Source organism: Pseudomonas sp. CC11G (assembly GCF_056174845.1).
This window is the reverse complement of the sequence record NZ_JBWBZC010000013.1, coordinates 1-115,343: the sequence shown is the minus strand read 5'-3', so window position 1 is coordinate 115,343 and position 115,343 is coordinate 1. Positions and strand designations below refer to the sequence as shown.

The 115,343-nt window shown below is 60.9% G+C and carries 92 protein-coding genes, 3 tRNA genes and 9 pseudogenes (1 of these 104 running past the window's edge); 47 read left to right on the top strand and 57 right to left on the bottom strand.

Annotated features, from left to right (window positions below):
* Positions 1-1,964, bottom strand: partial view of an indolepyruvate ferredoxin oxidoreductase family protein gene (locus AC0V2S_RS16900; RefSeq protein ID WP_475510744.1) — the 5' portion only. Its footprint begins 1,522 nt before the window's first position; the window shows 1,964 of its 3,486 coding nt (coding positions 1-1,964); the start codon lies at positions 1,962-1,964; its stop codon lies beyond the left edge, outside the window.
* A gap of 200 nt (positions 1,965-2,164) precedes the next feature.
* Between AC0V2S_RS16900 and AC0V2S_RS16895 the strand changes: the two genes are divergently transcribed.
* On the top strand, positions 2,165-2,638 hold the full coding sequence (locus AC0V2S_RS16895; protein WP_475510743.1) for an Lrp/AsnC family transcriptional regulator: 474 nt from the start codon (positions 2,165-2,167) through the stop codon (positions 2,636-2,638).
* Here the strand turns inward: AC0V2S_RS16895 and phnN are convergent.
* Positions 2,635-3,189, bottom strand: a complete 555-nt coding sequence (phnN, locus tag AC0V2S_RS16890; RefSeq protein WP_475510742.1) for a phosphonate metabolism protein/1,5-bisphosphokinase (PRPP-forming) PhnN — start codon at positions 3,187-3,189, stop codon at positions 2,635-2,637. The genes AC0V2S_RS16895 and phnN overlap by 4 nt on opposite strands.
* Positions 3,190-3,592: 403 nt before the next feature.
* Here phnN and AC0V2S_RS16885 point away from each other — a divergent pair, with 403 nt between their 5' ends.
* Complete coding sequence (locus tag AC0V2S_RS16885) at positions 3,593-3,919, top strand: Arc family DNA-binding protein (protein WP_110617953.1); 327 nt, start codon at positions 3,593-3,595, stop codon at positions 3,917-3,919.
* A 77-nt stretch (positions 3,920-3,996) separates the two neighbouring features.
* On the opposite strand, the gene mgtE is transcribed toward AC0V2S_RS16885, so the two are convergent.
* Positions 3,997-5,439: a magnesium transporter gene (gene mgtE / locus AC0V2S_RS16880; RefSeq protein WP_475510741.1), complete on the bottom strand. Its 1,443-nt coding sequence runs from the start codon at positions 5,437-5,439 to the stop codon at positions 3,997-3,999.
* A gap of 384 nt (positions 5,440-5,823) precedes the next feature.
* Here mgtE and bamE point away from each other — a divergent pair, with 384 nt between their 5' ends.
* A complete protein-coding gene (bamE, locus tag AC0V2S_RS16875; RefSeq protein WP_475510740.1) occupies positions 5,824-6,246 on the top strand; it encodes an outer membrane protein assembly factor BamE domain-containing protein in 423 nt (140 codons plus the stop codon).
* A 41-nt stretch (positions 6,247-6,287) separates the two neighbouring features.
* On the opposite strand, the gene AC0V2S_RS16870 is transcribed toward bamE, so the two are convergent.
* The 21 genes and pseudogenes from AC0V2S_RS16870 to AC0V2S_RS16770 form a co-directional block, all read right to left on the bottom strand.
* Positions 6,288-6,364, bottom strand: a tRNA-Arg gene (locus AC0V2S_RS16870).
* Between the two features lie 94 nt (positions 6,365-6,458).
* Positions 6,459-6,535: transfer RNA gene (locus AC0V2S_RS16865), tRNA-Arg, on the bottom strand.
* 107 nt (positions 6,536-6,642) lie between these two features.
* Positions 6,643-6,733 (bottom strand) — tRNA-Ser (locus AC0V2S_RS16860).
* Positions 6,734-6,794: 61 nt separating this feature from the next.
* Positions 6,795-6,980 (bottom strand): carbon storage regulator CsrA, encoded by a 186-nt coding sequence (csrA, locus tag AC0V2S_RS16855; protein ID WP_003283978.1) that lies wholly within the window; start codon positions 6,978-6,980, stop codon positions 6,795-6,797.
* Between the two features lie 196 nt (positions 6,981-7,176).
* Positions 7,177-8,412 carry an aspartate kinase gene (locus tag AC0V2S_RS16850; protein ID WP_475510739.1) on the bottom strand — a complete coding sequence of 412 codons (1,236 nt, stop codon included), beginning with the start codon at positions 8,410-8,412 and terminating at the stop codon, positions 7,177-7,179.
* Between the two features lie 87 nt (positions 8,413-8,499).
* Positions 8,500-11,118 (bottom strand): annotated as a pseudogene (gene alaS / locus AC0V2S_RS16845) (alanine--tRNA ligase).
* Positions 11,119-11,261: 143 nt separating this feature from the next.
* A complete protein-coding gene (gene ltaE / locus AC0V2S_RS16840; RefSeq protein ID WP_475510738.1) occupies positions 11,262-12,263 on the bottom strand; it encodes a low-specificity L-threonine aldolase in 1,002 nt (333 codons plus the stop codon).
* An 80-nt stretch (positions 12,264-12,343) separates the two neighbouring features.
* A complete protein-coding gene (astE, locus tag AC0V2S_RS16835; protein ID WP_475510737.1) occupies positions 12,344-13,363 on the bottom strand; it encodes a succinylglutamate desuccinylase in 1,020 nt (339 codons plus the stop codon).
* Positions 13,364-13,394: 31 nt separating this feature from the next.
* The gene (locus AC0V2S_RS16830) at positions 13,395-13,682 is read right to left on the bottom strand and encodes a topoisomerase II (protein ID WP_475510736.1); all 288 of its coding nucleotides are present in this window, start codon (positions 13,680-13,682) and stop codon (positions 13,395-13,397) included.
* A 13-nt stretch (positions 13,683-13,695) separates the two neighbouring features.
* Positions 13,696-15,051 (bottom strand): N-succinylarginine dihydrolase, encoded by a 1,356-nt coding sequence (gene astB, locus AC0V2S_RS16825; protein WP_475510735.1) that lies wholly within the window; start codon positions 15,049-15,051, stop codon positions 13,696-13,698.
* A complete protein-coding gene (astD, locus tag AC0V2S_RS16820) occupies positions 15,048-16,511 on the bottom strand; it encodes a succinylglutamate-semialdehyde dehydrogenase (protein ID WP_475510734.1) in 1,464 nt (487 codons plus the stop codon). The genes astB and astD overlap by 4 nt, the downstream gene beginning before the upstream one ends.
* Positions 16,508-17,539, bottom strand: a complete 1,032-nt coding sequence (astA, locus tag AC0V2S_RS16815; protein WP_475510733.1) for an arginine N-succinyltransferase — start codon at positions 17,537-17,539, stop codon at positions 16,508-16,510. Before astA ends, astD begins: the two co-directional genes overlap by 4 nt.
* An 11-nt stretch (positions 17,540-17,550) precedes the next feature.
* Positions 17,551-18,564 carry an arginine/ornithine succinyltransferase subunit alpha gene (aruF, locus tag AC0V2S_RS16810; RefSeq protein ID WP_475510732.1) on the bottom strand — a complete coding sequence of 338 codons (1,014 nt, stop codon included), beginning with the start codon at positions 18,562-18,564 and terminating at the stop codon, positions 17,551-17,553.
* A 103-nt stretch (positions 18,565-18,667) separates the two neighbouring features.
* The gene (locus AC0V2S_RS16805; protein ID WP_475510731.1) at positions 18,668-19,888 is read right to left on the bottom strand and encodes an aspartate aminotransferase family protein; all 1,221 of its coding nucleotides are present in this window, start codon (positions 19,886-19,888) and stop codon (positions 18,668-18,670) included.
* A gap of 317 nt (positions 19,889-20,205) precedes the next feature.
* Positions 20,206-21,186, bottom strand: coding sequence for a transcriptional regulator ArgR (gene argR / locus AC0V2S_RS16800; RefSeq protein ID WP_475510730.1), 981 nt, complete (start codon positions 21,184-21,186; stop codon positions 20,206-20,208).
* Between the two features lie 81 nt (positions 21,187-21,267).
* On the bottom strand, positions 21,268-22,032 hold the full coding sequence (locus AC0V2S_RS16795; protein WP_271195601.1) for an ABC transporter ATP-binding protein: 765 nt from the start codon (positions 22,030-22,032) through the stop codon (positions 21,268-21,270).
* A 61-nt stretch (positions 22,033-22,093) separates the two neighbouring features.
* Positions 22,094-22,792 carry an ABC transporter permease gene (locus AC0V2S_RS16790; protein WP_475510729.1) on the bottom strand — a complete coding sequence of 233 codons (699 nt, stop codon included), beginning with the start codon at positions 22,790-22,792 and terminating at the stop codon, positions 22,094-22,096.
* On the bottom strand, positions 22,789-23,478 hold the full coding sequence (locus AC0V2S_RS16785; protein ID WP_475510728.1) for an ABC transporter permease: 690 nt from the start codon (positions 23,476-23,478) through the stop codon (positions 22,789-22,791). Before AC0V2S_RS16785 ends, AC0V2S_RS16790 begins: the two co-directional genes overlap by 4 nt.
* Before the next feature lie 149 nt (positions 23,479-23,627).
* Positions 23,628-24,407, bottom strand: coding sequence for an ABC transporter substrate-binding protein (locus AC0V2S_RS16780; protein ID WP_475510727.1), 780 nt, complete (start codon positions 24,405-24,407; stop codon positions 23,628-23,630).
* Between the two features lie 657 nt (positions 24,408-25,064).
* Positions 25,065-27,026, bottom strand: coding sequence for an acetate--CoA ligase (gene acs / locus AC0V2S_RS16775; protein WP_475510726.1), 1,962 nt, complete (start codon positions 27,024-27,026; stop codon positions 25,065-25,067).
* A 476-nt stretch (positions 27,027-27,502) separates the two neighbouring features.
* Positions 27,503-29,056, bottom strand: a complete 1,554-nt coding sequence (locus AC0V2S_RS16770; protein WP_475510725.1) for a sigma-54-dependent transcriptional regulator — start codon at positions 29,054-29,056, stop codon at positions 27,503-27,505.
* A 254-nt stretch (positions 29,057-29,310) separates the two neighbouring features.
* Between AC0V2S_RS16770 and phhA the strand changes: the two genes are divergently transcribed.
* The gene (gene phhA, locus AC0V2S_RS16765; RefSeq protein ID WP_475510724.1) at positions 29,311-30,123 is read left to right on the top strand and encodes a phenylalanine 4-monooxygenase; all 813 of its coding nucleotides are present in this window, start codon (positions 29,311-29,313) and stop codon (positions 30,121-30,123) included.
* Positions 30,120-30,455, top strand: coding sequence for a 4a-hydroxytetrahydrobiopterin dehydratase (locus AC0V2S_RS16760; protein ID WP_475510723.1), 336 nt, complete (start codon positions 30,120-30,122; stop codon positions 30,453-30,455). The genes phhA and AC0V2S_RS16760 overlap by 4 nt, the downstream gene beginning before the upstream one ends.
* A 35-nt stretch (positions 30,456-30,490) precedes the next feature.
* Here AC0V2S_RS16760 and arfB read toward each other — a convergent pair whose 3' ends face one another.
* From arfB to AC0V2S_RS16720, 8 genes are all read right to left on the bottom strand, one after another.
* A complete protein-coding gene (gene arfB / locus AC0V2S_RS16755) occupies positions 30,491-30,904 on the bottom strand; it encodes an alternative ribosome rescue aminoacyl-tRNA hydrolase ArfB (protein WP_475510722.1) in 414 nt (137 codons plus the stop codon).
* A gap of 25 nt (positions 30,905-30,929) precedes the next feature.
* A complete protein-coding gene (locus tag AC0V2S_RS16750; protein ID WP_475510721.1) occupies positions 30,930-32,312 on the bottom strand; it encodes an amino acid permease in 1,383 nt (460 codons plus the stop codon).
* 113 nt (positions 32,313-32,425) lie between these two features.
* Complete coding sequence (maiA, locus tag AC0V2S_RS16745; protein ID WP_475510720.1) at positions 32,426-33,076, bottom strand: maleylacetoacetate isomerase; 651 nt, start codon at positions 33,074-33,076, stop codon at positions 32,426-32,428.
* Positions 33,077-33,079: 3 nt separating this feature from the next.
* On the bottom strand, positions 33,080-34,057 hold the full coding sequence (locus tag AC0V2S_RS16740; RefSeq protein ID WP_475510719.1) for a fumarylacetoacetate hydrolase family protein: 978 nt from the start codon (positions 34,055-34,057) through the stop codon (positions 33,080-33,082).
* Positions 34,058-34,222: 165 nt separating this feature from the next.
* Positions 34,223-35,359 carry a homogentisate 1,2-dioxygenase gene (locus AC0V2S_RS16735; RefSeq protein ID WP_475510718.1) on the bottom strand — a complete coding sequence of 379 codons (1,137 nt, stop codon included), beginning with the start codon at positions 35,357-35,359 and terminating at the stop codon, positions 34,223-34,225.
* Positions 35,360-35,372: 13 nt separating this feature from the next.
* On the bottom strand, positions 35,373-36,470 hold the full coding sequence (hppD, locus tag AC0V2S_RS16730; protein ID WP_475510717.1) for a 4-hydroxyphenylpyruvate dioxygenase: 1,098 nt from the start codon (positions 36,468-36,470) through the stop codon (positions 35,373-35,375).
* A 324-nt stretch (positions 36,471-36,794) separates the two neighbouring features.
* Entirely contained in the window at positions 36,795-39,218 is a 2,424-nt protein-coding gene (locus AC0V2S_RS16725; RefSeq protein WP_475510716.1) for an EAL domain-containing protein, read from the bottom strand.
* Between the two features lie 131 nt (positions 39,219-39,349).
* The gene (locus tag AC0V2S_RS16720) at positions 39,350-39,577 is read right to left on the bottom strand and encodes a DUF3820 family protein (protein WP_271195590.1); all 228 of its coding nucleotides are present in this window, start codon (positions 39,575-39,577) and stop codon (positions 39,350-39,352) included.
* A 366-nt stretch (positions 39,578-39,943) separates the two neighbouring features.
* On the opposite strand from AC0V2S_RS16720, the gene AC0V2S_RS16715 reads away from it, so the two are divergent.
* Positions 39,944-40,651 (top strand): 4'-phosphopantetheinyl transferase family protein, encoded by a 708-nt coding sequence (locus AC0V2S_RS16715; RefSeq protein ID WP_475510715.1) that lies wholly within the window; start codon positions 39,944-39,946, stop codon positions 40,649-40,651.
* Positions 40,652-40,723: 72 nt separating this feature from the next.
* Here AC0V2S_RS16715 and AC0V2S_RS16710 read toward each other — a convergent pair whose 3' ends face one another.
* The 3 genes and pseudogenes from AC0V2S_RS16710 to AC0V2S_RS16700 all read right to left on the bottom strand — a co-directional run bounded on the left by AC0V2S_RS16710 (position 40,724) and on the right by AC0V2S_RS16700 (position 44,206).
* Positions 40,724-41,599, bottom strand: a complete 876-nt coding sequence (locus AC0V2S_RS16710; protein WP_475510714.1) for a type II secretion system F family protein — start codon at positions 41,597-41,599, stop codon at positions 40,724-40,726.
* A gap of 233 nt (positions 41,600-41,832) precedes the next feature.
* A pseudogene (locus AC0V2S_RS16705) lies at positions 41,833-43,438 on the bottom strand (ATP-binding protein).
* A 39-nt stretch (positions 43,439-43,477) separates the two neighbouring features.
* Positions 43,478-44,206, bottom strand: coding sequence for a response regulator (locus AC0V2S_RS16700; RefSeq protein WP_475510713.1), 729 nt, complete (start codon positions 44,204-44,206; stop codon positions 43,478-43,480).
* Positions 44,207-45,052: 846 nt separating this feature from the next.
* On the opposite strand from AC0V2S_RS16700, the gene AC0V2S_RS16695 reads away from it, so the two are divergent.
* From AC0V2S_RS16695 to AC0V2S_RS16675, 5 genes are all read left to right on the top strand, one after another.
* Positions 45,053-47,962 carry a ribonucleoside-diphosphate reductase subunit alpha gene (locus tag AC0V2S_RS16695; RefSeq protein ID WP_475510712.1) on the top strand — a complete coding sequence of 970 codons (2,910 nt, stop codon included), beginning with the start codon at positions 45,053-45,055 and terminating at the stop codon, positions 47,960-47,962.
* 442 nt (positions 47,963-48,404) lie between these two features.
* A complete protein-coding gene (locus tag AC0V2S_RS16690; protein WP_475510711.1) occupies positions 48,405-49,652 on the top strand; it encodes a ribonucleotide-diphosphate reductase subunit beta in 1,248 nt (415 codons plus the stop codon).
* A gap of 320 nt (positions 49,653-49,972) precedes the next feature.
* Complete coding sequence (locus AC0V2S_RS16685) at positions 49,973-50,455, top strand: hypothetical protein (protein WP_475510710.1); 483 nt, start codon at positions 49,973-49,975, stop codon at positions 50,453-50,455.
* Positions 50,456-50,458: 3 nt separating this feature from the next.
* On the top strand, positions 50,459-51,874 hold the full coding sequence (locus tag AC0V2S_RS16680) for a PAAR domain-containing protein (protein ID WP_475510709.1): 1,416 nt from the start codon (positions 50,459-50,461) through the stop codon (positions 51,872-51,874).
* 605 nt (positions 51,875-52,479) lie between these two features.
* Complete coding sequence (locus AC0V2S_RS16675) at positions 52,480-52,869, top strand: hypothetical protein (protein WP_475510708.1); 390 nt, start codon at positions 52,480-52,482, stop codon at positions 52,867-52,869.
* 65 nt (positions 52,870-52,934) lie between these two features.
* Here the strand turns inward: AC0V2S_RS16675 and AC0V2S_RS16670 are convergent, their stop codons facing one another.
* The gene (locus tag AC0V2S_RS16670) at positions 52,935-53,678 is read right to left on the bottom strand and encodes a class I SAM-dependent DNA methyltransferase (protein ID WP_475510707.1); all 744 of its coding nucleotides are present in this window, start codon (positions 53,676-53,678) and stop codon (positions 52,935-52,937) included.
* Positions 53,679-53,848: 170 nt separating this feature from the next.
* Here AC0V2S_RS16670 and AC0V2S_RS16665 point away from each other — a divergent pair, with 170 nt between their 5' ends.
* The 8 genes and pseudogenes from AC0V2S_RS16665 (at position 53,849) to AC0V2S_RS16630 (ending at position 69,272) form a co-directional block, all read left to right on the top strand.
* Positions 53,849-54,352, top strand: a complete 504-nt coding sequence (locus tag AC0V2S_RS16665) for a hypothetical protein (protein ID WP_475510706.1) — start codon at positions 53,849-53,851, stop codon at positions 54,350-54,352.
* A gap of 452 nt (positions 54,353-54,804) precedes the next feature.
* The gene (locus AC0V2S_RS16660) at positions 54,805-55,131 is read left to right on the top strand and encodes a DUF3077 domain-containing protein (RefSeq protein WP_475510705.1); all 327 of its coding nucleotides are present in this window, start codon (positions 54,805-54,807) and stop codon (positions 55,129-55,131) included.
* Positions 55,132-55,579: 448 nt separating this feature from the next.
* Complete coding sequence (locus AC0V2S_RS16655; RefSeq protein WP_475510704.1) at positions 55,580-56,158, top strand: MFS transporter permease; 579 nt, start codon at positions 55,580-55,582, stop codon at positions 56,156-56,158.
* Positions 56,159-56,301: 143 nt separating this feature from the next.
* Positions 56,302-57,120 (top strand): hypothetical protein, encoded by an 819-nt coding sequence (locus tag AC0V2S_RS16650; RefSeq protein WP_475510703.1) that lies wholly within the window; start codon positions 56,302-56,304, stop codon positions 57,118-57,120.
* A 328-nt stretch (positions 57,121-57,448) separates the two neighbouring features.
* Positions 57,449-58,045 (top strand): MFS transporter permease, encoded by a 597-nt coding sequence (locus AC0V2S_RS16645; protein WP_475510702.1) that lies wholly within the window; start codon positions 57,449-57,451, stop codon positions 58,043-58,045.
* A gap of 227 nt (positions 58,046-58,272) precedes the next feature.
* Complete coding sequence (locus AC0V2S_RS16640) at positions 58,273-59,016, top strand: Crp/Fnr family transcriptional regulator (protein WP_475510701.1); 744 nt, start codon at positions 58,273-58,275, stop codon at positions 59,014-59,016.
* A 619-nt stretch (positions 59,017-59,635) separates the two neighbouring features.
* A pseudogene (locus AC0V2S_RS16635) lies at positions 59,636-68,240 on the top strand (glycoside hydrolase family 94 protein).
* 144 nt (positions 68,241-68,384) lie between these two features.
* Positions 68,385-69,272, top strand: coding sequence for a diguanylate cyclase domain-containing protein (locus AC0V2S_RS16630; RefSeq protein WP_475510700.1), 888 nt, complete (start codon positions 68,385-68,387; stop codon positions 69,270-69,272).
* On the opposite strand, the gene AC0V2S_RS16625 is transcribed toward AC0V2S_RS16630, so the two are convergent.
* Positions 69,269-69,445: a hypothetical protein gene (locus AC0V2S_RS16625; protein ID WP_475510699.1), complete on the bottom strand. Its 177-nt coding sequence runs from the start codon at positions 69,443-69,445 to the stop codon at positions 69,269-69,271. The genes AC0V2S_RS16630 and AC0V2S_RS16625 overlap by 4 nt on opposite strands.
* Positions 69,442-69,585: a hypothetical protein gene (locus AC0V2S_RS16620; protein WP_475510698.1), complete on the bottom strand. Its 144-nt coding sequence runs from the start codon at positions 69,583-69,585 to the stop codon at positions 69,442-69,444. The genes AC0V2S_RS16625 and AC0V2S_RS16620 overlap by 4 nt, the downstream gene beginning before the upstream one ends.
* A 265-nt stretch (positions 69,586-69,850) precedes the next feature.
* Between AC0V2S_RS16620 and AC0V2S_RS16615 the strand changes: the two genes are divergently transcribed.
* Positions 69,851-70,882, top strand: a complete 1,032-nt coding sequence (locus tag AC0V2S_RS16615; protein WP_475510697.1) for a GGDEF domain-containing protein — start codon at positions 69,851-69,853, stop codon at positions 70,880-70,882.
* A 190-nt stretch (positions 70,883-71,072) separates the two neighbouring features.
* Here the strand turns inward: AC0V2S_RS16615 and uraH are convergent, their stop codons facing one another.
* A complete protein-coding gene (gene uraH / locus AC0V2S_RS16610; protein ID WP_475510696.1) occupies positions 71,073-71,483 on the bottom strand; it encodes a hydroxyisourate hydrolase in 411 nt (136 codons plus the stop codon).
* 17 nt (positions 71,484-71,500) lie between these two features.
* Positions 71,501-72,001, bottom strand: a complete 501-nt coding sequence (locus tag AC0V2S_RS16605) for a GlcG/HbpS family heme-binding protein (protein WP_475510695.1) — start codon at positions 71,999-72,001, stop codon at positions 71,501-71,503.
* A gap of 138 nt (positions 72,002-72,139) precedes the next feature.
* Between AC0V2S_RS16605 and AC0V2S_RS16600 the strand changes: the two genes are divergently transcribed.
* Both AC0V2S_RS16600 and AC0V2S_RS16595 read left to right on the top strand, forming a co-directional pair.
* A complete protein-coding gene (locus AC0V2S_RS16600) occupies positions 72,140-72,811 on the top strand; it encodes a heavy metal response regulator transcription factor (protein WP_475510694.1) in 672 nt (223 codons plus the stop codon).
* Entirely contained in the window at positions 72,808-74,172 is a 1,365-nt protein-coding gene (locus AC0V2S_RS16595) for a heavy metal sensor histidine kinase (protein WP_475510693.1), read from the top strand. The genes AC0V2S_RS16600 and AC0V2S_RS16595 overlap by 4 nt, the downstream gene beginning before the upstream one ends.
* A 205-nt stretch (positions 74,173-74,377) precedes the next feature.
* Here AC0V2S_RS16595 and AC0V2S_RS16590 read toward each other — a convergent pair whose 3' ends face one another.
* On the bottom strand, positions 74,378-75,154 hold the full coding sequence (locus tag AC0V2S_RS16590) for an alpha/beta fold hydrolase (protein WP_475510692.1): 777 nt from the start codon (positions 75,152-75,154) through the stop codon (positions 74,378-74,380).
* A gap of 95 nt (positions 75,155-75,249) precedes the next feature.
* Positions 75,250-75,882, bottom strand: a complete 633-nt coding sequence (gene ycaC, locus AC0V2S_RS16585) for an isochorismate family cysteine hydrolase YcaC (protein WP_475510691.1) — start codon at positions 75,880-75,882, stop codon at positions 75,250-75,252.
* Positions 75,883-76,037: 155 nt separating this feature from the next.
* Here ycaC and AC0V2S_RS16580 point away from each other — a divergent pair, with 155 nt between their 5' ends.
* Complete coding sequence (locus AC0V2S_RS16580) at positions 76,038-76,943, top strand: LysR family transcriptional regulator (RefSeq protein WP_475510690.1); 906 nt, start codon at positions 76,038-76,040, stop codon at positions 76,941-76,943.
* A gap of 98 nt (positions 76,944-77,041) precedes the next feature.
* On the opposite strand, the gene AC0V2S_RS16575 is transcribed toward AC0V2S_RS16580, so the two are convergent.
* Entirely contained in the window at positions 77,042-78,727 is a 1,686-nt protein-coding gene (locus AC0V2S_RS16575; RefSeq protein WP_475510689.1) for an amidase, read from the bottom strand.
* Positions 78,728-78,855: 128 nt separating this feature from the next.
* Here AC0V2S_RS16575 and AC0V2S_RS16570 point away from each other — a divergent pair, with 128 nt between their 5' ends.
* Positions 78,856-79,773 (top strand): bestrophin family protein, encoded by a 918-nt coding sequence (locus AC0V2S_RS16570; RefSeq protein ID WP_475510688.1) that lies wholly within the window; start codon positions 78,856-78,858, stop codon positions 79,771-79,773.
* Between the two features lie 96 nt (positions 79,774-79,869).
* Here the strand turns inward: AC0V2S_RS16570 and AC0V2S_RS16565 are convergent.
* A pseudogene (locus AC0V2S_RS16565) lies at positions 79,870-80,528 on the bottom strand (M24 family metallopeptidase).
* A 587-nt stretch (positions 80,529-81,115) separates the two neighbouring features.
* Here AC0V2S_RS16565 and AC0V2S_RS16560 point away from each other — a divergent pair.
* From AC0V2S_RS16560 to AC0V2S_RS16550, 3 genes and pseudogenes are all read left to right on the top strand, one after another.
* On the top strand, positions 81,116-83,827 hold the full coding sequence (locus AC0V2S_RS16560; RefSeq protein ID WP_475510687.1) for an autotransporter outer membrane beta-barrel domain-containing protein: 2,712 nt from the start codon (positions 81,116-81,118) through the stop codon (positions 83,825-83,827).
* Complete coding sequence (locus AC0V2S_RS16555; protein WP_475510686.1) at positions 83,709-84,836, top strand: autotransporter family protein; 1,128 nt, start codon at positions 83,709-83,711, stop codon at positions 84,834-84,836. The genes AC0V2S_RS16560 and AC0V2S_RS16555 overlap by 119 nt, the downstream gene beginning before the upstream one ends.
* Positions 84,745-85,944: pseudogene (locus AC0V2S_RS16550) on the top strand (OmpP1/FadL family transporter). Before AC0V2S_RS16555 ends, AC0V2S_RS16550 begins: the two are co-directional and overlap by 92 nt.
* On the opposite strand, the pseudogene AC0V2S_RS16545 reads toward AC0V2S_RS16550, so the two are convergent.
* Positions 85,941-86,152 (bottom strand): annotated as a pseudogene (locus AC0V2S_RS16545) (DUF6434 domain-containing protein). The pseudogenes AC0V2S_RS16550 and AC0V2S_RS16545 overlap by 4 nt on opposite strands.
* A gap of 155 nt (positions 86,153-86,307) precedes the next feature.
* Complete coding sequence (locus AC0V2S_RS16540) at positions 86,308-87,126, bottom strand: alpha/beta fold hydrolase (RefSeq protein WP_475510685.1); 819 nt, start codon at positions 87,124-87,126, stop codon at positions 86,308-86,310.
* 225 nt (positions 87,127-87,351) lie between these two features.
* On the opposite strand from AC0V2S_RS16540, the gene AC0V2S_RS16535 reads away from it, so the two are divergent.
* The 4 genes and pseudogenes from AC0V2S_RS16535 to AC0V2S_RS16520 form a co-directional block, all read left to right on the top strand.
* Positions 87,352-87,612 carry a hypothetical protein gene (locus tag AC0V2S_RS16535; RefSeq protein WP_475510684.1) on the top strand — a complete coding sequence of 87 codons (261 nt, stop codon included), beginning with the start codon at positions 87,352-87,354 and terminating at the stop codon, positions 87,610-87,612.
* Positions 87,560-88,000: an ABC transporter substrate-binding protein gene (locus AC0V2S_RS16530; RefSeq protein WP_475510683.1), complete on the top strand. Its 441-nt coding sequence runs from the start codon at positions 87,560-87,562 to the stop codon at positions 87,998-88,000. Before AC0V2S_RS16535 ends, AC0V2S_RS16530 begins: the two co-directional genes overlap by 53 nt.
* Positions 88,001-88,271: 271 nt before the next feature.
* Positions 88,272-88,406, top strand: a complete 135-nt coding sequence (locus tag AC0V2S_RS16525; protein ID WP_475510682.1) for a hypothetical protein — start codon at positions 88,272-88,274, stop codon at positions 88,404-88,406.
* 216 nt (positions 88,407-88,622) lie between these two features.
* Positions 88,623-89,789: pseudogene (locus AC0V2S_RS16520) on the top strand (IS3 family transposase); the annotation flags it as partial.
* Positions 89,790-89,847: 58 nt separating this feature from the next.
* Here the strand turns inward: AC0V2S_RS16520 and AC0V2S_RS16515 are convergent.
* The 3 genes from AC0V2S_RS16515 to AC0V2S_RS16505 form a co-directional block, all read right to left on the bottom strand.
* Positions 89,848-90,096, bottom strand: coding sequence for a DUF1145 domain-containing protein (locus AC0V2S_RS16515; protein ID WP_475510681.1), 249 nt, complete (start codon positions 90,094-90,096; stop codon positions 89,848-89,850).
* Between the two features lie 74 nt (positions 90,097-90,170).
* On the bottom strand, positions 90,171-91,547 hold the full coding sequence (locus AC0V2S_RS16510) for a DUF1254 domain-containing protein (protein ID WP_475510680.1): 1,377 nt from the start codon (positions 91,545-91,547) through the stop codon (positions 90,171-90,173).
* Position 91,548: 1 nt separating this feature from the next.
* Positions 91,549-93,336 (bottom strand): alkyl/aryl-sulfatase, encoded by a 1,788-nt coding sequence (locus tag AC0V2S_RS16505; RefSeq protein ID WP_475510679.1) that lies wholly within the window; start codon positions 93,334-93,336, stop codon positions 91,549-91,551.
* 97 nt (positions 93,337-93,433) lie between these two features.
* Between AC0V2S_RS16505 and AC0V2S_RS16500 the strand changes: the two genes are divergently transcribed.
* A complete protein-coding gene (locus tag AC0V2S_RS16500; protein WP_475510678.1) occupies positions 93,434-94,324 on the top strand; it encodes a LysR family transcriptional regulator in 891 nt (296 codons plus the stop codon).
* A gap of 116 nt (positions 94,325-94,440) precedes the next feature.
* On the opposite strand, the gene AC0V2S_RS16495 is transcribed toward AC0V2S_RS16500, so the two are convergent.
* Positions 94,441-95,289 (bottom strand): cache domain-containing protein, encoded by an 849-nt coding sequence (locus tag AC0V2S_RS16495; protein ID WP_475510677.1) that lies wholly within the window; start codon positions 95,287-95,289, stop codon positions 94,441-94,443.
* Between the two features lie 133 nt (positions 95,290-95,422).
* Here AC0V2S_RS16495 and AC0V2S_RS16490 point away from each other — a divergent pair, with 133 nt between their 5' ends.
* Positions 95,423-95,851, top strand: coding sequence for a hypothetical protein (locus tag AC0V2S_RS16490; protein ID WP_475510676.1), 429 nt, complete (start codon positions 95,423-95,425; stop codon positions 95,849-95,851).
* A gap of 21 nt (positions 95,852-95,872) precedes the next feature.
* Here AC0V2S_RS16490 and AC0V2S_RS16485 read toward each other — a convergent pair whose 3' ends face one another.
* The 4 genes and pseudogenes from AC0V2S_RS16485 to AC0V2S_RS16470 all read right to left on the bottom strand — a co-directional run bounded on the left by AC0V2S_RS16485 (position 95,873) and on the right by AC0V2S_RS16470 (position 98,204).
* Positions 95,873-96,541, bottom strand: a complete 669-nt coding sequence (locus tag AC0V2S_RS16485) for a phosphodiesterase (protein ID WP_475510675.1) — start codon at positions 96,539-96,541, stop codon at positions 95,873-95,875.
* A complete protein-coding gene (locus tag AC0V2S_RS16480) occupies positions 96,535-96,669 on the bottom strand; it encodes a hypothetical protein (RefSeq protein WP_475510674.1) in 135 nt (44 codons plus the stop codon). Before AC0V2S_RS16480 ends, AC0V2S_RS16485 begins: the two co-directional genes overlap by 7 nt.
* Positions 96,670-96,814: 145 nt before the next feature.
* Positions 96,815-97,342, bottom strand: a complete 528-nt coding sequence (locus AC0V2S_RS16475) for a cytochrome b (protein WP_475510673.1) — start codon at positions 97,340-97,342, stop codon at positions 96,815-96,817.
* Positions 97,342-98,204, bottom strand: a pseudogene (locus tag AC0V2S_RS16470) (catalase family peroxidase). The gene AC0V2S_RS16475 and the pseudogene AC0V2S_RS16470 overlap by 1 nt, the downstream one beginning before the upstream one ends.
* Before the next feature lie 373 nt (positions 98,205-98,577).
* Between AC0V2S_RS16470 and AC0V2S_RS16465 the strand changes: the two are divergent.
* The 6 genes and pseudogenes from AC0V2S_RS16465 (at position 98,578) to AC0V2S_RS16440 (ending at position 104,057) form a co-directional block, all read left to right on the top strand.
* A pseudogene (locus AC0V2S_RS16465) lies at positions 98,578-99,080 on the top strand (sigma-70 family RNA polymerase sigma factor).
* Complete coding sequence (locus AC0V2S_RS16460; RefSeq protein ID WP_475510672.1) at positions 99,077-99,835, top strand: anti-sigma factor family protein; 759 nt, start codon at positions 99,077-99,079, stop codon at positions 99,833-99,835. The pseudogene AC0V2S_RS16465 and the gene AC0V2S_RS16460 overlap by 4 nt, the downstream one beginning before the upstream one ends.
* 99 nt (positions 99,836-99,934) lie before the next feature.
* The gene (locus tag AC0V2S_RS16455) at positions 99,935-101,197 is read left to right on the top strand and encodes an NAD(P)/FAD-dependent oxidoreductase (RefSeq protein ID WP_475510671.1); all 1,263 of its coding nucleotides are present in this window, start codon (positions 99,935-99,937) and stop codon (positions 101,195-101,197) included.
* A 531-nt stretch (positions 101,198-101,728) separates the two neighbouring features.
* The gene (locus tag AC0V2S_RS16450) at positions 101,729-101,953 is read left to right on the top strand and encodes a hypothetical protein (protein WP_475510670.1); all 225 of its coding nucleotides are present in this window, start codon (positions 101,729-101,731) and stop codon (positions 101,951-101,953) included.
* A gap of 139 nt (positions 101,954-102,092) precedes the next feature.
* Entirely contained in the window at positions 102,093-102,644 is a 552-nt protein-coding gene (locus tag AC0V2S_RS16445; RefSeq protein WP_475510669.1) for a hypothetical protein, read from the top strand.
* A 132-nt stretch (positions 102,645-102,776) separates the two neighbouring features.
* Positions 102,777-104,057 (top strand): FAD-dependent oxidoreductase, encoded by a 1,281-nt coding sequence (locus tag AC0V2S_RS16440; protein ID WP_475510668.1) that lies wholly within the window; start codon positions 102,777-102,779, stop codon positions 104,055-104,057.
* Between the two features lie 90 nt (positions 104,058-104,147).
* Here AC0V2S_RS16440 and AC0V2S_RS16435 read toward each other — a convergent pair whose 3' ends face one another.
* The 3 genes from AC0V2S_RS16435 to AC0V2S_RS16425 are packed head-to-tail and all read right to left on the bottom strand — an operon-like array spanning position 104,148 to position 108,008.
* Complete coding sequence (locus tag AC0V2S_RS16435; RefSeq protein WP_475510667.1) at positions 104,148-105,470, bottom strand: NAD(P)/FAD-dependent oxidoreductase; 1,323 nt, start codon at positions 105,468-105,470, stop codon at positions 104,148-104,150.
* Between the two features lie 58 nt (positions 105,471-105,528).
* Positions 105,529-106,620, bottom strand: a complete 1,092-nt coding sequence (locus AC0V2S_RS16430; RefSeq protein ID WP_475510666.1) for a polyamine ABC transporter substrate-binding protein — start codon at positions 106,618-106,620, stop codon at positions 105,529-105,531.
* A 29-nt stretch (positions 106,621-106,649) separates the two neighbouring features.
* Positions 106,650-108,008 carry a glutamine synthetase family protein gene (locus tag AC0V2S_RS16425; protein ID WP_475510665.1) on the bottom strand — a complete coding sequence of 453 codons (1,359 nt, stop codon included), beginning with the start codon at positions 108,006-108,008 and terminating at the stop codon, positions 106,650-106,652.
* Between the two features lie 228 nt (positions 108,009-108,236).
* Between AC0V2S_RS16425 and AC0V2S_RS16420 the strand changes: the two genes are divergently transcribed.
* From AC0V2S_RS16420 to AC0V2S_RS16385, 8 genes are all read left to right on the top strand, one after another.
* Positions 108,237-109,121 carry a helix-turn-helix domain-containing protein gene (locus AC0V2S_RS16420; RefSeq protein WP_475510664.1) on the top strand — a complete coding sequence of 295 codons (885 nt, stop codon included), beginning with the start codon at positions 108,237-108,239 and terminating at the stop codon, positions 109,119-109,121.
* 1,756 nt (positions 109,122-110,877) lie between these two features.
* Entirely contained in the window at positions 110,878-111,381 is a 504-nt protein-coding gene (gene rfaH, locus AC0V2S_RS16415) for a transcription/translation regulatory transformer protein RfaH (RefSeq protein WP_475510663.1), read from the top strand.
* Positions 111,382-111,884: 503 nt separating this feature from the next.
* Entirely contained in the window at positions 111,885-112,670 is a 786-nt protein-coding gene (locus AC0V2S_RS16410) for an outer membrane beta-barrel protein (RefSeq protein ID WP_475510662.1), read from the top strand.
* Between the two features lie 8 nt (positions 112,671-112,678).
* Positions 112,679-112,831 carry a hypothetical protein gene (locus AC0V2S_RS16405; RefSeq protein ID WP_475510661.1) on the top strand — a complete coding sequence of 51 codons (153 nt, stop codon included), beginning with the start codon at positions 112,679-112,681 and terminating at the stop codon, positions 112,829-112,831.
* Positions 112,828-113,019: an outer membrane beta-barrel protein gene (locus tag AC0V2S_RS16400; protein WP_475510660.1), complete on the top strand. Its 192-nt coding sequence runs from the start codon at positions 112,828-112,830 to the stop codon at positions 113,017-113,019. The genes AC0V2S_RS16405 and AC0V2S_RS16400 overlap by 4 nt, the downstream gene beginning before the upstream one ends.
* Positions 113,020-113,090: 71 nt before the next feature.
* Positions 113,091-113,606: a polysaccharide biosynthesis/export family protein gene (locus AC0V2S_RS16395; RefSeq protein ID WP_475510761.1), complete on the top strand. Its 516-nt coding sequence runs from the start codon at positions 113,091-113,093 to the stop codon at positions 113,604-113,606.
* Positions 113,606-114,892 carry a GumC family protein gene (locus tag AC0V2S_RS16390; protein WP_475510659.1) on the top strand — a complete coding sequence of 429 codons (1,287 nt, stop codon included), beginning with the start codon at positions 113,606-113,608 and terminating at the stop codon, positions 114,890-114,892. The genes AC0V2S_RS16395 and AC0V2S_RS16390 overlap by 1 nt, the downstream gene beginning before the upstream one ends.
* On the top strand, positions 114,847-115,341 hold the full coding sequence (locus AC0V2S_RS16385; RefSeq protein ID WP_475510658.1) for a GNVR domain-containing protein: 495 nt from the start codon (positions 114,847-114,849) through the stop codon (positions 115,339-115,341). The genes AC0V2S_RS16390 and AC0V2S_RS16385 overlap by 46 nt, the downstream gene beginning before the upstream one ends.
* Positions 115,342-115,343 lie beyond the last annotated feature (2 nt).

The window sequence follows — 115,343 nt, the reverse complement described above, 5'->3', positions numbered from 1 at the left end:
GCCGTTTCCAGCGGCAGCACCGAGAGGCAGTTGGACTTCACGCTGCAATCGCCACAGCCCTCGCACACCGCAGGGTTGATAAAGGCGCGCTTGGCCGGGTCGACCAACTTGCCGCGTTTGCGCCGCCGACGCTTTTCCGTGGCGCAGGTCTGGTCGTAGATGATTACCGACGTGCCTTTGAACTCACGCAGCTCACGCTGCACGGCATCTAGTTCGCGGCGGTGGTGGAAGGTGACGATCGGAGCAAAGCCGGCGCGGCTCGGGTATTTGTCCGGCTCATCCGAAACCAGCGCAATGCGTTTTACCCCTTCGGCAAACACTTGCTGGCTCAGTTGATCGACGCGCAGTTCGCCGTCGATGGGCTGGCCGCCAGTCATGGCCACGGCGTCGTTGTAGAGAATTTTGTAGGTGATGTTCACCCCGGCAGCCACCGCCGCGCGCAGCGCCAACTGGCCGGAGTGGAAGTAGGTGCCGTCGCCGAGGTTCTGGAAGATATGCGGCGTGTCGGTAAACGGCGCCTGGCCGATCCAGGTCGCGCCCTCGCCGCCCATTTGCGTAAAGGTGTCGGTGTTGCGGTCCATCCATTGCGTCATGTAGTGACAGCCAATCCCGCCTTGGGCACGGCTGCCTTCCGGCACTTTGGTGGACGTGTTGTGCGGGCAGCCAGAACAGAAATGCGGGGTACGCACGGTGTTGTGTTTGGGCGCGGCCAGGGCTTTTTCCTTGGCGGCGAGAAAGGCCAGGCGCGACTCGATTTGCTCGCTGGAATAGATCGGTGCCAGACGCTTGGCGATGGCCCGGGCGATCATGGCCGGGGTCAGCTCGCTGAGGTTGGGCAGCAGCGACACGCCCTCTTCGTCGAACTCGCCGACCACCCGCGGGCGTTTATCCACGGGCCAGTTATAAAGCTGACCGGTTAGCTGGTCTTCGATGATGCTGCGTTTTTCCTCAACCACCAGAATCTCGTCCAGGCCCTGGGCGAACTCATGCACCGACACCGGCTCCAGCGGCCAGCTCATGCCGACCTTGAGCACCCGCAGACCCACCTGGGCGCACAGCTCGTCGTCCAGGCCGAGGTCGACCAATGCCTGGCGCACGTCCAGGTACGACTTGCCCGTGGTGATAATACCGAGGCGCGGATTGGGAGAATCGAGCTTCACCTGGTTCAGATTGTTCGCCAACGCAAAGGCGCGGGCGGCGTAAATCTTGTAGGTATTCAGGCGTTTTTCTTGCACCAGCGGCGGGTCTGGCCAGCGGATATGCACACCGCCTTCGGGCAGCTGGAAATCGGTCGGGACTTGCACGGTTACGCGCAACGGGTCGACGTCCACCACGGCGGAAGAGTCGACATTTTCGGCGATGGTTTTCAACGCCACCCAGCAGCCGCTGTACCGCGACAGCTCCCAGCCGAGGATGCCGTAATCGAGTATTTCCTGGACGTTGGCCGGGTTGAGCACCGGAATCGAGGCGGCGATAAACGCGTGCTCGCTCTGGTTGGCGATGCTTGAAGACTTGCAGCCATGGTCATCGCCGGCCAGTAGCAACACACCACCGTGGGGCGAAACGCCGGCGGAGTTGCCGTGCTTGAAGACGTCACCGCAGCGGTCTACGCCCGGCCCCTTGCCGTACCACATGGCGAACACACCGTCGTAGCGCGCGCCTGGAAACAGGCTGGTCTGCTGACTGCCCCACACGGCTGTCGCCGCCAGCTCTTCGTTGACGCCGGGCTGGAAGTGAATGTGGTTTTCTTGCAGAAAGGTTTTCGCTTCCCACAGGCTCTTGTCCAGATTGCCCAAGGGCGAGCCGCGGTAGCCGGAAATAAAACAGGCGGTGTTAAGAGCATGGGCGCTGTCGCGCTGTTTTTGCAGCATCGGCAGGCGAGTAAGTGCCTGGGTGCCGGTGAGGTACAGGTGTCCGGTTGCGAGCCGGTACTTGTCATCCAGGCGGATCTCGGCCAGAGACATAGCGGGCGCTCCTTTTATTTTTATGGCGACCTGGGCGGCGACGGTGAACGCCACCCGTGCTTGTTTCGAGCAGGATCACTGCCCTAAACATATGGCTAAGAATATGAACGGACGGTTCAGCTTTTTTCTTTCTATTTGTGGGCCTCGGAGCCACTCTTGTGCATGAACTATCCAAGAACAAAAACAATTGGGAATGAGTCATGCAGAACCCGCTTAGCCCTATCGATCGGAAGATTCTTCGTCTGCTGCAACACAATGCCGATTTGTCCGCAGCCGAAATCGCAGAGAAGGTCGAGCTGTCGCAGTCACCGTGCTGGCGGCGTATTCATCGCATGCAGGAAGAAGGGCTGATCGAACGCAAGGTCGCCCTGCTCAACCCCGCGCTGCTGGGGTTTTCGATCACGGTGTTCGTCAACATCAAACTATCGGCCCATGGGCGCAATAACCTCACCGAATTCGAGGAGGCGATTGTGGGTTACCCGCAGGTGCTGGAGTGTTTCACCATGGCCGGCGGCTCGGACTACTTGCTGAAGGTGGTGGCCAAAGATATCGCCAGCTACGAGCGCTTCTTGCGCGACCAGTTGCTGCAGCGCCCGCACGTGCTGGAAGCGCATTCAAATATCGCCATGAGCGAGGTAAAGCGCACCACGGAGCTGCCGCTGGATTTGGTTTAGCGGCGGTGCCGGGCAATGAGGTCGAGTAGCGCGGCGACGGTGCGCTCGAAGTGGGAGGAGTTGTCCAGAACGTGCAAGGCGGCATCGTCGGAAGCTTCAGGCTGGAATTGCGCGTTGCGCGCCAGGCGAGCCTCGATTTCCGTCAGCGATTCACGCCCGCGCGCCAATAGGCGTTGGCGCAGTACGTCGGTGTCGACTGTCAGCAGAATCGCCAGCAGATTCGGATAACGGCGCCGCCCCTGGGGAAGATACGCACGAGAGCCGTTGACCAACACATCGTCACCGGCAGCCAGCCATTCATTGATCTGCGCGGGAATGCCGTAGGCCAGGCCATTGGCGCGCCAGCTCATGGCGAAGGCGCCGTCGGCTTCCATGCGGTCGAACTGCTCCGGGCTGACAGCCTCGGCCTCCTCGCCCACCGCTTCGGCAGAACGGGTAATCACCCGCCGCACGATATGGCAGCCCCGAGCCTCAAGCGCCGGGCGAGCGGCTTGCAACAGGCTGTCTTTGCCTGAGCCGGAAGGCCCGACCAGATAAATCAATGTGCCCATCTACCAATACCTCAAGACCACTGCGCGGCATGGCGCACATTCAGCGGCAATCTTGCCTGATCGTCACCAAATGGTGACAAACAAAATGGTGAAACCCCTCTAAAGTGCAGCGTACAGCCTGTGACACCAGGCCAAACATCAGCTTTACTACGCAGCACTGAAGTACCAATTTCATCGACTTTGACAAATGGCGCGCATTTTCGACAGTTGGTGCTGGCACAAAGCCTGTAGCCGGTTCAAAATGCGACACAGATTTGGCGTCAAATAACTGATGCAGTGACTGCTAAGTCAACAGGGGTTTCTTCGCTCCCCGTTGAACGGCTAGTGCTATTGATGGTCAAACCGGTGACAATCATGCAGCCAAGTGCCAGCATCGCTTCCCTGAACTAACCGGTTTAAATGTATGCGCCCTATGAAACAGGCTATTTATTCCAGCCGTACGGCTGACAAGTTCGTCGTTCGCTTACCCGATGGCATGCGCGAGCGCATCGCGGATGTAGCTCGTAATCATCACCGCAGCATGAACTCCGAGATAATCGCCCGCCTCGAGCAGAGCATGCTCCAGGAAGGCTCGCTGGACGAAGACCTGAGCATGCGCCTGGATAGACCGGAACTTTCTTTGCATGAGCGCGAGCTGCTGCAACGGTTTCGCCAACTGTCCCGTCGCCAGCAAAACGCTTTGGTTTCCTTGATCGCCCACGACGCCGAGATGAACGCAGAAGAAGCCTAAGCCGGCCTTCTGCTTCGTTTGAAGCCTCGATAAAAAAACCGCCTCTCGGGCGGTTTTTTTATGTCTCGCGTTTCGGCCTAAAGCAGAAACAATGTTGCTAGGCCGAGGAAGATAAAGAAGCCACCGCTGTCTGTCACCGCCGTGATCATCACACTGGAACCCAGCGCCGGATCGCGCCCCAGGCGAGTGAGTGTCATCGGAATCAGCACCCCCATAAGCGCGGCCAGAAGCAGGTTCAGCGTCATCGCTGCCGTCATCACAATGCCCAACGACCAGCTGCCGTAAAGCATATAGGCGACCACACCGATCACCCCGCCCCATACCACGCCATTGAACAGCGAGACCGCGAGTTCTTTGCGCATCAAGCGCGAGGTATTGCCGGTGCTTACCTGGTCCAGCGCCATCGCCCGCACAATCATGGTAATCGTCTGGTTACCAGAATTACCGCCGATGCCCGCCACAATCGGCATCAATGCCGCCAGCGCCACCAACTTCTCAATGGAACCTTCGAACAAACCGATCACGCGCGAAGCAATAAACGCCGTAATCAGGTTGATGGCCAGCCAGGACCAGCGGTTACGCAGCGACTTCCACACCGAGGCGAAGATATCCTCTTCCTCACGCAGACCCGCCATGTTCAACACTTCGGTTTCGCTTTCTTCACGAATCAGGTCGACCATTTCATCGATGGTCAGACGGCCGATCAGCTTGCCGTTCTTATCAACGACAGGCGCGGAAATCAGGTCGTAACGCTCGAACGCTTGCGCAGCGTCGTAAGCATCCTCATCCGGATGGAAGCTCACCGGATCATCAGCCATGACGTCAGCTACTTGTTTGTCCGGGTCGTTGACCAGCAAACGCTTGATTGGCAACACGCCTTTGAGCACGCCGTCGTAATCGACCACGAACAATTTGTCGGTATGGCCTGGCAGCTCTTTCAAGCGGCGCAGATAGCGCAATACGACTTCCAGGCTGACGTCTTCACGGATGGTGACCATCTCGAAGTCCATCAGTGCGCCGATCTGATCCTCTTCGTACGACAACGCTGAACGCACGCGTTCACGCTGCTGCGCATCGAGGGTTTCCATCAGTTCATGTACAACGTCGCGCGGCAATTCGGGGGCAAGGTCGGCGAGTTCGTCGGCGTCCATGTCCTTGGCGGCAGCGAGAATCTCGTGATCGTCCATGTCGGCGATCAGGGTTTCTCGAACCGAGTCGGATACTTCGAGCAGGATGTCGCCGTCGCGCTCAGCCTTGACCAACTGCCATACGGTCAGGCGGTCATCGAGCGGCAACGCTTCGAGAATGTGGGCAACGTCGGCGGAGTGCAGATCATCGAGCTTGCGTTGCAACTCGACGAGATTCTGCCGGTGGACCAGGCTTTCGACCCGTTCCTGATGTTGGCCTTCCTGACGGTGCGTCAGGTCTTCGACCAGCTTTTGACGATGCAGCAGTTCAACGACTTGTGCGAGTCGGTCCTGCAGACTTTCTTGCGGCTTTTTTGCTTCTACTTCTGTCATAGCACACTCCACCCCAGCGGAAGAGCGCGCCAAGGGGATCAATCAGTCAATTCATGATTGGTAAAGCGAGGTTTTGAGCTACTACTGGGTAAGTCCATGATTGCAATCCATAAGCCCCGGCGAGGCTGACCGGCAAATGATACCACTGCTCCTAGGCTTTGCATGCGACAAAATCTAGGCAAGAACAAGCGCTTGCGCCATAAAGCTAGGTTTTTTCTGAATCATATGTACGACGCGCTGGAAACTGTGTGAGGCACTCCAGATCGAACAAAAACAGGCGTAGGGTGATCCTCCAACTGTCACGGAGGACACACTCATGTATCCCGCGCTCCATTTACTCATCACCTTATCCGCGCTCTTTCCCCCACGCTTTTTGCCGCCACCGTGCACCGCTGCGAAGCCCCCGACGGCCACGTCACCTTTACCCACCTGGGTTGTCCGAGCGACCAGCAATTGCAGCTGCACGATGCCGATAACCCGCCGCCGGGTAGCATCACCCCGCAAACCGTCCAAAAGCCCGAAAAAGCAGCCAGTAAGTCCCAGCCCAAAGAAGAACATCGCACGATCGCCGGCACTGCCGAGCGTCAGGACGGTTGCGGCAACCAGGTAACCGCCAGTGCACGGCGCAAGGCGATGATCAATAAGGAAGTGAGGGCGGGAATGACTCAGCGTGATGTCGAAAGCATGCTGGGCAAGCCAGACAGCATCAGCAGCCAAAATGGCAAGGTGCGCTACAGCTACGTGGAAAAACAGAGCGGACGTAAACGTAGCGTGAGTTTTGATAGCGACGGCTGCGTAAAACCGTAGGCAATAAAAAAGGGCCTGCATGTCTGCAGGCCCTTTAAATATGGTGCACTCAGGAGGATTCGAACCTCCGACCGCTCGGTTCGTAGCCGAGTACTCTATCCAGCTGAGCTATGAGTGCAAATTACAACTTTCAACAACGATTCAGAGACTCTCTTGTTACATCTCTGACTTAAACTGCGGACTTGTTTTAGCAACAAATCACGCTATTTAAATGGTGCACTCAGGAGGATTCGAACCTCCGACCGCTCGGTTCGTAGCCGAGTACTCTATCCAGCTGAGCTATGAGTGCATTGTGACGCAAATTATAAAGCTTCGAAACTGATGGTCAATCAATTTTTCCAGTAATTTCAACGACTTAGCGCTTAAACCCTAGAACATCAATTTCGTTGAAATTAATGGCGGAGAAGGGGGGATTCGAACCCCCGACACCCTTTTGAGGTGTACTCCCTTAGCAGGGGAGCGCCTTCGGCCACTCGGCCACCTCTCCGCAACACGGGGCGCATGATATCCATGTTTTCCCCGTTTGCAAAGCCAAAAATTGATAAAAATTAGTGGCTTGGTTCTTGGTCCTTCTCTTTCTGGATGCGCTGGTAAATTTCCTCACGGTGCACAGCGACTTCCTTCGGCGCATTTACGCCAATTCGCACCTGATTACCTTTAACGCCCAACACGGTGACAGTGACATCGTCACCAACCATCAGGGTCTCTCCGACCCGGCGAGTCAGAATCAGCATTCCCTTTCTCCTTACGGATTACAGTTCAGGACAACTAGACAGTCTGCAAAAATTAAAATGGTGACGGCAGCGGTGCATATCAACCCACGCCGCTTCCGTCACCCAAGTATTGACTAGTGTAGACAGAAAGAAAGTTCCACCTACCCCGCCAAAAAGACAAAAGGCGCGGAATTAACCGCGCCTTCCGAATAATCGCTTAATCGCCCTGCCGGGCTGGGGCATCCAGCTCGAAGGCGGTGTGCAGTGCACGCACTGCCAGCTCCAGGTATTTCTCTTCGATCACCACCGAAACCTTGATTTCGGAGGTCGAGATCATCTGGATATTGATGCTTTCCTTGGCCAGCGCTTCGAACATACGGCTGGCAACGCCCGCGTGGGAACGCATGCCAACACCAACGATCGATACCTTGGCAATCTTCAGGTCGCCGCTGACTTCCCGCGCATTGATCTCGCGCGCCGTCTGCTCCAGCACTTGCTGGGCGTTCTGGTAGTCGTTGCGGTGCACGGTGAAGGTGAAATCGGTGGTGTTATCGTGCGCGACATTCTGCACGATCATGTCCACTTCAATGTTCGCGGCACTGATCGGGCCGAGAATTTTGAAGGCTACACCGGGGGTATCCGGCACGCCACGGATGGTCAGCTTGGCTTCGTCGCGGTTGAAGGCGATGCCGGAGATGATCGGCTGTTCCATGGATTCCTCTTCATCAATAGTAATAAGGGTGCCCGGACCCTCTTGGAAGCTGTGCAGCACGCGCAGCGGGACGTTGTACTTGCCGGCGAATTCCACCGAGCGAATCTGCAGCACCTTGGAACCCAGGCTGGCCATTTCCAGCATTTCTTCGAAGGTGATCTTGTCCAGGCGACGGGCCTGGGGCACTACGCGTGGGTCGGTGGTGTAAACGCCGTCCACGTCGGTGTAAATCTGGCACTCGTCAGCCTTCAAGGCTGCCGCCAGCGCCACGCCGGTAGTGTCGGAACCGCCACGGCCGAGAGTGGTGATGTTGCCCTGCTCGTCCACACCCTGGAAACCGGCTACAACCACCACGCGACCGGCCTTGAGGTCAGTGCGAATCTTCTGGTCGTCGATCTGCAGAATGCGCGCTTTGTTGTGCGCGCTGTCGGTGAGGATGCGCACCTGGTTGCCGGTGTACGACACCGCTGGCACGCCGCGTTTGATCAACGCCATGGCCAAAAGGGCAATCGTCACCTGCTCACCGGTGGACACCATGACATCCAGCTCACGTGGAACCGGTTGGTCGCTAATCTGCTTGGCCAGGTCGATCAGGCGGTTGGTTTCACCGCTCATGGCCGACAACACGATCACCAGCTCATTGCCGGCCTCGTGGAATTTCTTGACCTTCTCGGCCACCTGCTCGATACGCTCGACGGTGCCGACGGAGGTGCCCCCAAACTTCTGTACGATCAAAGCCATTTGCAGCTGCCTCAGCCCCTCATTAATCAATCGCCTCGACCCGTTGCCAGTGCCTGCTGGGCGGCAGGCGGCAACTTGAGTCGAGCGTTATAGACCCTGTTCGACGAAAGGCACGGTCAGTGCCAGCGCGGCGTCCAGTGCGCCGGCATCAACGCCGCCGCCCTGAGCCATGTCCGGGCGACCACCGCCCTTGCCGCCGACCGCTTGTGCGGCCTGCTTCATCAAATCACCGGCCTTGAGCTGCGCGGTCAGGTCCTGGGTAACGCCTGCGACCAGCACAACTTTATCATCGCTCACCCCGCCAAGCAGGATCACTGCGCGGCCGAGCTTGTTCTTCAGTTGGTCGACCAGCGCCAGCAGCGCCTTGCCATCCAAACCATCCAGACGATGGGCGAGTACCTTCACGCCTTTCACATCAATAGCCGAACCGGAAAGATCATCGCCGGCCGCGCTGGCGGCCTTGGCTTTGAGTTGCTCCAGTTCTTTCTCCAGCTGACGGTTGCGCTCAACCAGACCACCGAGCTTGTCCAGCAGGTTGTCACGGTTGCCTTTGACCAGCACCGCCGCTTCTTTCAGTTGTTCTTCAGCACCATTCAAATAGGCCAGGGCTGCAGCGCCCGTCACCGCTTCGATACGACGCACGCCAGCGGCCACGCCGCCTTCGCTGATGATCTTGAACAGGGCGATATCGCCGGTGCGCTCTGCATGGATACCACCGCACAGCTCCCACCGAGAAGCTGCCGCCCATGCTCAGTACACGTACGTTGTCGCGTACTTCTCGCCGAACAGCGCCATGGCGCCTTTGTTCTTGGCGGTTTCGATATCGGTTTCTTCGGTTTCGACCGCCGTGTTCTTGCGAATCTCGGCGTTGACGATGTCTTCCAGCGCCTTGATCTGCTCCGGTTTGATCGCTTCGAAGTGGCTGAAGTCGAAACGCAGACGCTGGCTATCCACCAGAGAGCCCTTCTGCTGTACGTGCTCGCCCAATACCTGGCGCAGCGCGGCGTGCAGCAAGTGAGTTGCCGAGTGGTTCAGCGAGGTCGCTTTGCGGACGTCCGCTTCCACATTCGTTTCCACCGCGGCGCCTACTTGAGGCTGCCTTCGGTGACCACGCCGTGGTGCAGAAATGCGCCGCCGGCTTTGGTCGTGTCACGCACATCGAAACGCACGCCGCTGGCCTGAAGGAAACCGCAATCACCAATCTGGCCGCCGGACTCAGCGTAGAACGGCGTCTGGTCGAGGACCACAACGCCTCTTCACCCGCCGCCAAGCTATCAACCGCCTGACCCGCCTTGAACAGAGCCAACACCTTAGCGCTGCCGCTGGTGGCTTTATAGCCGAGGAATACGGTTTCGCTGTCGACTTTGACTAGGCTGTTGTAGTCCATGCCAAACGAGCTGGCGGAGCGGGCGCGCACGCGCTGGGCTTCCATCTCACGCTCGAAGCCGGCTCATCTAAGGTCAGCTCGCGTTCACGGGCGATGTCGCCGGTGAGGTCCATCGGGAAACCGAAGGTGTCGTACAGCTTGAAAATCACTTCGCCGGAATCACGGTGCCTTTGAGCTCGGCCAAATCTTGCTCGAGAATCTTCAGGCCCTGCTCCAGAGTTTTGGCGAACTGCTCTTCTTCGGTTTTCAGCACGCGCTCGATATGCGCCTGCTGCTGTTTCAGTTCCGGGAATGCCTCGCCCATCTCGGCAACTAGGGCCGCAACGATCTGGTAGAAAAGCTGCCCTTGGCCCCCAGCTTGTTACCGTGGCGGCAAGCACGACGAATGATGCGACGCAGCACGTAGCCACGCCTTCGTTGGACGGGGTTACGCCGTCAGCAATCAGAAAGCCGCAGGAACGGATATGGTCGGCCACCACTTTCAGCGACGGCTGATCATCGTTGGTGCAACCAATGGCCTTGGCGCATGCGGCCAGCAGGCTTTGGAACAGGTCGATTTCATAGTTCGAGTGCACGTGCTGCAGCACGGCGCTGATCCGCTCCAGGCCCATACCGGTGTCTACCGACGGCGCTGGCAACGGGTGCAGCACGCCGTCGGCAGTGCGGTTGAATTGCATGAAGACGTTGTTCCAGATTTCGATGTAACGGTCGCCGTCTTCTTCCGGCGAGCCGGGTGGGCCACCCCAGATGTCGGCGCCGTGATCGAAGAAGATCTCGGTGCAAGGACCGCACGGACCGGTGTCGCCCATGGTCCAGAAGTTATCGGACGCGTATGGCGCGCCTTTGTTGTCGCCAATACGGACCATGCGCTCAGCCGGCACGCCGACTTCCTTGGTCCAGATGTCGTACGCCTCGTCATCGCTGGCGTACACCGTCACCCAGAGTTTTTCCTTGGGCAGGTTCAGCCATTGGTCCGAGGTCAGAAATTGCCAGGCGTAGTTGATCGCGTCGCGCTTGAAGTAGTCGCCGAAGCTGAAGTTGCCGAGCATTTCGAAGAAGGTGTGGTGACGCGCGGTGTAACCGACGTTTTCCAGGTCGTTGTGCTTGCCGCCGGCGCGTACGCACTTCTGGCTGCTGACGGCGCGGGTGTAGGCGCGTTTTTCCTGGCCCAGGAAGCAGTCTTTGAACTGGTTCATGCCGGCGTTGGTGAATAGCAGCGTCGGGTCATTGCCCGGAATCAACGAGCTGGAAGCAACACGGGTATGACCCTGTGCTTCGAAGAAGCGGAGGAAGGCTTCACGGATTTCTGCGCTTTTCATAAATTTTTCCACGGGAAAGGCGGCGATCTAATTAGGTACAGTGCGCGATAGGGCTAATGGCTACCGCTTTTAGGCCGGCAAAGGGCCGCATTATATCGGCCCTGGCGGTATTTATTCGATAGCTAGCGTTGTTTTCCAGCAGTTTATTCGGCAAAGGCGGCGAATGCTTCGATCACACGGGCAATATCGCCGCTGCTGACGTCCAGATGGGTGACCAGCCGCAGACGCTCGGAAGCCGAAATCGTAATACCGCGCTCAGCCAAAAATGCCTTGAGCGCCGGCGCCCGGTCGGCCATCTGCACGTACACCATATTGGTTTGCACTGGTTCTACGGTGTAGCCCAACTCCGCCAACCCTGCCGCCAGCGCCGCCGCATTGGCGTGGTCGTCAGCCAGGCGCTCCACCTGATGTTCCAGCGCATAAAGGCCCGCCGCCGCCAGAATCCCGGCCTGGCGCATGCCGCCACCGACCATCTTGCGCAGCCGCCGCGCCTTGCCAATCAGTTGCTCGCTGCCCAGCAGCACCGAACCAATCGGCGCGCCCAGGCCTTTGGACAGGCACACCGACACCGAATCGAAATATTGGGTAATTTCCCGCGCCGCCACGCCTTGCTTCACGGCGGCGTTGTACAGGCGAGCGCCGTCCAGATGCAGTTGCAGGCCGCGCTCCTGGGTCAGCTTGCGCGCCGCTGCCAGGTAACTCAGCGGCAGCACTTTGCTTTGCATGGTGTTTTCCAGAGCCAGCAAGCGGGTGCGGGCAAAGTGGAAATCGTCCGGCTTGATCGCCGCAGCAACCCGCGCCAGGTCCAGCGAGCCATCGGCTTCCACCTGCAAAGGCTGAGGTTGAATGGAGCCCAGCACAGCCGCGCCGCCGCCTTCGTATTTGTAGGTGTGCGCTTCCTGACCAACGATGTACTCGTCGCCGCGCTCACAGTGCGCCATCAGGCCGAGCAAGTTGCTCATGGTGCCGCTGGGCACGAACAGGCCCTCGGCAAAGCCCAATTGCTGTGCCAGGTATTCCTGCAAACGGATAACGGTAGGGTCTTCGCCGTACACATCGTCCCCGACCGGCGCCTGCAACATGGCCTCGCGCATGCCGGCGGTGGGTTGGGTGACGGTGTCGCTACGCAAATCGATAACGGGCATTACAGGTCTCCTTCACGGCGGACCCTCGACCCTAAAGCAGCCGCCAGACAGCGACAAGAGGCGCTACGACTAAATAGCGACTAAAGCGCTGCCGCGCTGGTGGGCACCACGAGAATTCCGGCACGCAGGCCGTTCTTCACCTTGGGATTGGGGAAGATAATCCGCGCGCCCTTCTCTTCCACCACCCAGCGCATACCGGCGATATCCTCGGCCAGCAGATAGCCAACCGGCAGCTCGCTGAAGTTTTCGATGTCGGCGGGCAGGTTCAGGTGAAAGGAATCGCTGTGCTTGATGATTTCCCGCGCCACGGCAAACAGTTGCAGGCCATCGAGATTGTCCGGCTCTAGCGCCGGCTCGTTGTTCTCGATCAGGCATTTGAGGCGCGCCTCCAGCGATTCCAGGTTGATGCCGTCGTTCTGCCCAAAAGCCCGCGCCTTACCCAGCTCCAGGGTGAACGCCTCGGCGTTCAACTGCGCATAGGTGTAGGCACTGAAGGTGATCGACGCCTTGCTTTGCAGCAGCACCGCCGCCACCCCGGCCGCCTTCAGGCGCGCCAGCTCCAACACCGAGTGTTTGCAGCCCTCGCGCCACGGATACAGGGCGAACTGCTCGATTTTCGAGCCACGGATGGCCGTGTGCAGGTCGTAATGCAGGCGCTGGCGGGGAACATCGGCCGGCGCCTGATTGAAAAACGTCGCGCTCAAACGCTCCAGCTCACAGGCACGCAGGGCTTCAAAACCGCTGCTTTGCTCGTGACGGCCGTTGAACAGGCGATTGATGTCTTGCTCGAGGTAGCGCTCGCCCTTGCGCATGGCTTCGGGGTTGCCGAACAGAAACAGAATGCGCGCCCGCGGCTTTAGCTCGCCACGGGCAATGCCCTGCAGCAGGCGGTCGAGCAATTCGATAGGGGCAGTTTCGTTGCCATGGATACCGGCCGACAGCAGCAAGTCGAGGCCGCTGTCCAACCCCGCCGGCGGGGTGATTTCCAATGCGCCCTCGGCCAGCCAGCGCAGCCGCGTGCCCTCGGGGGTCAGCTGAATCTTGGCGGCCGGCTCGCGGCCTACCAGGGTCAGTTCCAGCAATTTACCGAGGGCTAGCATCAGATAAGTTCCTTCTTATTGACTGCAGGTATCAGTGATTGCAGTCCGGACCGTGCACGTGGTCGTCTTCATCGTCGAGCAGGCCCGCAGGTTCCATTTCCAGTTCCAGGCTCACCAGGTTGGTCGCCAGCGGACGCAGCAGCAGGTTGGCGTATTCCGCGTCGCCCTCCTCCACGTCCACGCCGATGATCAATTGGCCGCGGCCGTCTTGCTGAATCCACACTTCCTTGCCCTGCCAGATCACGGCAAAACGGGTGCAGGAGGTTTCCAGCTGGGTGCCGTCAGTATCTTCAAGGATCAGTTGCAAGGTATCGGACATGGTCAAAACACTCTTAATTAAGCTGGAAGGGGTACACAGAGCCTAGTTTAAGGATCTGGGTCAGCTCATCCAATGCCGAACGGCATTCGACGAGCAGTTGCCGGTCGGCCAGATCGGTCTCGGCCATACGGTCGCGGTAATGCTTGTCGACCCACACGTTCAGGGTGTCAAACAGCGATGGCGTCATGATCACACCGCTATTGACCGCGTTCAGTTCGGGCTCTTTAAGGGCCACGCGCAACCGCAGACACGCTGGGCCGCCGCCGTTTTGCATGCTCTGCTTGAGATCGAACACCTTCACCTCTCGGATCGGTCCGTCGTCGGCAGTCAACTGCGCCAGGTACTGCCACACGCGTTGGTTGTTGCGGCACTCCTCCGGCACGATCAGTAGCATGCCGCCATCGGCGCGCGACAGCAGTTGGCTGTTGAACAGGTACGAATGCACGGCGTCTTCCACGCTAACGGCATCGCGCGGCACGCACACGGCCTGCAGGCGACCACCACGGCGGCTGAGTTTCTCATGCAGCTCGGCCAGCACCTTGTCGGTCTCCAGGAACGCGTCCTGGTGATAGAACAGCACCTCGCCGTTACCCACCGCGATCACATCGTTATGGAACACGCCCTGGTCGATCACGGCCGGGTTCTGCTGCGCGTACACCACGCCGGCATCGTCCAGACCATGCAGACGAGCGACCGCCTGGCTGGCTTCCAGCGTCTGACGCGCCGGGTAGCGTTGCGGGCCCGGGAAGCGCGCGTCGAAGGCACTGCGGCCGAACACGAAAAACTCCACGCCCGCATCGCCGTAGTCTTTGCAGAAACGGGTGTGGTTGGCCGCGCCCTCGTCGCCAAACTGGGCAACGGCAGGCAAGGCAGCGTGGTGAGCGAAGTGCGCCTGATCAGCGAACATCGCACCGAGGATGCGGCTGGTGGTGGGGTGTTCAAGGCTGCGGTGAAATTTGCAGTTGAGGTTGGCGGCAGTGAAATGCACTTTGCCGTCACGGGTGTCGGCACTTGGGCTGACGGTGCAGGCGTTGGCGGTCCACATGCTGGACGCCGAGCAGCTGGCGACCAGCAACGGCATGGCCTCTTTAGCGGCACGTGCAATAACCTCGGCATCGCTACCGGTAAAACCGATACGGCGCAGCGCAGCGACGTCCGGGCGCTCTTGCGGAGCGAGCACGCCCTGCTTGAAGCCCATTTCCATCAGCGCTTTCATCTTCGCCAGGCCCTGCTTGGCGGCCTCTTGCGGATTCGACACTTGCTGACTGTTGCCTTGCGAGGCCACGTTGCCATACGACAGGCCACCATAGTTGTGGGTGGGTCCCACCAGGCCATCGAAATTCACTTCATAGGCATTCGTCGTAGTCACAGACTGACTCCCGGTGTCAGGGTTGCAGGCAGGCTCAGGCTCGCGCTTTCCAGCGAAGCCACGGGGTAGGCGCAGTAATCGGCCGCGTAATAGGCACTGGCGCGATGGTTGCCCGAGGCACCCACGCCGCCGAACGGGGCCGAGCTGGCGGCGCCGGTCAGCTGTTTGTTCCAGTTGACGATGCCGGCACGGCTTTCCAGCCAGAACTGCTGATAACGCTCGGCCGAATCCGACAGCAAACCAGCGGCCAGGCCGTATTGGGTGTTGTTGGCCTCGGCGATGGCGGCGGCGAAATCGGCGTAGCGAATCACCTGCAGCAACGGGCCGAAGAATTCTTCGTCCGGGCGCTCGGCCACGGCGGTCACGTCGAGAATGCCGGGGGTCAGCAACGCGGCGTTTTCCAGCGGCTGACTCATCGCCAGCAACGCCGTAGCGCCGTTGCCAATCAAATGCTCCTGCGCCTTGAGCAAGTGGCGCGCGGCATCCAGAGAAATCACCGAGCCCATAAACGGCGCCGGCTGCGCGTCGAACGCACCGACTTGAATAGTCGCGGCCACGGCCACCAGACGCGCCAGCAAGGTATCGCCCCACTCGCCCTGCGGCACCAGCAAACGGCGGGCGCAGGTGCAGCGCTGGCCGGCGGAGATAAAGGCCGACTGAATAATGGTGTACACCGCCGCGTCGAGGTCTTTTACCTCTTCCACCACCAGCGGGTTATTGCCACCCATTTCCAGGGCCAGAATCTTGTCCGGGCGCCCGGCGAATTGTTGGTGCAGCAAATTGCCGGTACGGCTCGACCCGGTGAAGAACAGTCCGTCGATACCGGCATGGGCCGCCAGCGCAACGCCAGTATCACGACCGCCCTGCACCAGGTTCAGCACGCCGGCGGGCAAGCCGGCTTCAATCCAGCACTGCACCGTCAGCTCAGCGACCTTGGGGGTCAGTTCGCTCGGCTTGAACACCACTGCGTTACCGGCCAGCAACGCCGGCACGATATGGCCGTTGGGCAGGTGGCCGGGGAAGTTGTACGGGCCAAACACCGCCACCACGCCGTGGGGCTTGTGTCGCAGCACGGCGGTGGCGTCGGCCAGCGGCCCGCTTTTTTCACCGGTACGTTCGCGGTAGCTCTGCACCGAGATCGCGACCTTGTTCACCATGCTGGTGACTTCGGTGGCCGACTCCCACAACGGTTTGCCGGTTTCTTCACCGATGGTGCGCGCCAGTTCGTCACTGCGGGTTTTCAAGGTAGCAGCGAAGCGTTCGAGCACCGCAATGCGCTCATCCAGCGACAGCTTGGCCCACGCCGGAAACGCCCCACGAGCAGCCTGCACAGCGGCATCCACTTGCGCGGCGGTGGCTGCCTTGGCCGCCCACACCACGGCCTGGGTCACCGGGTTCAGCGATTCGAGCGCTTCCCCGGCGCCAGCTTGCCAGGCACCGGCGATGTAATGACTGGTCATCGGGTCAGCTCCTTGTTTTCCACCGCCAGCGGCACGGCACGCACCTGATCACCGGCTTTCAATTGCAGACGCTTGGCCGTGGCCTGATCGACCACCAAGGTGCCCGCCGCCAAGCGTGCCGGCGCAGCGGTAATGCGGCATTCCTCACGTTTGCGGTTGTGCATCAGGAACGTGGTGGCATCGTCGCCCGGAGTGCCGATGGCCAGCACCAGCGCCTGGCTGTCACGCACGGCGCGAATCTTGTTGGTCTCGGCCTCGATGGCTGGGCCAGCGTCGAAAATATCGACGTAGCCCTGGTAGCTGAACCCTTCGGCCTTGAGCATGTTCAAGGCCGGCTCGGTATCCGGGTGCACGCGGCCGATGATGTTGCGCGCCTCTTCCGAGAGAAAGCAGGTGTACAGCGGAAACTTGGGCATCAGCTCGGCGATAAACGCCTTGTTGCCCACGCCGGTCAGGTAGTCGGCGCGGGAGAATTCCATCTTGAAAAAGTGCCGACCCAGGCTTTCCCAGAACGGCGAACGGCCCGCTTCGTCCGACATGCCGCGCATTTCGGCAATGATCTTGTTGCCGAACAGCTGCGGAAATTCGGCGATAAACAGAAAACGCGCCTTGGACAGCAAGCGGCCATTCACGCCGGTGCGGTGGTCGGCCTTCAGAAACAGCGAGCACAGTTCCGAGTTGCCGGTCAGGTCATTGGCCAGAAACAGGGTAGGAATCTCGCGGTAGATATCCAGCTCCTGCGAGGCACTGACGGTCAGACCGACGCGGTAGTTGTACCAAGGCTCGCGCAGACCCACGGCGCCGGCGACGGCGGAAATACCCACCACTTCGCCGTTATCGTCTTCGAGCACAAACAGGTAGTCGGCGTCGGCACGGGTGGCCTCGCCGCGGAAGGCTTTTTCGGCCCAACCCACGCGGTGAGCCAGGCGCTCTTCATTGGCGGGCAAGGTGGTCAAGCCCGCGCCGGTACTGCGGGCCAGGTTGATCAAGGCAGGCAAGTCGGCACTGCGCACGGGACGAACGATCATGGCTATTCCTCTTAAACCGCAACCAGGCGCACGCTTGCGCCCTCACCGACGCCCAAGGCCTCAGCAACATCAGCACTCAGGCTCACCGGTTTGCCCGGCACCCAATCCAGCTCAACCACCACCGCGCGGAAATCCTGCAGTTGGCCGTTGGCGACCAAATAGAGACGGCCCTTGCTCGGCTCACCGACCCGCGCCGGCACAACCCGGCTCTGGGCAATCGAGCGAATGCCCGAAGTGCGCGCATGCAGAGTCGGGCCGCCGTCGAAGATGTCGATGTAGTGGTCGGTTTCAAACCCTTCGCGCATCAGAATGTCGAAGGTGATCTGCGCACGCGGGTGCACCTGGCCCATGGCTTCCTGGGCGGCGTCCGGCAGCAGTGGCACATAGATCGGGTAGTGGGGCATCAGCTCGGCAAGGAAGGTCCGGCTTTTCAGCCCGCACAGGCGCTCGGCTTCGGCGTAGTTGAGGTCGAAGAAGTTACGGCCCACGGCATCCCAGAAGGGAGAATCGCCGTGCTCGTCACTGTGGCCGACGATCTCCACCACCACCGCATCGGCAAAGCGCTCCGGGTGGCTGGCCACAAACAGCAAGCGGCCACGGGAGTTGAGTTCGGCCCAAGGCGAGTCCACCAACGGCTGCTCAACGTAGAAGCTGGTGAGCAGGCTATTGCCGGTCAGGTCGTGGCACAGCGACAGCACGTGGATCTTGTTGTGGATCGACAGCGAGCGCGAGGCGTGCACGAAGGTTTCGTTGCGAAAGCTGTAGAACGGCTCGGAATAACCGGCCGAAGCCACGACGCCGGAGCAGCCGACCAGGCGGCCGGTTTCGGTGTCTTCCAGCACGAAGAAATAGCTCTCTTCACCGTTAAAGCTCACTTCGGCGGCAAACGAGGCTTCGGACGCGGCGATCTTGTCGCCCAGCCGACCGGCATCATCCGGCAGCGAAGTAACACCAACCGGGCTGTCCGCAGCCAGACGTTGCACGTCAGCCAAGTCAGCCATTTGCGCAGGGCGCATCACCAGCATGGTGTTACTCCTTAAATTCTCTTTTAGAAATGGAAAGCGGAACGCCGGGGACTCCAACTTCTCCCGCCAACGCGGGAGAAGCTTCAGCGTTCCGTTGTAGCCGTCAGGCTTGGGTCAGCTTGGCCACGGCGCGCTCGAAGCGGTCGAGGCCTTCATCGATGTCAGCATCCGGAATCACCAGGCTTGGCGCGAAACGCACCACGTCCGGCCCGGCCTGCAGCACCATCACGCATTCTTTTTCGGCGGCGTTGAGCACGTCTTTGGCTTTGCCTTTCCAGGCATCGCTCAGGGCCGCGCCAATCAACAGGCCCAGGCCACGCACTTCGGTGAAGATGCCGTATTTGGCGGCAATCGCTTCAAGGCGGGTTTTGAAGCGCTCGTGTTTGGCTTTTACGCCGCTGAGTACTTCAGGGGTGTTGATCACGTCGATCACGGCACCGGCCACGGCGCAGGCCAGCGGGTTGCCGCCGTAGGTGGTGCCGTGCACGCCCACCGACAGGTGCGAAGCAATGTCGGTGGTGGTCAGCATGGCACCAATCGGGAAACCGCCGCCCAGGCTTTTCGCGCTGGTCAGGATGTCTGGCGTCACGCCGTAGTTCATATAGGCAAACAGCTCGCCGCTACGGCCCATGCCGCTCTGCACTTCGTCGAACACCAGCAGCGCGTTGTGCGCATCGCACAGCTCGCGCACGCCTTGCAGGTATGCCTGGTCGGCCGGCAGGATGCCGCCCTCGCCCTGGATCGGTTCCAGTACAACGGCGCAGGTCTTGTCCGAGATGGCGGCTTTCATGGCGGCCAGGTCGTTGAACGGAACGTGGGTCACGCCCTCGATCTTTGGCCCGAAGCCATCGGAATACTTGGGCTGACCGCCAACGGTCACAGTGAACAGGGTCCGCCCGTGAAAGCTGTTGGTGGCGGCGATGATTTCGAATTTTTCCGCGCCATATACGTCGTTAGCGTAACGACGGGCCAGCTTGAAGGCGGCTTCGTTGGCTTCGGCGCCGGAGTTGGCGAGAAACACGCGTTCAGCGAAAGTGGCGTCTACCAGCTTGTGCGCCAGGCGCAGGGCCGGCTCGTTGGTGAACACGTTGGATACGTGCCAGATCTGGTTGGCTTGCTCAGTGAGCGCCTTGACCAATGCCGGGTGGGCATGGCCCAGAGAGTTCACCGCGATACCGCCAGCAAAGTCGATCAGCTCTCGGCCGCTCTGATCCCAGACTCGGGAACCCTCGCCGCGCACCGGAATAAAGGCTGCTGGGGCGTAGTTGGGAACCATCACCTGATCGAAATCGGCGCGCTGTACCTGCACTTGCTCAACGGACATCGAAGCTCTCCTGACAAGGACCGCCGACCCCAGAGGTCGGCGCTGGAATGAATTGTAGGGACTGATTTGGGGAGGGCATTGTCGGCATGCGACAACTTCTTATAGCGCCAACCCCGTATTTTTCGCAGCTTTCATAAAGGCGACAGAAAGGGTCGCGAAGGCGCAGTTTAAACGCGCTTCTGCCTGCGCGGAAATTTCGTGAGGCTGCGCCTTATCCCGTCATTCCCGCGCAGGCGGGAATCCAGACTGCTAGGGCAAACGCCGCTCGCCTGAAAATTCTGGATCCCCGCCTGCGCGGGGATGACGGAAGCAGGCGATCAACCGCGCTCGGAAGGAATGGAGCTCAGCTCAAACGGGCTGCTACTGCGCCGCTGGTTACGGTCTTCGCGCGGGGTGGCGCCGAAGAAGTTGCGGTAGGCGCTGGAGAAGTGCGGGCCGGAGGAGAAGCCACACGAAAGGCCGATCTGGATGATCGATTTGCTGGTTTGCATCAGCAACTGGCGAGCTTTGTTCAACCGCAGTTCCAGGTAGTACTGGCTCGGCACGCGGTTGAGGTATTGCTTGAAGATGCGTTCCAGCTGACGACGGGAGACGCACACGTGCTGGGCGATTTCGTCGGTGGTCAGCGGTTCTTCGATATTGGCTTCCATCAGCAGCACGGCTTGGGTCAGCTTCGGGTGGCTGGAGCCCAATCGGTTTTGCAATGGAATACGTTGGCGTTCGCCACCTTCACGAATGCGCTCCACCACCAGCTCTTCCGACACCGCGCCCGCCAACTCGGCACCGTGGTCGCGGGCCAGTACGGCCAGCAGCAGATCCAATACGGCGAGGCCGCCGCAGGCGCTGAGGCGATCGCGGTCCCAGTCGAACAAATGACTGGTGGCGATCACTTTAGGAAAACGTTCGGTGAAGTCGTCCTGCCAGCGCCAGTGCACAGCGGCGCGGTAGCCGTCGAGCAAACCCAGTTGCGCCAAGGGGTACACACCGGCAGACAACCCGCCAATCACACAACCGGCGCGCACCACTTGTTTGAGTGCGCTGGACAGCGCCGGAGCCAAATGGCCCGGCGGCTCATCGGCGAGCAAAAACAGTTTATGACAGCCTTCCAGCTTGCCCGCCCATGGCTCGCCCGGCAGACGCCAGGCGCCTTCGGCTACCGGCTCGGCCTGCAGAAACACCAGCTCATAAGACACATCCGGGTGCACCCGCTGGGCGACACGCAGGGCTTCTTCAGCCAGAGCCAGGGTCATGGCCTTGGTGTTGGGCCAGAGGAGAAAACCAATTCGGTGGGCAGTCATGGCTGGCAGTCTAGGCTCTGTTGGCATGCTTGTGCATGCCCGGTTGTGCTGCAAAGTCGCAATTGATTAGCGCGCTGAAGCTTACTTCAAGCTGCCGGAAAGAAACTGCTTCAAACGATCGGACTGCGGATTCACCAACACTTCTTTCGGGCAACCGCGCTCTTCCACAACGCCCTTGTGTAGGAATACCAGCTGGTTGGACACCTCACGAGCAAAGCCCATCTCGTGGGTTACTACCACCATGGTGCGGCCTTCCTGGGCAAGGTCCTGCATTACTTTGAGCACTTCGCCAACCAGTTCTGGATCGAGCGCCGAAGTCGGTTCATCGAACAGCATCACTTCCGGCTCCATGGCCAGCGCACGGGCAATCGCCACGCGCTGCTGTTCGCCGCCGGACATATGCGCCGGGTACGCACCCTTGCGATGGGCCACGCCCACCTTGTTCAGGTAATGCTCGGCCTTTTCGATGGCTTCTTTTTTCGGCACGCCGAGGACATGCACCGGCGCTTCGATAATGTTTTCCAGGGCCGTCATATGCGCCCACAGATTGAAGTGCTGAAACACCATCGACAGGCGCGAACGCATGCGCTGCAGCTGCTTGGGGTCGGCGGCTTTCAGCGCGCCTTCCTTGTTGGCTACCAGTTTCAGCTCTTCGCCATTCAACAAAATCTTGCCGCCGTGGGGCTGTTCCAGCAGGTTGATGCAGCGCAAAAACGTACTTTTGCCCGAACCACTGGAGCCGATGATGCTGATCACATCGCCAGCCTTGGCCGCCAGCGACACGCCCTTGAGCACTTCATGGCTGCCGTAGCGTTTATGCAGGTCTTGGACTTCGAGTTTGTACATGGTTCAGGTTCTCGACAGGCAATGGTTCAGCCGTGGCTGGCGTTGCTAAAACAGAAAATGCTCAGGCCTTGCGGGGCGCCAGGTAACTCAGCCAGCGACGCTCGGCCAGCTTGAACAGGCGCACCAGCACGAAGGTCAGACTCAGGTAAATGGCACCGGCAGTGATATACGCCTCGAACGGCAGATAGAACTGCGAGTTGATGGTTTTCGCCGCGCCGGTGATATCGATCAGGGTCACGATCGAGGCCAGGCTGGTGGTGTGCAGCATCATGATCACTTCGTTGCTGTACTGCGGCAGCGCCCGGCGCAGGGCCGAAGGCAGCAGAATGCGCCGGTACAGTTTCGCGCGGGACATGCCCATGGCCTTGGCCGCTTCGATCTCGCCGTAAGGAATCGACTTGAGGCTGCCGGCCAGAATTTCGGCACTGTACGCGCTGGTGTTGATCGCAAACGCCAGGCACGCACAGAACGTGGCGCTGGACAGGTACGGCCACAGAAAGCTGTTACGCACCGCCTCGAACTGGGCCAGTCCGTAGTAGATGAGGAACAGTTGCACCAACATCGGCGTGCCGCGAATTACGTAGGTGTACAGCCAGGCCGGTGCATTCACCAACGGTTGCTTGGAGACGCGCATCAGGCCCAGCGGAATGGCCAGGGCCAAACCGATGGTCAGGGAAATGGCCAGCAGCTTCAGGGTGACCAGAATGCCGCCCAGGTACATCGGGAAGTTGGCCCAGATTGGCGAGAAGTCGAAAATCATAGTTCAGCCACCTTCAAGCCCACCGAGTAGCGTTTTTCCAAAGCCCGCAACAGCAGCAACGACACACTGGTGATGGCCAGGTACAGCGCCGCCACGGTCAGATAGAAGGTGAACGGCTGGTGCGTGGCATCGGCGGCGTTCTTGGCTTTGAACATCATGTCTTGCAGGCCGACCACGGAAATCAGCGCGGTGGCCTTGGTCAGTACCAACCAATTGTTGGTAAAACCGGGAATGGCGAAACGGATCATCTGCGGCACCAGCACACGGAAAAACACCTGCATGCCACTCATGCCGTAGGCCGCGCCCGCCTCGCCCTGGCCTTTGGGAATGGCCATAAAGGCGCCGCGGAAGGTTTCCGACAGGTACGCACCAAAGATAAAGCCCATGGTGAACACGCCGGTGGAGAACGGGTTGAGGTCGATATAGTCCTCAAAACCCAGCAGCGGCGCTACGCGGTTCACCACGTCCTGGCCACCGTAGAAAATCAGCAGAATCAGCACCAGGTCGGGAATGCCGCGAATCACCGTGGCATAGGTTTCACCCAACAGCGCCAGCCACTTGATCGGCGACAAGCGAAACGCAGCGCCGATCAGGCCGAGCACAATCGCCAGCGCCATTGAGGTCAGCGCCAGGGAAATGGTCAGCCATGCGCCATCAAGAATGGTCGAGCCGTAGCCGTTGAGCATAAGAAAAGCCCGTTAGGTAAAAGGGAAACTGCCGTGCAAAAAGAAACTGCTAACGCCACGCGCCAACAGGCACCGCCGAAATAAATGCCGCGCAAATAAAAAGTGGCACATCCCGCAATCGAGCCTGTGCCACTTTCGGTGCTGCCGCGTTACTTGCCGTAAACGTCGAAGGCGAAGTACTTGTCTTGCACTTGTTTGTATTTGCCGTTGGCGCGGATGGCCAGGATGGCGGCGCTGATCTTGTCGGCCAGGGCCTTGTCGCCTTTGCGTACGGCGATGCCTTGGCCTTCGCCGAAGTACTTCTCTTCGGTGAAATCCGGACCGGCGAATGCGTAGCCTTTGCCAGCGTCGGTTTTCAGGAAACCGTCATCGATGTTCACCGAGTCCGCCAGGGTGGCGTCCAGACGGCCCGAGGCCAGGTCCAAGAACACTTCGTTCTGCGAGCTGTAACGCACGATCTCGGCGCCAGCCGGAGCGAAGACTTCGGTGGCATAACGGTCGTAAACCGAAGAACGCTGCACGCCGATTTTCTTGCCTTTGAGGTCGGTCAGCGGATCGGTGATCACGGTACCGGCCTTCATCGCCAGTTTGGCGGGAGTGGAGTAGTACTTGCCGGTGAAGTCCACGGACTTCTTGCGGTCGTCAGTGATCGACATGGACGACAGAATGGCGTCGAACTTACGTACTTTCAGCGCAGGAATCAGGCCGTCGAACTCTTGTTCGATCCACTTGCACTCCACCTTCATCTCTTCGCACAGGGCCATGCCGATGTCGTAGTCGAAGCCGGTGATTTTGTCGTCAGGCGTTTTGAAGGCGAAGGGCGGGTAAGCCGCTTCAATACCGATACGCAGGGGCTTGGCATCATCGGCCATAGCCAGGGACGACAGCAGGGACACCGCCAGGGCGCCGAGAAGGGCGAGCTTCTTCATCGTGGACTCCTTCGAATAGGTCGAGCGCTGGATGGCAGGCTGACCGTGAAATTATAGGAAGAGTCGCCATCTTTGCCGGGTGATAACCCGAAAGGACGAAGCTCATCGGCCGACGCGCGAGTGGCAGCGTCTGGGTGGCGGCATTCTAACGACAGCCCCAAAGCCGATATTTCTTCAATGCGACAACTAATTACAAAAGGGCTTGGCGGGGGATTTGGACTATTGACAGGCACAGCCAAAACGGGCAGCGCACAGAGGTGAGATAAACAGGAAACTACAGCAAGTTTTGGGCCGGGTTTTTAGTAACCCTTGCCACGGCTGGATTTTTGCCTGGAATGGGGTTTTAAACGCGTGGGAAAACGCCCGTAAAGCGTGCGTCCTGTTTCCGATTGCCCCGCTGTGGATCGGCGGTGCTACCGGATTGAACAAAGCCGATAAAAATCCCCATACCAACCGCCGTCGTCCTCGCGTAGACGGCGGTCCAACGATTCGGGACCCAGAATTTCGGATGGGACGCAGATTTGCGGCTGACTCAACATTCTGGATTCCCGCCTGCGCGGGAATGACGGGTGTTGGGTTGGGTTGGGTTGGGTTGGTTAGATCGTGGAACAAAAACGCCCGCTAATGAGCGGGCGTTTTTGTTGAGGCGGCTAACCGTTAAGCCACCGCTTGCTGCATCGCCTTGTGCGTATCAATCAAATGCTGCACCACACCCGGATCCGCCAGGGTGGAGATATCGCCCAGGCTGTCATATTCGGCCGTGGCGATCTTGCGCAGGATGCGGCGCATGATCTTGCCCGAACGGGTTTTCGGCAGGCCCGGCGCCCACTGGATAACGTCTGGCGCGGCAATCGGACCAATCTCTTTGCGCACCCAGGCTCTGAGTTCCTGACGCAACGCTTCGCTCGGCTCTTCGCCGTTGTTCAGCGTCACGTACACATAGATGCCCTGCCCTTTGATGTCGTGCGGCATACCCACCACCGCGGCTTCCGCCACTTTCGGGTGGGCGACCATGGCGCTTTCGATTTCGGCGGTACCCATACGGTGGCCGGATACGTTGAGCACGTCGTCGACGCGGCCGGTAATCCAGTAGTAACCGTCTTCATCGCGACGGGCACCGTCGCCCGTGAAATACATGCCACGGAAGGTTTTGAAGTAGGTGTCTACAAAGCGGTCGTGGTCGCCGTACAGGGTACGGGCCTGGCCTGGCCAGGAATCCAGAATCACCAGATTGCCCTCGGCGGCGCCTTCGATCAGGTTGCCAAGGTTATCCACCAGCGCCGGCACCACGCCGAAGAACGGGCGAGTGGCCGAGCCTGGCTTCAAGGCGGTAGCACCTGGCAGAGGGCTGATCAGCACGCCGCCGGTTTCGGTCTGCCACCAGGTGTCGACGATCGGGCAGCGCGACTGGCCGACGGTTTCGTAGTACCAGTTCCAGGCTTCCGGGTTGATCGGCTCACCGACCGAACCGAGCAAGCGCAGGCTGGAGCCGTCGGCGCCTTCGATGGCGGCTTTACCCTGGGCCATCATGGCGCGGATGGCGGTCGGCGCGGTGTAGAGGATATTGACCTTGTGCTTGTCGATGATCTTCGACACGCGGGTGATGTCCGGGTAGTTCGGAATGCCTTCGAACAGCAGCGTGGTCGCGCCATTGGCCAGCGGGCCGTAGACGATATAGCTGTGGCCGGTCACCCAGCCCACGTCGGCGGTGCACCAGTAGACTTCGCCCGGCTTGTAGTCGAACACGCGCTCGTGGGTGAGCGCGGCATACAGCAGGTAGCCGGCGGTGGTGTGTTGCACGCCTTTTGGCTTACCGGTGGAGCCGGAGGTGTAGAGGATAAACAGCGCTTCTTCGGCGCCCATTTCTTTCGGCGCGCAGACGCTGCCGGCCACTTTCATCAGGTCTTCGTACCAGATGTCGCGGTGCTGGTTCCATTTGATCGGCGAGCCGGTGCGCTTGCACACAATCACTTTCTGGATGGAGCTGGTTTCCGGGTTGGTCAGGGCGTCGTCGACGTTGGCCTTGAGCGGAGTTTTCTTGCCGCCGCGCAGGCCTTCATCGGCAGTGATCACCACCTTGGAGCGGCAGTCGATAATGCGGCCGGCCAGGGCTTCCGGCGAGAAGCCGCCGAACACCACCGAGTGAATGGCGCCGATTCGGGTACAGGCCAGCATGGCCACCACCGCTTCGGGAATCATCGGCATATAGATGGTCACCACATCGCCACGGTGCACGTCCTGGCCACGCAGGGCGTTGGCGAACTTGCAGACTTCTTCGTGCAGTTGGCGGTAGGTAATTTCGCGGTGGTCGGCCGGGTCGTCGCCTTCCCAGATGATCGCGATCTGATCGCCACGTTCAGCCAGGTGGCGGTCCAGGCAGTTGGCCGAGACGTTGAGGGTGCCGTCGGCGAACCATTTGATATCCACATGGTGATCGTCGAACGAGGTCTGTTTCACCGCCGTGAAGGGCTTGATCCAATCCAGGCGCTTGGCCTGTTCACGCCAGAAGCCGTCGGGGTTGACCACCGACTGTTGGTACATGGACTTGTAGGTCGCCTCGTCGGTCAGGGTGTTAGCCGCAACCTCTGGGCGTACGGGATACAGTGACGCAGCACTCATCGGGGTTACCTCGGTGAATAGTTGTTTTTGTATGGTGCCTTTTGTAGCCCTCCCCTCCCCGCCGGGCCATTCGACCATGGTCTTACCGGGTTAGAACCATGGTCTTAGAGGGGTCGGGGGAAATTCTAGACAAAAAAAAGGCGACCATCGGGTCGCCCAGTCGAAACGCTCCGGGGAAGGAGCGTTCGCAATACCTTGCCTGTGATCACGCAGAACGCAGGACGGGGGTATTGGACGCCTGCGCTTGGGGGTTGGCCATTACACCTAAGTCGTACGCCTGATCAATGCGGCAAATCGGCGCCGGCTTGGAAACCCAGTACGTCGGCAGATTCTGGATCCCAGCCTGCGCTGGGATGACGGAGTTTTTTGCTGATACCACCGTCGTCCCAGCGCAGGCTGGGACCCAGAATAACGGGGTGGACCCCGAGCGAGACCCGACTCGAACTCCGCAATGACCGTCTCCGGTCACGCATCCGTTATTCCTTCCCCACCCCATACTGCCGAAGCTTGTTAGCAATCGTGGTATGCGAAACCCCCAACCGCTTGCCTAACTGCCGGCTGCTCGGATGCTCGTGATACAGCCGCTCCAACACCGCCTGCTCAAAGCGCCCGAGAATCGCGTCCAACCCGCCCTCCAGGGAAAAATCCCCCAACGGCTGCGGCGCGCCGTAGTCCGGCAGGCGGATATGTTCAGCCTTCACCACCGCCCCATCGCACAACGACACCGCCTGAAACAGCACGTTCTCCAACTGCCGCACATTGCCCGGCCAGTGGTAATGGCTAAGCCGCTCAAACGCCTGTGGCGCGAGCTTGGGTAACGGGCAGCCAATCTGCCGGCTGGCCTGGTCGAGAAAGTGCTCGGCCAGCGGCATCAGCCCATCCAGGCATTCGCGCAGCGGCGGAATATGCAGGCTCAGCACGTTCAGGCGGTGGTACAGGTCCTGACGAAACTCGCCCTTGGCGCACAGTTCGGACAGGTCGACCTGCGTCGCACAAATCACCCTCACATCGAGGTACACCTCTTCATCACTGCCCACCCGGCGAAAGCAGCCGTCCTGCAGAAAGCGCAGCAATTTCGCCTGCAAGCGCGGGCTCATTTCGCCGACGCCGTCGAGAAACAACGTGCCGCCCGCCGTCAGTTCCAGCAGCCCCAACTTGCCTTCCGGTCGCGCGCCTTCAAAAGCACCGGGGCCGTAACCGAACAACTCCGTCTCGGCCATGGACTCCGGCAGCCCGGCGCAATTAAGCGCCATAAACGGTGACTGCCCGCGCGGGCTGGCCAGGTGGCAGGCGCGAGCCAGCAATTCCTTGCCGGTGCCAGTTTCGCCTTCGATAAGCAGCGGCGCATCCAGCGGCGCCATCCGCCGCGCTTCACGCACCACGGCGGCCAGTACACGGGAGCTTTGGAAGATGCTGTCGAAACCGCGCAGCTCCTGTTTGCGCACATGGTAAATACGCTCGCCCACGCGGTCGGCGCGGTGCAGGGTCAGCACGGCCCCGGCCATGGCATCGCTTTCTTCATGCTCGGTTTGCAGCGGGGCGATATCGGCGAGAAACACATCGCCTTTGATCTTTACCCGCAGGCCGTTGATGCGCGATTTATTGGCGCGCACCAGCTCGGGTAAATCGAAGTCTTCGGCGTAGCGCGACAGTGGCAGGCCGGGCACTTCATCCACGCGCACACCCAAGAGCTGCGCCGCCGCGCGGTTGGCGGCGACGATGGAGCCGGCCATATCGATAGAGAGCACCGGAAACTCCAGCGCACCCAATAAGGCATTTAACTCCAGGTGCCGCCGCTCGCTGGGCATCAGCCCCACGCGCTTGACGCCGAACACTCCGGGGATCGCCTCGAACTGCGGGCGTAGCGACTGGAATTGCAGGTTGATCAGGTTCGGGCAGTGCAGATAAATGGCGTTGCCCTGCTCGCCGCCCACTTCACCGCGGGCCACGTTGATGCCGTACTCGACGAGCAGGTTGAGGATGTCGCGCAGAATGCCAATCCGGTTCTGGCAATGAACTTTGATACGCATGGTGGGCTCGGTTTTTGTTGTTGTAGTCGCCGTCACCCTCGGAAAAATCTGACGATGCGGCGCGATTTTCGTAAAGGATAGTTTACGGTTTGCAGCACCAGCAACACGTCGTTCCGCCGCTTGCGCAAACTCGTCATCATTTCTTTACAGAATTCTCCGCCAGACATGCCGCAACGTCCCCGAACCGGGGCTGAAAACCTGCACGCGCCGGGTTATTGCTAGTCGTACATAACAACAACTCAAGAGAGGCGGCGATGAAGCAGTCGCACTACGTGGCGCGCGAACCGGATGGCAACGGGTTTATCGATTGCCCCGAGGCCGAGCATGGGGTGTGGCATACGCTCATCACCCGCCAGCTCAAGGTGATTGAAGGCCGCGCCTGCCAGGAATACCTCGACGGCATCGAGCAACTGGCCCTGCCGCTGGACCATATTCCGCAGCTCGATGACATCAATCGCGTGCTGCAAAAAACCACCGGTTGGCAGGTGACGCGGGTGCCGGCGCTTATCCCGTTTCAAACGTTTTTCGAGCTACTGGCCAGCAAGCAATTTCCCGTCGCCACCTTTATCCGCACCCCGCAAGAACTCGATTACCTGCAAGAGCCGGATATCTTTCACGAAGTGTTTGGCCACTGCCCGCTCCTCACCAACCCCTGGTTCGCCGAATTCACCCACACCTACGGCAAGCTCGGCCTGGCGGCCAGCAAAGAGCAGCGCGTGTTTCTCGCCCGGCTGTATTGGATGACCATCGAATTCGGCCTGGTGGACACGCCACAAGGGCGCAAGATATACGGCGGCGGCATTCTGTCCTCGCCCAAGGAAACGCTTTACAGCCTGTCGCAGGCGCCGGAACACCAAACCTTCGATCCGGTGGAAGCGATGCGCACGCCGTACCGCATCGACATTCTGCAACCGCTGTATTTCGTGTTGCCCGACCTGAAGCGCCTGTTTGATCTCGCCCATGAAGACGTGATGGCGATGGTTGTTCAGGCTGCGCAGCTAGGTCTGCACCCTGCCCTCTTTGTTTCAAAAGAAGCCCCCCAAAGCGCCCTAAGGAATCCCCGATGACAGCCCTGAACCAAGCCCACTGCGAAGCCTGCAAAGCCGGTGCCCCACAAGTGTCGGAAGAAGAATTGGCGGTACTGCTGAAAGAGATTCCGGACTGGAATATCGAAGTGCGCGACGGCGTGCTGCAGCTGGAGAAGGTGTACACCTTCAAGAACTTCAAACAGGCCCTGGCGTTTACCAACGCCGTGGGCGAAATCGCCGAAGCCGAAGGGCATCACCCAGGCTTGCTGACCGAATGGGGCAAGGTGACGGTGACGTGGTGGAGCCATTCGATCAAAGGGCTGCACCGCAATGATTTCATCATGGCCGCGCTTACGGACCAGGTGGCTTAGGGCGAATATCGCCACGGGCGATATTCGCCGTTCCTTCAAAAATCGACTTTGCCGCGCCCCGCCTTTATCGCTCCACGCTGACTCTTGCCTTCCAACCGCCGCTTCTTCGAGCCCAACGTCGGCTTGGTAGGGCGGCGTTTCTTTTCCACTTTGCTGGCGGCCAGAATCAGTTCTTTCAGGCGCTCCAGGGCGTCGGCGCGGTTCTGTTCCTGGGTGCGGTATTGCTGGGCTTTGATCACCACCACGCCGTCACTGTTAATCCGACTATCACGCCATTCCAGCAACCGTTCCTTGTAGAACGGCGGCAAGGAAGAGGCATTGATATCGAAGCGCAGGTGCATGGCGCTGGAGACTTTATTGACGTTCTGCCCACCCGCGCCCTGCGCGCGAATGGCGGTCAGTTCGATATCGGAATCGGGCAGGTGGACGTTGTTGGAGATCACCAGCATGGAAAACCCACTCGTTGAAAAGGCCTTACGCGGCGCGGGCCAACTTCACCCGATAGCACACACCCATAATCACCAACCACACCGGAATCGCATACACCGACACGTTGATGCCCGGTATCAGCAGCATCACGCCGAGAATAAACAGCACGAACGCCAGGCACAGGTAATTGCCGTACGGGAACAGCAGCGCGCGGAACGTGGTGCGCACGCCCTCTTGCTCCATGCGTTGGCGAAATTTCAGGTGCGAGAAACTGATCATGGCCCAGTTGATCACCAACGCCGCCACCACCAGCGACATCAATATCTCCAGGGCGTTTTGCGGCACCACGTAGTTCACCACCACGGCCAGCACGGTCACCAGCGCCGACAGCAGCAAGGCGTTAACCGGCACGCCGCGTTTATCCACCTTGGCCAACACCTTCGGCGCATCGCCTTGCTCGGCCAGGCCCAGCAGCATGCGACCGTTGCAGTAGGTGCCGCTGTTGTAGACCGACACCGCCGCCGTCAGCACCACAAAGTTGAGCAAGTGCGCGGCAGTGTTGCTGCCCAGCAGCGAAAACACCTGCACAAACGGGCTGCCGCTGTAGGGGTCGCCGGCGCTGTTGATATGGTCGAGCAATACGTTCCAGGGGGTCAGCGACAGCAACACCACCAGGGCGCCGACGTAGAAAATCAGGATGCGGTAAATCACCTGATTGATGGCTTTAGGGATCACGGTTTTCGGGTCATCGGCCTCTGCGGCGGTAAAGCCGAGCATTTCCAGGCCGCCGAACGAGAACATGATAAAGGCCATAGCCATCACCAACCCGCTCACGCCATGGGGGAAGAAACCGCCCTGCGCCCACAGGTTGGTGACCGTGGCCTGCTCGCCGCCGGCGCCGCTGAACAGCAGGTAGCAGCCGAGCACGATCATGCCGACGATGGCCACCACCTTGATCATGGCGAACCAGAATTCGGCCTCGCCGAACAGCTTCACGTTGGCCAGGTTGATGGCGTTAACCACCACAAAAAACACCGCAGCCGACACCCAGGTCGGAATTTCCGGCCACCAGTAGTGAACGTACTTACCCACGGCGGTGAGTTCGGACATGCCCACCAGGATGTACAACACCCAGCAATTCCAGCCCGACAGAAAGCCGGCAAAACCGCCCCAGTACTTGTGCGCAAAATGGCTGAAGGAGCCGGCGACGGGCTCCTCGACGATCATTTCGCCGAGCTGGCGCATGATCAGAAAGGCAATAAAGCCGCAGATGGCGTAGCCCAGAATCATCGACGGCCCGGCGCTTTTCAGCACCCCGGCCGAGCCGAGAAACAGGCCCGTGCCGATGGCACCGCCCAGAGCAATCAATTGGATATGGCGATTTTTCAGGCCGCGTTTGAGTTGGCCTGAGGCAAGACTGTCGTGCATGTAACGTCACCTGTGGTGTTTTTATCCGTGACGGAATCGGACCCGCCGCACTTGTGGCGCAGCGGAATTTCGCAAGGCAGGAATAAAGCCTTGGTGCAGTCGGCGCTATCACCCTATTGAAGAGCAACAGCGTCGGGCTGCACCTCCGGCATCGCATTGAGGAATGCTTGAAGGGAGTTACAGCGCTCGACCACAGCGAGAATGCGTGGGTACGCAAGGAGGTCACAGTTAAAACGGCGGGCATTGTACACCTGCGGCACCAGGCAGGCTTCCAGTAAACCCGGCCGTTCGCCTAGCGACAGGGCCGATGGGATTTGTTGCAACTGCTGCTCCACCGCTGCCAATCCTGTTTGCACCCAATGCCGATACCAAGCGTCTTTGGCCTCGGCCGCAACCCCCAATTCCGTGCTCAGGTACTGGAGCACCCGCAGGTTATTGAGCGGATGGATATCGCAGGCGATATGCAGCGCCATGCTGCGGATGAGGGCGCGCTGGCCGTGGTCTTTGGGCAACAGCGCCGGCTGTGGATAACGCTCTTCCAGGTACTCCAGAATCGCCAGCGACTGGGCGATGCGATTCGGCCCGTCCACCAACAACGGCAGCAACCCCTGCGGATTCAACGCCCGGTAGTCGGCGCTGTGCTGCTGGCCGCCGTCCTGCACCAAGTGCACCGGCACGGCCTGATAAGCCAGGCCCTTGAGGTTCAGCGCAATACGCACCCGGTACGCCGCGCTGGACCGCCAATAGTCATAGAGCGTCAGCATGGCTTAGCCCCGCATCACAACCTGGTCGATGGCGCCAAAAATGCTCTGCCCGGCGCTGTCGAACATCTCGATTCGCACCCGGTCGCCGAAGCGCAGAAACGGGGTGGTCGCCTCGCCGTGCTCGACGATTTCCAGCATGCGTTTTTCCGCCAGGCAGCTCGAGCCGGCGCTGCGGTCGTAGTTCGACACGGTGCCCGAACCCACAATACTGCCCGCCCCCAGCGCACGGGTTTTCGCCGCGTGCGCCAGCAGGGTTGGGAAGTTGAAGGTCATATCAGTGCCGGCATCTGGCTGGCCGAAGAGCTCGCCGTTGATATGCGAGGTCAGCGGCCGGTGCACTTTGCCTTCGCGCCAGCTATCGCCCAACTCGTCCGGGGTGATCGCCACCGGGGAAAAGCTCGACGACGGCTTGCTCTGGTAAAAACCAAAGCCCTTGGCCAGCTCGCCGGGGATCAGGTTACGCAGCGATACATCGTTCACCAGCATCAGCAACTGAATATGCCGGCCCGCCTCTGCCGCCGACACCCCCATCGGCACGTCGTCGGTAACCACGGCGATCTCGGCTTCCAGGTCGATGCCCCAGGCTTCGTCGGCCATCACAATCGGGCCATGGGGCGCGATAAAAGTGTCGGCGCCGCCCTGGTACATCAGCGGGTCGTGCCAGAAGCTTTCCGGCATTTCGGCGCCACGGGCTTTGCGCACCAGCTCCACGTGATTCACGTAGGCGCTGCCGTCGGCCCAGTGGTAAGCGCGGGGCAAGGGGCTGGCGCAGGCGGTTTGGTTGAAGGGGAAGGCTTGGCCTTCGAGGCCGTCGTTGAGGCGTTGGTATACCGCTTCGAGTTTGGGGCGGGTGGTGGGCCAGTTGTCCAACGCCGCTTGCAGGGTGGGGGCAATGGTGGGGACTTTGACGGCGCGGATCAGGTCGCGGGAGACGACTATCAGTTGGCCGTCGCGGCCTTGGTTTAGGGATGCGAGTTTCATGGGAGCCTTTTCTTTTGATTGTGTTGAGGGGGGCGGAGGCCTTGGAATCGCTGCCCTCTCCCCCGGCCCCTCTCCCGTAAACGGGCGAGGGGAGACAGGCGGACCGCGATCGGTTCCCCGCTCGCGGGAGAGGGGCTAGGGGAGAGGGCCGAGGCGGACACCGATCTACCCCTTCCCCGGCGCCCGCCACGAATCCACATACGCCGCCACATCCACCGCAGCCGCCGCCTCGCCAATCTCCAACCCGCGCCGCGTATCAATCATCACCGCCACCTCCTCCACAAACGTCGCCGGGCTTTCCTGGCTTTTTTTCAGCGCCTTGGGGTGCGGCCCATGGGGAAAGCCGCAGGGGTGCAGCGTCACCATCCCGGCTTCAATATTGTCGCGACTAAAGAAGTTGCCCCGGTGGTAAAACAGCACTTCATCGTAGTCATCGTTGTTGTGATAGAACGGCACCTTCAGCGCGCCGGGGTCGCTTTCCACGGGCCTCGGCGTAAAAGTGCACACCACAAATCCATTGGCCACAAAAGTGGTATGCGCCGACGGCGGCAGATGAAAACGGTGGCTCATCACCGGGCGGATGTCGCGCCAGTTCAGGCGTACCACGGTGTTGTCGCCATGCCAGCCGACCACATCCAGCGGGTTATACGGGTAGGTCACGGTGCTGATCTGGTTGCGCCGTTTGATGCGTATTTGCCAGGTGCTTTCGTCTTGCTGGGCTTTGAAGGGTTCGTCCAGGCGGGGATGGTCGAGCACCGCAGGGTCGAAAATTGCGTGCGGGCCGAGCAGGCCTTTGTCAGGCAACTGATAGGCGCCGTCGGTGTTTTCCACCAGTAGAAAAAAGCTCGGCTCAGCGGCCTCGATGCGCCAGGCCGTGCCGCGCGGAATCACCAGGTAATCGCCGTCGCGGTATTCCAGGTGGCCGAAGTCGCAATAAAAATGCCCGCTGCCTTCGTGCACAAACAGCAACTCATCGCCGTCGCTGTTGCGCACCAGATGACGCATCGCGCCGTTGCATTTCCACACGCGAATGCGCACGTCGCTGTTGTGCAGCGCCAGCGGTGCGGCCAGCGGGCAATCGCTTTCGCTGGGCACTTTATTCAGGTCGAACGCATGGGGGCGTAGCGGCCCCTGCCAGTCCACCCAACCAGTCGGCGGATGCTTGTGGTGTAGGTGCGAGGCCGGGCCGAAAAAGCCTTCGCGGCCCATCTCTCTTTCATACGTGCCTTCGGGAAAATCGCAGTGCGCCTGGCGCGAACAGTCGCCTTCGCGCAGGGGAAAACTGATCCAGTTACGGCTCATGGCAATGCCCCCTTTAGTCCGCCGCAATCACGCCACGGCGCACCTGGTCTTCCTCGATCGACTCGAACAGCGCCTTGAAATTGCCCTCGCCAAAACCTTGGTTGCCCTTGCGCTGGATGATTTCAAAGAAGATCGGGCCGATCACCGTATTGGTGAAAATCTGCAGCAGAATCCCGTCATCGCCCGGCGCACCATCGATCAGCAGGTTGAGTTCCTGCAGCGTGGCGGTGGGCTCGCTGTGGCCGGCGACGCGGGTGTCGACCTTGGCGTAATAGGTGTCGGGAGTAGTCATAAAATCCACGCCATTGGCGCGCAGTTGGCGCACGGTGGCGTAGATGTCGTCGCTGGCCAGGGCGATGTGTTGAATGCCTTCGCCGTGGTACTCGCGGATAAATTCTTCGATCTGCGATTTGTCGTCGGCCGACTCGTTGATGGGGATGCGGATTTTGCCGCACGGCGCCGTCATGGCCCGCGACACCAGGCCGGTGAGCTTGCCCTCGATATCGAAATAGCGAATCTCGCGGAAGTTGGCGATGCGCTCGTAAAAGCCCGACCACACATCCATCTGCCCCCGGTTCACGTTGTGGGTCAGGTGATCGATTTCCCGCAGGCCCACGGCGTTGTCCTTGGGGGTGCGGCCCGCGATGTATTCGAAGTCGACGTCGTAGATGGTCTTGTCGCCATAGCGATCCACCAGGTACAGCAACGAGCCGCCGATGCCTTCCACGCAGGGAATATTCAGCTCGCCGAAGTTGGCGTGGCTGCCCACCAGTTTTGCGCCTTGCGATTCCACATAGGCGGCGGCCTGAGCGGCGTTATGCACCCGGAATGCCATGGCGCAGGCGCTAGGGCCGTGCTTTAGGCCGAACTCACGCACATGGCCGGTGGGGCTGCCGTTGAGCACGAAATTGATGTCGTTCTGCTGGAACAGAAACACTTCCTTAGAGCGGTGTTTGGCAGTTTCGGTAAAGCCCATGGCGGTGAACAGTTCACGCAGCTGCTGGATGCCTTCGGGCGTCGGCGCGGTGTATTCGACGAACTCGAAGCCGTCTGTGCCAATGGGATTGTGCAGTTCGATGGGGCTGGTTTTGAGTGCGTGTGCGACGTTCATTGCGCCTCCCGGGGTTGTTGTTATGGGGCTTTGGGCTTCATAACAACCTGAGGGGCGACGGCTCACAAGGTAGCGGGATGGCCGAGGCAACGGCGCGGCGGGGATGGTATGGCAAGTTATCCTTACAGCGGTCTTGAGGACGCTGTTTGCCTGTTCGATTCTGGATTCCAGCCTGCGCTGGAATGACGGAGGTGGGTTCGGTTTTCTCCGTCGTCCCAGCGCAGGCTGGGACCCAGAATGTCGGCACGCTGCAACACCCGTAAGCCAACCCTCAGGGTCAACCGTAAAGAAAACCTTCCACCCCGGCCCATTTCCGTGCCACCGCTATTCCATCGCTACCGGCAACGGCTCCGCATACGCGCTAAACCGCACCTCCCGGCCAAACGGCAATGGCTTGGCAATCGCATACCCCTGGGCGTAATCCACCCCCACCTCGGCCAGCGCACGCATGATCTCCGGCGTTTCCACAAACTCGGCGATGGTCAGCTTGCCCATCACATGGCCGATCTGATTGATCGACTCCACCATCGCCCGGTCAATCGGGTCTTCGAGCATGTCTTTCACAAAACTGCCGTCGATTTTCAGGTAGTCCACCGGCAGATGTTTCAGGTAGGCAAAGGACGACATGCCCGCGCCAAAATCGTCCAGGGAAAACCGGCAGCCCAGGCTTTTAAGCTCGCTAATAAAGTGCATGGCGCTGCCCAGGTTGGCGATGGCGCTGGTTTCGGTAATTTCAAAACACACCTGCTGCGGCGGAATATTAAACAGAGCGAATTGCTCGCGTAGAAAACCGAGAAACGCCTGGTCGCCAAAGGTCGGCCCGGAGAGGTTGATGGCGCAGGTGGCAATCGGGTCGCTGTCGGCGCTGGCCTGACGTTGGGCCAATACGCCAAAGGCATGGCTCACCACCCAACGGTCAATCAGCGGCATCAGGCCGTACCGCTCGGCGGCGGGAATAAAGCGAATCGGCGGTACCAGTTGGCCGTCTTCGTCGCGTAGGCGAATCAGCAGCTCCAGGTGCGCGCCCTGTCCGTGCTCGGCGGCCACCGGGGCGATTTGCTGGTAGTAGAGGCAGAAACGCTCCTCTTCCAGCGCGGCATGAATACGCTGCACCCAGGCCATTTCGCCGAAGCGGTTGGACATTTCCGAGTCGTCGCTTTGATAAACCTGCACCCGGTTGCGGCCTTTTTCCTTGGCCATATAGCAGGCCATGTCGGCAGAACGCAGCGCCTCGGCCAGGGTGGTGCGCGACTGCGCCAGGCTGACCAGGCCGATACTCACGCCAACGCTGAAATTGCGCCCGTCCCAGGCGAAGTGCAGCTCTTGCACCGTCAGCCGCAATAGCTCGGCAATCCGCGCCGCCGGGGCCGCCGGACAGTTTTCCAGCAGAATGCCGAACTCGTCGCCGCCCAGGCGCGCCAGGGTGTCGCCGTCGCGCAGGTGTTCTTGCAGCAGCACGCAAATCTGCCGTAGCAACTGATCGCCCGCAGCATGCCCGCAGGTATCGTTCACCACTTTGAATTGATCGAGGTCGAGGAACATCAGCGCGTGCTGGCCGGGGTGGGTGTCCAGCCGGGCCAGGGCGCTTTCCAGGCGTTGTTCGAACTCACGGCGGTTGGCCAGGCCGGTGAGCGCATCGTGGGAGGCCTGCCACGACAGGGTGTCGATGTACTGGCGCTCGCGGGTCATGTCGTGCAGCACCAGCACCGCGCCGGCCACCCGCCCGGCAATGCGAATTGGCGCGCCGACCAGCGCCACCGCCACTTTGCTACCGTCCAGGCGCACCAGTTGCTGGGCATGGGCGCTGCCGCCAATTTCGCCGGTCAGAATACGGTCCAGCAAAGGCGCATCGTCCAGTTGCCGCTCGCCGTCTTGCAGGTGAAATAGCGTGCTTAGCGTGCGCCCGCGCGCCTGCTCGATACGGCACAGAATCAGGTTTTCGGCGGCCGGGTTCATATATTCCAGGCAGCCGTGCTGGTCGGTACGAATCACCGCATCGCCAATCGAAGCCAGAGTGGTTTGCGCCCGTTCTTTTTCGGTGCGCAGGGCCAGGTCGAAGGACTCACGCTGTTGCAGCAGTTTTAGCGTGCGCGCGGTGGCCAGCAGAATCAGCACCAGCGCGGTCACTACATTGGCCGCCAACAGAAGGCGCTGAATAAACCGTGAGCCCTCGCCGAGGGTTTCCGAGAAAGCGCGTTCCACCGGCGTGACCTGCTGGTTGATGGCGTAAATCTGCTGCTTCCAGGCCTGCAATTGCGGCGGCGTGGCGGTGCCGCCCTGGATGCTCTCGTGCATCTGCTCGGCCACATCCTCCAGGGCCAATACGTAACGGTCGCCGACCCGCCAATGGCCGATGGCGCGTTTGAGGTAGCTGAACGAACCGAAGTCGCGGTACAGCCATATCAGGCCGGCGATATCGTCCGGGTGTGTGCCGCCGCGTAAAAAGCCTTCGTAGGCGGCTTTGTAATCGGGGGTGGGCAAGTCCATGGCCAGGCGCGCCGCGTGGTCGCCCAGGGGAATGGCGATGGCCGTCTGATAGGCCTGGTAATCGGCCTCATCAAAGCTGTCGGCGTAGAGGGTGAGGTAAGAAATGGCGTCCTTCTGGCCCTTGGACCAGAGGCTTTCGCCCGTCACATAGCCGCGTACCGACGACATCACGTCCAGGCTGATGCCCGCCAGCAATGCCTGCAGCACGACAATGGCGATAAAAGGCCACACCAACACGAACAGGCGACGTTTGTCCCGCATTCGAAGTGCCCCACACGATCCCTATGAAGCGCGGCGCTTGGCGCCCACGCACATTTCCCCCAAACCGCCCGCGCTGCGGGGCAGTTTTTGCAGCATAGAAGTAAACCGGGAAAGTTGCGTAAGGCGCGTGGTCAGCGGCGTACAGGCGGTTTCTTGCGCAGCGGGGTGAGGAGTTCGCCGAGACCGTTGTGGTCGATCTCCTGCATCAGCTGCAGGAGTTGGCCAATCTCGCCCTTGGGGAAGCCTTCACGGGCGAACCAGTTGAGGTACGGCCCCGGCAAATCCGCGATCAGCCGCCCCTTGTACTTGCCGTAGGGCATCTCGCGGGTGACTAAAAGGAGGAGGTCTTCGGGTTTCATGGCGGGCCTGGTGCAATCGTGATCGTAGGATGGGTAGAGCCGTAGGCGAAACCCATCGTTACGCGAATCGATGGGTTTCGCTGCGCTCGCCTAGGCGGCCCCACCCATCCTACGGACCTAGCACACAAAAAAAACGGGAGCCCAAATAGGCTCCCGCACTTAAATCAGTGACTAAGGTTTGCTGCCGTCCGCCTCGAAGCGTGGGCAGCAAACTACAACCTCACCTGCGTTCCGAAGAAACGCGGCGGCAGTCTGGCAAATGTGGCCGGCACAATCCGTGTCGCTTTGTTGCCGTTGTGCAAAGAAATGTAAACGCCGTCACGTCCTGCGCTGGCTCCCACTGCCCCGACGCGGCAGAATGCCGGCATGCTTACTTATCCCCTCCCCGCTTGCTGCACCCCGCTCTCAGACCACTGGCCTTTGCCGCAGCCGCTGGCCAACACCCGCTTTATCAGCACCCAGTTCGACCCGGCGCTCGTGGCGCCCGATGACTACGCACGCAGCCACATCCCGCCCACCCACGGCGTGGCCAAGCGCCAGGCGGAGTTTCTCGCCGGCCGCGTGTGTGCCCGCGAAGCGCTGTGGCGGTTGAACGGCAGCGATGTAGTGCCCGCCGTCGGCAGCGATCGTGCGCCGCAATGGCCGGCCGGCATCAGCGGCTCGATTACCCACGGCAACAACTGGGCGGCGGCGATTGTGGCCAATAGCGGCGACTGGCAAGGCCTGGGCATGGACGTGGAAACCCTGCTGAGCACCGACCGCGCCAAGCGTCTGCAGGGTGAAATTCTCATCCCCGCCGAACTGCGCCGCGCCAGCCTGGTGGACCTACAGCAATTGGCGGTGCTGGTAACGCTGACGTTTTCGCTGAAAGAAAGCCTGTTTAAAGCGCTGTACCCGCTGACGCTGAAGCGCTTTTACTTCGAGCATGCCGAGTTGCTGGAGTGGAACGCTGACGGCTATGCGCGGTTGCGGTTGCTGACGGATTTGTCGGATGAGTGGAAAAGCGGCTGTGAGGTGGAAGGGCAGTTTGCGCAGTTTGATGGGCGGTTGTTGAGTGTGATCGCGGTGGCGTAACTGGATAGAACACAGATCATGGTCCGGCGCGCCATTCTGGATCCCGGCCTGCGCCGGGATGACGGTGCGGCGTTACAGCCCTTCCGGCATCTGCGGAGGACCGCCGCCGATGATCAGGCTATACGCCATCCATGTTGCTACACCGATATACAGAAGCCTCGGCAGCCAGGTGAGCAGCGTGTCTTGCTGGCTGGCCAGGGTCAGGCTCTCGCGGTTGGCGTAGGCCAGTAACGTTTGCGGCAGCGTGCCGCTCGCCTCCCCTGTGTGCACCAGGTTCATCAGTTGCGGCCGCCCGATAAAACTCATCGGCGCCATGGCTTTGGACAGCGGTTCCCCCGCCAACACCCGCTGCTGCATGGCCGCGAACTCGCGGCGCAATGCATGGCTACTGAGGTTCGCCGCCACCTTAGGCAGCGCCTCGAACATCGGCATGCCGGCCTCCAACATCAAGCCCAGGCTCTCGAAATAATCCCGCGTGTTGCGCCGCGAATAGGCGCTGCCCAGCATCGGCACCTGCAACACCCAGGCGTCGGTTGCGGTGGCACTCAGCGGCGCCGGCTTTTCCAGTCGCGTCAGCAACTGCTTGCCCAGCCACCCCACCACGGCCAACCCCAGCAACGGATAGGCCACGCCCCAGCAATACCCGGTGAAACTCAGCGTACCCGCCACCAGCTCCGGCAACGGCTGCACCAACAGGCCAAGCAGCAAAACGCCGATTGGCATCAGCAATCGCGAGCGCATGGTTTTAAGTTGCTGGGCGCGCAGGCTGTAGCGGTCGGCCAGCCGCTGATACACCCGCGCCGGGCTGCCGGCCGCTTGCGCGGCGCGCACCAGGGTGACGTCCAACGGAGAAAACAAGGCTGATGCCAGGCCGGCGCTGGCCACGTCGGTGCCCTGGTTCAGCAGGCGCGAAGCCGCGTCGATGCGCTTTTGCGTCAGCGGACTCATCTGCAGGGTTTGAAGGCCGACGTGACGGGATGCCGGCGTTTTCCAGGGCCGCCAATTGGCTGAACAGCAGAGCGCGTTCGGCGTATGGCAGGGGTTTGAGGCGGGTGGTGGGCATGCAGAGGTCCTGAAGCTAAACGGAGTTAGGCGCTAAAGCATCGAGGCTGAAGCCTCTCCCACAAGGAAACTCGATTTTTGTGGGAGAGGCTTCAGCCTCGATTCCTGCAACGGTACTGCTACGGCTTACTGCTTCGCGGCCACACCAAACTAAAACACGCGCCGCCCAACGCTTCGCTCTTGCTGATCTGCGCCCGCCCGCATGCCAGTAAATGATGCGCCGCACAATCGACAACCCCAGCCCATGCCCGCCCGAAGCGCGGGTGCGGCTGTCGTCCAGGCGCAGGAACGGGGTGAACAGGCGCTCCCACTCTGCTTCAGGGATGACCCGGGCCATCGTCTTCCACATCCAGCCGGCAGCGCTTCAACCCCACCTGATAGCTCAAGCGCACCCGCGACTCGGCGTGGCGCATGGCGTTGCTCACCAGGTTCTGCAGGGCGCGGTGCAGGTAACGCCATTCGGCTTCAACCAACGCGCCGCTGCCGTCCACGGCAGGAATGCTCGGCCCGCGTTCCACCCGCACGCCGGGGCGCAGCGGGGCGAGTTCGTCGATAACTTGGTCGAGCAAGGCGTCGAGGTCGATAGGTTGGAAGTTCAGCGCCGGGGCGCCCTGTTCCAGACGGGCGTAGGTGAGCATTTCGTCCACCAGCTTATCTAGGTCCTGGATATCGCTGTCCATGCCATCCATGTACTTGCGCCGGCCGCATCGGTTTGCGCGTCGCCGATCATTTCCAGGCCAAAGCGCAGGCGCGCCACCGGCGTGCGCAGTTCGTGGCTCACGGCGCGGACCATCTCGCGCTGAATGGTCAGCGAGCGTTGTAGGTGTTCGGCCATGGCGTTGAAGGCAGCGGCCAGGCGCCCCACCGAATCCGCGCCGCCGGCCGGCACGCGGGATTCCAATTTGCCCAGGGCAATGCGCGTGGCGGTTTCTTCCAGGCCGAGCAAGCGCTGCTCCAGCTGGCGCACCAGCAGGTACACGATCAGGCCGATCAGGCTCAGGGCGATCACGCCGATCAGCACCAGCAGCTCCGGCGGATACGGGTTCATCTGGTACAGCGGACCAATTTCCAGCACCCAGGGCGTACCGGTGACGCCGGAGAACACGTGAATGGAATCGCCCTCCTTGCCCAGGGCCATCACCGTGTCGCCTTCGTCGATACGCCGGCGCTGGTCATCGTCCAGTTCGGCGTCCTGCGGCTTGACCAGGCGTAGGTTAAATCCGAATTCCTTGGAGGCCGCCAACGCTTTCAGGCGTTCAGGTTGCTCGGCGATGGGGTAACGGATGAGTTCATCGATGAGCAGGTACACGGTGGCGCGGGCCAATTGTTCGCTGATCTGCTGTACCTCGCCGACCAGCACGAGCTGCTCGGTCTCCCCCATCAGCCCGTACACCTTGGCGGCGTGCGGGCCGGTTTGCTCCACCAGCACGTCGCCGTCAAGCAGGCGGCTGCGGGCACGGCTGTCGAGGGTTTGCGCGGCCAGCGGTTCCAGCGCCAAGGGAATGCCGAGCAACCGGCCCCACACCACCACGGCGCGGCGGCGCTCCACGGGGTCATGGCGGCGAGGTTGTCGGTCATCAAGCTGAAGGTGCCGCGGGCCAGGCGCTCGCGGTATTGGTCGCCGCGCACCTCGTTCAACAGGTGCAGGCTCAGCACGCCCAGCAGCGCCACCAGCACGAAGGCCGCCAGCATGCCGCCATAGATGCGCAGGAAAATCGAGTTCATCTAGCGGCGTCCCGTTTTTTCTTCTTTATATAGAGGGTTTTAGCTGGCCAGCGCTTCGGCCGCTTCCGCCACAAACAGATACCCCTTGCTGCGCACGGTCTTGATCAAGCGCGGGTGCATCGGATCGTCGCCAATTTTGGGGCGAATACGGGAAATGCGCACATCGATAGAGCGGTCGAGGCCGTCGTACTCAATCCCGCGCAGGGCGGTAAAAATCTCTTCGCGGGAAAGAATCCGCCCGGCATTGGAGGCCAACAGCCACAACAAATCGAATTCGGCGCTGGTGAGCTCGATGCTCTGCTCCCGCAACCAGGCTTCGCGCATGGCGCTGTCGATAACCAGCACGCCGTATTCCAGGCGCCGCTGGTTATCCACAGGCACCGGCTCGCTCACGCCTTCGCTGCGGCGCAACAGTGCCCGAATTCGGGCCAATAGCACGCGCGGGCGCACCGGTTTGCACACGTAATCGTCGGCGCCCATTTCCAGGCCGAGCACCTGGTCCATGTCATCGCTGCGGGCGGTGAGCATCAGAATCGGGCCGTGGTAGCTGGGGCGCACCTTGCGGCAGATGGACAGGCCGTCTTCGCCGGGCAGCATCAGGTCGAGCACCACGAGGTCGGGCTGCTCACGCAGAATGCGCGCCGCCGCTTTGCCGCCGTCCGACTCGATGGCCACCTTCAAGCCATTGCTTTCCAGGTACTCGCGCGTCAGCTCGGCCAGACGCTCGTCGTCTTCGACAATAAGGATTTGCCAGGCTTCTTGCTCCACCACTGTCTCCTACTGCTTGGGCCGCGACTGGGAAAGGGCGGCATTGTATACCCCCTTACCGTAGGAGCGAGCTTGCTCGCGCAGCCCTTGATTCAAGAGCTTCGCGAGCAAGCTCGCTCCTACGAGACAGGGCGCGCCAGCGACTGCACACCCCATGCCAACGCTGCAACAAAAAACACAACATATAGTGGTACGGTGAAAAACGTCGCACGTAGGATCAATCCTACAAATGACCTCATTTTATCGGCGACGAATGGTGCAAATCGGTCTATCCCAGTGACCGTGCGGGTTATGCCCACTTACCCCAAAGTAACCCACAGCTTTATCCACAGGCTGTGTGTAACAGTCGCCTTGCAATGCATCGGTGAGCGCTCTATCTTGTATCCCCATCGCGCCAAACACCTACATGTTGGGTTTTGGTCAGCTACCGGACACTACTAGAACGAAACGCCCAGGCCCGTTCGCAGGCCATCACCGGTAGCACTAAACGCTCTTTAATTCCCCATTCGCCGCTCAAACGGCGAATTTGAAAACTGGCCCAGAAAATGCGTGACGAACGGCCAGCTTTCGGTGTAACGCCACCAGGCAAGCACCACTAGGTATTGTGGTTACGTTTTAACCAACGAACTGTAACTTTTTGAGCCAAGGAAGCGCTTGAGCCTTACCCAAACACCCTGCTGTAAGACCTTGCTGCCAGCCCTTCCCTCCTCAACAGGCGCTGTGTGCAGGGCATTTGGATTGTAGAAATAGTGGTTCTAGAAACACCTGGTACATAGCAAACAATGGAATGAACGGCGTTCACACGCGGTGTCCAAACTTAGATAAATGCAGAACACGGAGACTTCAATGCAGACCGACCTCTCTCGCGAGAACCCCCAGGCCGTAGCGCCTCAAGTGCCTGACACCACCCAGGACCTGAACGCCACCGCCCCAGGCCAACTGCGCGTGATCAAACGTAACGGCACCGTGGTGCCGTATACCGATGACAAAATCACCGTAGCCATCACCAAGGCCTTTCTCGCAGTTGAGGGCGGCACCGCTGCCGCTTCGTCGCGCATTCACGAGACCGTTGCACGCCTGACCGAACAAGTCAGCGCCACCTTCAAGCGCCGCATGCCATCGGGCGGCACTATCCACATCGAAGAAATTCAGGACCAGGTTGAACTGGCGCTGATGCGTGCCGGCGAGCAGAAAGTTGCCCGCGACTACGTCATCTACCGCGACGCCCGCTCCAAAGACCGCGCCGTGCGCAGCAGCAACGAGCCGGCGCAGCCGCACCCAAGCATCCGCGTTACCCACGCCGATGGCAGCGTTACCCCGCTGGACATGGGCCGCCTGAACACCATCGTGACCGAAGCCTGCGAAGGCCTGGCTGAAGTCGACGGCGACCTGATCCAACGCGAAACCCTGAAAAACCTCTACGACGGCGTAGCGCAGAGCGACGTCAACACCGCCCTGGTGATGACCGCCCGTACCCTGGTAGAGCGCGAGCCGAACTACTCCTACGTGACCGCCCGCCTGCTGATGGACAACATCCGCGCCGAAGGCCTGGGCTTCCTCGGTGTCGCCACCAGCGCCACCCACCACGAGATGGTCGACCTGTACGCCAAAGCGCTGCCGGCCTACATCGAAAAAGGCATCGAGTTCGAACTGCTCAACCCTGTGCTGCGTGACTTCGACCTGGAAAAACTGGGCAAAGCCATCAACCACGAGCGCGACCAGCAGTTCACCTACCTGGGCCTGCAAACCCTGTACGACCGCTACTTCATTCACAAAGACGGCATCCGTTTCGAACTGCCGCAAGTGTTCTTCATGCGCGTGGCCATGGGCCTGGCGATTGAAGAGAAGCAGAAAGAAGACCGCGCGATCGAGTTCTACAACCTGCTGTCCTCGTTCGACTACATGAGCTCCACCCCTACCCTGTTCAACGCCGGTACCCTGCGTGCACAGCTGAGCTCGTGCTACCTGACCACCGTGCCGGACGACCTGGGCGGCATCTACGACGCCATTCGCGATAACGCCCTGCTGAGCAAATTCGCCGGCGGCCTGGGCAACGACTGGACTCCAGTTCGCTCGCTCGGCGCCTACATCAAAGGCACCAACGGCAAATCGCAAGGCGTTGTGCCCTTCCTGAAAGTGGTCAACGACACCGCCGTAGCGGTAAACCAGGGCGGCAAGCGTAAAGGCGCGGTATGTGCCTACCTGGAAACCTGGCACATGGACATCGAAGAGTTCATCGAGCTGCGTAAAAACACCGGTGACGACCGTCGCCGTACCCACGACATGAACACCGCCAACTGGATTCCAGACCTGTTCATGAAGCGCGTATTCGACGACGGTCCATGGACCCTGTTCTCGCCAAGCGAAGTGCCAGACCTGCACGACCTGACCGGTAAAGCCTTCGAAGAGCGCTACGAGTACTACGAAGCCCTGACCCAGTACGGCGGCAAGATCAAACTGTTCAAGACCATCCAAGCCAAAGACCTATGGCGCAAGATGCTCTCCATGCTGTTTGAAACCGGCCACCCATGGTTGACCTTCAAAGACCCATGCAACCTGCGCAGCCCGCAGCAGCACGTGGGCGTGGTTCACAGCTCCAACCTGTGCACCGAAATCACCCTGAACACCAACGCCGATGAAATCGCCGTGTGCAACCTGGGCTCCATCAACCTGCCGAACCACATCGTGGACGGCAAGCTGGACCTGGCCAAACTGCAACGCACCGTGAACACCGCCGTTCGCATGCTCGATAACGTTATCGACATCAACTACTACTCGGTGCCACAAGCGCGTAACTCGAACTTCAAACACCGCCCGGTTGGCCTGGGCATCATGGGCTTCCAGGACGCTTTGTACCTGCAGCACATTCCGTACGGTTCGGACGCTGCCGTGCAGTTCGCCGACAGCTCGATGGAAGCCGTCAGCTACTACGCCATCCAAGCCTCGTGCGACCTGGCTGATGAGCGTGGCGCCTACGAAACCTTCCAGGGCTCGCTGTGGAGCAAAGGCATTCTGCCGCTCGACTCGCAGCAGATCCTGATCGAACAACGTGGCCAGAAATACATCGACGTCGACCTGGCCGAAAGCCTGGACTGGGCTCCGGTACGTGCCCGTGTGCAGAAAGGCATTCGTAACTCGAACATCATGGCCATCGCACCGACCGCCACCATCGCCAACATCACCGGCGTGTCGCAGTCGATCGAACCGACCTACCAGAACCTGTACGTGAAATCGAACCTCTCCGGCGAATTCACCGTGATCAACCCGTACCTGGTTCGCGACCTGAAAGCCCGCGGCCTGTGGGACTCGGTCATGATCAACGACCTGAAGTACTACGACGGTTCGGTACAACAGATCGAGCGTATTCCGCAGGAACTGAAAGACCTCTACGCCACCGCGTTTGAAGTCGACACCAAGTGGATCGTGGACGCCGCCAGCCGTCGCCAGAAATGGATCGACCAGGCTCAATCCCTGAACCTCTACATCGCTGGCGCCAGCGGCAAGAAGCTGGACGTGACCTACCGCATGGCTTGGTACCGTGGCCTGAAAACCACCTACTACCTCCGTGCCCTGGCCGCCACCAGCACCGAAAAATCCACCATCAGCACCAGCAAACTGAACGCGGTGTCGAGCGGTGGCGGCGAAAGCCAAAGCGCAGCGCCGGCTCAATCGGCCGCGCCAGCACCACAAGCCGGTCCAGCACCAGTGCCGAAGGCTTGTGCGATTGATGAGCCGGATTGCGAGGCTTGCCAATAAGGTAGTGCCCTTGGTGAATCTGGATCCCCGCCTGCGCGGGGATGACGGAGGTTCTTTACCCTCCCCCGTCATTCCCGCGCAGGCGGGAATCCAGACTCTCAAGCTTTAACGTAGGTAAGCGGGGATCGTAAATCTCCTCGGGAATCTGGGTCCCAGCATCCGCTGGGACGACGGTGATAGACGTCTAAAACCCCGTCATCCCAGCGCAGGCTGGGATCCAGAATCTCAAGCCAAACCCACCGTTTGGCCCCAACACCGACAAGCACTACGGCCGGGGAGCCGCACAAACCCCAAGAACAACTCACCAACCCGGCAACCCATCGCCGAGCTGGATAAAACCAAAAGTCAGTCATTGCTTTGTGTGCACGAGCAGCGAACTAGACTGAAATCCATACAGGCCGCCCGCCCCAGGCGCACGGCCGCCAAAGCGGGAGCAAACACCATGCTGAGCTGGGACGAATTCGACAAAGAAGACGGCGCCGAAACAACCGCCGCCAACACCACCGCCACTGTTAACGACATGAGCCTCGACAAGCTCAATCAGGTAGGCGGCAACGCAGCCCAGGAAGCACGCGCCGTAGACGCCAACGACTCCGACGCCGTAGCCCGCGCCAAAGCCTCGTTGAACGACCTCGACATCCAGGAAGGCCTGGACGACCTGGCCGGCACCAGCGCCCGCGTACACGTCGGCGACAAGCAGATGATCAACGCCCGTGCCGACCTCAACCAACTCGTACCCTTCAAGTACGACTGGGCCTGGCAGAAATACCTCGACGGCTGCGCCAACCACTGGATGCCGCAAGAAGTAAACATGAACGCCGACATCGCCCTGTGGAAGAGCAATGACGGCCTGAGCGAAGACGAGCGCCGCATCGTAATGCGCAACCTCGGCTTCTTCTCCACCGCCGACTCCCTGGTTGCCAACAACCTGGTGCTGGCCGTGTACCGCCTGATCACCAACCCCGAATGCCGCCAGTACATCCTGCGCCAAGCCTTCGAAGAGGCGATTCACACCCACGCCTACCAATACTGCATCGAATCGCTGGGCATGGACGAAGGCGAGATCTTCAACATGTACCACGAGATTCCATCGGTCGCTAAAAAGGCCAGCTGGGGTCTGAAATACACCCGCTCGATCTCCGACCCGAAATTCGAAACCGGCACCCCGGAAACCGACCGTCAATTCCTGCGCAACCTGATCGCCTACTACTGCGTACTGGAAGGCATCTTCTTCTACTGCGGCTTCACCCAGATTCTCTCCATGGGCCGCCGCAACAAGATGACCGGCACCGCCGAGCAGTTCCAATACATCCTGCGCGACGAAAGCATGCACCTGAACTTCGGTATCGACGTGATCAACCAGATCAAAATCGAAAACCCAAGTCTCTGGGATGCCCAGATGAAAGACGAAGCCACCCAGATGATCCTCCAGGGCACCCAACTGGAAATCGAATACGCACGCGACACCATGCCTCGCGGCGTACTGGGCATGAACGCGGCCATGATGGAGGACTACCTCAAATTCATCGCCAACCGTCGTTTGTCGCAGATTGGTTTGAAGGAAGAGTACCCAGGTACCACTAACCCGTTCCCGTGGATGAGCGAGATCATGGACTTGAAGAAAGAGAAGAACTTCTTTGAGACCCGCGTGATCGAGTATCAGACTGGTGGGGCGTTGAGCTGGGATTGACCCTCGAGACCCGCTAAAAAGCTGCCTTAGGGCAGCTTTTTTTTGCCCCTGAAAAGCCTATTCAAAATAGAACCTTAAAACGCCTTCAACGCGTTTTTGCCGCAACGGTCCCCTCCCCCGTAGCCGAAACCGCCCTCCCGCTACGCCGTTTGAAACTCCCCCTCTCAGAACCATCTGATTTTTTTGCAACAGCCTTATCTGCATCGTATTGGCCAGCTATTCGCCACCTCACATCCGCCGCTCGATGCGCAATCAGCGTGTCGCTGTGGACGAGTTAAACGGAGAAGTAGCGAGCCCTCCAATGGATAAGGAACCCACCAATGAATACGTCATTCGCGCTGCTGTTCACCAACGACGTTTCCGCCGAATACCACTGCACGCTCGACGACTGGCGCCTCGATGACAAGCGCTTGGTCGATGTTCTTGAGCCCGGCTTGTCGAGCATGAAACAGGACCAGGAATTTCTTAAAGCCCATCCCCCCATTGCCATCTACCGCATTGCCGCCGAGGGCAGCCAAACGCGAGATGGCGGCGTGATTAAACGCGGTTCGTCGCCGCTGAGTTTCAATGTGGATGGGCAGCAAGTAAGGGCCGCGCGCAAAGGCGATTACGTGGAGTACGCCGACGGCACCCAGGCGCACATCATCACCGCGGCCGGGCAACGTAATGGCCATATCGCCGTGGTGGGCAGCCGGCTTAGCAATGACGACGAAATTATCAACACGCCTCAGGAAGGGGCTTTGTATGTAGTGCGAAAAGACGCGCCGGTACCCGAAGACTTCCTGCCTGCTATGGAGGGCTAAGCCATGAGGGAAGGCTTTTTCATTGTGCGGGGTGACAAAACCACCTGCGGCGGGGTCGTGCTGGATGGGGATGCCAGGATCAATATGTTCGGCATGCTCCATTCCCGCGAAGGTGACCGTGTTACGTGCGGGAAGGACGGGAAGATCTACAAAATTTCCGGTGGCGTTGGCTTTATCGAAAGCCACGGCAAGCTGGTGGCAGGCACGCTGGATAGCTGGAGCATGTGCCCCTGCAAAGCCCGCTTGATCGCCTCTCAGCACGGTGCCCGCTATTACCACGAAGACGAAGCACCGCCTGCGCCCAGAGCATTTACCCAACCGCCTCCCCCAACAGAAAGCAGTCGCCCGGCAGCGGCGCAGCAATCGGCGTTCAAGCCTTCAAATGCGCCGCCCCCCGCTGCGTTTAGCGGTGTGGAGCATCAGGAGCCTGGCTTTTACGTGGTGCCTAAAAGCATGAGTCGCGAGGCACTGGAGGCCACGCTTTTTCCTCAGCCCGACCCGGCGGTGATGCGCAAATTTAGGGCGCTTAATCCTGGGGCTGGCGAGGTTAAGGCGGGGTCGATGATTGTGCTTAGCGATCCTCGCAACACTTCCTGCATGTATCAGGAAGCGTTGATGATGCAGGCTGCCGTGCAGGTAAACGAAGCGTTGGAGCCATTGACGCCCGACGAGGCGGAGTTCCTGTTTCGCCACGCTGCTGAAATCGCCGCATTCACTGGTCAAACATCAACTTGGCTTGGTGTTACCGCCGCAGTGTTGGAAAAACACCTAAGTAATCTGCGTGACACCTTGCAAGCCATTGAACGCCTGCATCAGGACAGTTACCGCCAACACGGCCACCTAAAATCGCCGCAGTTCTTCGCCCAACGTAAGCTCTTGCTCGCCCAGTTGGATGCCCACCTGCTGAACTCTACTCGGCTACGTGGCTATACCAGCCTGGGCGATCACCTGAAACTTAAAACGGCGCTGGGCATTTCCAGCAAGAGTCTGGTGCATAACTGGAACCAGGCCGGCGCACCTGGTCAAATTCCAGGGTATGCAACTCATATAAAAGCATTTAGTCGTGCGGCGGCTTATATGGCAATGGGTGGCTACATCGGCATTGCTATCGGGGGTGTCTCGACAGTGATAGCTGTTCAGGAAGTGTGCCGCGATGATCCCGGCGCCGCGTGTAAGAGAATCAAGTTTATAGAAGGAGGAAAATTTACTGGGGCGACCGCTGGCGCCGCTATCGGAGGATGGGCCGCCGGCGTTGTAGCGGCTCCTTTGTGTGTCGCGATTGGTATCCCAACGTTCACGCTGGGAGCCGTTATTTGTGCCGGCGTCATTGTGGGTGCTGGCGCAGGTGCCGGTGGTGTGGTGGGTGGTCAACGAGGAGAGGCTTTCGGCGAAGTTCTATATCAGACATCGCAACCATGACCAAAAGCTGGCCCGTCTGGGCATTCCTAATTTTTAACGGCGGTCCGTTTGTATTGATAGCCATTGGAATGACGTACAACCTGTACATAAATTATCGACACTTGGATTCAATGATAAGTTCATTGAAGAACAGCCGTTTCAGTTACACTTGGGCGCCTATCCTAAGAGCGCAAGGTTGGATTGGTGCAATGTTAGTAATAGCAAAAATCTCGGGAATGATTTTAATGCCAAACACTTTTATTCGGATTGGCGAACTAAGCCCTACTGATTACGAAAACTTTCCGAATCACCTTAAGCGCCAGCTTAAAATAGTTACATGGCTAATGCTGGGGAGTGGTGCATGGCTAGTTATTACTGCAGTAGTGGATATGAAATTCACATTGTGAGACATCAATGATAACAATTATCGACGAGTGGCCTACCTGGGTTGCGATAGCTGTCGTTGGTGGAATTATATCTTTGAGGATCTTGAACGAAATGAGCTTGAACGTTGCGGACAAACGTAAGCTGACGCTTCTGCAGTGATCAGTCATTACTATGCTGCGCATCATTTTCTTGTTACCCAGGTCTCGTCGCGCCAGAACCTTGGTGAAGGATATATATACATGACCATTGCTGAAAACATTGTCGGAATTCTTTGTGGACTGGTGATCATCGGTGAATTTATTTGGATTGGGATCGCGTTGCGCATTGGCTATACAAAAATGGACCTAATGCTTGCCCACCTTAGCAACAGTTTTTCCATTGTTAAGATCGCGCCGTTGCAGCATGGCGGCCCTTGGGGGATGCTGCTATTAGTCGGTGGAATTTCTGGCGTGTTGACATTTCCGAACGTCTACCTAAAACATGGAATGATTAATGCCGAGGACATTAGAAAATTCCCGACAGCACTGAAGAAGAAATTGGCGTTATTGCAATGGAACGTGATTACCTTAATCTGCTCCATGTCGTTTTTAGTCTTACTTTACAAATCTGGTGTATTGAAACACTTTTGAGCAAAGCTGGCATTGTTCATAAATTAGCATCGCCAACTTCAAAACACTTAAGCATTAGTTAGAGATCACCTCTTCACACAAACAACCAACCCATTCCCCGCCACCCCATCCCACTCCACCAACTTCTGATAGTCATGCGCCAACATCTGCACCTCAAAGTACGGCGCCAGCAATTCCTGTAGTTCCACAAAACTAACCGCCACCATCGGATGCTCGTCGTGCCACACCTGCGTTTCACCCGCCTGTGTGCGTTCGATCCGCAGCTTCAATGACTGCCGCTCCCCTTCCCCGGGATAACTCCAGCCCGAGCTAAACCCAAACAGGCTGCCGTCATGCGTGGCGGTGTGGGAGACGAACGAGGCGTTGTCGATGGTGTTTTTATCCACGGCGTTAAAGCAGAACACGCCGCCTGCGGCCAACGCGCTGTGCGCGGCGGCGATGCAGGCTTTTAGACGGTCGATAGTGCCGCTGTAGTGGATGGAGTAGAGAAAGCAGGTGATCAGGTCGACCGGTTTGCTCACGGTGAAGGCGCACATGTCTTGGGCGGAAAAATGCGCTTCGGGGCAGCGCGCGGCGGCGCGGTCGAGCATGGGTTGGTTGATGTCGAGACCGGCGCTTTGGTAGCCGGCGTCGATGAAGTGGCGCACGTGGGGGCCGGTGCCGCAGGCGAGGTCCAGGTGGCGGATGCCGCCGTTGCCGAAGAGTTGTTGGATGCGGTGCACGCTGTGGCTTTGCGCGCGGTAGTCGATGTCGGCGCACATCAGGTCGTAGTAACCGGACAGGTCGGTGTAGAGGGCGTTGCCGGGCATGAGGACCTGTGGACTTAACCGTAAATGAGTGGGCGCGGATGATAGCCCAGCCGGCCTGTAGGCCGTTAGAAATAGGGGCTGTGCCACAGTTTTGGGCTTTGCTTGCGTGGCGAGCGCCGTTGTCTGTTCCAATTGGCGCGTCGCCTCTAACACCCCCTAGGACTCTGCGCATGGACCTTCGCCTTCTCACCCTTCCCGAAATCCACAAGGTGCATTTCTATCGCTTGATCACGCTGGTTTGCCTCGCGGCGATTGGGGTGATGACGGTGTTCGCTCTGTTGGAGAAGCCGAACACGGAGGCCAAGGTTCTGTCGCTGGCGATTTTTGTGATGCTGTGGCGCTTTGGCTGGGAGTGGGTGGTGGTTTCCCGCTGCACGCCGGTGTTTGTGCATGGCGATGAGTTGGTGGTGGCGAGTGAGCACAGCAATCGCCGCATTGCGCTTACGCAGGTGCGTTCGGTGACGTCCCGGCATGCGATTTTTATGACGCGGCGTTATCGCTCTTGGTCGGAGCATCTGGCGTTTGTGCAGCTCACGTTGAACACGGGCGAGCGCGTTTATACGTTGGCTGAAAGCGGTGTGTTTGAGTTTCCGGCGGGCAAGGTCACGTTGGCGGCGTTGCAGGCGGCGGTGCAAGAAGCAAAAACCAGGAGCCTGACGGCATCGGCGCGATAACCCTCTGCGTTGGAGGTTGCCCAAGGATTTGTAGGCAACCGGATAGGCCCTTTTCAGTGCCACTACGCCAAGGCCGTGTGGCACCTTGGCTGGCTTCACTTCCTAAAAAAGTTTTTGGCGATTTACTGGCGCAATGCCTGCGTTGCCGTTGTTTTCCGTCCCTCTTAACGTCCGTCCCCGGCGCCTAAGAAACGCTAAGTAGCGGCCTACCGCTCCCGACAGATGCGGCTTTTTATTGCCTACAATTTTCCCCGTGGGCACTAAAAACCTCTTCATGCCGGGAGTGGACTGAATACAAGACCCGAAAGGGAAATATGTCCGGCCTTCTACTTGGGTTTCTTACCTCCTGGCGCCTAAGTCGAGAACTTATCAAGTAGAGGTATACGGAAATGCCACACCCAGATCGCAACACCAAACCGCTTCACCCTTCCCACTCTCATGGAGTTACTGCCATGAATGCACTCGCTACCGCTGTCACCCAAAAACGCTCCTTTTGCCGTGTCGAAAAGCTCAAGCTGTTTTCGGTCAATGCCGGTGTGCCGGTTGAGCTGGCGTTGGAGCAGGCGTCCACGCTGCTGGGCTGTATCGAAGCCTTGGTGCTAAGCCGTGAGCCGGCCAATGACGAGGCCACCGACGCCGCGCTGCAGTACCTCACGCAAATGACCCGTGCGGTGGTAGACGCCTGTCACCAGCAAGACCCGCTCTTTCTCGCCCAGGCACAACGTATGGCCAAGGCCGCGCGTGAGCCGAAGGCGCCGGTTGAGTCGGTGAATGGCTGAAGGGCGTTACAGGTTAGGCGCGTGAGTTGACGTTGGGCGCCTTTTTTCAATACGAAGCCTCGCGATGCGGGGCTTTTTGTTTTCCGGGGTTTGCGTTCCAGCGGAGCGGCGATCAACTCGTCCACCTTCTAAACGCGCAGGCCTTAAAGGTCAAAAGCTCGAGGCTGAAGCCTCTCCTACAAAAAACATAAGGCCTCTGGCCTCGATGTTTAGTAACGCTCTAGCAGTGCAGCTTCAAGCAATTGCCTACAGCAACGAACGCTGTAGGCAAACCCCGTTGGCAACCCATGCCCTATGGCCAGGCGAGCCTGTCGGCGTATGACACACGCCTAGCCGGTGTAACCGTCCGTTGTGGGAACCGCCTGTTAGCAGCGCAACAGGTCCAGGCGCTAAAAATTCGCAGCTCGCCACGCAGCCGCTTGGCGTATTGCGCATTTTGGAGTTCCGCATGGAAAACGTTTATCGAACACCCGAGGCCGTTCTGGTCGACCGTAATGAAGCCGTCGAGGCTGCACCGTTTTTTGTGACGTCGATTGGCAAGCTGTGCCTTTTGTATATCGCCACCATGGGCGGCTATCTGTTCTATTGGATGTACAAGCAATGGGCGAGTCAGCGGCAGAGTATGGGTAAACGGATATGGCCGTTGGCGCGTACCTGTTTCCTGATTTTCTACCTCCACAGTTTGTGCAGTTTGATTGCCCGTCGCTTGGCCGAACGTCATCTCGGGACATGGCGTTACAAAGGAATAGCTACCGTTTTTGTCGCCCTCGGTTTGTGCTCTTCGCTTGCGCAGCTCACCGGCAGCCCAGACGCGCTGGCTTACACGCTGTTCGTGCCATTGGCCTTCACCGGTTTGATGTTGGTGCCCCTGGTCACCATCCAGCGCTACGCCAACGTCGCCAGCCTGGACCCGACAGCTAGCCGGAACAGCGCCATTTCTTTGGGCAACGTGTTTTGGGTGGCAGTGGGTGTTCTGATGTGGACATTGACCCTGTATGGGGCGTGGGTGATATCGAACGCTGGTTGAATGTTGGGCTTCGCTGCGCTCAACCGCAACCTACGGAACTGCGGCGCCGGGTTGATTTTCACCCTGGCCACCGCCGACACTACCCGCCCTTCCCCACGCCCCGCCTGTTGCGGGGCGTTGCGTTTTATAGGAGCTGTACCGTGATGGATCGCACGCTGTTGCCCTGCCTGTGGCTTGGCCTTTCGCTATTTGCCTCGTGCTGCCTTGCCGATGAACCTGCCGGCGCCGCCGAGTATCGCCTGGCCATGGAAACGGGCAACCAGTTTGCCGAGTTGGTAGCGGCCATGAGTGCGGTCAGCGATGAGGAAGCGAAGCAGCTGCCGCCGGCAGAAAAGGCGAAGCAGGCCGACCTGTTGGGCGAGCTTGCCATCAAGTATCCGCAGCAGCTCCAGGCCGCTGTCGATCTGGGTTTTGCACCGGCCCAATTTACCGCTGCGAAAATGCTCGCGTTCAAAGCCCTCCAAGAGCGGGCGCAGCGCGACGTGTACAAGGCGCAAGCCTGCGAGTTGGTCGGCAAGGCAGCCGCCAGCGGGCTGTTTATTGCGGCATTGGGGCAAAGCCAGTATTGCGCGGGACCGAGCGATGTCCGCGACTTCTCTGCTGTGCTCAAGGCGACAGAAGACGCTTATCAACAGTTGGCGGTGGCGATCACCCGTGCCGATCCGTACGCGGCTTATTACCCGCTGAAAGCCCTGCGCATGCCGGAGTGTTTTGAACGCGAGCTCGACCCGTTTGACGAGAGCCTCAGCCTGCTGGAACGCGTGCAAGCCAGCCAGCCGCCGTTGCTGACGCTGGATGAAACCCGCGCCGAAGGGTTTTATCGGTTGGCCGACCGGGAGGTTGGCCACGACAAGGCGTTGGCCCGCGAACATGTGCAACAAGCGGCGGCGTTGGGCTGTTCGAGCAAGGCGTTTACGACGTTGCAGACGTTTGCCAACAAGCCGTCGACCGTCACCCCTTAGTGGCGGTCGGTCGAGCAGACCACGTTTTGTTGGCGTGGCGTGCTCGGCTTGGTATCGCTGTCGTGGTCATTCATCGAAACAAGCCAGCCTTCTACGCGGTGTCACCGGCTCGCTACAGAGCCATGCTGGATCTGCTGAACGCTTCAAACCAACGCGCCCTCTGGACTAAGCTTGAGCAGCCGCCGTCTATTCAACGAACAAACACCCGGTTGATTTCCACCCTCCCCACCCCCGACACTAAGCACCTTGCACGGATGCCCGTTTATTTGTCTGCCCACGCAGCACCACCGCTGCCCTTCCCTTTGCAGCGCATTACCAAGGAGTGGTTATGGAAAACATCTACGACGCCCCCAAAGCCGAACTCATCGACAAACCCCTCACCCCGTTCGGCCCGCCTTTTTTCGTAACCTCCATCCGCAAGCTCTGTGTGTTGCACCTGTGCACCTTCGGTTATTACACGCTGTATTGGAGCTTCAAGCAGTGGTTTAGCCAGCGTCATAGCGCGGGCTATCGGGTGATACCGGCGGCGCGCGGGGTGTTTTATGTTTTCTTTCTGCACAGCCTGTCTGCGCTGATGAGCAAGCGGTTGATGGCGATGGAGCGGCCGTCGTGGCGGTATGACTCGGCGCCGACCTGGTTGGTCGGGCTGGTGGTGGTCGGTTGGGTGCTCAATGGCCTGCAGCGGTATGGGGAGTGGCCGCAACTGGTGGCGATGCCGTTGATAGCTTTGGTGATGGTGGCAAAAGTGCTGCCGCTGATTGGTATGCAGCGCCAGGCCAACCTGGCCAGCGGCGAAACGGCGGGCGCGAGCAACGATAGTTTTTCGGGTTGGAATTGGTTGTTCGTGGTGCCTGGCGCGGTGGTCTGGGTGATGGCGACCGCGGGCTTTGTGCTCATGGCGTTGGGGGTTGTACCGAAGCAGTGAATGGCCTACCTGCGCTGGCATCGGCTCAAACCTTCCCCGCAAAAAACGTAGCTGCCGTTGCGGTCATCCGGCCCGGTTGTTAGTCGCCGGGCTGGTAGCACGCACATGTCGTCTGGAAACAAACCGGAGCTATCGCCCTGCGCGTAGTCTCATGCTCTGCACACCCGCCGTTCGGTGCTGCAACCACCTTGGCAACGGCCAGCGTGTTTCTCACTCAGGTGGTTGTCATGTCTCCGGTATCGCCCCCCGCTCCCGCTTCGCCTTTGAGTAATCATTTGCTGGCTGCCTTGCCTGAAGAGGTGCAGCAGCGGTTGTTTGCGCACCTGGAGCCGGTGTCCTTGACGCTCGGTGAGGTGGTGTATGAGTCGGGCGGGGCGCTGCGGCATGTGTATTTTCCGACTGATTCCATCGTCTCGCTTCTGTATGTGATGGAGAGCGGTGCCTCGGCGGAAATTGCGGTGGTGGGTAATGAGGGGTTGATTGGGGTGGCGGTATTCATGGGCGGGGAAAGCACGCCCAGCCGTGCGGTGGTGCAGAGTGCGGGGCAGGCGTTTCGGTTGCCGGGGCAGCGGTTGAAGGATGAGTTCAATCGCCATGGTGAGTTGTTGCAGTTGATGTTGCGGTATACGCAGGCGTTGATTACGCAGATGTCGCAAACGGCGGTGTGCAATCGGCATCATTCGATTGATCAGCAGTTGTGTCGGTTGTTGTTGTTGTCGTTGGATCGGTTGCCGGGCAATGAGTTGGTTATGACGCAGGAGTTGATTGCCAATATGCTGGGTGTTCGCCGTGAGGGGGTGACTGATGCGGCGGGCAAGTTGCAGCGGCTGGGGGTTATTGAGTACAGCCGGGGGCATATCACGGTGTTGGACCGGGCCAAGTTGGAGCGGTTGAGTTGTGAGTGTTATGGGGTGGTTCGGCGGGAGACGGATAGGTTGTTGCCGTATCTGCATGCGCCGCGGCTGAGCTGATACCGCGCTTTGTGGGATGGGTAGAGCGGAGCGAAACCCATGCTGGCGGCAGTATTTCGTGCGGCGATCCTGGTCATTACCGCGTGTGCTGAACGTTTTGTTTCGCGCCTTACGCGCGAGTTTCTTTTTCCAGTCGCCGAAAAAGAAACCAAAAAGGCTTGCCCCTACCTGGGGTCTGCGCTGCGCTACGACTTCCCTCCCTCCGTCGTCGCTCCAGGGGCCGGGCTGAGGGCCATCCATGGCCCCATCCCTCTGCGCGGCTCCCGGCCGCTACGACCCCTTACGCAACGACTCCGCTCGGCCTGGCGCTAAAGGGGCGGGTAGATCACAAGCGGTAGATCAAAAGCTCGAGGCTAAAGCCTCTCCTACAGGGACCGAGCTGTTTGTGGGAGAGGCTTCAGCCTCGATTGGCCGGCCCTGCAAACGCCCCCTCCCCGCTATGTGCGCTACCGAACATACAGCCCTCCCCCACGCGCCCACACTGCAAGCCGGTAAGGCGCCCCCGCCTGCGCTGTCTGCTTTGCCGTCTTCAGGGTTTCGGCCCGCCTCGCGATGCCCATTGGCGTCGCTCTTCATCACGGCCACGCCGTTCGCTTTAAGCGTGGTCGCCAAGGAATTGATGAACAGTCTATGGAACCGCGTACTCGCGCCTCTTCGCTCGTCTGCGCTGAAGTTTGAATATGAACCGGTGCTGCGCGCCGAGTTGTTCAGCACGGAGCAAATGGCTAACCACGGCCATCAGTTGGCGACCGATCACAGCCTGGCCAAGGGCGCCAGCGCCGATACCTTGCTGGCCCGGCTTACGGAAAACGAGACCTTGCTGGCGCGCAGTTGTGCCTTGCTCAACGAGGTGCCGCCGGCCACCCGCCGTGCCACGCCGGCAGCGGAGTGGTTGCTGGATAATTTTTATCTGGTGGAAGAACAGATTCGCACCGCGCGCAAGCATTTGCCACGTGGCTATAGCCGCGAGTTGCCGCGTCTGGCCCATGGGCCGAGCAAGGGTTTGCCGCGGGTGTATGACATTGCTCTGGAAACCATTTCCCATGGCGATGGGCGGATTGATAGCGAAAGCCTTACGCGTTTTTTGCAGGCGTATCAGTCGGTGGAGCCGCTCACGCTGGGTGAGCTGTGGGCCATTCCCATCATGCTGCGCCTGGCGCTCATCGATAATCTGCGCCGCGTTGCGTCGCGGGTGATGGCTAACTGGGCGGATCGCAATCTGGCCAATGATTGGGCCGACCGCCTGAGCGAAACCGTGGAGCAGGATGCCAAGAGCGTGGTGTTGACGGTGGCCGATATGGCCCGCTCGCAACCGCCGATGACCAGTTCGTTTGTAGCGGAGTTGGCCAGGCGGCTGCAGGGGCAAAGTGCGGCGTTGATTTTGCCGTTGAATTGGATTGAGCAGGTGCTGGCCGAGGGCGGTTTGAATATCGAGCGGCTGGTGCAGTTGGATGCTCAGCAGCAAGCGGCCGAGCAGGTGTCGGTGGGCAATAGCATTCGCAGTTTGCGGGTGTTGGCGGCCACTGATTGGCGCAGTTTTGTCGAGCGCCTGAGCCGCGTGGAAGAGGTGCTGCGCAGCGACCCGGCCGGGGTATACGGCAATATGGATTTCGCGACCCGCGACCACTATCGCCATGTGATCGAACGCGTGGCCAGGAACAGTGGCCAGAGCGAGGAGCAGGTGGCGCGCGCGGCCTTGGCGTTGGCGCAGGCCAGCCCGGCGGAAGTCGCTGAGCCGGGGGTAAAGGCGCATGTGGGTTTTTATCTGGTGGATCGCGGGCGGCCGCTGCTGGAGCGGCAGCTGGCTGCGCGCAGCACGCTGAGCGAAGGCTGGCAGCGGTTGTTGCAACGGGCGCCGCTTACGTTTTTTCTCGCCCCGGTAGTGGTGTTGAGTGTGCTGTTTGCCTGGCCGTTTTTGCATACGGCGCACCTGGCGGGGTTGGGCGGCGCGGGCATGTGGTTGCTGGGCGCGGCGGCGTTGGTGATGACCAGCCGCCTCGCGATCGGGTTGGTCAATTGGCTGGTCACGCTGACCGTGGCGCCGGATGTGTTGCCGCGTATGGATTACAGCGAAGGCATTGCCGACCACGCGCGCACGCTGGTGGTGGTGCCGACGCTGATGGGTTCGGTGCGCGATGTGGAGGAGTTGGTGGAAGGGCTGGAGGTGCGTTTTCTGGCGAACCGCGATGCCAATCTGCACTTTGCGTTGCTCACCGATTTTATGGACGCCGCCAGCGAAGTAGTGCCCGGCGACGCGGCGTTGTTGCAGTTGGCCGGCCAGTTGATCGAGGCGCTGAATCTTCAGTACCCGGCAGCCGGTGCGCCGTATTTTTTCCTGTTGCATCGGCCTCGGCGCTGGAGTGCCAGCGAAGGCGTGTGGATGGGCTTTGAGCGTAAACGCGGCAAGTTGGCCGAGCTGAATGCGGTGTTGCGTGGTCAGGGGCTGGAGCGCTTTGCGCTGATTGTGGGCGCTATTCATGAGCTGCCCACGGTGCGTTATGTCATCACACTGGACACCGACACCCAACTGCCCCGCGACGTGGCCCGCCAGTTGGTCGGCGCCATGGCTCACCCGCTGAACCAGGCGGTGTTCGACGCGGCGTTGCAGCGCGTTACCGCCGGCTACGCCATTTTGCAGCCACGGGTGAGCATCAGCCTGCCCAGCGTGGCGCGCTCGCTGTATGCGCAGTTGTTTGGCAGTGATGCCGGGTAGACCCGTATACCCGCGCTGTCTCCGACGTGTATCAGGACCTCTTTCAGCAAGGCTCGTTTATCGGCAAGGGTATCTATGCGGTGGACGCTTTCGAGCTGGCCCTGGCGGAGCGCTTTCCGGATAACTGCATCCTGAGCCATGACCTGATCGAGGGCTGCTACGCACGCTCCGGCCTGCTCAGCGATGTGCAGTTGTATGAAGAACACCCGGCCCATTACAGCGCCGACTCCAAGCGCCGCCATCGCTGGATACGCGGTGATTGGCAGTTGCTGCCGTGGCTGTTGCCGCGCGTGTTTGCCCGTGATGCGCAACGCGTGCGGCTGGATGCGCTAGCGCGCTGGAAGCTGTTCGATAACCTGCGCCGCAGCCTGGAGCCGCTGGCGTTTTTGCTGATGCTGGTGTGGGGCTGGGTGGCGCTGGAGTCGGTGCTGTCCTGGACCCTCGCCGTGCTGGTGTTGGTGCTCACCCAGCCGCTGTTGAATTCGCTGCTGAGTTGCTGCGCAAGGCCCATGACATTCCGCTGGTTCAGCACCTGCGCGTGACCTGGTGGGCCGCCACCCTGCACTTTGCCCGGGCGTTATTGGCGCTGGTGTGGCTGCCGTTCGAAACCGCCCTGAGCCTGGATGCCATTGGCCGCACGTTGTGGCGCATGGCGGTGAGTCATCGGCGGTTGTTGCAGTGGAGCCCGTCGCGGGAGGTGGAGCGTTCGGCGAGCAATACCGTGCTCGGCCTGTACCGGCTGATGTGGGCGGCGCCGTTGGTGAGCACGCTGGTAGCGGCGCTGTTGGTGACTCGCCCCTTTGCCTTGGTGGTCGCCGCGCCGTTTTTGCTGCTCTGGTGGGTTAGCCCGTGCATCGCCTGGTGGCTGAGCCGGCCACGTCAACGCTCGGTGTTTACCCCGAGCCGCGATGAGTTGCTGTTTTTGCGCGTGCTGGCGCGCAAGACCTGGGCCTTTTTCGATCAGTTTGTCGGCCCTGTGGATAACTGGCTGCCCCCGGACAATGTGCAGGAGCAACCGGTTGCCGTGGTGGCGCACCGGACCTCGCCGACCAATATGGGCATGGCGTTGGTGTCGCACCTGGCGGCCTATGACTTCGGCTATTTGAGCGCCACGCGCCTGCTGCTGCGCCTGGAGTATTCGCTGACCAGCATGGCCGGGCTGGAGCGTCATCGCCGGCATTTTTATAACTGGTACGACACGCAAACCTTGCAACCGCTGCCGCCGCACTATGTGTCGACGGTGGACAGCGGCAACCTCGCCGGCCTGCTGCTCACCCTGCGTGCCGGGCTGAATGAATTGCCCACGCAGCCGCTGTTCGGGCCCCGGCTGTTTACCGGGCTGGGCGATACCTTGGCGGTGTTGAAAGCCGCCTGGCTGAAGGACGGCTTGGCCGAGACGCCGCTTGCGGCGCTGGAACACACCCTGGCCGCCATCGCGCAGAACCCGCCCGACAATCTGGAAGACACCTGGCAATGCGTTAACCGTCTGTTCGAGCAAGCCGTAGCGGTCTGGGAGAACCACCCGCCGCCGGCCAGCAGTGACGCCGAGCAGTGGCTGAGCCTGCTGCTAAGCCATTGCAATGACTTGTGCAGCGAGTTGGCCGATGTGCGCTTGCCGGTTGCCAGCGACAAGCGCCTGGCGCAATTGCCCCGTACCTGGGCTGAGTTTACGCAGCTGGAAAGCGAGCTGTGGCCGCCCCAGCAGCAGGCGCAGGTGGCCAGCGTGTGTAGCTATGCACGGCGCCGGATTGCCAGTGCCGAGCACCTGGCGTTATTGGCCGGCGACCTGGCGCAGATGGATTTCAGCTTTCTGTATGAGTCCAGCCGCGACCTGTTTGCCATCGGCTACAACGCCGACGAAAACCGCCTGGACCGCGCCTACTACGACCTGCTCGCCTCCGAAGCGCGGCTGACCAATTTTGTGGTGATCGCCCAGGGCCAGTTGCCGCAGGAAGGCTGGTTTACCCTCGGCCGCTTGCTGACCAGCAATGGCGGCGAGCCGGTGTTGCTGTCCTGGACCGGCTCGATGTTCGAGTACCTGATGCCGCAGTTGGTGATGCCCACCTACGCCGGCACCCTGCTGGACCAGACCTGCAATGCAGCCGTGGCGCGGCAGATTGAGCACGGTAACCAGTTGGGCTTGCCGTGGGGCGTGTCGGAGTCGGGGTACAACGTGTTCGACGCCCATTTCAATTACCAGTACCGCGCCTTTGGCGTGCCGGGCTTGGGGCTTAAGCGCGGGCTGGGCGAGGACGTTGTCGTGGCGCCCTACGCCTCCGCCCTGGCCTTGATGGTGGCGCCGCAAGCGGCGTGCAAAAACCTGCAACGTCTGGCCGGTATGGGCCTGGCCGGCGCCTATGGCATGTATGAAGCGGTGGACTTCACCCCGGCGCGCTTGCCCCGTGGCCAGAGCCAGGCGGTGGTGCAGTCGTTTATGGCGCACCACCAGGGCATGAGTTTGTTGGCCCTCGCCTATGTGCTGCTCGACCGGCCGATGCAGCGGCGCTTTGAGTCCGACCCGCAGTTCAAGGCCACCGCCCTGCTGTTGCAGGAACGGGTGCCAAAAACTGCCGCGCAGTATTTGCACGCGGCCAATGCGCCGGTGGCCGATGCCGCCGCGCGGGAAACCGAAACCAAGCTGCGCGTGTACACCGACCCCGACCGCAAACGCCCGGCCGTGCAGTTGCTTTCCAATGGCCGTTATCACGTGATGGTGAGCAGTGCCGGCGGCGGGTACAGCCGCTGCAATGAGCTGGCGGTGACCCGTTGGCACGAGGACATCAGCAGCGACAATCTCGGCCAGTTTTGCTATTTGCGCGATATCACCAGCGGCAGTTTCTGGTCCACCGCGCACCAGCCCACGCTGCAACCGGTAGACAGCTACGAAGCGATTTTCACCGACGCCCGCGCCGAGTTCCGCGTGCGCGAGCGGGAGTTCGATACGCACACGGAAATCGTTGTGTCGCCGGAAGACGATATCGAGCTGCGCCGCTTGCATATCACCAACCGCGCGCGGGTGCGGCGCACCATCGAGCTCACCAGTTATGCCGAAGTGGTGCTCGCCCCGGCCACCGCCGATGCCTTGCACCCGGCGTTCAGCAAGCTGTTTGTGCAGACCGAATTGCTCCTGCCGTTGCAGGCAATTTTGTGCAGCCGGCGGCCGCGTTCCAGCCATGAGCCGGTGCCGTGGATGTGCCATTTGCTGGCGGCCCATGGCGTGGATATCGAGGCCATTTCTTATGAAACCGACCGCGCCCGTTTTATTGGTCGCGGCCGCAACCTGAGCTGTCCGGCGGCGATGGATAGCGGCAGCGAGCGGCTGTCGGGCAGCGCCGGTTCGGTGCTGGACCCAGTGGTGGCGATTCGTTGCCGCATCACCCTGGACCCCGGCCAGACCGCCACCATCGACCTGGTAACGGGCATGGGCCAGAGCCGCGAGCATTGCTTGCAGTTGATCGACAAATACCGCGACAAGCACTTGGCCGACCGGGTGTTTGGCCTGGCCTGGACCCACAGCCAAGTGCTGCTGCGTCAGCTCAATGCCACGCTGTCGGACGCCCGTTTGTTCGAGCAGATGGCCGCGGCGATTGTGTATGCCAACGCCTCGCTGCGCGCCGACGCCAATGTGCTCACCGGCAATCAGCGCAACCAGTCCGGCTTGTGGGGCCAGGCTATCTCTGGCGACTTGCCGATTGTGCTGGTGAAGATTGCCGACCCGGCCAATATCGAGCTGGTGCGTCAGTTGGTGCAGGCCCATGCGTACTGGCGGCAGAAAGGGCTGGCGGTGGATTTGGTGATCTGGAACGAAGACCAGGTCGGCTACCGCCAGCAGTTGCAGGATTTGATCATGGCGCTGGTTACCTCCGGCAGCGAAGCGGCGCTGGTGGACCGCCCCGGCGGCATTTTTGTGCGACCGGCGCAGCAGCTGTCCAGCGAGGACCGCTTGCTGATGCTCGCCGTCGCCCGCCTGGTGCTGAGCGACAGCCGTGGCAGCCTGGCCGAGCAGATCCACAAACGCCGCGCCGAAACGCCGCTGCCGCGCTTTGATGCGGGGCTGATGCGTCGCCCGCGGCGCCTGACCAGCGCGCCAGAGCCGCGTGCACCGTTGCTGTTGAGCAACCAGCATGGCGGCTTTAGCGCGGATGGCAGCGAGTATGTGATTCACCTCGCCCAAGGCAGCAGCACCCCGGCGCCGTGGGCCAATGTGCTGGCCAACCCACAGTTCGGCACGGTGATCAGCGAAAGCGGCGGCGCGTACACCTGGGCGGAAAACGCCCATGAGTTTCGCCTGAGCCCGTGGCGTAACGACCCCGTGGCCGATGGCAGCGACGAGGCCTTGTACCTGCGCGATGAAGATAGCGGCCAGTACTGGTCGCCTACTCCGCTGCCGCGTGCTGGTACCGGCGCGTATGTCACCCGCCATGGCTTTGGCTACAGCGTGTTCGAGCATGAGGAAGACGGCATCCACAGTGAGCTGTGGGTGTATGTGGCGCTGGATGCTTCGGTGAAGTTTTCCCGGCTGAAAATTCGCAACACCAGTGGCCGCAGCCGGCGGTTGTCGGCGACTGGCTATGTGGCCTGGGTGCTGGGCGACTTGCGAGAAAAGTCAGCCATGCACGTGGTGACCGAACAGGATGCGCAGAGTGGCGCGCTGCTGGCGCGCAATGCGTTTTCCATCGAGTTTCCCGGCCGGGTCGGCTTCTTCGATGTAGATGCGCCGGTGCGCAGTATCAGTGGTGATCGCACGGAGTTTGTCGGCCGCAACGGCAACCTCAATGCGCCGGCGGCGATGAGCAGGGCGCGGTTGTCGGGGCGCACCGGCGGCGGGCTGGACCCCTGCGCGGCGATTCGCGTGGAGTTGCAGTTGGCCGAGGGCGAAAGCCAGGAGCTGACCTTCCGCCTCGGCGCCGCCATCGACCGCTCCGCCGCCCTTGCTCTGGCGCAGCGTTTTCGCGGCGCCAGCGCGGCGGCACAGGCGCTCGCCCAGGTGCGCACCCATTGGCAAAGCACGTTGGGCGCGGTGCAGATCAAAACGCCGGAGCCGCATATCGATGTGCTGGTCAACGGATGGTTGCTGTACCAGACCATCGCCTGCCGCTTCTGGGCGCGCAGTGGCTATTACCAATCGGGCGGCGCCATCGGGTTTCGCGATCAGCTGCAAGACAGCATGGCCATGCTGCACGCCAGCCCGCTGGCCTGTCGCGCGCATTTGTTGCTGTGCGCCAGCCATCAATTTATCGAAGGCGACGTGCAGCATTGGTGGCACCCGCCGCAAAACCGTGGGGTGCGCACCAGTTGCTCGGACGACTACCTGTGGCTGCCGCTGGCCGCCAGCCGTTATGTGCGGGTGACCGCCGACCAGGGCGTGCTCAATGAATCGGTGAGCTACCTCGGCGGGCGGCTGCTCAATGCCGGCGAAGAAAGTTATTACGACCTGCCGACCCACGCCGGTGAGCAGGAAAGCCTCTATCAGCATTGCGTACGCGCCATCGAACATGGCCTGACCCAAGGCGTGCATGGCTTGCCGCTGATGGGCGGCGGCGATTGGAACGACGGCATGAACCGGGTCGGTGAACAGGGCCGGGGCGAAAGTGTGTGGTTGGGGTTTTTCCTCTACCACGTGCTGCTGCAGTTCGCCCCGACCGCGCGCCTGCAAGGCGATGAAGCGTTTGCGGTGCGCTGCGAAACCTACGCCGCCGGCCTGCGCCTGAGCCTGGAGCAACACGGCTGGGACGGCGGCTGGTACCGCCGCGCGTACTTCGACGACGGCACGCCGCTGGGCTCGGCCAGCAACGAGGAGTGCCGTATCGACTCCATTGCGCAGAGCTGGTCGGTGCTGTCCACCGCCGGCAGCAGCAGCCGGCAACATATGGCGATGAATGCGCTGGAGCAACACTTGCTGCGCCGTGATCTGGGCCTGGTGCAGTTGCTCGATCCGCCCTTCGACAAAAGCGCGCTCGACCCCGGTTATATCAAAGGCTACGTGCCCGGCGTGCGGGAAAACGGCGGCCAATACACCCACGCAGCGGTGTGGGCGAGCATGGCGTTTGCCGCCTTGGGTGATAGCGAACGGGCCTGGGAGTTGCTGCGTTTGATCAACCCGGTGAACCACGGCGGCGACGAGGCCATGGCGGTGTACAAGGTCGAGCCCTATGTAATGGCGGCCGATGTATACGGCGTGGCGCCCCATGCCGGGCGCGGCGGCTGGAGCTGGTACACCGGTTCGGCAGGCTGGATGTACCGGCTGATCGTCGAGTCGTTGCTGGGGCTGCAACGCACGGGCAACACGTTGCGCATGGCGCCGGTTCTGCCGGCTGATTGGCCGGGCTTTAGCCTGCGCTATCGGTTTGGCGCGGCGGTGTATGGGATTGAGGTGGTGCAGCAGGTGGGTCAGTCGGCGGCGCTGTGGCTCGATGGCGAGGGGCAGAGCGGCGATTACATTGAGCTGCACGACGATGGCCGGGCGCATGAGGTGCGGTTTATCTGCGCGCCGTCGGCACCAGCGTACTAAGTGGGATACCGCACCGACGCGTCTTTAGTGGCGCGCCATTGTGGCTTTTCCACTTGGCTCAATCGGCGACGAATCCATGCATGACGCTTATTGCGAACCTGGAAAGAAGCGCATCGTGACTGTCTGCGGATCAGGGAGGTCGTCATGAAATCGCTGCCGCCGCGCTTGCTCAGCCAGAGCTTCGAAGCCGCCACCGACGCCATTCTGATCAGCGATGTAAAAGGCGTGATTTTGTGGTGCAACACCGCCGCCAGCATTCTCAGCGGCTACACCCGCCGCGAGCTGGTGGGCCAATTGGCCCTGCCGGCGTTAAGCACGCGCAAAAATCTGGCGGTGCACCAGGCCAAGTTGCAGGCGCTGCTGGCGGGCAGCCCATGGCACGGCGAGTTTGCCGGCGTGTGCAAGGACGGCAGCCGCTACCGGGTGCATCAGGCGGTATCGCCGGTGTTGAACGAAGCCGGCGTGGTCACCCACCTGATCACCATCTTGCACAGCGCCACGGCGCTGGATAAAGAGCACGCCAAAGTGCGCTGGCTGGCGTACCACGACGACCTCACCGGCCTTCCCAACCGCGCGTTGTTTACCGACCTGGTGCACGAGGCCATCGCCCAGGCCGCCGACCATCACGGCCTGCTGGCCTTGATGTTTATCGACCTGGACCAGTTCAAAACCATCAACGACACCCTCGGCCATTCCTGCGGCGACAAGCTGCTGATGGCCGTGGCCGAGCGTTTGACCCGTGCGGTGCGTAGTTCCGATGTAGTGGCACGGCTGAGCGGCGACGAGTTCGCGATTCTGATCAACAACCTCGACCGCGCGAGTGTGGCCAGCACCTTGGCCAGCCAGTTGGTGAACACCATCGACCAGCCGTTTCATATCGACGAGCACCGCATTGCCACCCATATCAGCGTGGGCATCAGCTTCTATCCAAGGGACGGGCGTAACTTCGAAGGGCTGATCACCCGCGCCGATGCTGCCATGTACCGGGCCAAGGCGGCCGGGGGTGCCGAGTATCGGGCGTGTGAGGTTTAACGCTCGGTAATCGGCGGCTCTGCGGTGGCATGCGGGGGGCGAGTTTTGGTGCGGGCGAAGATGCGGATACCGCCTTTGGGTTTTTCCGGCGGGTCGCTTTCGGTGATAAAGAACCACGTGCGCTTGAGCACCTGCCAGCTGCCTTTGAGCACCGCCATGGCCGAGGTGCTCATACGTCCGCCTCGATCTCATCAACAAACGGTTGATTCGCCGCGCGGTGCTCCACCACGCGCGGCTTACGCGGCGTTTTTGCCGGCTTGCCCAACAGATCGCGGTTAGGCTCCGGGCTCAAAACAGCCCGCGGCTCGCGCACGCCATCGCTCCAATTACCCGGCGGTTTCGTTCGATCGTTCTCGGTTCTATCCACGGTGGCCTCCGCCAACTCGCCCCCACGCATTAGCGTGAGTTGCACGGCCTAGCCTGCGCTGGGCCGTAGGCACGTGTCTGTACGGTGGCACACCCTGGCAAAAACCGCTGGCTGGGCGAGAAATACCGCACACCCTGTCGGCCTTCTGCTATCCAGAATGTAGGTATTTTGCTATCACTATGGGTGTAGCCAGCCAGTACCGAGCCTCGCCATGGACCATCTCCTGTCGTTCTTATCGGAAACCGTGCCAAAGGCCAGGACGGTCGAACAACTTACCCGCCCGTTGTTGACGCTGCTGAACCGCGTCACTGGCATGGAATCCACGTACCTCACCACCATCGACCTGCAGCAGGGCGTGCAGCGCATCGAGTTCGCCCGCAATGTGGGTGAGATGAATATTCCCGAGGGCCTGGTGGTGCCGTGGGAAGACACCTTGTGCAAACGCGCCCTGGATGAAAACCGCATGTTCTCGGACAACGTTTCCGAGTGCTGGGGCGATTCCCAGGCGGCGCAGGCGTTGGGCATTCGCACGTATGTGAGTGCGCCGATTCGCGGTCAGGACGGTAGCGTGATCGGCACGGTCTGCGCGGCCAGTGCCTCGCAGGTAGCCCGTTCGCCGGAAGTGGAGCCGATGTTGCTGCTGCTGTCGGGGCTGCTGGGCTTTTCGCTGGAGCGCGAGTCGTTGGTGGAGCGTTTGCAGACCGCCAACGCCGAGCTGAGCACCCTGGCGCTCACCGACTCGCTCACCGGCTTGTACAACCGCCGGGCCATTCTCAGCGAGGTGCGGCGCGTGTTGGCGTTGGCGCGGCGGGAGAACCGCTATGTGCTGGTGGGCGTGGTGGACCTGGATGGGTTCAAGGCAGTGAACGACACCTACGGGCATCAGGCCGGGGATACCTTTTTGCAGGGCGTGTCGACTCGACTCAAAGACTGCCTGCGCGCCAGCGATGTGCTGGGGCGTACCGGCGGCGATGAGTTTGTAGTGGTGGCGTTGGGGGTGCAGGTGGAACAGGCCGAGTTGCCGGCGGCCATGCGCAAGGCGGCTGAGCATCTGCAACAGCGGCTGACCACGGCGACCATCGGCAGTTACGCACTGGGCAATGGTGAGCTGCGCTATGCCGGCGCCAGCGTCGGTGTGGTGGCGTTGCTGCCTGAAGGCGTGGACGCCGATGAGGCGATCAAGTTGGCGGATGGCGAGATGTACAAGGTCAAGCAGCTGCGTAGGGCTGTGCCGATCGTGTAAGCCAGGCATCGTCCTTGCACGCATCGATCCCTTGAAGACTCTGGAACGACGGTGTTCTCGACCAAATCCTCCGTCATCCCAGCGCACGCTGGGATCCAGAATGTCGGATAAAACCAGAGAGCAGGCCGCACGTTGCCCCCCCACAAAAAAACCCGCACTTGGCGGGTTTTTTTTATCGGCGCGGCGCCACTCAGTTGCCGCGATAAGTCGAAAACCCATACGGGCTCAGCAGCAGCGGGATGTGGTAGTGCGCCACGGCACCGTCCACGCTGAACATCACCGGCACTTCCGGGAAGAACGTGGCGGCGTTGTGGCTACGGAACCAGTCACCGGTTTTAAAGGTGACGCGGTAGGTGCCTTTTTCCAGCGCCTTGCCTTCGGGGTACAAAGCCGGGATACGCCCTTGTTCGTTGGTGCTGCCGCTGTTGAGCAGGGTCCAGGTGGTGCCGGTTTGCTGTTCGAGGGTGACACGCACGCCGGCGGACGGCAGGCCGTCTTGCAGGTTGAGTACGTGCACGCTCAACGGGTTGTCGGCGGCATGGGTCAGGCTGGCGAAGGCGCAGAGGGCCAGGCTGGCGAGCAGGGAGGTAAGGCGGTTCATCGTGAGGCTCCTGGGTTTTACGGCTGAGTAGGCAGGTGTTGGGCGATGGCTTTTTGCGCGCAGGTTTCGTCATTGGCGCTGCCACCGGCGCCGGCTACGCCGATGGCGCCAATCACTTGGTCACCCACGCGCAACGGCACACCGCCGCCCAATAGCAGCAGCTCGTTGAGGGTGGTGAGGTTGGCGGCGTCGGGGTTGCTGCGGGCGCGTTCGGCGAGCGTGCTGGTGGCGGTTTTGGTCGATAGCGCGGTAAAGGCTTTGCGTTGCGCGGCCACGGTGTTGTGCGGGCCCACGTTGTCGTCACGCTGCAGCGCCACCAGGTTGCCCCCGCGATCGACCACGGCGGCCACGGCGGTTTGGCCGAGGGCGTGGCAGCTGGCGATGGCGGTGTTGAGCAGTTGGTTGGCCAAACCCAGGGTGATGTCGGCACGTTGCGCCACGGGCGGCGCGTCGGCAGCCATGGTGGCGGCGCTGAGCGTGAGGGCAAACAAGGTGGTGGGAGCAAGTCGCGAGAGCATGGCGGTGTCCGTTCAATGGCAAGTGGCGGCCATGCTGCGCTGCCCTGCCCCACGGGCCGATTACGCCTGCATTACGAATTTGTAATGGGAGAACCGCGCAGAAGCGCCTAGCCTTGTGCGCTTGTGGTGGAGAAACCGATGCGCATCCTGCTGGTGGAAGACGAGGTAAAAACGGCCGATTACTTGCGTAAGGGGCTGAGTGAGTCGGGCTATTTGGTCGAGGTGGCGCTCAACGGCCTGGACGGCCAGCACCTGGCGCAGGAACACGCCTTTGATTTGATCATTCTGGATGTGCAGTTGCCGGGCATCGATGGCTGGCAGCTGCTGCAGATCATCCGCCGCACCCAGCAAACCCCGGTGCTGTTTCTGACCGCCCGCGATGCGGTGGAAGACCGGGTGAAAGGCCTGGAGTTGGGCGCCGACGATTACCTGGTAAAGCCGTTCTCCTACGCCGAGCTGCTGGCCCGGGTGCGTACGTTGCTGCGCCGTGGCCCGCCGCGCGAGGTCGAGCAGTTTTTGCTGGCCGATTTGCACCTGGATTTGCTGCGCCGCCAGGTCACGCGCCAAGGCCAGCGCCTGACGTTGACCAACAAGGAATTCGCCCTGCTGCATTTGCTGCTTAGCCGCGAGGGCGAGGTGTTGTCGCGGGCGCAGATTGCCTCGCAGGTGTGGCAGATGAATTTCGACAGCGATACCAATGTGGTGGACGTGGCCATCCGCCGCTTGCGCGCCAAGGTGGACGATCCGTTTACCCTCAAACTTATCCACACCGTGCGCGGCATGGGTTACACGCTGGCGGTTCAGCCATGAAGCGCTGGGCACCGCGCGCGCTGAGCGTGCGGCTGGCGCTGATGTTTGCGCTGGTGAGTGTGCTGCTGTTGGGCGCCATCGGCTTCTACCTGTACCACGCGCTGCACAAGGAAATTGCCTGGCGCGATGACCAGGCGCTGCTCGGCCGGGTGCAGCGTATGCAGGCGATTCTGACCGACAGCCGCAGCATCGAAGTGCTGCGCGAACGGCCCCAGCTGTACGAGAACATGCTGGGCAATCGCGACAATCTGTTGTGGGTGGTGGATGGCGCCGGCCAGGTGCTTATCGAAATCAACCCACCCGGCCTGCCTCGCCCCGCACTGCCCGCCGCTGACACCGCACAGCTGGCCGATGACCCAAGCGGCGCGCCGCTGCGCTTGGCGTGGCAGGACATGCAGCGCGGCGAACAACGGCTCACCCTCATCGCCGGCAAATTGCTCAGCGAGCGCGAACAGATGCTCGCGGCGTATCGCCTCAAGCTGGCGGCGGCGTTGGGGTGCGGCATGTTCTTGGCCTTCGCCCTAGGCTGGCTGGTAAGCCAACGCGGCCTGCGCCCGGTGCGCGAACTGGCGCAGCGCACGGCGGCCATCGACAGCCAGCATTTGCACCTGCGCCTGGATGAGTACCAAAACACTGCCGAACTGCAGGCGCTGAGCCAGGCGCTCAATCACATGCTGGCGCGTCTTGAAGGAGGCTTCGGACAATTGTCGCGCTTCTGCGAAGACCTGGCCCACGAAATGCGCACGCCGCTGAGCAACCTGATGGGCCATACCCAGCAAACGTTGCAGCACGAGCGCACGCTGGCGGTGTATGAGGATGTGCTGGTGTCGAATCAGGAGGAATACGAGCGGCTGGCGAGGATGATCGACAGCATGTTGTTTCTGGCGCGCACCGAGCAGGCGGCGTTGACGTTGCAGGCGGTCGATTTGCACGCGCTGGGTGAACAGCTGTGCGAGTACTTCGAGGGGATGGCGGAAGAGCGTGGCGTGGTGTTGTGCAATGAGGCGGTCGGGGAATTGCTGGCCGATGCGGATTTGCTGCGCCGGGCGCTGGCGAATTTGCTGGCCAATGCCTTGCGGTATGGCGCGCCGGGGCAGCCGATTACTCTGGCTACGCGCCGTGAAGGTGAGCACGTGGCGGTGAGTGTGCATAACGTTGGGCCCGCCATTGGCGCCGAGCATTTGCCACATCTGTTTGAGCGGTTTTATCGCTGCGATCCGTCGCGGGCGCAGCCGGGTGATTGCGGCGGGTTGGGGTTGGCGATTGTGCGGTCGATCATGTTGGCGCATGGGGGGGAGGTGCGGGTGTGGAGTGATTCCGATGGGACGGAGTTTGTTTTGCTGTTTCCGCTGACCCAGTAAGTGTTGCGGGCGGTGTCAGGCTGGCGAGTCTGGGTCCCAGCCTTCGCTGGGACGACGGAGGATTTTGCTTAGAACACCGTCATCCCAGCGCAGGCTGGGATCCAGAATCTCGGATCAGACGAGTTATCAGTCCCAACGCCTAAATGCCGCCGAAAAAAAACCGCCGCCCGTATCCAACCAGGCAGCGGTTTTTTTATGCAGCGGTTTATTGCCCCTTGGCAGCCTTCTCAATCACCTGAGCCACGGCTTTAGGGTTGGAAATCATCACCACATGGGACGCGCCTTTAACCACCACGGTCTCTTTGGCATGCGCCCGCTCAGCCATAAACTTCATCGCCTGCGGCGGGATGTTTTTGTCGGCATCGCCATACACCCACCAGCTTGGAATGGTTTTCCACGCCGGCTCAGTAGCCGCTTCGTTAAGCGCCACGTCGGTGACCGGACGCTGGGTCGCAGCCATCAATTTGGCGTCGGCCTTGGGTACGTCGGCGGCGAACTGCGAGGGGAACTTGTCTTGCTGGATATACAAGTCGTTCGCTCCACCTGCCAACGGCACGGGCGCCGCCAAGGTTGGGCCCAACGTACCGCCCGGGTACTTGCCACTGAGCGCCACAGCACTCTCACCCACATCCGGCGCAAACGCCGCCACATACACCAGCGCTTTGACGTTGGCCTGACCATAAGCCGCTTCGCTGATCACCGGCCCACCATACGAATGGCCCACTAATACAACGGGGCTGGGGATGGTTTTTAGCAACTCGGTGACCGATTGTGCATCGCCTTTCAAACTACGTAGCGGGTTGGCCGCAGCCACCACGGTGTAGCCGTCGTGCTCGAGAATCTTGACCACGCCATTCCAGCTGGAGGAGTCGGCGAACGCGCCGTGTACCAGCACGATGGTAGGTTTTGCGGTAGCGGCCTGAGCCGTTGCGGTGACAGCCACGGCGAGTGCCAGGCTGCTGAACAGGGTGGTGAGTTTCATGAGCGGGTCCGTCCTTGCGAATGAGAGGTGAGGCTGCAGCAGGATGCTGCAGCGCTCAGGGTGTGGCTTGACGCGGTGTGCCCAGCGTTGACCGATTACTTGCTGGCGGTCAGTGCGTTGTAACTGGTGAACAGGTTGCGGTAGTCCGGGATGTGGTTGGCGCACAGGGTGCCCAGGCCTTCGATGTCGTTGCGCCAGTCGCGGTGCAGCTCGCAGGCCACGCCAAACCAGTTCATCAGTTGCGCACCGGCGGCAGACATGCGGTTCCACGCGGCATCGCGGGTCATTTCGTTGAAGGTGCCGGAAGCGTCGGTAACCACGAACACGTCGAACCCTTCTTCGATGGCGGCCAGTGCCGGGAAGGCCACGCACACTTCGGTTACTACGCCGGCGATGATCAGTTGTTTCTTGCCGGTGGCCTTGATGGCTTTAACGAAGTCTTCGTTGTCCCAGGCGTTGATCTGGCCAGGGCGGGCAATGTACGGCGCCTCTGGGAACATGGCTTTCAGTTCTGGCATCAGCGGGCCGTTGGGGCCGGTTTCAAAGCTGGTGGTGAGGATGGTTGGCAGCTTGAAGAACTTGGCGAGGTCGGCCACGGCCAGCACGTTGTTTTTGAATTTGTCCGGTTCGATATCGCGAACCAGGGAGAGCAAACCAGCCTGGTGATCAACCAGCAGAACCACGGCGTTGTCTTTGTCGAGACGGTTGTATTTGTAAGAAGTAGTCATGGTGCGTTCCTCGCTTTCTGTTTGGTGCCCGGTAGTGGGCGTAAGGTTTTTTACTTCGTTGCCGTGTTGTCGCGGCATGGGTAAAGATTAAAATCGATCACCTTTTTGCACTAGACTGCGAAAATTGCCTCTAGCGTTCTATTTGGAGAACGATCTTGGAAGACCTCAACACCCTCTACTACTTCACCCAAGTGGTGGAGCACGGCGGGTTCGCCGCCGCCGGGCGCGCGCTGGATATGCCCAAGAGCAAACTCAGCCGGCGCATTACCCAGCTGGAAGAACGACTGGGCGTGCGCCTGCTGCAGCGCACCAGCCGGCACAGCGCGCTGACCGAAATCGGCCAGGCGTATTACCAACGCTGCGTGGCCATGCGCGTGGAAGCCGAAAGCGCCGCCGAGGTGATCGAGCGCAACCGCAGCGAACCACGCGGCCTGATCCGCCTGGCCTGCCCCACTACCCTGCTGAACTCCTGGGTGGGGCCGATGCTGACGCGCTATATGCTCAAGTACCCGCTGGTGGAGCTGGCGCTGGAAGCCACCAACCGCCGGGTGGATGTGCTGCACGAAGGCTTCGATATCGCCCTGCGCGTGCGCTTTCCGCCACTGGAAAACACCGACATGGTGATGAAGGTATTGGCCAACAGCACCCAATGCCTGGTGGGCCACCCGCAGTACGCGCAATGCCTGGATGTGGGCTATGCGCCAGACGAACTGAGCCGCCTGCCGAGCCTGTTCTGGGGCGGGCAGCAGCGCGAGTATCAGTGGGAGCTGTTCAACGCCGAGGGCGCGGCAGTGCAGATCGCGCACCGCCCACGGATGGTGACCGACGACTTGCGCGCGTTACGGGATGCAGCGTTGGCGGGGGTGGGGATTGTGCATTTGCCGAAGGTGGCCGTGCGTGATGACCTGGCCGCCGGCACGCTGGTGGAGATGCTACCGGGCTGGACGCCCAAGTGCGGGATTGTGCACGCCATCTTTCCCTCGCGACGCGGGTTGTTGCCGTCGGTAAGGGCGTTGATTGATTTTCTGGGCGAGGAGTTTAGTCAGAGTGATATGGCGTGAATGAACCAACGCACTGCGCCTGTAGGAGCTAGCTTGCTAGCGAACCCTGAAAACGAAATTCGTGACCGGTGTTTGCAGGGTTCGCCAGCAGCTAGCGCCTACAACACCGGCGTGCGCGGCGGAATCAGCCGTTTGCTGCCGGTCGCCTCATACGCCGAAGCCAACCGCAGTAACGCCGAATCATCGTAAGCCCGCCCGGCAAACGTCAGCCCAACGGGCATACCAATATCCGCCATCACGCCCATCGGCACGGTCACGGTCGGTACGCCTAGGTGGCGAATGGCGAGGTTGCCGTTGGCTACCCAGATGCCGTTGCTCCAGGCGATATCCGCCGAGGCCGGGTTCACGTCGGCATCCGCCGGGCCCACATCGGCCACAGTCGGGAACAACACGGCGTCGAGGCCGAGGTTGTCCATCCAGTCTTCCAGGTCCAGACGCCGGGTTTTCTCCAGGCCGCGCAGGCCGTCGGCCAGGGTAGGAATCTGGTCCCATGGGGTGATGCCGCGCTCGGCCATGCGCACGTATTCGTCCATACCAGCGGCCAGGTCACCCTCGCGGTTGGGCAAGGTGCCGGGGTCGTGGGGGAAGATTTTCAGACCTTCTACGTCGACCAAACGGTTGAGTTTGGGGTCGCCGTTGGCTTGCAGAAAGTCGTCGAAGGCCCAGGCGGACAGGTCCCAGAGTTCGTGGTTGAGAAATTCCGGCGACACCAGGCCACGGTTGAATACGGTCGGCGCGCCAGGGCGGTCGCCTTCGCAGTTGGACACTAGCGGGAAGTCCACTTCCACCACCTCAGCACCGGCGGCTTCCAGGGCTTTGCGCGCTTGCTGCCAGAGGTCGATCACCGAGTCGCGGGTGATGATGCGCTGGCCGGTCGGGCCGCCGATGCCGGGGTTTTCACTGGTACCGGCCTCTGGGTCGGCGTTGATAAACATGCGCGGCACGCCGAGGCGTTTGCCGGCCAGGGCTTGCGGGGTGGCGGCGAGGTCCAGGTAGGACGCCGGGCGTACGTCGGCCACGCTGGGGATCGGCACCCAGGGTTGCAGGCGCCAGAGGTCGCCACGGGTGTCGGGGTCTTCAGCCACCACCTGGTCGAGCACTTCGAGCAGGTCGGCCATGGTGCGCGCGTACGGCACGACCACGTCCATGGTCGGCGTCAGCGGCCAGTTGCCGCGTACGGAAATCACCCCGCGTGACGGCGTGTAGGCGCACAGGCCGTTGTTGGAGGCCGGGCCACGGCCGCTGGACCAGGTTTCTTCCGCCAGACCAAACGCGGCAAAGCTTGCCGCCGTGGCGGTGCCGGCACCGTTGGAGGAACCGGAGGCGAATGGCGCAGTGAGGTAGTCGGCGTTGTACGGGCTTTCAGCGCGGCCATACACGCCGCGCTGCATGCCGCCGTTGGCCATCGGCGGCATATTGGTTTTACCCAGGCAGATGGCGCCGGCGGCGCGCAGGCGTTCGATGGTGAATGCGTCACGGTGGGCGACCAGGTTGACGAAGGCCGGGCTGCCAGAAGCGGCGGTCAGGCCTTTGACCAGGTAGCTGTCTTTGGCGGTATAGGGAATGCCGTCCAACGGGCCAAGCACTTTGCCCTGGGCGCGGCGGGCGTCGGCGGCTTCGGCTTCTTGCAGGGCGTCGGGGTTGCGTACGACCACGGCGTTGAGGGCACCGTCGTAGGCGTCGATGCGTGCGAGGTAGGCCTGCACCAGTTCTACGGCGGTGGTGCGCCCGGTTTCAAGCGCGGCACGCAGCTCGCTGATGGATACCTCGGTGACTTCGATCATGCTGGCCTCGATTGGGGTTGGCAGTGGCAAGGCGCCTATTCTGCCTCAAGCACGCGGCAGAGGAAGAGTGGCAAGCCGGGTGGCCGATGGCGCAGAATCCGGCCACGCTCAGTTGCCCGAGGCCGCGCATGATTACCCGCCCGCAGAACCCGTCCGCCTTTGTGCTGCTGTTTTCGCTCAAGGGTTCGATCATCACGGCGATCTGGCGCAAGGTGCTGTTCACCGTGCTGATCAGTTCGCTGGTGGTGGCCACCCACGGCACGCTGTATCACTTCAAGGTGGTGCTCACGGCCACGCCGTTTACGTTGTGGGGCCTGACGCTGGCGATCTGCCTGGGCTTTCGTAATACGGTGGCGTACCAGCGGTTCTGGGAGGCCCGTACGTTGTGGGGCGAGTTGTCGATCGTGACCCGCAACCTGACCCGGCAGATTCTCACCCTGCTGCCGATGGCGGCCGATAGCGAGCGCCGGCAATTGCTCAATCTGTTGATTGGCGTGGGTTACACGCTCAAGGATTTTCTGCGCCGCACCGGGCCCAGCGAAGAACTGCTGCGCCTGCTGGATGACGCCACCCGCGAAACCCTCGCTGGCAAACAAAGCCCGCCGGGCGCTCTGGTGCATCAACTCGGCGAACGCACCATGGCCCTGGCCCGGCAAAGCGACGCCAGCGATATGGTGCAGGTGCATCTGGATGAACAACTTACGCGCATGACGTATGTGGTCGGCGGCTGCGAGCGCATCAAGAACACGCCCATCCCCTACCCCTACATTTTGATGCTGCACCGCATCGTGCACCTGTACTGCTTTTTGCTGCCGTTCTGTCTGGTGGACAGCATCGGCTGGTTTACCCCGTTTGCGGTGTGCGTGTTGGCGTATACGTTTTTCGGGTTGGATGCGTTGGGCGATCAGATTGCCGATCCGTTTGATACCCAGCCCAATGATTTGCCGCTGGACGCGATGTGCCGCGGGCATGAGATTGCGGTGTTGGAGATGTTGGGGGAAGAGGCGCCAGAGGCGTTGCAGCCGGTGAATGGGGTGTTGCTCTAACAGCGTCGCTGCTGACCGGAGCGCCGAGAATAGAGGGCGACGCCTTCATGGGCGCCGCCATCCACGGTAACCACCCCGTCGGAGTCTACCGCGCCCTCAAACCAACAAATCTTCGTAGAACGAACCAAACGGCCGCGTCGGGTGGGCCAATTGGATCTCCAGAATCCACAGGCCACGGCTCGGCGTCTCGGCGAAATCGCCCAAGTCGCCGGCGCGGTAAATGGCATGGGGGAAGTCGCTGACGCGATGGCCTTTGATGTCCAGGTTCAGCACCCAGCCCATTTCGTGCGCCTGGGCTTCGGCAAAGTCGTAGAGCTGCTGGCCGCTGACCCCACCGGTTCGCCAGTGCACGCGCACGCGGTCGAACAAAGTTTTCGCGGCGGCAGCGCAGGCCTGCATATCGGGATCGGAACCGGTGGTAAAGGTGGCGCCGGCATCGCCCTCATGGCCGCCGAACACCACGCCCAGATCGATAAAAAATATGTCGTTGGTGCCAAGCACAGGGTCGCCGACGGAGCGCTGCTTGAAGGTTTCAGGGTGTTGGCGCCGAAGCGGATCAGCACGGGATGCCAGATGCGCTGCATGCCGATATCAGCCAACACCTGCTTGGCGATGAGCTGCGCTTGGGACTCACGCAAGCCCGGTCGAATCTGCGCGGCGATCTGTTCAATAACGCGCCAGGTCATCTGCTGCGCGTGTTGCATGGCCTGCACGCTGTAGTGCTGGCCAACGGCTTCTTTCGATATGGCATTCACTGCGCGCTCCCCTGGCTCGATAGAGCCCTTCCAGTCATGGCGCTAGATTATTTTGAATACAACAAAAAGCTCAAACTTAAATGGGCGGCCCGGCGGCACGTATCCAAAACCAGACATTCGTCTACAGTCTGGATACCAAAGGACTCAGCCCGCCGCCGCGGGTATGGCCTGTAGTCACAACGGACGTGTACCCGCGTGTTGGTCTTGAGCCTAGAGCCCGCCGGCTTTGCTGCTGGCGAATGGACGCAGATTGACACGGAGGTACCCATGGCACCGCTATCGGTTCGTGCACCGGCCAAGCCATTATTTTCTTTCTCGCATAACCCGCTGTGGCTCGCTGTTGTGCTGCTAGCCAGCAGCGAGGTTAACGCCGCCTGCGGCCCTCTTGCGGCCGGCAGCTACACCGTCACGCAAAGCTGTACGCCGGGCGCAACCGTGGATGCAAGCATCAACACCCAGGCGCCCACCAGCATTATCACCACCGCCGCTCAGGCCATTTTCAGCCGGGCACAGAGTGCCAACACCAGTATCTCCCTGAGCGGCACCAGCATTACCAGCACCCCGCCAGCGGGTACGTTTTCACCGCCGTGTTGGCGCAGATCACCGGCGCGGGCACCGGCAACGCGGCCATCAGCCTGCTCAGTGGCGCCAACTCGATTACTGGCGCCGGCAATATTCAGGACGCCATCGGCATCACCAATGCCAACTCCGGCACCTCCACGGTGACGGTAGCCGCCGGTAGCACCCTGGACATCCGCAGCCAGGTCACCGGCACCGAACACGATGGCATCGACATCAGCGCCAACGGCGGCGGCGATATCAACCTGCAGCACAACGGCAGCGGCCTGATCACCACCTTTGGCGGCAACGGTATCTGGCTGAAAGCAACCGGCACCGGCGCCATCACCGCGCAGGTGGGCAGCGGCGTGAGTTTTGTCACCGACACCACCGACCCCGCTTCCGCTGGCGCCCCCATAATCGACGACACCGACCCCACGGCCGGCGCCGGCAACCATGCCGGCGTGCATACCAGGGCGGTAAACGGCAATACCACCGTGGTGACGGCCGCCACCATTCAAGGCGTGGGCATGAACGCCAGCGGCATCATGACCGAAGGCGGCGCGGGTGATACCAGCCTGCAAAACAGCGGCGCCATCACCACCAGCGGAGTGAACGGCTTTGGCATTCGCTCGCTGTCCACCACCGGCAGCATCGATGTGCGCAACAGTGGCGCCATTACCACCACGGGCGGTGGCGGCCACGGCATCTACGCCAACGACAACGTCGGCGCACTAGGCACGATCAGCATCGAAAACAACGGCGCCATTCAGGTGGGCGACGCCAGCAGCGCCACCGGCTCGCGCGCGATTTTTGTGATCAAGCGCGGCACTGGCGATGTGAACGTGTCCGGCAGCGGCAATCTCACTGTGCTGGGCGGCCTGAGTACCACCCGTGCCTACGGCATCATCCTCACGGCCGAGGGCGGCAACATCGGTGTGGATTACAGCGGCGCGATCTCGGCCAGCGGTTTTGCCGCCGGCGGTATTCGGGCGGACGCCATCGTCGGCAATGTGCAAGTCGACTATTCCGGCAGCCGCATCGAAACCTTCAACGGCAATGCCAACGCCATCTACGCCTCCAACCAATCCGCCACCAGCACGGTGCAGGTGAATGCCGGCGGCACGCTGATTACTCACTCGAACCAGGGCAGCGGCGATGGCACGGGCATTGGCTCGTTCGGTATTCAAGCGCTCACGGGCGGCGGCGATGTGGGCATCAATTTTACCGGCCCGCTGATCGATGTGAACGGTCAGGGCGCGGCCCTTTTGGCTGGCACGGCGTTCAACGCCGGCACCGGGGTGGGCAGCGTCACCATCAATAACAGCGGCAGCCTCCTCGCCCGTGGCAACCAGCAGCGCGGCATTCGTACCCTGAGTGGCACGGGCCAGCAGATCATCGTCAACACCGGCGCCATCGAAACGCGTGGCGCCACCGATAGCCAGGGCATTCTGGCCGAGGCCAACGGCGCCGCCGATTTGCTGGTGAACAATAGCGGCGCGATTTCCAGCCGTGGCACCGGCTCCTCCGCTATCGACGCACTTACCGTTGGCGGCACGGCCGAGGTGGATAACAGCGCTGCGCTCAGCGGCGGCTGGGGCACCAGCACCGGGGTGTCGCTCGGGGGCTTGACGCAAATTCTGACTAACACCGGTTCAATTGGCGCCCTGAGCGACAACGCCATTCGCGCCGACGCCAATGGCAGCAGCGGCACCGCTTCGCTGGATAACGGCGGGCAAATCACCGGCAGCATCACGGCCACCGCCTCCACCACCAGTCTTGCCAACCACGGCAGTTGGGTGCTGCGTAACTTTGCCGACAGCACCGGCAGCGGCACGCGCGACACTTGGGGCGTAGCGGTGAATAACCTGGGTACGGCCGGCGATAACACTATCGATAACAGCGGCCTTATCAGCCTCGCCGCGCAGCCGGCTTCCGGCATTCAAACCTTCACCACCAGCGGCGCATATCTGCCGCTGGGCCAGAGCGCCAACACGCCGGTGCTCGGCGGCGCAGTGCAGGGGCAGATATTAGGCGTCAGCCAGTTCACCCATAGCGGCATCCTCGACCTCAGCGGCGGCGCGCGCGCAGTCGGCAATGTGCTGGTGATAGGCGGCGGGCAAACGGCCGGGGTGGATGGCGGCGGCGTATTTGTGTCCAACGGCGGCAGCCTGATTCTGAACACCGACCTCAACGAAGGCGGCGCCAATAGCCGCTCGGATATGTTGGTGGTCGACAGCACGCAAACCAGCGGTGGCGCCACGCGTATTCAAATTCGCCACGTCGCAGGCCTGGGCGCGCTCACCGAAGGCAACGGCATTGCCGTGGTCGATCTGCTCAACAACTCGGCGGCGGCCAGCGACGCCAGCGCCTTTACCCTCGGCCACCGCGTGGTAGCCGGCCCCTATGAATATCACCTGGCGCGCGGCGCCGAAGATGGCAGCGCCACCGACACCTGGTTCCTGCGCTCGACCCGTGTGGACGGGGGCGGCGACGACCCCACGCCCGCCTACCGCCCCGAAGTATCGCTGTACGGCGCCCTGCCCGCGCTGACCCTGCTGTACGGCCGGGCAATGCTCGACACGCTGCACGAGCGAGTCGGCGAAGAGCGGCTAAACCCCGATGAGCCACTGCCGCCCGAAAACCTATGGCCCGTCGCTGGGCTGGGGCCGAGTGATCTACCGCAGCGGCAAGCAAGAGGCCGATCACCAGACCCTCACCGGCCGAACTCCGGAATATAACTATGACCTCACCGCGTTCCAGCTCGGCGCCGACCTTTACCGCAAAACCAGCAACGATGGCAGCCATCAGCAAGCCGGTCTGTCCATCGCCAGCGGCCATCTGGATGCGGGCGTCAAACACGAACGTGGCCTCAATGCTGGTGACGACTCCTTGCGTGGCTACAGCCTGGGCGGCTACTGGACCTACTTCGACACCGACGGCTGGTACGTGGATGGCGTGGCGCAGCTCAACCATTTCGATATCAAGGCGCGGCCGAATAACCTGACCCACTTCGATACCGAGGGCTGGGGTTACACGTTGTCCCTGGAAACCGGCTACCCGATGGAAGCCGACAAAGACCTGTATATCGAGCCGCAGGCCCAGGTGATTTACAGCTACGTCGACCTCAATGACGCCAAGGACGAAGGCGCCCATGTGCGCTTCGAGGACGTCGACTCTCTGATCGGCCGCCTCGGTGTGCGCATCGCCAAGGACTGGTTCGACCAGCAGCCCAACGAACCGCTGCGCCGCACCAACGGCTGGATACGGCCGAGCATCTGGCATGAGTTCCGGGCCAAGCCGAACACCGAATTTTCTTCCGAGACCGGCTATGTGCCGTTCCACTCAGACTTCAGCGGCACCACCGGCGAGCTGAATCTGGGTGTGGATTACCAGGCTGATCGGCGCACCACTTTTACCGTGTCGGCGGGCTACCAGCAGAGCTTCGACGGCGATGCCCACGGGTATGACGTGATGGTGGGTTTCAAGATGAAGTTTAACGGCGGCACACATTCGACCGAAGGCCGGCATAACCCGCAGCACTGCTCTACTTTGAAGGGGGCCTATCAGATTACCAAGGACGTGTTTGATGAATCGCAACCACACTCTGCTCGCGCTGGCCCTTGCCAGCTATACCGGCACCAGCTTTGCCGGCGGCATTCAACTCTACGAAGCCGGCCAGGAAGGCGCTGGGCTGGCCAATGCCGGCGCCGCCGCTCTGGCGACCGACCCCAGCGTGCTGATGAGTAACCCGGCCGGCATCAGTGCCCTGAGTGGCACCCAGGTCACCCTCACTGGCCAGGCGGTACTTGGCGACCTGCATTTTCCCGTGACAGCGGCAATAACATCTCCGGCAACGAAGGCGGCAACCCCCTGCCCTTTCTGCCGGGCTCGAGCTTTTTTATCAGCCACCAGTTGGATGACCGCTCCAGTATTGGCTTCGGTATGTACGGCAACTTCGGCCTGAGCGTGGACTATGACGACGACTGGGCCGGGCGTTATTTCACCCAGGAGTCGACGATTCTCGGCATCTCGCTGCAGCCCACCTACGCGTACAAAATCAACGATGACCTTTCCGTCGGCATCGGCCCACGTCTGGTGTATGGCTACTACCGCACCGAAATCGCCATCAACCAGAACCTGCTGCCAGGCAATGATTTTCAGGATGGGCAGGCGCGGTTCAAAGACACCGATGTGGGCTACGGCGCGAATGTCGGCGTCCGCTATCAGCTAAGCCCAAGCACCGTGCTGGGCGCCACCTACACCAGCAAGGTCGACCTGGAGTTCAAGGACAGCCTGGAGCTCAAACACATCGACAACCCGCTGCTCAATCTGGTGCTGCGGCAGATCAACGTCGATGACCTGGAACTGGACATGACCATTCCACAAACCGCCACCGTGAGCGTTGCCCACCAGCTCGACCCACAGTGGACGCTGCTGGCTTCGGCAAACTGGCAGGACTGGAGCGAGTTCGGCGACATCGGCGTGGACATCGATACTGCCCGTAGCGATATCTCGCGCTCGGTCGACCGTCAGTACAAAGACACCTGGCATTTTTCGGTCGGCGCTCAGAACCAGATCAGCCCTGCACTGCGCTGGAACATGGGCGTGGGCTACGACAGCTCGGCGGTGGACGACAAGGACCGCACCGTGGACAACCCCATGAACGAAACCTGGCGCCTGGCCACGGGCTTAACTACAAGGTGGATGAGGAGCTGTCGCTGAACCTCAACTACACGCTGGTGTGGCTGGGCAATATGGAAGTCGAGCAGAGCAAGAACAACGGCAACACGGTGTCCGGCGAATACCGCAACAGTGCGCTGCATATCATCGGCGGGGTGCGACCTGGCGGTTCTAAGCCTGGCCGTGACGACGGGTCCACTCGGCGGCGACGTCACCCATGGTCTGCGGTTCGCCACTGCGGATCCAGGCCATGAAGTCGCGGGGAGTTTGAAATGGGTGCCGCATTGCTCGGTCATAAACCGGCGGACGTTTTGCGTGGAGCGGTAGTTTTTGTCTAGCGGGGTTTGCCCGGTGATGGGGTCGGCGTGCCAGTCGAAGGGCATGGGGGTTCTTCCGTGAAGGGGGACGGTGTTGTAACCCAAAACGTCGGCACCTGAAAGAGTCTGGATCCCCGCCTGCGCGGGGATGACGGAGTGATCCGTTACATCCCCGTCATTCCCGCGCGGGCGGGAATCCAGAATCTCGCGTCAGGCAAAAATCACTCGGCAATAAAGCTCAACAAATCTTCATTCAGCTCCTGCGCATGGGTTACGGCAAAACCATGCGGCGCGCCCTTGTACACCTTCAACTGCGCGCCCTTGATCAACTGCGCTGCCAGCTTGCCGGTGGTTTCGAACGGCACGATCTGGTCGCCGTCGCCATGGATTACCAGAGTCGGCACATCCACCTTGGCCAGGTCGCCACGGAAGTCGGTTTCGGCAAACGCGGTCACGCAATCCACGGTGCCTTTGAGAGATGCCAGCAAGGCGATATTCAGGGTTTGCGTGAGCACGCCGTCAGACACGACCTGGCCCTGGTTGATGCCGTAGAACGGTGTGGAAAAGTCGGCGATAAATTGCGCGCGGTCTTTCAACAGGCCGGCTTTGATACCGGTGAACACCGATAGATCGACGCCTTCAGGGAAGTCCGCCGCCTTGCCGAAAATCGGCGTGACCGCGCCTAGCAGCACCAGCTTGGCTACACGGGCAGTGCCGTATTTACCGATGTAACGGCTGACGTCACCGCCGCCCATGGAAAAGCCCACTAGGGTCACGTCCTTGAGGTCGAGGTGTTCGATCAGCTGGGCGATATCGTCGGCGAAGGTGTCGTAGTCGTAACCGGTCCATGGCTGGCTGGAGCGGCCGAAACCACGGCGGTCAAAGGCGATGGTGCGGTAGCCGCGCGAGCTCAGATACTCCATCTGGTATTCCCACATATCGGCGTCCAACGGCCAGCCGTGGCTGAACAACACGGGCTTGCCGCTGCCCCAATCCTTGAAGTAGATCTCGGTGCCGTCTTTGGTTTGGAACGTGCTCATAGCGCTCTCCTGAAGAGTCCGTGTTTCATCGAGTAGAAAGACAAGAATCTTTGTCACTGCCCACTATCCGCCCGGAATATGACGGCGCATTGGATGGCTGTGCTGGATTGGAATTTTGCTTACAGAGGTAAGCACGGTTCTCAATTTTGTCGACACAAACAACGCACGCCGACGCTCTGGGATAAGCTCGCGGCGCCACCCCTTTGCCCTCTGCTGGAGCCTTGCATGCGCCTTTCCCGTTTTATGGCCATCGCCTTTTTTGTGCTGCTGGGCAGTAGCACCAGCGCCTTGGCCCGCGATCAGTTCAGGGTGTGCTGGAGCAACGACGTGGGCGCGTTGCCGTGGGGCTATGCCGCGCAGCAGAAGATCGTTGCCAAATGGGCCAGGAAGTACCGCATCAGCATTGATATGGTGCGTGTCGACGACGCCACCGATGCCGTCAAGCAATACCACCGCCGGCCAGTTCGATGGCTGCACCATGAATAACCTGCAGGCCCTTACGCTGCCGGCCGCCGCCGGGATCGATACCACGGCGCTGCTTATCAACAACTTCTCGGCAGGCAACGACGGCATTCTGCTGCGCGGCAAAAACCTGCGCGCGCAAGACCTGCGGGGCAAGGACGTGCACCTGGCAAAAAACTCAGTGGCGCATTATCTGCTGGTGCGTGCGTTGGAGTCGGTGCAATTGAGCGAAGAGGATGTGACGGTAACGCCCACCGCCGAGGGCGATCTGCTGGCCGCTTATGGCGCTGGCGATATCGCTGCGGTTGCCGCCTGGAACCCGACGTTGGCGCAGCTCAAGGCCGCCGGCGACAACACGTTGGTATTCAGCTCGCACCGGATTCCGGGGAAATCGTCCAACTGCTGGCGGTGAACACCGACACCCTGCTCGCCAACCCGGCGCTGGGCCGGGCACTCACCGGGGCGTGGTTTGAAACCATGCAACGGATGCGCGCCCCGGACGACAAAGGCGTCGCTACCCTCAGCGCCATGGCCAAAGGTGCGGGAATGGCGCCGGAAGACTACGACGCCCAGCGCCGTAAAAACCGCTCGTTCTACTCCCCCCGCAGCGCCGTAACCTTTGCCGAAAGCCCCGCTCTGCCGGCGGCCATGGAGCGCATAAGCGCCTTGCGTTTAGCCACGACATGCTCGGCAAAGCCACCAGCGCGCAGAGCATTGGTATTTCGTTTGCCAACGGCGTGGTGGTGGGGAGCCCGGCGAATATCAAATTGCGGTTTGATCCGGCGTTTATGCAGGTGGCGGCGGATGGGCGGTTGTGATTAGCCCCCCTCTCCCGCTTGCGGGAGAGGGGCTGGGGGTGAGGCAGCAATTTTCGGCACAAACCAATATCACGGCGCCTGTGCGATCCCCCCTCTCCCTAGCCCTCTCCCCGCTGGGGCGAGGGGACTGAACCGCGCGCGCATTGACTCTGAAGTGGCCTAATGATTCTGGACACCTCGATAGGGCGTTAAGATTCGCCCACAGCAGAGGTGGATATGAACAGAAGAGTGTTTAGTTCGGAATTCAAACTGGAAGCAGCGGGTCTGGTTGTGGACCAGGGCTACTCAGTACCGGCAGCCTGCAAGGCGATGGGTGTGGGAGAAACGGCCATGCGCCGTTGGGTCGAACAATTAACGCTTGAGCGCAACGGCCGAACACCTGAGCGCAGCAAGGCTCTGACGCCTGAGCAGCGGCGCATTCAGGATCTGGAAAAGCAGGTTCGCCGCTTGGAGCAGGAGAAAGAGATTCTAAAAAAGGCTACCGCTCTCTTGATGTCGGGCGCGCTCGACTAGTTCACCTGGTCGAGGCATTGGGCGAGCAATACCCTTGTGCACTGCTTTGTCGCTTGTTCGAAGTGAACCGCAGCAGCCTCTATGCTGAGCGTCAGAGCCGCAAAAAGGAGTCGTTGCAGCGTGATCTTTTGCGCCAGCGTGCAATGACATTGCATGCTCAAAGCCGGCGATCTGCGGGCGCGAGGAGTCTTTCGGCGGCCTTGCGCAAAGAGGGATTTAAGGTTGGGCGTTTTCTCGCTGGGCGTTTGATGCAGGAAGCCGGTTTGTTCAGTACTCAACATCGCCGCCATAAGTACCGTCAAGCAGACGGTGAAAGCGTTATTGCCACCAATGAACTGAATCGCCAGTTCACCACCAGCAAGCCAAACCAAGTGTGGTGCGGCGACGTGACTTACCTCTGGGCTGGCGCGCGCTGGATCTATCTGGCGGTTGTAATGGATCTACATGCACGACGAATTGTCGGCTGGGCCATCTCTGATCGGGCGGACTCGCAGCTTACGAAACGCGCTTTGCGCGTCGCCTTTGAGGCTCGCGGATGCCCTCAAGGACTGCTTTTTCACTCTGACCAGGGCAGCCATTACAGCAGCCTGGCGTTTCGCCAATTGCTTTGGAGTTATCAGATTCGCCAGAGCATGAGTCGGCGGGGTAACTGCTGGGATAACGCACCTATGGAGCGTTTCTTCAGGAGCCTCAAGTCAGAATGGATCCCTTCGTTGGGGTATACAACGCAGGAGTTGGCCGAGCGCGATGTTCTGCGTTACATCACCGAGTACTACAACCATCAACGCCCACACAGCTACAACGAATACCAAACACCAGCAGCGCGCGAAGCGCTGGCTGGTTAAACCTAAACCGGTGTCTAGTTTTAGTTGACCACTTCACTCCCCTCGCCCGCCTGCGGGAGAAGGGCTGGGGGTGAGGGCACGCTTTACCGCGCCAGCCCACGCAAATGCAAAAACCCGAACAACAACACCTGCACCCGCTCCAGCCACGGAAACGCCTGGCGCTTGAGGCGGCTGTTGAACAGCAGCGCTTCGCCCACGTGGGCAGCCAACAACACGCCAGTCAGCAACAACAACGGCCGGTGCAGGGGTTCGCCAAAGGGATAGATGATATTGAGCAGGGCCATCAGCCAGAACATGGCGAGGGCACCTTTGAGGAAGGACATCAGGTGCATGGGTGTTCCTTGTTGTGGGATCAGCCGTCAGTGTGACGGCTGATCTTTTCCACCTCCCCGCACTTTTGGGTGGCTCACGGCACCCGTTCAATCGCCGGCATATTCCACTTGCCGGACAAAATCGACGCTTCAGGCCAATACAAACGCGCGGTCAACGCAAAGCCACCCTCCTTGGGAATCGGCAGCCAGTTGCCTTGCCACTCGCCGGCCGGTGCGTCGGCTTGCAGGTAGATATCCAGCGAGCCGTCGGCGTTGCGTTTGAGGGCATCGCGGTCGCCTAGCGCGTAGCGGTTCAGCGGGTTGTCCACCAGATAACCATCGGCGTCGTACACCGTCACCGACCAGAACGCGCGCACCGGCGGCAGTTGCCCGGCGGCAAAGTGCAGGCGGTAGCGTTGGCCGCCTTGCAGCGCTTTACCGTCGGCGTCTTGCAACGCGTTGGGGTAGATGGCGTCTTCGGCCAGGTTGGCGCCGAAACCGGCCATGGCCACCGCCGCCCGCAAGCCGTATTCACTGCCGTAACGGCCGACCTGCGCCGGCGGCACGCGCCAGCCGGCTTTCAGCACGGGGGGATGGGCAATCGCTTCTTGCAGCTTGTGTTCAGCCAACCAGATACCGAGGGCCACGGCACGCTGTTGCAACCAACCCCAGCTCGGCACTTCCTGCCCCGGCTGCACGCCCAGACGCGCCAAGCCTTGCAGCGCGGCCTGGTCGACGGTGGCCGACGGCGGATTGCTGACCATCAACCGCGCCAGACGCTGGAAGAAGTCGCGGTTAGCCATCGCGCGCATCTGGTACAGCGGCGGCGTGGCGGCCTCGCCTTTGTGCGCCGGCGGCACCTGCGATTCACTGCGCTTGCCCTGCTGCCAGTCGCTCAACGGGGTGAGCGTGATGTGCTGCTGAATGCCGTGCACGGTGTCGTAGTCGGCCACGCCATTGGTTTGCAGGCGCCCCAAAAGCCAGGCGATGGCCGTCGGCGCACGCAACAGCTGCATGCCGGCGGGCACCTCGCCTTTCCAGGTCGGCCCCACCAGCAGATACGTACCGGCGCCCTGCCCCGTGGTGCGCGGGCCTAACGAGGCGTAGACGTTGGTCCACGCATCGAGAAACTGCATCACGTTGTAGCGTTCGGTCGCCGGCATCTCGAACACCAGCGCCTGCTCGCTCAGGTCCAGCCACGCCACCGAGTACAGGGTGTCGACATTGGGCCGCACGATTTCGCGAAAGTGTGCGTCGGGAAACTTCTGCACATGCACCAAATGCTGCAGCGGCGCCAGGCTGTGATTGAAAGCGTCGCGGGTGATTTCGGTGATCACCAGCGGGTAACCAAACACATAGCCTTCGGCCGCATCACGGATGGTCTGGCGCTGGCTGAACAGCACAGCGGCTGCCAGCAGCACCAGCACAACCAACGTCATCAAGGCTTTGAACCAGAGACGAGACCTCAGCATTTCAACGCACCGTCAGGTTGATGGGGCTATCGGAAAAATCGAAGCAGCCGAGGAAGGTTTTGATGTCCAGCAAGCTGCCGTCGACTTTCACATCGCCCAGTACGGCGCCCTTGAGCAGGCTGTTCTGGCCGCTGATGACGGTGTCCAGGTAGGTTTTGTCGAGGGTCAGTTTCAGTGTGGTGCCTTCAGGAATACCGGGGTGCAACTGCACCACGCCACGGCGCACTTCCAGGGCCCATTGCTCGTTGATATCGGGGAACACAAAGCCCAGGGTCAGGTTCACGTCGTTGGCTTTGTCCGGGTCTACACGGGTCACCCAGTTCTGCAGGAACACTTTCACCGGCAGGTTTTTCAGCATGTCTGGCGAGAGGAACGTGCCGCGCAGGCGCTTGGCCATCTCCGCCAATTGCTCTTCACCCAGGGTGCCTTCGAGCTCCATGGCGCTCATCAGGTACCAGTTGCGCCAGTTGATGTTCATCTGCGCGTAGCCCAGTTTGCGGAAGCTGCGGGCTTTGATATCGCGGGCCAGTTTGTCGCCGTGGTCGATGCGAATCACGTAGGTGGCGAGCTCCGCGGCCCATTGGTAATCGCCTTTCAGGTAAGCGTCGCCAGCGGCCAGCAGCACTTTGTCGTGGCCGCCCATCAGCTCGACCATACGGGTGGCTTTTTCCACCGGTGGAATCGGGTTGAGGTCCACCGGGTCGCCTTTAAACCAGCCCAGGTAGCCTTCGTAAATCTGCCGCACGCTGTGTTTTACGGTGCCGTAGTACTCACGCAGGTACGGGGTGTAGCCGGCCAGGTGCGGCGGCAGTTGCACTTTTTCGACCAACTCGTCGGGGGTCAGGCCTTTGTTCATCCAGCGCACGGTCTGGTCGTGGATATAGGCGATGCCGTCGCGGGTCATGCGCAGCACTTCTTCCACCTGGTCGGCACCAGTTACCGGGCGACCGTGGGACGGCACCATGTACTGGGCATGGAAGTCGCGCAGCAGATCCAGGCTGTTCACCCACGCCACCGGGTCGCGGAATTTGGCGCCGCGCAGGGTGTGGATATTCGGCAGGGTCGGGCCCTGGTCCACTTCAGCACTGAGCAATACGCCGCTGCTGGGGATGTACATGACGATCTCGTCCGGCGCCTCGCTCGGTGCCCAACGGAATTGCACCGGCAGGCCGGCGATAGTGGTGTCGAGTTTGTCTTTGAAGGTGATGGTCGGCGCAATAAACGTGCTCTGCCCGCCCACGGCAATCGGGCCGATGCCGCCGTTCATATCTTTGCGGTCGGCGGCATTCAGCGCCGCGCCAAAGGTGTAGGCCGAACGCATGGCCAGAATCGGCCCGACCAGCGCGCCTTGGGTCACCACGTTATCGAGCAGGGTTTCGTGGGCGTAGATCTGCACCTCGCCGCTCTTCACCTGTTCTTCAGTGACGAACCCTTTCACGCCGTTGATGTGGTCGGGGTGGAAGTGGCTGTAGACGATGGCCTTGACGGGTTTGTCGGTGATTTTGCGGAACTCGGCAAATACCTTGGCCGACTCTTCCGGCGACTCGCCGGTGTCGAAAATGATCAGGCCTTCGGGGGCGATCACCATCACGCTGTTGGCGATGCTCCAGCCCACGGCCGAGTAAACGGTGTCGGTGACTTTGTAGATTTGCTTGTTGAACACCTTGGTGTGTTCGGCCAGCTCGGCATTGATCGAGGGCTGGATGGTTTCCGGCGGCAGGTCAGCCAGGGCAGTCAAAGGTAGGGCGGCGGCCAACAGCAGGCCGCTGAAACGGTTGAGTGCGCTCATGGAGGATTTTCTTTTGTTGTTATGGACGCTCGCAGGTTGGCAAAGGCAGACTGATAATTCCAATGCAAAATTATTCAGCTTTTGATGCGAGAACTGCATGAATGACCTGCGCCAGCTTCGCCATTTTGTCGCCGTTGCCGAATACGGCCATTTCGCCCGCGCGGCCGAGGCCATCAACCTCAGCCAGCCGGCGCTGTCGCGCAGTATTCAGGCGCTGGAAACCAGCCTCGGCTGCCGCCTTCTGGACCGCGGGCCGCGCAATGCGGTGCTCACCGCTCACGGTCAGCTTGTGCTCGAGCATGCGCGGCGGCTGTTACAGGCCAGCCGGTCTATGCATAACGCCGTCAGCCAGTTGGCCAACCTGGAGGCCGGGGAATTGCGCCTGGGCGCCGGCCCCTACCCCGCTGCACGGCTGATACCGCGGGCACTGGGGCAACTGGTCACGCGATTTCCCAAAGTGCATGTGCAACTGGTGATCGACGGGTGGCTGCCGCTGCGCGAGCAGTTGCTGGCCGACAGCCTTGAGCTGTTTGTGGCCGATATCCGCGAGTTCGCCGGCGACCCACTGCTGCAAATCGAACCCTTGCGCAGCTACCCTGGCGTGTTCTTCTGCCGGCCGGGCCACCCGCTACTAAGCGAAGCGCATATCGACCGGGAAAAGCTCAGCCGCTACCCGTTGGCCGGCACGCAGCTGCCCGACACGGTGGCCGCCGCGCTAGGACAAATCAGCGGACGCCAGCAGTTGCTGGAGATCGAGTGCAATAACTTTTTGGTGCTTAAGGCGCTGGTGGCGAGTAGCGATGTGATCAGCATGTCGCCGTGGGATGTGGTGGCCGACGATGTGCAGAACGGGCGGCTGGAAGTGCTGCCGCTGGTCAGCGACCAGCCGGCGCAGCAGTCGGCGTACGGCGTGGTGACGCGTGCCGGGCACAGTTTGTCGCCGGCGGCGCAGGCGATGTTGGAGGAGATAAGGCGGGAGGATGGGTGATTGATGGGTGAATTGATGGGTGAATTGATGGGTTTCGCCTGCGGCTCTACCCATCCTACGGGTCAACGCTGCCTCGTAGGATGGGTAGAGCCGCTAGGCGAAACCCATGCTGTGGCCTACCGCGAGTAGTACCCCACAGCCACCAGGTAATTCCCTACCTTTTCCAGGTACGCATGCTTGTGCTCGTTGCGCTCGGTCACCGGGTTGCGCCACAGGTATTCCAGCTCGCCTTTGCCGTTTTTGTTCACGGCATCAATCATGCGCTGACCAATCTCCACGCCGTCGGGCGCCTTGAGGTTGGCGAAGTCGGTGCCGATCAGGCGGCGGTTGTAGCCGTGGGCCACGAAGCGTTTGGTTTCCAGGTCGACCACAAACACATAGAGATCGTCCTGCAGGTAACGGCGGTCCAGATCGTTGATCGCGGTGAAGGTGGTTTTCGGGTCTTTATTGATGGCCACCACCGCTTCATTCAGAAGCTTTTTCGCCGCTTGCGGGGTAGCCCGTGGCAGGTAATAACCGACGGCCAGAATGCGGTCGTTGATGCGCTGGTAGTAGGTGTGTTTGCGCTCGACCTTGCCGTCCTGGCGGTTTACCCAACGGTACTCGGCCTCGTGCATTTCCCCTTCCGGCTCGCTGATGGCGCGGGCGAAGGCTTTCTTGGTGTCGGCATCCAGAGTGGCCGATACGTCGCGGCCCACCAGCATCACCGACGGCCCGCCGCTGGCCAGCATCACGCCTTGGGTGTTGACCACATACACATACAACTGGCCGGTAACGAACTCGCCCTGGCGGCTGAAGGCGGCCAGCGCGGCGTCGCCGTTCTTCTCGTAGTAGTCCACCGCCTTGAGCAGCAGCGCCTTGGCGTGTTGCGCCTCTTCCTGATAGGCGGCATCGGACTGCGCCATTGCGTTAATACCGAACAACGACAACAACAGCGTCAACAGCACTCGGGTGGCCAGGGTCATGGGGGTGAGCTCTCTTGTTTTGGGTTGGGTGCAGTGTAGACCGCTGGTCACCAATACCATTCATCCAACCTGCTGAACCAACAACGCACTCGCCTTTTCACAGCTCAAAGCCCCCCAATAAAAGGCCACCACCATGAATACCCGCCTGCTCGTTGTACTGCTGACCTGCCTGACCTCGACCGGCGTGTGGGCCGAAGCCTGCATGGTCGAGACCCGCTCGCAAAGCGCAGCGGTGCCGATGGTGGAAGGTAAATCCTGCTACGAATACAAAGGCGTGCCGGCCGGCAGCATCGACTGGTCGTGCAGCAATGAAAGCAAGGAAACCCTGGCCAGCAGCAAAAGCAAAGTCGCCAGTTGCCCGGAAAAATCCATGGGCACCTGCACCGCGACCCTCACCCAGGAATCGATGGCCAACTCGCATTCCAGCAGCAAGGACAGCAAGGCCGAGTCGGCCAATATCCCCAAAGGGGCGCAGGTGGTGACGTATTACTACGACCTCAAGGATCAATCGCAAGCGCGCACCGATTGTGAGAAGGCTGGCGGACAGTGGCAGACCCAATAGGACGAATCGACGGCTATCGCGCTACGCAAACGGCAACGGCCCGGCAAACGCCCCAATCGGCACCCAGTGCGTAATCAGCCCCACGTCCTCCCTCCAGTGATGCAACAGCAACGCCGGCGGCTCGATATACGACGCCTCCTCGGCATCCGGCCTTAGCCGCAATGCAATTGCCGTCGTAGTGCTAGGCGCGGTGCATAACAAACTGCCGCCGAAGCGCAGCTGCATAAACCGGTGAATATGCCCGCACACCACCCGCTCCACCTGCGCATGCCGCTTGATCACTTCGGCCAGGCGAGGCCCGTTGTGGCAGGCGTACAGGTCGATATAGGGAATACCGCTGGCAAACGGCGGCTGGTGCAGCATCACCAGGGTTGGGCGGTGCGGTTCGGCGGCCAGCGTCTGGTCCAGCCAGGCTGCCGCAGCATCATCGAAGTCGCCGTGGTGCAAACCGGGAACGGTGATATCCAGCGCCACGATGCGCACCGGCCCGTATTGCCCGGCCACAAAATGCAGCGGTCCGCTGGCCGGCAAATAACCCAGGTCGGCAAAAGCCTCGCGAAAGGCTTCGCGCTCGTCATGGTTGCCGGGAATCAGCAGCAGCGGCTGCTTGATCGCGGCGAGCAACTGTTTGGCGTGCGCGTAGGATTTGGGCGAACCATCGTCGATCAGGTCGCCGGTGATGATCACCACATCGGGCGGCGGTCCAGCGCTGCAACCTGGGCCACGGCGGCGACAAACATCGCGTTGGAGTCGACCAGGCCCTGGTACAGCTCGCCCTCTGGGCAGATGTGGGGGTCTGATAGGTGAGCGATCAGCATGCAGATTCCTTTCGGTGTGGCTGAAAGGAAATGGCGCAGCAAATGTCGTACCGAGTAAAGGCAATCGAGGCTGAAGCCTCTCCCACAAGGAACATGCGGTCTGGGTGGGAGAGGCTTCAGCCTCGATGCTTTTTTGCTTTAAGGTTTACCGCCCCAGCATGCTCGCCACCACCTCATCGCGCCGAATCCAGGCATGGAACAGCGCTGCGGCCAAGTGCAGCAACACGGTCGCAAACAGCAGATACGCCAGGTAGGTATGCGCCTTGCGGAGCATGGCAAAGGTCGGCGCATCAGCGGCCAGCAGCGCCGGCAACCGCACGCTGCTGCCGAGCATCACCGGATCACCCGCCGCCGAAATCATCGCCCAGCCCACCAGCGGCAAGGCCAGCATCAAGGCATAGAGCAATACATGGGACAACTTGGCCGCGAGCTTCTGCACGCTGGGCAAATCAGCCGGCAACGGCGGCGTCACATGGGTAAAGCGCACGCCCAGGCGCACGATCACCAACAGCAAAATGGCGATGCCCAGCGGCTTGTGCAGGTTGATCAGCCATTGGTGGCGCTCGGACACCGAGGCCACCATGCCCACGCCGATAAACAACATGGCGAAGATCATCACGGCCATCAGCCAGTGCAGCACCCGCGCAGCTTTTGAGAAGTATTGAATGCTCATTAGCGGTTCCCCTCGCTTTTGTTATCAGGAGCCGGCAGCGACTCAACTTCACCCGCACGGCGTTCATACGAGGCGGCATAGGCGGCGGACCGCGCGGCGAGCAGTGGATCGTCTGAACCTTCGATACCAGCGGGCAAAATCAGCGGGTCGTAATTGATGTCGCGGCACGCGCCGTTGTCTTGCGGCTGCTCGTGTTCGATCACCAGGGTGCCGGCGTTTACCGTGCGGTGGTCGCCGTTCCAGGTTTTGCTGGCGTCATTGCTCGGGTCGCCGGGGTTGGCCAGGGTGAGCACCAGGTTCCAGCGCTGCGGGCCGGCGGCCAGGCGTTGTTGCAGGTCGGCTTGCAGGTAGTCGTCGGTTTGCGGCGCGGCGCCTGTGGCGTCGGTGGTCGCGACCATGCTCCAGCGCACGGTTTGGCGTTGGCCGGCAGCGTTGGTGACGTAGAAGGCGTTGACGCTGTTATAGGTTTCGCTGGTAAAGCTGGCCGCCGGTTTGGCGGTTTTTACCCAGGCCAGAAACGCGCCGGTTTCCGGGTGCGCAGCGAAAACGCGCCGGCTTTTTGCGGGTCGGGTTTGCCGGTGGCGGGGGTCTGGCGCGGTGGCTTGCAGCAGGCCGTAAAACGCCTCGGGCGTACCACCGGAAACACCGCCATGCTGTTCATGCCGGTGCGCCATTGTTGGCCGTTGGCCTGTTGAAAACGTAGGGCCATGCTCCGTAGAGGGGCGGCGCTGTCGGGCGAATACGGGCTGCCGGTGGGCAACGAAAAACGCCCCTGCACCGCCGTACGCGTAGCGGAAAACACCTCGGCACTGGAGAGCTCGGCCGCCGCACCATTGCTCTCGAAGTAGCCGGTGACGCAAATGCCTTTGGGGTGGTTGCGGCGAAACCCAGGTGCTCGCCATTGTTGTGCTCGAGCACATCCACCACGCGGTTCGGGGTAATGCGTTCGGGCTGAAGTAGCCGCCGGTGTAGGCCAGCGCGGCGGCGATCACTACCGTGACGGCGCCGATGGCACCGAGGCGCAGGGCAGGTTGAGCGGCTTAGGGGTGGGCGGTGCTGCGGGTCACTGTCGGCCATGGAAGCTCCAGAGTCAGGCGAAGGTGCAGTCAGACGCCCCTTCTGCGGGTTTATTCCCGGCGGCGGATTTATTTATTTTTTGCAGGGCTGGGGAATAAAGTCGGCGCACAGGCGTCTTGCTCGCCACACTCTGCTGATTACCGAGAATGCGGACCGCCATGCACGGCATCGATGACCAACTGCGCGAGCTACTCCCCAGGCTGCGCCGCTTCGCCCAGTCGCTGACGCGTAACCCTACGAGCGCCGACGACCTGGTGCAGCGAGCCTGGAAAAAGCCTGGGCCAGCAAGCAACCGGAAGGCAACCTGCGCGCCTGGTTGTTCGCCATCCTGTACCGCCAGTTTCTCGATGCGCACCGCAGCGCCAACCGCTATCGGCGTTTGCTGGAGTTGTTTACCGGAGGCCAGGACGAGCACTACGCGCCGTCGGCCGAACGCACGGTGGTGGCGCAAACCACCCTCGCCGCCTTCGAACGCCTGCCCCATGAACAACGGGCGATTCTGCTGTGGGTGACGGTGGAGGGCCTGAGCTATCAGGAAGTCGCCGCTATTCTCGGCGTGCCGATTGGCACCGTAATGTCCCGTTTATCCCGCGCGCGGCAGGCCTTGCGTCTGCTCAGCGAGGGCGAAATCACCACGCCAGCCTTACGGGTGTTGAAATGATCACACTGCCCCCCAGCGACCAGGATTTGCACGCCTACGTGGACGGCCACCTGAGCGAACCCGAGCGCGAGCAAGTGGCGCTGTACCTGGCCACTCACCCGGAAATCGCCGCCCGGGTGCAGACCTGGCAACACGACGCCCAGCAGTTGCGCGCAGCCCTGAGCGGCGCCTTGCACCTGGCGCCCAACCCGCACCTGGACCCCGCCGCCATCCGCCACGGCCTGCGCCGCCAGCGCAGCCGCCACTTCGCCACGGCCGCCCTGCTGCTGATTGCCGTAGGCCTCGGCGGTGTCGGCGGCTGGCAGGCGCGCACCCTCAACTTCGCCAGCCATATGCTGCCGATGGCCGATGCCGTACAGGCCTATCGCATGTTCGCCCTCAAGGACGGCATGGCCCGCGACTGGACGGCGAGCACCAGCAATAACCCGCAGAGCTGGCTGGACCAGCACTTCGCCCGCGCCGACCGCATTCCCGATCTGGCGGCGGCCGGTTTTACCCCAGTGGGCGGGCGGATGATCAGCACCGAACAGGGCGCGGCGGCGATGCTGGTGTACCAGGACCCGAACGGGCGCAAGGTGAGTTTCTATATTCGCCCGCCGGGCCCGCAGCATTATTTGCTGGCCCGTGGGGCGCGCCGGGATGGGGAGTTGCAGGCGGATTATTGGTCCAGCGATGAGTACAACTACGCGCTGGTGACGCCGGCCGATGATGAGGCGGCAGAGCGGGTGCGTCAGGCGCTGGGCCAATCGATTTAACGGCAAAAATCTCCGTGCGGGCACGCGGCCAAGCATGGCGTTGTACCAATGGGTAAGGTTGCGGTCAGTATCGATAGACCACCGATAACGAGCCGCTCCATGACCACAACAAAACATACGCGCGGACCCGCCCTGGTAGTTGGCGCCGGGGTGGTGGGCATTGCCACCGCCCTGTGGCTGCAACGCCACGGCTGGACAGTCACCCTGCTGGACCGCCAGCTACCCGGCACGGCTACTTCATTCGGCAATGCCTGCACCTTTGCGACCTACTCGGTGGAGCCGGTGGCCACGCCCGGTATCTGGCGTCAGGCACCGGCCTTGCTGCTCAAACCCGATAGCCCGCTGAAAGTGCGCCCCGCGTACCTGGGCAAAATCGCGCCGTGGCTGTGGCAGTTTTTGCGCGCTTCCAGCGAGCGACAGGTGCAGGGCATCAGCCGGGATCTGGATACCTTGCTCAAGCCGTGCATGACGTCGTGGAGCACGTTGCTGGACGACGCCCAGGCCAATCACCTGATTCGTCATGACGGGGCGCTGTATATCTTCGAGGCCCATGAGCGGCATGTGGCTGAAGAGATGGTGGCGTATCACCTGCCCTTCGATGTGCCGATTCGGCTGGTGGAAAACCGTGAGTTGCATGACATGGAGCCGGCGCTCAATGCCCGTGCGGCGTTGGGTGTGGAGTTGCCGGGGGTGAGTCGCACGCTGGACCCGTATGCGTTGAGCTTGCAGTTGGTCCAGCGGTTTCTGGAAATGGGTGGGCAGTTTGTGCGCGGTGAGTTGCGTGATATTCAGCGGCATGCCGTGGATGGCGAGCAGGTGGTGGCGCACCTGGCGAGCGGGCAAACGCTTTCGGCGGCGCGGGTGGCGTTGTGCACGGGGGCCTGGTCGAAGCAGTTAGCTAATTCGCTGGGGGATAACCTGCCGCAGGATACTGAGCGGGGGTATCACGTGTTGTTTGAGCAGGCGGGCGAGGTGTTGAATCGGCCGGTGTGTTGGGGCGCGGGTGGGTTTTATATGACGCCTATGGCGCAGGGGTTGCGGGTGGCGGGCACGGTGGAGTTTGCGGGGACTGAGGCGTTACCGGATCCGCGCCGGTATCGGTATCTGGCCAGTGGGGCGCGGCGGTTTCTCAATCTGCAGCATGAGCCGTCTTCGCGGTGGATGGGGTTTAGGTCGTCGATGCCGGATAGCAAGCCGGTGGTGGGGCAGTCGCGGTTGTTGCCGCAGGTTTTTTATAACTTCGGGCATGGGCATGTGGGGCTGACGTTGGGGGCGATTACGGGGCAGTTGGTGGCGGAGATGGCCAGTGGGGTGCCTGCCTCTGTGGCGGTGGCACCGTTTTTGCCGGGGCGGTTTGGCTAGGTTCGGTGGTATTCGTTACCGCGTTTGCTGGGCGTTTTTGTTTCGTGCCTTACGCGCGAGTCACTTTTTAGCAGTCGCCCTAAAAAGTAACCAAAAACGGCTTGCCCCTACCTGGGGTCTCCGCTGCGCTCCGACTTCCCTCCCTCCGTCGTCGCTCCAGGGGCCGGGCTGAGGGCCATCCATGGCCCCATCCCTCTGCGCGGCTCCCGGCCGCTACGACCCCTTACGCAACGACTCCACTCGGCCTGGCGCTAAAGGGGCGGGTGGATCACAAGCGGTAGATCACGAGCGGTAGATCACAAGCCTCGGTGCCCGTAGGAGCCAGCTTGCTGGCGAACCCTGCAAACGCAATTCGCGAACATCGTTTCCAGGGTTCGCGACCAAGGTCGCTCCTACGAAGTCGCATCCCCGTCGAACCATCCCCTATCAATTCCAGCGATATTCACTACCAACACCATGCGTTTCTCAAGGCAGCGGCAAAAGCGGAACCTTGGCTCCGAAGTCACTTACCTACCCCTTGAGGAACTCACCATGAAAACCATCGTTACCGCTTCCCTGCTCACTGCGTTGTTAACTGGCACTGCCTTCGCTGGCGCCGACGTCAACCACAGTTACGAAGCTGCTACCGCTAAACAAACCACCGAGCAAAGCGCGGCTCAAAGCAAAACCGTAAAAGCCGATGACACCACCCAGGCCGTCGACAAAAAAGACCAGAGCGAAGACGACCGCTGGGGCCTGCCACGCTGGTGGCATTGATTGACCGCTCGGTAAAAAGGCGCCTCCCGGCGCCTTTTTCATTTTCGGCTTCATTTACGACCACTCATCCTGTTTGTCGAACAACGGCAATTTGCCGCTACTCCACTTCTAGGTAACTCATAGAACTGGAGCATCGACGATGACCAAATTACCTTTCACTGCCTTGTTACTCAGCGGCCTGCTGGCGGCCTCTTCTTCCACGCTTGTATTGGCTGCCACGGTCAGCCCCGGTAATGGGGTGGGCGGTGCGCCGGAGGCGGGCACAACCGGTGAAGGCACCGGCAACTCGGCCACCGGCGCCGGCACTACCGGCAATGGCGTGGGTACCGGCGCTACGGGCCAAGGCACGACTGGCACAGGTACCGGGACTACCGGCACGGGCACAACTGGCACGGGGACCGGCACTAGCGGCACCGGTACAGGAATCGGCACGGGTACTGGCACCACCGGTACCGGCGCGGGCACTACCGGCACTGGAACCACTGGCACTGGCGGCACTGTGAGCCCATCGGGCGGCAGCGGTGGCAGCAGCTCGGGTAGCGGTGGCACGGGCACCGGCGGCACCGGTACAGGCGGCACCGGCACCAGTGGCACCGGCGGCGGTGTGGGTGGCGGTACCGGCGGTGGTTCTGGTGGCGCGGGCGGTTCCGGTGGTGCAGGTGGGGGCGGCGGTGCAGGTGGCGGCAGCTGATGCATCAAGCCTCGAACAATGGCCAGTCGGGTTCTCCCACTGGCCATTTTTTTGTCCGGCGTTTATCGGTATAACGGCTGCGCTGCCCCCCATCCAAGGACATGCCCCCTGAAGTCGGGCTGGAGAATTCTGGTGATCAAACCGCTGCGTATTGCCATCGTCGGCGCCGGCCCTGCTGGCCTGGCCGCCGCCCTGTATCTCAAACGCAGTGACCATCAGGTAACGGTGTTCGAGCGTTTTGCCGAAGCCGCGCCCGTAGGCTCCGGCCTGATTCTGCAGCCCACCGGTCTGACCGTGCTGGATGATCTGGGCCTGTACGAGGCCATCGCCCAACTGGGCAGCCGCATCGATCGCCTTTATGGCGCCGATGCCCACTCCAACCGCACCGTGCTGGATGTGCGCTACGCCGCGATCAAGGGCGGCCGGCATGGCATTGCGGTGCACCGGGCGGCGCTATTCCATGTGTTGTTCGAGGCTGTACAAGCCGAGGGCATCGCGGTGGAAACAGGGCTGGATGTGGACACCCTGGAAACCCGCGGCGACCTGGCCTGGCTGGTCAGCGCCACGCAGGCCAAGGCCGGCCCGTTCGATTTGGTGGTGGACGCCAGCGGCTCGCGCTCCAAACTCAAGACCTTCGCCCTCCAACCCAGCGAACCGAAACCGTTGGTGTACGGCGCGTTCTGGGCATCGTTACAGGCCGATGCCGCGGCGTTAAGCAGCAAAGCGCTGGTGCAGCGTTATCACCGCGCGACCACCATGATCGGCGTGCTGCCGATTGGTAAAGCCAACCCGAGCAGTGCCGCCATGAGCGCGTTTTTCTGGAGCACCAAGCCGGATGAGGTGGAGACGCTAAAGCGCGCCGGCATCACCAAATGGAAAGACCAGGTGGCCGGGTTGTGGCCGGACTGCGAAAGCTATTTGCAGCAAATCGATGATTTCGACGCCATGACGCTGGCCCGCTACGGCCATCACACTCTGGCCATGCCGGTCGGGCGCAGCCTGGCGGTGATTGGCGATGCGGCCCACTCCACCAGCCCGCAGTTGGGCCAGGGCGCCAATATGGCGTTGCTCGATGCGCGCGCGCTGGTGCATGCACTGAACACCAGCACCGACCTGGCCAGCGCCCTGCCCCGCTATGCGGCGTCGCGGCGGTTGCATGTGCGCACTTTTCAGGCGCTGTCGGGGGCGTTTACGCCGTTCTATCAGTCGGATTCGCGGGTGTTGCCGTTCTTGCGGGATCGGGTGATGGCGACGCTGTCGAAGGTACCGCCGGCGCCGCAGATTCTGGCGTCGATGGTGGCGGGGACGTTGGTGGATCCGTTTGGGCCGATTGGGTTGAGGGAGCGGGGTTGGGGGCAACCCGTGGATAGCACTCACCTGCAAGATTCTGGATCCCCGCCTGCGCGGGGATGACGGAGGCGCCCGAAAGAACACCGTCATTCCCGCGCACGCGGGAATCCAGCATGTAGGTTGGGTTGAGCGCAGCGAAGCCCAACAAGAACGTCAAAACCCAGCAATTTCCCGCAACCGATACCACGACATCCCCAACGCCAACAGCGGCGTGCGCAGCAGTTTGCCGCCGGGGAATTTCATATGCGGCACGGCAGCGAACAGATCGAAACCGGTGCTGTCCTGACGGCAGATCGCTTCGGCCAGCAGACGCCCGGCCAGGTGCGTGGTGTTAACGCCGTGGCCGGAATAGGCCTGGGCGAAGTACACGTTGGTTTCCCCACGCAAACGACCGATCTGCGGCAGGCGGTTGGCGCCGATGCCGATGGTGCCGCCCCAGGCGAAGTCGATGCGCGTGTCGGCCAGTTGCGGAAACACACGGAGCATTTTCGGGCGCATATAGGCGGCGATATCGTGCGGGTCGCGGCCCGAGTAATGGCATGCGCCACCGAACAGCAAACGACGGTCGGCGGAAAGGCGGAAGTAGTCCAACCCTACACGTTGATCACAGAGCGCACGGTTGCCGGGAATCAGCTGCTCAGCTTGCGCCGGGCTCAGTTGCTCGGTGCCGATAATGTAGCTGCCGGCGGGCAGTACCTTGCCGCTCAATTCCGGCACCAAGCCGGCCAGGTGGGCGTTGCCGGCCAGCACCAGGTTGTTGGCGCGCACCAGCCCGGAGGCGGTGTGCACTTTTACTTTGGCGCCGTATTCAATGCGTTGCGCGGCGCTATTTTCGAAAATGCGCACGCCAAGTTTGTGCGCCACGGCAGCTTCGCCGAGGGCCAGATTGAGCGGGTGTAAATGGCCGGACCCGCTATCGATCATGCCGCCGACAAACACATTGGAGCCGACCACGCGGTCCATCTGCCCCGGTTCGATCAGGGTCAGTTCATGGCCGTAGCCCATGCGTTCCAGCGCTTGCTTGTCTTCAATAAAGCCCTGGTAGTGCTGCGGGGTATTGGCCAGGTCACAGTAGCCCCAGCGCAGGTCGCAATCGATGTTGTACTTGGCCACGCGGTCGCGGACGATTTCCACCGCTTCGAGCCCGAGGCGTTCCAGGGTGGCAACGCCGTCGGTGCCGATCTGTCCGGCGAATTTCGACAGGTCGTGGCCGACGCCACGAATCAGTTGGCCGCCGTTGCGACCGCTGGCGGCCCAGGCGATTTGCTTGGCTTCGAGCAACACCACCGACAGACCGCGTTCGGCCAGTTCGATGGCGGTGTTCAGCCCGCTGAAGCCACCGCCGACCACACACACATCGCAATCCAGCGCGCCATTGAGCACGGGAAAGTCGATCTGTTTGTTGCGGGTGGCGTGGTAGTAGGAGGCGGTATGGGCCGTGGGCGCCGCGCCTAAGAGAGAAGAATTTTGCGACATACAAAGGCCTATAGCCTGGAGGCCGAAGCCCCCAGGTCATGATGTGAAGCGGTAGAAATTACCGACCGGACTTGTAGTTGTTCCACGCGCGGGTGGTCCAGCGCATTACGGTCGGGGTCCACTCGGAGGAGACGTAGAGCTTTTTCAGCACCTCTTCCGACGGGTAGATCGACGGGTTCTGGCGAATTTCCGGGTCCATCACCGCATCCGCTGCCTGGTTGGCGTTGGCGTAGCCGACAAAGTCGCTGACCTTGCTGATCACGTCAGGCTTCATCAGGTAGTTGATGTACGCATGGGCTTCGGCGACGTTTTTCGCGTCAGACGGAATGGCCAGCATGTCGAACCACAGGTTGGCGCCCTCTTTCGGCACGACGTACGCGATGTCGATACCGTTCTTGGCTTCCTGGGCACGGCTCATGGCCTGGAAGGCGTCGCCGGAGTAGGCGAAGGCTACGCAGATGTTGCCGTTGGCCAGGTCTGCCACGTACTTCGAGGAGTGGAAGTAGGTGATGTACGGGCGAATGGCGTCGAGCTTTTTCTGCGCTTCTTTATAGTCTTCCAGCTTGTCGCTACGCGGGCTCTTGCCCATGTAGTTGAGTACGGCCGGGTAGATCTCGTCTGGCGAGTCCATAAAGGACACGCCACACGCTTGCAGCTTTTTCAGGTTTTCCGGTTCGAACAGCACGGCCCAGGAGTCGATGGTGTCGACGCCCAGCGCTTCCTTGACCTTTGCTACGTTGAACGCGATGCCGTTGGTGCCCCACAGGTACGGCACCGCGTATTCGTTGCCGGGGTCGTTTTCTTTCAGGCGCTCGAGCAATTGCGGGCTGAGGTTTTTGAAGTTGGGCAAGAGGCTCTTGTCCAGCTTCTGGAACACCCCGGCGCGAATCTGCCGGCTAAGGAAGTGGTTGCTCGGCACGACGACGTCGTAACCGGTGCGCCCGGCCAGCAGCTTGCCTTCCAGGGTTTCGTTGGAGTCGAACACGTCGTACACCGGGTTGATGCCGGTTTCCGCCTTGAAGTCTTTCAAGGTGGTTTCGCCGATGTAGTCGGTCCAGTTGTAAACGTTCACCACGCCGGCGGCATACACGCCGCCACTGAGCAGCAATACGCTGCTAGCCAACACTGTTTTGATCAGTGAATTGCTCATCGAGTCGCCCTTATCAGGTAGTTGTTGTTTTACACGCTCAGCAGCAGGAACTCGCGCTCCCAGGAACTGATGACGCGCTTGTAGTTTTCATGCTCGGCACGCTTCACGGCCACATAGGCTGCCGGGAAACGCTGGCCCAGGTATTCCTTGACCATGGCCGACTGCTCCATGCATTCCAGGGCCTGTTCCAGGGTCAGCGGCAGGCGCAGGTTGCGGCGCTCGTAACCGCGACCCACCACGGGCTCGCTCGGGCTCAGCCCTTCGACCATACCGACGTAACCGCACAACAAGCTGGCCGCCAGGGCCAGATACGGGTTGGCGTCAGCGCCCGGCAGACGGTTTTCCACGCGCATGTTTTGCGGATCGGATTCCGGCACGCGCAGGCCCACGGTGCGGTTGTCTGCGCCCCACTCCACGTTCACCGGCGCCGAGGTGTCGGGCAGGAAGCGGCGGAACGAGTTCACGTTGGGGGCGAACAGCGGCAGAGTTTCGGGAATGTACTTTTGCAGGCCGCCGATATGGGCCAGGAACAGCTCGCTCATGCTGCCGTCTTCGTTGGCGAACACGCTTTTGCCGGTGGTCAAATCAACCACGCTTTGGTGCAGGTGCATGGCACTGCCCGGCTCGCCGGTCATGGGTTTGGCCATAAAGGTGGCGGTCACGTTATGACGCAGCGCGGCTTCGCGCATGGTGCGCTTGAACACGAAAATCTGGTCGGCCAGTTGCAGCGCATCACCGTGACGGAAGTTGATTTCCATCTGTGCGGTGCCTTCCTCGTGAATCAGGGTATCGAGGTCCAGGCCCTGGGCTTCGCACCAGTCGTACATGTCTTCGAACAGCGGGTCGAATTCGTTGGTGGCTTCGATGGAATACGACTGGCGACCGGTTTCCTGGCGACCGGAGCGACCGACTGGCGGCTTCAACGGATAGTCCGGATCCGGGCTGCGCTCGGTGAGGTAGAACTCCATTTCCGGGGCGACGATGGGCTTCCAGTTTTTCGCGGTGTACAGCGCCAACACCTTCTTGAGGATGTTGCGCGGCGACAGGTCGATGGGGTTGCCCATCTTGTCGTAGGTGTCGTGGATCACCTGGGCAGTTGGCTCCAGCGCCCATGGCACAAGGAACACGGCGTTTTCATCGGGGCGGCAATGCATGTCGATATCGGCGGGGTCGAGCAAGTCGTAATAGACGTCGTCATCGACAAAGTCGCCGGTCACCGTTTGCAACAGCACACTCTCGGGCAGGCGCATGCCTTGCTCGGCGAGAAACTTGTTGGTGGGGGAAATCTTGCCGCGAGCGATGCCGCTCAGGTCGGAGACAAGACATTCCACTTCGGTGACTTTGTTGTTATTCAGCCAAGTTTTCAGCTGTTGCAGATCGCCTTTCATAAACCCTCAGGGAGTTGTACTTGAAGGCGCCGAGTCTGCACGGCCGGCAATTGAGGCATCTATCCAGTTTGCGCAAACCGCCCTGCCACTTTTTGGCGCATGCGACGTTTAGTCGCTAAACGGCCAACCTAAGCTCCGCAAACGGCTAAACAATCGCTGGATCGAGCGCAGCCATAATCAGACGCCACTTACATACCCATCTGATAAAAAAGCGGCTCGGGGGAGCGCATGCCGATTAAGGTCCTACAAACACTCGATGTGGACCAACAACGGCTGGCCATCGATGGCTGGCACCAGCACTACGCGCAGATGTCGGCCGGGCGTTTTCACGGCAGCATCGTGCATGCCCAGTGCAACGGCGTAGAGGCCTATGAAGAGCGGATGAACACCCGCGTCGAGCAGCATTTTCATGCTCCCGACAATGCATTGGTGTTCAGCTTCGACATGGCCGATGGCGCTCTCTATTTATTGAACAGCCAGAGCCAGAACACCTGGATCACCCCGGAGAACTACCGCGAGGTGGCGGTGGTGGTCGACCTGAATCTGATGGGCCAGGCGGCCAGCTCCGATTGCCTGGATGGGCTGCTGCTGACGCCGCTTAAATCGCAGCAGAGTCAGGTGTTCAGTTCGTGGTTGAGCTATGTGCTGAACAAGCTCTCGGCGACGCCGGGTGCGAGCCTGGACGCCAACCTGTCGCGGCAGTTGGTGGATGACTGTTTATTTGTGCTGGATTGTTCGTCGCGCTCGCTGGATCAACCCAAGCAACGGCGGCTGGCTGAAGACCGGCGGATTGTGAGTCAGGTGTTCGAGTTGGCCAGTGCGTATCCGGAGGACAATTTCAATGTGTTGGAATTGGCTACGGCGGCTGGGGTGACGGTGCGGCAGTTGCAGCATTCGTTTACGCAGTTCACTGGGATCACGCCCAGTGCGTGGTTACGGTTGCGGCGGTTGAATGCGGCACACCGGGATCTGGCGCTGGCGGCGCCGGAGGAGACGACCGTGGCTGAAGTGGCGATGCGCTGGTCGTTCTGGCATTTGGGGCGGTTTTCGGAGGCGTATAGGGGGTTGTTTGGGGAGCAGCCTAAGTGCACGTTGCAGCGGAGGGGCGGCTGAGCCGCGGTGCTACCTGCCGTTTGCTTTCGGGCGTAGGTGTTCTTCTTTACCGCGTGTGCTGGGCGTTTTTGTTTCGCGCCTTACGCGCGAGTCACTTTTTAGCAGTCGCCCTAAAAAGTAACCAAAAACGGCTTGCCCCTACCTGGGGTCTCCGCTGCGCTCCGACTTCCCTCGCTCCGTCGCTGCTCCAGGGGCCGGGCTGAGGGCCATCCATGGCCCCATCCCTCTCCGCGGCTCCCGGCCGCTACGACCCCTTACGCAACGACTCCGCTCGGCCTGGCGCTAAAGGGGCGGGCAAATCAAAAGCCAGATCAAATGCCCCTCTCCCCCGGCCCCTCTCCCGCACGCGGGCGAGGGGTGACGTATGGCGACCGCCTCACTCCGATTTTGCCCCCTCTCCCGCTTGCGGGAGAGGGTTGGGGTGAGGGGCACTTGATCTGGCTTTTGATCTTGATCTGCCCGCCCCTTGAGCGCAGGCCGAATAGAATCGTTGTGGAGGGGGTTGAGCGGCATGGATGCCGCGAGAGGCACGATGGGCCAGGGACGGCCCGTCGTGGCGTGCCCCCGGAGCAACGACGCAGCGAGGGAAGTTTTCACGCAGTGAAAACCCAAGGTGGGGGCAAGCCGTTTTTGGTTACTTTTTAGGTGGTCCGGCATACCGGCGACTGCTAAAAAGTGACTCGCGCGTAAGGCGCGAAACAAAAACGCCCAGCGCACGCGGTAACGAAGGAGCACACAAAACCTATGCAACACAGAAAACAAAAAACCCGCCGAAGCGGGTTTTTCTCAGACCATCCCAACATCCTGTCGGTAGCCATCATGGCAATGGTCGATCGTCCCTGATCCTGAAGCACTCCCTGTGCTCCAGTGACGGTTAAAGATTAAGCCCCGTCCTACAGACATAAAAGGCGATATCAGAGCCAGCCTCTGTAAGCATTTCGCTATAGCGAAGCAGCCAATCACCGACACCGCCCGCCACCAAGCGCTCGCTCGGGCTAAAACCGGGCAGCCGCGCTAGCCGGTGCACCCAAGCGAAACGGTGCTACTACGGCCTGGCACTGTCTCTCCACCAACAGCAGTCCAACAACCTGCACGCCAATCAGGCGTATGCCCGGCGTATTTGTCTTGCCGCCTGACGGATATGCCGCAAAAAACCGCACCAACGGTCTAAAAAACCCAGGCTTGTCATCGTTTAGTAGCAGCAGGGACTTTTACTGCACAGCAAGGGTGCATGAATGTCGCTGGCGGCCACGGAACGCGGGAGGCGACGCGGTATTTTTTCGCTTACAAAGCGACCGTTGATCGGACGACGAAATGGAAAAACTCCGGAACAAATGCCGAAAAATCAATCCAACGAAAGTCGAGTCAAAACGTGACCTGGCAGGGCGCCAGCATGAAGTTAGGCCCCATAAAAACGTAATTTCCTTGATGTGTAAGGGACTTATTACAGGTGCAACCGAGAAATATGGCAGGTTGCTACCCCGCGTGGAGAGGCATATGCTCCGCTCCCGCTGTCCGTTATGTAAATTTTTTTTGAACTTTTCAATAAAAATAAACCTAACAAAATCAGCTAGAAATCCTCGCTAATGAGGGGCGCCATGAAAGCGACACATTGCCTCGCTAACATCGGCGGTATGTCATGGCATATTTCGTGCTTCGTGTGAATTAGGTCCTGGTTCGAGTGCGTGGGCAGTTGTAACGCACGCCCCCCAGATATCTCAGCCAGCTTGATTTCGCGAAGTGGAGTGATCGGTCTATGGAAAGACTTAGCACCACACAGCCGGCCTGGTACCTCTTGCAATGCAAGGCGCGCCAAGACAGTCGAGCTGAGGACAATTTGCTTCGGCAGAACTATGTGACCTTCCGGCCGCAGCTGGTGACCCAACGCGTGTTGCGTGGCAAACAGCAAGGCGTGCTCGAATCACTGTTCCCGGGCTACCTATTTATCCAGTTGACCCACGAGGACAACTGGTCTGCGCTGCGCTCCACGCGCGGAGTCAGCCGCATCGTCAACTTCAACCACGGCCCCGCCACGGTCGCCAACCAGGTGATCGAACATTTGCGTGCGCGCTGTTCGGGTGAAGTGCCCAGCCAGATGTTCCAGCCGGGCGACAAGTTGCAAATCATCCAGGGGCCCCTGAGCACGCTGGAAGGCATCTTCCTGACGATGGATGGCACCGAGCGGGTGATGATCCTGTTGCAGTTGTTGAGTCGCGAACAGCCGGTTCGCGTGCCCTTGAGCCATATCAAGAGCGCTTGAAAGCACGGCAATACGCACTGAAAAACGCTTTACCGAAACTGCTTTTCCACCACATTGACGTGCCGCGTTATCAAGGACCATACGTGTAACCTTGGGGCGGTAGCGTGGGAGAAAGCGGTTTAGCTCGTGATTCGGCAGCCCTGCCGAGTAACCGTCATCTTGCACAAGGACCGCCCCATGCGTGCGCTTCACCTCACCGCCCTGCTGCTTTGCCTGACCGCCACCGCCGCCCACGCCGACGCCACCTCGCAGGCACCCTGCCTGTGGCGAACACGCCCTTGATCGCCGCAGACGAAGCCGGTGACAACAGCGGCACCGGCACCCCCGACGGCGATAACGCCGGCACCGGCAGCAGCACGAAGACCGCCAGTCCAAGTTGATACGGAGTTGGCATAACGTTGATGAAACCATTTGCCAACGCCATGCACTAAGCGAAGCGGCATCGTTTCACCGAATGCCCTGACGCGCGCTTCGCGCAGGAATGAACACAGCAAGGACTCCGCATGAAATCGATCCGTCGGCTAGCCCTAACGCTTGCAGCCCCGACCATAATCCCCGCCTCGGCATGGGCTCTAGAGCCCCAAAGCGTCGATGTCTTCGGCCTGCAATTCACCCCTACCCTGGCGGTGAAAGAAAGCTACGACGATAACTTCCGTGAACTGGAACACCACAAAGAGTCGTCCTGGATTACCAGCATCACGCCGACCTTCGAACTGCTGGCTGAAGACCGCAACAGCGCCTATCGCCTGACCTACGAAGCGGATAGCGATATCTATCACGATGACTCCGACGCCTCGAACACCGACCACAAGGTGTTGCTCGAAAGCGTTATGGAATTCACTTCGAGCCAGCGCCTGAAACTGGAGGCCGGCTACAAGAAAATCGAGGAAACCAGCGACACTGCCGTCGCTGAAGAAAACGACAAGTACCACGCCAGCCATGTGGGTGGCGTGTACACCATCGGTTCGGCCAAAGCGGATAACCGCCTGGACTTCGGCGCCAATTACGAAGAGCTGCGCTACGACAACAGCGGCGATATCAACGCCGACGAAGAGCGCGACACCACGGCGCTGAACACCGTCTGGTACCACCGCCTCGGCGGCTCGACCAACTCGCTGGTGGAACTGCGCCACAGCAAATTCGACTACGTGCTCAAAGACAGCCCGCGCAACAGCACCACTGATGCCGTGCTGGTCGGTGGCACCTGGGATGCCACGGCCAAAACCACCGGCAAGCTGCGCGTGGTTATGCCAAGAAAGACTTCGATGACAACAGCCGCGATGACCTGAGCAGCCCCATGTGGGAAGTCGGCGTCGACTGGCTGCCGCTGACCTATTCCAAGTTCAGCCTCACCACCACCCGCGCGTTCGACGAAGGTGACGATGGCTCCGATGCCATCAAGAACACCAGCACCTCGCTGCCTGGGCGCACGGCTGGACTGAACGGGTGACCTCCACCGTGAAGTACGAATTCGGCACCAAGGACTACGAAGGCCAGGACCGCTCCGATGACCTCTCCGCCATCGGTTTGAGCGTCAGCTACAAGATGCGCCGCTGGCTCGACGTTGCCGTGGGTTACACCCACCGCGAAGACGACTCCAACGCCGCCGAGCAAGCTTTAAACGCAACATCTACATGATCAGCCTGACCGGCAGCCTTTGAGATATCACCTTGAGCCTATCTATGATTCGCAGACTTGTTCTCTCGCTGATGACCCTGGTTTTCTGCCAACTGGCCGTAGCGGCCGACGCTATTGAATCCGGCGGTCAATACCAGCTCGCTTCCGGCGATGTGGTGCGCATCCAGGTGTACGGCGAACCGGACCTGAGCTTTGACGAAATCCGCCTGAATGACGCGGGCACGTTCACCTACCCCTTCGTTGGCCAGATCAACGCCAAGGGCAAGACGCCGAACCAGATCGAAGACCTGATCGCCAACAAGCTTAAAGACGGCTACCTCAAAGATCCCAAGGTAACCGTAGCTGTGGTCACCTACCGCGAGTTCTACATCAGCGGCGAAGTACAAAAACCTGGTGGTTATCCGTACCAGCCGGGCCTCACCTTGCAACGCGCCATCGCCCTTGCCGGTGGTTTGACGGAGCGTGCTTCGACCAAGCGCGTGACCATCATGCGTGGCACTGGTGAAACCCGTCAGGGCGATAAAGCCACTCTCGACACCGCCATTCTTCCTGGCGACACCATCACCATCGAGCAAGGTTTTTTCTGATGAATGATCTGCAGCGCATTACCCCAGAACGAGTCTTGCCCTTTCGTAGCCACAACGAAGATGAAGATGTCATCGACTTGAAAAAGCTGGGCGACACGCTCTGGCAAGCCAAGTGGAACATCCTCGCGCTGATCGTCATCGTCACCATGCTGGCCGTGGTGGCGGTGCTGAACCTGACCCCGCAGTACCGCGCCGGCGCTGTGCTTATGATTGAAGACAAGCACCCACCGGTGCTGTCGTTCAGCCAGATTCTCGACACCACCGACGGTGGCAGCGAGTACCTGCAAACCCAGCTCGCCCTCCTCCAGTCGCGCGGCCTGGCCGAGCGCGTGGTGCGCAAGCTGAACCTGACCGACGAGCCGCTGTTCGACCCTCGCCAGCATGCCAAATCGGCCTTCAATCCGAAGGAAATTCTGCGCAAGATTGGCGTGGCCGACCTGATTCCTGGCCTGGTGCCGGAAGAAGACCCGAATGCCGGGCCGACTGAAGAGCAAGTGTTCGACACCGTTACTCAGCGCCTGCGTGAAGAAATCGAGCCGCAACTGCTGGGCAAGAGCAAGCTGCTGGCCGTGAGTGTGGAAATTCCCGACCCGGTGCTGGCGGCCAAAATCGCCAACGCCATGGTTGAAGGCTTTATCGAAAGCCAGCTGGACGCCAGCCTGGACACCTCACTGGCGACCACCAACTGGATGAACTCGCGCCTGGAAGAATTGCGCGGCAAATTGAAAACCGCTGAAGACACCCTGCAGGCCTACCGCGAACGCGAAGGCTTGGTGGATGTCGACGGCGTAGCAACCATCAGCGCCAACGAGCTATCGGCCACTGGCACCCGGATGATTGATGCCCGCCGCGCACGTGCTGAAGCAGAAAGCCAGTACCGTCAGGTGCAGAGCCTGAGCACCTCCGGCGACCTAGAGCGTCTGGCCAGTGTGCCGGCCGTATTGGGTCACCCGCTGATTCAACAGTTCAAAGCCGACGTAGCCCGTGCCCAGGCCAAAGTGGAAGAGATGTCGCGCCGCTATGGCGACAAGCACCCGGCCATGGTTGCCGCGCGCTCCGACCTCTCCGCGGCCACCGCCAGCCTGCAGGCGCAGGTGCAATTGGTGGTTGCCGGTATCGAACGTAACTACCAACTGGCCAGGCCAACGAAAGCTCGCTGCGCTCCTCGTTCAACAGCAACAAGGCGCAGATCCAGGACATCTCCCGCAAGGAGTTCAAGCTGCGCGAACTGCAACGTGAAGTGGACACCAACCGTTCACTCTACGAAACCTTCCTCACCCGCTTGAAAGAAACCGCTGCCACCTCGGACATGAACTCGGCCAACGCCCGTATCGTTGACCGCGCCATTGTGCCGACCAAGGCGAGCAAGCCACGCAAGTCGCTGATCGTCGGCATTGCAGCGGTACTCGCCGCCGTGATGGGCATCGGCCTGACCTTGCTGTTCGAAGCCCTGAACAACAGCTTCAAGAGCACCGAAGACGTCGAAAGCAAACTCAATGTACCGGTACTCGGCGTGGTGCCTCTGGTACCGAAGAAGAACCGTCATCAGGTGGCGCATCTGTTCGAAGACAACGTCAACAAGGCGTTTCAGCGAATCGATTCGAACCCTGCGTACCAGCCTGGTACTTACCGACCTCGACAGCCCACGCAAGATTGTTCTGGTCACCTCCTCCGTACCAGGCGAGGGCAAGAGTTCGATCGCCAGCAACCTGGCGTTCTCGGTGGCGCACATTGAAG

Bases quoted from the DNA above. Each gene is read 5' to 3' on its own strand.
- AC0V2S_RS16425 (WP_475510665.1), bottom strand. From the start codon at position 108,008: ATGAAAGGCGATCTGCAACAGCTGAAAACTTGGCTGAATAACAACAAA.
- AC0V2S_RS16665 (WP_475510706.1), top strand. From the start codon at position 53,849: ATGGACCTTCGCCTTCTCACCCTTCCCGAAATCCACAAGGTGCATTTC.
- AC0V2S_RS16540 (WP_475510685.1), bottom strand. From the start codon at position 87,126: ATGAGCACGTTCCAAACCAAAGACGGCACCGAGATCTACTTCAAGGAT.
- AC0V2S_RS16535 (WP_475510684.1), top strand. From the start codon at position 87,352: ATGCGCCTTTCCCGTTTTATGGCCATCGCCTTTTTTGTGCTGCTGGGC.
- AC0V2S_RS16395 (WP_475510761.1), top strand. From the start codon at position 113,091: ATGACCCTGGTTTTCTGCCAACTGGCCGTAGCGGCCGACGCTATTGAA.
- AC0V2S_RS16575 (WP_475510689.1), bottom strand. From the start codon at position 78,727: ATGATCGAAGTCACCGAGGTATCCATCAGCGAGCTGCGTGCCGCGCTT.
- argR (WP_475510730.1), bottom strand. From the start codon at position 21,186: ATGACTGCCCACCGAATTGGTTTTCTCCTCTGGCCCAACACCAAGGCC.
- AC0V2S_RS16615 (WP_475510697.1), top strand. From the start codon at position 69,851: ATGGACCATCTCCTGTCGTTCTTATCGGAAACCGTGCCAAAGGCCAGG.
- AC0V2S_RS16500 (WP_475510678.1), top strand. From the start codon at position 93,434: ATGAATGACCTGCGCCAGCTTCGCCATTTTGTCGCCGTTGCCGAATAC.
- AC0V2S_RS16645 (WP_475510702.1), top strand. From the start codon at position 57,449: ATGGAAAACATCTACGACGCCCCCAAAGCCGAACTCATCGACAAACCC.
- uraH (WP_475510696.1), bottom strand. From the start codon at position 71,483: ATGAACCGCCTTACCTCCCTGCTCGCCAGCCTGGCCCTCTGCGCCTTC.
- astE (WP_475510737.1), bottom strand. From the start codon at position 13,363: ATGCTAGCCCTCGGTAAATTGCTGGAACTGACCCTGGTAGGCCGCGAG.
- AC0V2S_RS16795 (WP_271195601.1), bottom strand. From the start codon at position 22,032: ATGTACAAACTCGAAGTCCAAGACCTGCATAAACGCTACGGCAGCCAT.
- AC0V2S_RS16660 (WP_475510705.1), top strand. From the start codon at position 54,805: ATGAATGCACTCGCTACCGCTGTCACCCAAAAACGCTCCTTTTGCCGT.
- maiA (WP_475510720.1), bottom strand. From the start codon at position 33,076: ATGCTGACGCTCTATGACTATTGGCGGTCCAGCGCGGCGTACCGGGTG.
- AC0V2S_RS16830 (WP_475510736.1), bottom strand. From the start codon at position 13,682: ATGTCCGATACCTTGCAACTGATCCTTGAAGATACTGACGGCACCCAG.
- AC0V2S_RS16525 (WP_475510682.1), top strand. From the start codon at position 88,272: ATGCTCGGCAAAGCCACCAGCGCGCAGAGCATTGGTATTTCGTTTGCC.
- AC0V2S_RS16420 (WP_475510664.1), top strand. From the start codon at position 108,237: ATGCCGATTAAGGTCCTACAAACACTCGATGTGGACCAACAACGGCTG.
- AC0V2S_RS16405 (WP_475510661.1), top strand. From the start codon at position 112,679: ATGTGGGAAGTCGGCGTCGACTGGCTGCCGCTGACCTATTCCAAGTTC.
- AC0V2S_RS16495 (WP_475510677.1), bottom strand. From the start codon at position 95,289: ATGACCCTGGCCACCCGAGTGCTGTTGACGCTGTTGTTGTCGTTGTTC.
- AC0V2S_RS16490 (WP_475510676.1), top strand. From the start codon at position 95,423: ATGAATACCCGCCTGCTCGTTGTACTGCTGACCTGCCTGACCTCGACC.
- AC0V2S_RS16555 (WP_475510686.1), top strand. From the start codon at position 83,709: ATGAGCCACTGCCGCCCGAAAACCTATGGCCCGTCGCTGGGCTGGGGC.
- AC0V2S_RS16680 (WP_475510709.1), top strand. From the start codon at position 50,459: ATGAGGGAAGGCTTTTTCATTGTGCGGGGTGACAAAACCACCTGCGGC.
- AC0V2S_RS16780 (WP_475510727.1), bottom strand. From the start codon at position 24,407: ATGAAGAAGCTCGCCCTTCTCGGCGCCCTGGCGGTGTCCCTGCTGTCG.
- phnN (WP_475510742.1), bottom strand. From the start codon at position 3,189: ATGGGCACATTGATTTATCTGGTCGGGCCTTCCGGCTCAGGCAAAGAC.
- astD (WP_475510734.1), bottom strand. From the start codon at position 16,511: ATGACCAGTCATTACATCGCCGGTGCCTGGCAAGCTGGCGCCGGGGAA.
- AC0V2S_RS16570 (WP_475510688.1), top strand. From the start codon at position 78,856: ATGATTACCCGCCCGCAGAACCCGTCCGCCTTTGTGCTGCTGTTTTCG.
- ltaE (WP_475510738.1), bottom strand. From the start codon at position 12,263: ATGCCCGTTATCGATTTGCGTAGCGACACCGTCACCCAACCCACCGCC.
- AC0V2S_RS16850 (WP_475510739.1), bottom strand. From the start codon at position 8,412: ATGGCTTTGATCGTACAGAAGTTTGGGGGCACCTCCGTCGGCACCGTC.
- AC0V2S_RS16675 (WP_475510708.1), top strand. From the start codon at position 52,480: ATGACCATTGCTGAAAACATTGTCGGAATTCTTTGTGGACTGGTGATC.
- AC0V2S_RS16475 (WP_475510673.1), bottom strand. From the start codon at position 97,342: ATGAGCATTCAATACTTCTCAAAAGCTGCGCGGGTGCTGCACTGGCTG.
- rfaH (WP_475510663.1), top strand. From the start codon at position 110,878: ATGGAAAGACTTAGCACCACACAGCCGGCCTGGTACCTCTTGCAATGC.
- AC0V2S_RS16455 (WP_475510671.1), top strand. From the start codon at position 99,935: ATGACCACAACAAAACATACGCGCGGACCCGCCCTGGTAGTTGGCGCC.
- AC0V2S_RS16750 (WP_475510721.1), bottom strand. From the start codon at position 32,312: ATGCACGACAGTCTTGCCTCAGGCCAACTCAAACGCGGCCTGAAAAAT.
- AC0V2S_RS16515 (WP_475510681.1), bottom strand. From the start codon at position 90,096: ATGCACCTGATGTCCTTCCTCAAAGGTGCCCTCGCCATGTTCTGGCTG.
- AC0V2S_RS16655 (WP_475510704.1), top strand. From the start codon at position 55,580: ATGGAAAACGTTTATCGAACACCCGAGGCCGTTCTGGTCGACCGTAAT.
- AC0V2S_RS16740 (WP_475510719.1), bottom strand. From the start codon at position 34,057: ATGAAACTCGCATCCCTAAACCAAGGCCGCGACGGCCAACTGATAGTC.
- AC0V2S_RS16605 (WP_475510695.1), bottom strand. From the start codon at position 72,001: ATGCTCTCGCGACTTGCTCCCACCACCTTGTTTGCCCTCACGCTCAGC.
- AC0V2S_RS16530 (WP_475510683.1), top strand. From the start codon at position 87,560: ATGCCGTCAAGCAATACCACCGCCGGCCAGTTCGATGGCTGCACCATG.
- AC0V2S_RS16720 (WP_271195590.1), bottom strand. From the start codon at position 39,577: ATGAAACCCGAAGACCTCCTCCTTTTAGTCACCCGCGAGATGCCCTAC.
- arfB (WP_475510722.1), bottom strand. From the start codon at position 30,904: ATGCTGGTGATCTCCAACAACGTCCACCTGCCCGATTCCGATATCGAA.
- AC0V2S_RS16885 (WP_110617953.1), top strand. From the start codon at position 3,593: ATGCGCCCTATGAAACAGGCTATTTATTCCAGCCGTACGGCTGACAAG.
- AC0V2S_RS16505 (WP_475510679.1), bottom strand. From the start codon at position 93,336: ATGAGCGCACTCAACCGTTTCAGCGGCCTGCTGTTGGCCGCCGCCCTA.
- AC0V2S_RS16710 (WP_475510714.1), bottom strand. From the start codon at position 41,599: ATGAGTCCGCTGACGCAAAAGCGCATCGACGCGGCTTCGCGCCTGCTG.
- AC0V2S_RS16510 (WP_475510680.1), bottom strand. From the start codon at position 91,547: ATGCTGAGGTCTCGTCTCTGGTTCAAAGCCTTGATGACGTTGGTTGTG.
- AC0V2S_RS16760 (WP_475510723.1), top strand. From the start codon at position 30,120: ATGACAGCCCTGAACCAAGCCCACTGCGAAGCCTGCAAAGCCGGTGCC.
- AC0V2S_RS16430 (WP_475510666.1), bottom strand. From the start codon at position 106,620: ATGAGCAATTCACTGATCAAAACAGTGTTGGCTAGCAGCGTATTGCTG.
- AC0V2S_RS16805 (WP_475510731.1), bottom strand. From the start codon at position 19,888: ATGTCCGTTGAGCAAGTGCAGGTACAGCGCGCCGATTTCGATCAGGTG.
- AC0V2S_RS16715 (WP_475510715.1), top strand. From the start codon at position 39,944: ATGCTTACTTATCCCCTCCCCGCTTGCTGCACCCCGCTCTCAGACCAC.
- csrA (WP_003283978.1), bottom strand. From the start codon at position 6,980: ATGCTGATTCTGACTCGCCGGGTCGGAGAGACCCTGATGGTTGGTGAC.
- AC0V2S_RS16595 (WP_475510693.1), top strand. From the start codon at position 72,808: ATGAAGCGCTGGGCACCGCGCGCGCTGAGCGTGCGGCTGGCGCTGATG.
- AC0V2S_RS16690 (WP_475510711.1), top strand. From the start codon at position 48,405: ATGCTGAGCTGGGACGAATTCGACAAAGAAGACGGCGCCGAAACAACC.
- AC0V2S_RS16625 (WP_475510699.1), bottom strand. From the start codon at position 69,445: ATGAGCACCTCGGCCATGGCGGTGCTCAAAGGCAGCTGGCAGGTGCTC.
- AC0V2S_RS16480 (WP_475510674.1), bottom strand. From the start codon at position 96,669: ATGCTGATCGCTCACCTATCAGACCCCCACATCTGCCCAGAGGGCGAG.
- AC0V2S_RS16695 (WP_475510712.1), top strand. From the start codon at position 45,053: ATGCAGACCGACCTCTCTCGCGAGAACCCCCAGGCCGTAGCGCCTCAA.
- AC0V2S_RS16590 (WP_475510692.1), bottom strand. From the start codon at position 75,154: ATGAAACTCACCACCCTGTTCAGCAGCCTGGCACTCGCCGTGGCTGTC.
- AC0V2S_RS16640 (WP_475510701.1), top strand. From the start codon at position 58,273: ATGTCTCCGGTATCGCCCCCCGCTCCCGCTTCGCCTTTGAGTAATCAT.
- aruF (WP_475510732.1), bottom strand. From the start codon at position 18,564: ATGCTGGTGATGCGCCCTGCGCAAATGGCTGACTTGGCTGACGTGCAA.
- AC0V2S_RS16600 (WP_475510694.1), top strand. From the start codon at position 72,140: ATGCGCATCCTGCTGGTGGAAGACGAGGTAAAAACGGCCGATTACTTG.
- AC0V2S_RS16735 (WP_475510718.1), bottom strand. From the start codon at position 35,359: ATGAGCCGTAACTGGATCAGTTTTCCCCTGCGCGAAGGCGACTGTTCG.
- phhA (WP_475510724.1), top strand. From the start codon at position 29,311: ATGAAGCAGTCGCACTACGTGGCGCGCGAACCGGATGGCAACGGGTTT.
- AC0V2S_RS16790 (WP_475510729.1), bottom strand. From the start codon at position 22,792: ATGATTTTCGACTTCTCGCCAATCTGGGCCAACTTCCCGATGTACCTG.
- AC0V2S_RS16685 (WP_475510710.1), top strand. From the start codon at position 49,973: ATGAATACGTCATTCGCGCTGCTGTTCACCAACGACGTTTCCGCCGAA.
- AC0V2S_RS16895 (WP_475510743.1), top strand. From the start codon at position 2,165: ATGCAGAACCCGCTTAGCCCTATCGATCGGAAGATTCTTCGTCTGCTG.
- AC0V2S_RS16630 (WP_475510700.1), top strand. From the start codon at position 68,385: ATGAAATCGCTGCCGCCGCGCTTGCTCAGCCAGAGCTTCGAAGCCGCC.
- AC0V2S_RS16670 (WP_475510707.1), bottom strand. From the start codon at position 53,678: ATGCCCGGCAACGCCCTCTACACCGACCTGTCCGGTTACTACGACCTG.
- AC0V2S_RS16785 (WP_475510728.1), bottom strand. From the start codon at position 23,478: ATGCTCAACGGCTACGGCTCGACCATTCTTGATGGCGCATGGCTGACC.
- acs (WP_475510726.1), bottom strand. From the start codon at position 27,026: ATGAGTGCTGCGTCACTGTATCCCGTACGCCCAGAGGTTGCGGCTAAC.
- hppD (WP_475510717.1), bottom strand. From the start codon at position 36,470: ATGAACGTCGCACACGCACTCAAAACCAGCCCCATCGAACTGCACAAT.
- AC0V2S_RS16390 (WP_475510659.1), top strand. From the start codon at position 113,606: ATGAATGATCTGCAGCGCATTACCCCAGAACGAGTCTTGCCCTTTCGT.
- astA (WP_475510733.1), bottom strand. From the start codon at position 17,539: ATGATCGTTCGTCCCGTGCGCAGTGCCGACTTGCCTGCCTTGATCAAC.
- AC0V2S_RS16460 (WP_475510672.1), top strand. From the start codon at position 99,077: ATGATCACACTGCCCCCCAGCGACCAGGATTTGCACGCCTACGTGGAC.
- ycaC (WP_475510691.1), bottom strand. From the start codon at position 75,882: ATGACTACTTCTTACAAATACAACCGTCTCGACAAAGACAACGCCGTG.
- AC0V2S_RS16650 (WP_475510703.1), top strand. From the start codon at position 56,302: ATGGATCGCACGCTGTTGCCCTGCCTGTGGCTTGGCCTTTCGCTATTT.
- AC0V2S_RS16445 (WP_475510669.1), top strand. From the start codon at position 102,093: ATGACCAAATTACCTTTCACTGCCTTGTTACTCAGCGGCCTGCTGGCG.
- AC0V2S_RS16410 (WP_475510662.1), top strand. From the start codon at position 111,885: ATGAAATCGATCCGTCGGCTAGCCCTAACGCTTGCAGCCCCGACCATA.
- AC0V2S_RS16770 (WP_475510725.1), bottom strand. From the start codon at position 29,056: ATGCGTATCAAAGTTCATTGCCAGAACCGGATTGGCATTCTGCGCGAC.
- AC0V2S_RS16725 (WP_475510716.1), bottom strand. From the start codon at position 39,218: ATGCGGGACAAACGTCGCCTGTTCGTGTTGGTGTGGCCTTTTATCGCC.
- AC0V2S_RS16450 (WP_475510670.1), top strand. From the start codon at position 101,729: ATGAAAACCATCGTTACCGCTTCCCTGCTCACTGCGTTGTTAACTGGC.
- mgtE (WP_475510741.1), bottom strand. From the start codon at position 5,439: ATGACAGAAGTAGAAGCAAAAAAGCCGCAAGAAAGTCTGCAGGACCGA.
- AC0V2S_RS16435 (WP_475510667.1), bottom strand. From the start codon at position 105,470: ATGTCGCAAAATTCTTCTCTCTTAGGCGCGGCGCCCACGGCCCATACC.